Raw genomic sequence first — 87,720 nt, 5'->3', positions numbered from 1 at the left:
GGAAGCGAAGAACATACACGCCACAATGGCCACGATGCCAAGCCCGCCAGTAAAGTGGCCAAAGAAGACCTCCGCCACATGCAATAATCGTTTTGAGATCCCTCCTTGGCTCATAAGGTTACCTGCTAAGGTAAAAAAAACGACGGCGAGGAGAGGGAAAGAGTCGAGCCCTGTTACCATTCCTTGGACTAAAAACTCGATGTTAAGAAACGGCAGACTGAGTATCGCGACCATACTGGCTGCCGCCAGAGCAATACCGACCGGAACGCCAATGAGCAGAAGCAGACCAAAGCTGCCAAACAAAAGTGCAGACGTCATGCGTTAAACTCCAATAGTCGGTTAGAAGTACGATACTTTGCTTTGATATGGCGATAGCGTTGGCGAGAAAAGCGAACTCGTTCATTGCTGGTGGAGCACGCGTTCACACGTTGATAAATGCTTGTCACTAGGCGCGCGCAGCTTAATAGTGCGCAAACTAAAACAGAGGCATACAAACACGCAATAGGAATTTCCATTGCGGGTGCAATCTGACCGAGTTGCAGGCTGCGGTTTATAACCTTAAATCCAAACCAGGCGACAGTTGCACTAAAGGCAAGGTAGATAAGATCAGAGACAATCAAACTGAATTGCGTCCAATTGCCCGGAAGTTTATCGATGAACACACGAATGCGGATGTGTCGATCATCTCGGATACAGTAGCTGATGCTCAGGTACATCGCCCATACGAATAAATAACGAGCCAGCTCTTCAGCCCACGCGATCGTTGCATCGAACAGGCGTAGGGCGATTTGCAAGCACAGTAAAGTTGTCATCGTTGAGATCGCGATAACGATAAGGGTTGGTTCTAGGTATTTGTCTAGTAAGCGAAACCACTTCATGTTCACCTCCAAAACGAGAAAGCACGACCTGTTGCCAGATCGTGCAAAAGAGTGGGAGTTATAGGCGTTCTATCTCGGCCATCACGTTGTCAAACAAGTCTTTACCCGTTTTACTGCGCAAGTCCTGGTACACGGCCGCATTCATTTTCTCTTTCATGATGCTGCGTACCTCGTCTGGGACGATGTTAACCGTCATGCCTTTTGCTTCGAGCTCTTTGATTACTTCTTGGTTTTGCTTAGCGGCGAGCTCACGCTGTTTTGCGATGGTTTCTTTGCTTACTTCACTGATCAGCGCTTGTTGTGCGGCCGGCAGTGAATCCCAAAACGATTTGTTCATGAACAACACGTAGTTGGTGTATATATGGTTAGTTAAAGAGAGGTACTTTTGTGCCTCGTAAAAACGTTCGGCATAAATAGAGTAGATAGCACTTTCTTGAGCGTTAATCAGGCCTTGTTGTAACGAGGTGAAAATTTCTCCCCAAGACAGAGGTGTTGGCGCAGTACCAATAGATTTCCACGCGCTTATTTGAGTGGGGTTAGATGCCGAGCGAATCTTTAGCCCTTTCAGGTCCTCAATACTATCAATTGGCTGTTTGTTGTTGGTCACGCTACGAAAGCCGACCTCCATAAAGCCAAGTCCATGAAAGCCTTTTGATTCCATAGCATTCAACAATGGTTGTCCGATCTTCTCACTGTCGAGCGCTTTGTGTGCTTGCTCTTCGCTATCAAAAAGGTAGAACACGTCGAGCACGTTAAACTCTGGGACGTAGGGAGAGAGTAAAACTGACGCACCAAACGTCATTTGTAAGTTGCCTTGCTGTACGAGTTCAGTCGTCTCACGCACATCGCCTAGTTGTCTCGCCGGATAGATTTCAACTTCTATCTCACCGTTTGAGCGAGCTTCCACTTCTTGTTCGAAATAGAGCATTGCTTTGTGTACGGGAGAGGTTTCTTGACTGTCATGAGCAAGACGTATAACACTGGTTGCAAACGTATTCATACTGCTAAATGCAAGCCCCAGTGCGGTAAGTGAAGTCAGGATTACTTTCTTCATCGTTCTTCCTTGTTTCTGGTATGACCTGCCATTGGCATTCGTCGGCAAGTCACACAACTTTTTATGTTTTTATAAATTAGTTGAGCAATTCATATCCATTTTGCATACGAATCCAAAATAAAACATTAAAGTAACAAGTCAATAACAAGATTGATGAATTGATGAGGAATTAAATAACGATTGGTGAAAATTTAATCGTGATCACAGAAAATGCCTTACTCGAAAGCAAGGCATTTTGTTTATGAAGAATGAATAAAAATGGATTTATTAAATGGTGCTACTACGTTCGATCAAGGTGCCTTGCTCGAAAAGGTATTCGCCAGTTGCATCCAGGTTGCCGTTGATTCGATTCATCAAATCTTCAACCGCTCGTTTAACAATTTTGTCGACTGGTTGAGCAATGGTGGTCAAATCATAGCTCGGCCATGCAGACATCGGAATGTTATCTACACCCATCACAGAGAAGTCTTGGGGGATCTTTGCTCCGGCTTGTCGCAAGCCATCCATCACACCCATGGCGAGGATGTCGTTTGCACAAAAAATTGCATCGGGTTTGCTAGTGTGCGACAAGATCGCTTTCGCCGCTTCTAAGCCTGCTTCAAAGCTGTACTTGGCTTGGATAAAGGTTGGTGACGGGGAGCCGAGTTCTTGCAATTTTGAAGAGAAACCCAGCCAACGCTCTTCACTGGTCATGGAGCCAGCATCGCCACTGATATAAGCACACTGTTTTGCGCCTTTCTGCGTTAAATACTCGGCTGCTTGTTGGCCCGCCAATCGGTTATCAATACCAGAGCTATTGGCATTAATACCCTCGGCGTAGCGGTTAATCAAGCTTAAATGAACGCCAAACTTTTCGCATTGGGCAAACGCGCGTGAGGTTAAACGGCTGGTGGCGATAACGAGTCCGTCCACTTGGTATTCAATGGCGCGTGAAATGGCGAGATCGAGGTCGTCCTTGTCGATAGGGCAAAGCACAACTTGTCCGCCTCGCTTTTGAATTTCGACAGCCAAAGCACGAGATTGCATGTCGTACATTGGGTTTGATTCGCTATCTAACGCAATCGCCACTAAGCCTGAACGATTCGAAATCAGACCTCGGGCGATGGCATTCGGTGTGTATCCGAGCTTAGCTGCGGCATCCATCACCATTTTGCGTTTCTTCTCGCTAATACTCGCAGTCGGGCTGAATGCTCTAGATACCGTCGATTGAGAGACGCCGAGCATCTTCGCGACGTCGATCGAAGTTACTTTCGCTTTAATGGTGATACTCCTTATTTAAGGCCATTGAACCTTCTCATACGTGCTGAGTGTATGGGCTAGGGGATTTCTGTGTCTAGAGCATTACATTGATAAGGCGTAAATATCAGAGAAAACTCAAGAATTCATCACATTTCTCTCTTGCTTGAAGCCATCAATGATCGTTTTGTGTTCAGAGCCAACACAAAAGAAGCTAACGCCGAGTTCACGCCATTCCCGAGCTTGTTGAGCCGTCGCGACAAACATGCCAACAGGTTTATTGGCGGCTCTGGCCGCTTCGATTACTCGCATACTTGCTTGTGCGACTTTCTCATCATGAACGCTATCAGCACCATAAGCGACAGTGAGATCAACTTGGCCAATGAAGAGCGCATCAATTCCTTCAACATTGGCAATCGCTTCAACATTTTCAACCCCTTGAGGGTCTTCAATTTGTGCAATGACAATCGTATTCGCACGGCTGTCTTTTAAGTGTTCAACCATGGGCTTAGTGGCGTATTGCGCTGCTCGACTGGAACCAGCATACCCTCGGCCACCTTCTCCGTAATGGCAGATTTTCGCCAGTTGCGTCGCTTGCTCAGCAGTACAAACATGGGGAATTTGTACACCCGCCGCGCCACAGTCAAGCGCGTTCAAAATGGTTGAAGGAGCGCTGTCTTGTACTCGTACCACGCACGCGAGGTCATTCGCTCTGGCCGCCATGATGCACAGATCAAGCGAGGAACGATCGAAAGGTGCGTGCTCTGCATCCAGTACCACAAAAGGCAACTCTGCCAGTGCCAATACTTCGATAATGTGAGGGTGAGGGGTTTTAACAAATGTACCTAATATCGTTTCTTGATTCAGACGTTGTTTAAAATTGCTCATGATTCTCTCCTTTGCAAAGGTATGCAAAAACTAACATTTAGAAATGTAAATGATGAGTAAAAATGATGTGATCTAAAACTCATTTTTGATTAAAAATTAAACTTAATTAAGGTCCTTATTACTTGCTTTTATTTGTTTAAACTAATAAATACAAAGGCTTAAGTAATGTTTTTGTGGTTTGTTGACTTAACTTGTCAAGTGTTAATTAAGTGTTTAATCTGATTTTGCATTCGTATCCAAAAGCATAAAAATAACCGTTCGTCAGCCTCAATGTTCAAGGAGAAACCCAATGGCACGCATTTTAAAAAACGGAATCACTGAAGAAGCATCAGCATCAAACGACGCAAAAGTGCGTCAGATTGTTGAAAACATTCTTGCTGATATTGAATCGAAAGGTGATAGCGCTGTACGTGAGTTGTCTGAAAAGTTTGATAACTGGTCGCCGGAGCAATTCCGCCTGTCAGAAGAGCAAATCCAAGCCTGTGTGGATGCGCTTGATGAATCGACTCGTCATGATATCGAGTTCGCTCAGCAACAAGTTCGAAACTTTGCTCAAATTCAACGTGACTCAATGAAAGACGTCGAAGTAGAAACCATGCCTGGTGTGGTACTGGGGCATAAAAATATTCCAGTAAACAGCGTGGGTTGTTACATCCCTGGTGGAAAATACCCATTGGTTGCATCCGCTCACATGAGTGTACTGACGGCGAAAGTCGCGGGCGTAAAACGTGTTATTGCTTGTGCGCCTCCGTTTAACGGCCAGCCGAACGTCGCGATTGTCGCTGCGATGGCAATGGCGGGTGCGGATGAAATCTACTGCTTCGGTGGTGTTCAGGCGGTAGGTGCAATGGCTCTTGGTACAGAGACTATTGCGCCAGTCGATATGATTGTAGGGCCGGGTAACGCATTTGTGGCAGAGGCAAAACGTCAGTTGTTTGGTCGCGTTGGTATCGATTTGTTTGCAGGGCCAACGGAAACCTTGGTCATTGCTGATGAGAAAGGCTGTGACCCGGAATTGGCAGCGGCAGACTTGCTTGGTCAGGCTGAGCATGGTTACAACTCTCCCGCTGTATTGTTGACCAATAGCGAAACATTTGCGCAAGAAACCATTAAAGAGATCGAACGTCAGTTAACCATTCTCCCAACGGCTGAAGTCGCGGGTAAAGCGTGGGCAGATTACGGACAAGTGATTGTGTGTGATAGCTACGAAGAAATGGTGGAAGTGGCAGACGATATCGCTTCTGAACACGTTCAAGTGATGACGGAAGATCCTAAATACTTCCTAGATAACATGACCAACTACGGTGCCTTGTTCCTAGGTCGTGAAACCAACGTTTCTTACGGCGATAAATGTATTGGTACCAACCATACACTGCCAACGAAGAAAGCGGCGCGATACACCGGTGGTCTTTGGGTAGGTAAATTTATCAAAACCTGTACTTACCAGCGTGTAACGGAAGCTGCGTCCCTCAAAGTCGGTGAGTATTGCTCTCGCTTGTGTGCACTCGAAGGTTTTGCTGGCCACAAAGAGCAAGCGGATATTCGTGTGCGCCGTTACAAAGGCAAAGTAGAAGAGGCGTAATATGTCGAAACTTGCCTTAGTCACAGGCGGCAGTGGCGGACTGGGTGCCGCCATTTGTCGCAAGCTAGCTGAATCGGGATATCGCGTAATTCTGACTTACAACAGTAATCATAAAGCGGCCGAGGATGTGCTTTCCTCGCTGCCACGTAACGAGCATCTAGCATTCAAATTGAACGTGGCAGATTCTAGTGCGATTGAACAGCTTAAACATCAAGTCAGTGAAATAAGCGACAAGCTGGATTTGTTGGTCAACTGTGCGGGGATGACGAAATTCGTCGCGCACTCTGATTTGCAAAGCTTAGATGATCAACTGTTTGACCAAATTTTCCAAGTGAACGTCCGTGCGCCTTTTGCCATGGTTCGAGCGTTTGAGCCTTGGCTTAAGCAAGCCAATGGTTGTGTGGTGAACATTACTTCTATCGCGGCACAGACTGCGATGGGGAGCAACATTGCTTACTGTGCAAGTAAATCTGCCGCGGAGAACATGACCCGTTCTTTAGCTCGCGCTCTGTCTCCCGAGGTTCGCGTTTTGGCTGTTGCTCCAGGGCTTGTCGACACTGAGTTTGTCAAAGGCTTGGATGACGCATGGCGTAATCAACAAGAACAATCCACACCGCTTAAGCGTTTAGCCAATGATGAAGAAGTCGCTCAAGCCGTGTACGCCGCAGCAGAAGTTTTGACCTTCTCGACAGGCAATACCATCGCGGTTGATGGTGGGCGACCTTTAGGTCTGTAACACACTTTCGGTTTGTAACTAACAATTCAAAGGCTAGGTCCAAACAAGGACAACAAGGATTTACAATGACTCTACAATCTAAAATGAATAATAATCTGGTCCGCTACATGGAACTGATTCCGGGTACGAGTGCGTTTATTGATGCGCGCACGCCAGGCAGTGATCTCAAAGATAACTTTTGTATTATCGGTGCAGGGGTGGCAGAGAGCAGTCGTCAGCATGTTCATATTCGCGATACGGCGGGCTTTAATATTGGTGCCGCAGGCCAACCGCCGGGCATCAAAAATTCGTTACATTCTCATCGCACCGCTGAGCTTTTCTTGGTGTTCAAAGGTCAGTTCCGCTTTTATTGGGGGAACGATGGTGAACACGAGGCGGTGTTGTCTCACGGTGACGTCATCTCGATTCCAACCAATCTCTTCCGTGGATTTGAAGTGGTTGGCCGCGATTACGGCTTTATGTTCTCGGTACTTGGCGGCGACGATTCAGGTGGCGGCGTTATTTGGCATCCAAACGTTATCAAAGACAGTCAAGGTTATGGTTTATACCTCAAAGCCGATGGCACACTTGTGGACACTATTAATGGCGACCCGGTGCCACAAGAATCAGAATTGATGCCGCTGCTTACCGAAGAAGAACTCGCGACCTTCGATACCTACACCGCAGAAGAGATGATGCCATTTGTCGCTCTGCAAAAAGATTATCGTGAAATCAAAGGCGATTTCGGCGGAAGCAACGTGAAACAATACGCCTTAACGGGTCATCCTTTGGCGAGTTATGACTTCCAAGTAAAGAGTGAAGATGAAGTGAGCATCATGGCTTATGAGCTTTCTGAAGGTGGCTCGATTCCTCAACACTGCCGAGAAGAAAAACAAGTGCTTATCAACTTTGATGGCGATACTGAAGTCGTCCTCACGCATCAAGGCGAACAAGCGAGTGTTGTTTTAACGCGCGGTGATGTGCTGAATGTTCCAGAAGGTGCGTCTTATTCACTGACGAACTTGCGTGGTAATAGTTTGACGTATTGCATTCTTGGGTCTGATCAACCAAAGCCGCTTGCAGGAGAATAAAATGACGCAACCCACCTCGTTAGTTTGGCTACCCGGACTACTTTGTGATGGCACATTGTTTGAGGAAGTCAACCGAGCGTTGCCAAGTTGGGTTGAGCCTTCATGCCCGACGCTGGCCTCATTGCCGTCAATGGAACAGCTGGCGCAGAAAGTGTTGCAAGACGCACCGCAGGAGTTTGTCTTGGGTGGCTTATCAATGGGTGGGATTCTTGCCTTTGAGGTGTACCGTCAAGCGCCAAACAGAGTCAAAGGCTTGATCCTCATGGATACCAATGCAGCAGATGAAAAGCCAGAGGTGACACAAAAGCGTGATGCACTGGTTAGCCGTGCGCTAAGTGGTGAGTTTGAACGCATTACGCCTGACACTCTGATGCCTGTGCTGATTCATCCAAGCCGTTTGCAAGACAAAGCGTTAACTGAGCGTATAGAAGGCATGGCGGTCAATGTAGGTTTGGAGGCATTTGAAGCACATGCTAAAGCGTTAGCAACTCGCCCGGATGCTCGACCTTTATTGGCGGACATTCAAGTTCCTACGTTGGTGATAACAGGTAAAGAAGATAAGCTTTGTCCGCTAGACAATCATCTGCTCATGGAGAGATGCATCCCAAACGTCACGCTTCATGTTATCCCTGAGTGTGGGCATCTATCTACGCTTGAGCAGCCTTTAATTATTAGTGAAGTGATGACTACTTGGCTTCAAGATAACTTTGCTTTGTGTTGATAAGAACTTCATCACTCACCACCTTAAGGTTACTTGGGTATAGGTGGTGAGCGATGAGTATTATCAGAAGTAGTAGCGAATACCTGCCGCGAATTGATCATCACGGTTTTCGAATTTGCTGCCATCGTACTGATCTTTACCTAGGTCGAACTGGTATTCAGTCCAAACTAGGAATTTGTTCTTCTGGAAGTGGTATTCAAGACCAGGAATCAGCAAGTTACGCTCGTAACCTTGCGTCTCGTCACCACGATCTTCCATGTAGTTGTAGTTCAACGTTGGGCGCAGGCCGTTGTCGAAGTGGTAGTAAGTGTAGATTTCGCCACCTAGGGTATCGAACATTACGTCCGTACCGCCTTGGCTCACTGCTTCCCAGTTTTCGCCAACGTGGAAAGTCGCACCCGCGTAGAAGCCACCGTTGCTGTAGTTTGCACCCAATAGCATGATGCGCATGTTGTCGCCGTTTTCTACGCCAACCACGCTTGCGTCTAGATCCGCAACTTCATTTTGATGGTAAGCCGCACCAAGTGTTACGCCATCAACGGGTTTGTAAGTGATCGATGCACCCATGCCGTTTTTCAGTGAGGCTGTCGCATTGCTTGCTAGAGCGACATCTTCACGCGTGGTTTGGTAAGTAAAGCCGTAGCTCACTTTGTCATTGATTGAATTGCGGTACGTAATTGAGTTTTCTGCACGACCAGCACCGGATGCGATACCCCAGTCAGCTAGGTTGTAAACACCTGAGCCACGAGTACCGAATACACGACCTAAATCGGTGTACCATGCTACGTCGTAGAAGGTAGACCATTGCTTAGTACCCGCAGCAATCTTGCCGTATTTTTCGTGATCAACACCTGCGTATAGCAAGCGGTCGTAAATGTTGTCGCCGTTCGCGCCAGAGTTGTAGCCCCATTCCGCGTGACCGAAACCAGTCCAGCCGTTATCCAGACCCATTTGGCCTTTCAAACCGAAACGTGAGCTGCCGCTATTCCATTCGCCGTTGTCATCACCGCCACGGTCTTGGTAGCGAAGATCGAAACGGCCATCGATGGTTAAGCTGTCACCAGCGTCATTAACAAAAGTGTGTGCAGCAAAGGCTGAGCTAGAAGTAAGCGCTGCTAAAATCACTGCAGAAAGGGTCGACTTTTTCATCATCAATCTCATTATTCAGGGCGCAGAAAGCCACCGTGCGTTCATGCCCGTTGTGAATAAGGGTTCTATCTTGAGGTTGTGCCCCATCCTTGAGGCACGAGTTGGGAGCATGTCGCCTGAACCGAGAGGGGATTCAGGCAACATAAAGGCGGGTTGACAATCCGCCCCTAGGACTTCTTATAGAGAAGGGTTTAGGATCTGTTGAGTACGCTCGAATACGTCTAGACCTTGCTGTTTTAGCCAGTAAGGTAGGTCGATCAGTACCCAGTTCTCAGATAGCTTGTCGCCGTCACGGTAGTAAACGTCAACCACTTGCATGTCTGCACGTACTTCACCACCTGTCATACCTAGGAAACCACCAATTGGTGTGTTAGATAGGTTTGGCCAGCCGAAGAAACAAGAGAAGTTACCTTCTGCGAAACGACATACGTGGCCGTTAAACTTCTTGTCTTTCAGGTTGTTACGGAACGGCAATTGGTGCTGCTGTTGGTAACGAGGGATTGTGTAAGACGCACCGATACCACATGGACCGTACCAGATCATGTCTTTAGACCAGCTCTTTTCAAGAACTTCTGGTGGGCAACCCATAGCGCCGCTGTCGTTTAGTGCAGATAGGTCATCAACCATCTTGTTCACTAGTGCTAGTGTTGCTACGCCTTCTTCTGGTGCTGCGTCTTCGAACAGTAGGCCGTCGTGGTTACGAGGACCAGGGTATACGAAGTGCTTACCTGTTGATGGTGGTAGTGGGTAACAACCCGCTTGGTCCATTGCACCTAGAAGGTCTAGGAATAGGCCAGTCTTAGTGATCTTGCCGTTTTCAACACAGTTAAATTCTGCGTAACGGATGTTCATGATTTTGCCAGTTGGGCGCATGCCTAGGTATTCAGCGTCGAATAGACCCATGAAGTGACCCATGCTCATTACCCAGATTTCACCTGATGTTACTTCGTTCTCACCACCGATGAAGATGTCTTGACGACGCTGCATGCGAGTCATTGATTTCATCAAAGGAGCCCAGAAAACGTCAGCCGCTGCTTGAGCGCCTTGTTGCTCACGGAATGGGTAAACACCACGCCATAGGTAATCTTCTGAAGTGTGTGCTTTTAGTACTTCTGCCACGTTCTCGTGAGTTGCGTTTTCCATTGCGCTGAAGTATTCACGTACAACGCGTTTCGCTTCTTGATATTTAGACATAATAAACTCTCTTATTTGCTGTCGAGTCGGCTTTGGGAACAGGACTCGAAATTAAGTTTTTTCATCCGACCGGGGAGCCAGCCGGAGTTTTTGAAATTCAGTTACGCTTTTGCTGCTTCGGCTTTTTTGCTCTTATCGAGCACGCCGCCTTTTAGTGTCTCTGGCAGTGATAGCCATAGAAGACCAGCAAGGATCCATACGATTGGTGAACCCCACATTGCGGTTTGTAGGTCGGTACGCTCTTGGATGAAGATAAGTACCATTGGTGCCCACATACCCAGGATACGACCGCCGTGGAATAGCGCCGCGCCGTAGCTACGTAGGTGTGCTGGGAACAGTTCTGAGAAGTAACCACCCCATACCGCTGAAGAAGACAGGCCGAAGTTGTAAATCAGACCAAGTAGAGCCAGCATGTTTAGGCCGCCAATCACCATGTCGCCAGGTGCAACAAAGAAGATTGAAACCATGATGCCCGCTAGGATGAAGCCAAATGCGTTCACCTTACGACCGAATTTGTCAGCTACCCAACCCCAGAACCAAGCACCAAACAGTGAACCAAATGCTGAGATAGAGAAGATGAGACCGATAGTTGCACCGTCGAACATACGTACATCACGTAGGTAAGTGGTTACGAAGCCACCAAAGAATTGGAAACCATAGAAGTTAAGGCCAGCCAGTAATAGACAGGTTAGTGTGATCTTACGGTAGGGCTTGCTTAGCATTTCTCCCCAAGAGCCTTTTTTCGCTGGTGCATTTGATTCTTCTGCTTTTGCTTGCTCTTCTTCACCGTAAGCGATCACTTTGCTGTCGCTAGGTAGTACAAAGATCATGACAACAGCGGCTGCCAATGGTGGGATACCACCAACAAGCATTAGGCTTTCCCATGGTGCATCGATGCTTGCAATAAACGCTGCATACGCACCCATTACCATCAGTGCAACAGAGAACATAGAAGACGCGAATGCCGTCAACTTACCACGTACCGTTGGCGTAAATAGGCCGATCATCAGGCTTACTGCCACGGTGAAGTAACCACCCAGTGACAAACCAATGATGAAACGCATTGCTGCCCATGTTGTGTAGTCGGTGAACATCATATTGATGATCGTTGCGCCACCGTTTAGGGCTGTGATGGTAATAAGAGTGGATTTCTTACCAAATTTTGTTGCGAACCAAGCACAGCTCAATGCACCGATAAGTGCACCAACCGACTGCCATGTATAGAACTGGGCAGTGTCTGACAGGCTAATACCATCATACGCTTCAACGATGTATGGGCGTACGTAGTCAATAATTACAAAGTTATAACAATAGAAAAAGTAACCAACCAGTATCGCTAGATAGGCAGCTACCCTTTGAATCATAGGAACTTCGCTCATGTGTCTTTTGGCATTCATGACCGATAAACCTCTATTTCACTTAGGATTTGTTGCTATTCAAACTTAAAGAACACGATCTTATTGGGATCATCTTCGATTTCGTGTCGTGGTGAATCATAGTTTTTTTAAGGTCATTAGATCCGTGATCAATATCAATTTTAAAATGAATGCGTACCCAATTAGTGGTTTTTAGTGATGGGAGTCTCATTAAATCGGTCTTTTTGGCATTTTTGAATATATAACCGTCTATATTGGTGATTATAGTCACAGTTATGGCGGGATTATCGTTTAGATATGCTTTTTTAAAGTAATATCCAAGCACAAATAATTAGCACCCATAATTATGGAAACCCTGAAATGGTTACGTACTCAAGTTTTGTGGTGATTGCGTTATACGTGTTAATCACCATATTAATCAGCTATTTAGTGAATAAGCGCTACAGCAATGGTGGCGACTTTTCTACGGGTGGAAAGCAATTTGGCTGGTTTACGGCAGGTGTTTCGATACTTGCGACTTACATTAGTGCGATGACGTTTGTAGGGATGCCAGGTTGGGTTTATAGCTCTGGCATGGAAGCGATGAGTATTCACCTTAACTATCCCATCGTTATTTTTTTCACCGTCATTTTCTTTGTGCCAGTCTTTTATAAGCTGGGCTTGACTTCGATTTATGAATATCTTGAGCACCGCTTTGGGGTGTATGCAAGAACCATCAACTCGATTGTGTTCATTGTGGTTCAATGTATATCTGCGGGTGTGATTTTGTATGCTGTGGCGCTGATCTTAGTGCAAGTTCTGCCTATCAGTATTTCTGAAGCCATTATCTACATCAGTATTTTCACCGCTTGCTATACCTATGCGGGCGGAATTTCCACGGTTATCTGGACCGATATGTTGCAATCTGCAGTATTGGTGGCGGGCAGTATCGCTATCTTTGCTATTCTAATGACAGAGATTAATGCGGCAGATTACCTTTCTCGTAATCACCTGAATATCATCAACTTAGACTTTGATTTAGGCGTAGATACCACACTCTGGGCTGGCGTGGTTGCCGTGAGCTTTTTGCATTTGAGTGTGTACGGCACCAACCAATTGATCATCCAACGCACGTTAGCGACGAGATGTGAAAAGACGGCGCAGAAGTCGATGCTGTTGTGTGGTTACGGTGCATTTTTTGTGTACTTATTCTTCGCGGTACTCGGTGTTCTTTTGAGTGTTTTCTATCAAGATCAATCGTTTGAAAACAGCAACGAAGTGATTTTGGATTTCGTCTTCAACCACACTAACCCAATCGTCGTTGGTTTGATCATTTCCGCATTGGCGGCGGCCGCAATGTCGACCTTGGATTCGACCTACAACTCAATGGCGACCGTCGCGACGTTCGATATCTACAAGCGTTTCGTTCGCAAGAGTGCCGATGATGAGCACTACGAAAAAGTCGCAAGAAAGATGAGTTTGCTCGCTGCGGCTATGGTGGTAGTGCCAGCTCTTCTGGCGGTATCGAATGAATCGGTACTCAAAACCATCGCTAGTCTGACTTCTATCTTTGTTGGTATCCGTTTGGGTTCATTCGTGCTTGGTTTATTCTGGGTGAACGCCAATGAGAAAGGCGTGATCGTTGGCAGTATCATGAGTGTGATTGCGGTGTTTACTGTGATGTATCTCGACGTGGCTTGGCCGTGGTTCGCGCCAATTGGTACGTTCGTCTTCCTTTTGTTTGGTGTGTTAGTGAGCCGTCGTTGGGGCGCTGTGACTGCCGAGCAACAAATCTTTATCAATAATCAAAAACATCTTTTTGCAAAGCCAACCGCAAGCCATTACGGGCTGTTGGTGTTCGCTGTGGCGACCATCGCTGCTTGTATGGTTCTCCCTGATTGGCTTTATGCTGCATTGTCGTAATAGGTAAGTTTATGCTGTCCATCTTTGATATTTACAAGATTGGTGTGGGCCCTTCTAGCTCTCACACCAATGGTCCAATGATCGCGGGTTACCACTTCACTCGTTTGATTGAATCGAACTTGGCAAAAGTGGTTCGTATTCAAGTCGATTTATACGGCTCACTTTCGTTAACGGGGATTGGTCACCATACAGACCGTGCGACCATTTTGGGTCTGTTGGGTAACAAACCAGATACCATCAAAATCGCTTCTGCGAACAAAGCGATGCGCAAGGCGATTGAAGAGGGCATGATGTCTGTCGATGGCCGTCATGAAATCGAATTCAACTACAAAACGGACATGTTGTTCCATGAAGAGAACCTTCCTCTGCATGAGAATGGCATGACGATTACTGCGTTAGATGCGCATGGCAATCAGGTTGGGTTTGAAACTTACTACTCTATCGGTGGCGGTTTCATCGCAACGGCGGATGAACTGCAAAATGGCAGCGCGACTGCGCCCGTAGAAGTTGAGTTCCCATTCTCCAGTGCGGACGAAATGTTGGCGCAGGCAGAGAATAACGGCATGAGCCTTGGCGGCATGATTCTGAAAAATGAACAAGCGTTTCAGGATATGGAAGCCATCAATCAACGCGCAGAACAGATCTGGCGTGTGATGACGCGTTGCATGGAGCGCGGTTTCGAAACAGAAGGTATCTTGGATGGCGGCTTGAACGTGACCCGACGTGCGCCAAACTTGTTGAAGAAGCTTGAAGCAAATGCAGCAATCGAAAACGATCCAATGGAAATCATGGATTGGATTAACTTGTTTGCTTTTGCTGTGAGTGAAGAAAACGCGGCTGGTGGACAAGTCGTAACGTCGCCAACTAATGGTGCGGCGGGTGTGATTCCTGCGGTATTGATGTACTACCATCGCTTCATCAAAGAGCTTGATACTAAACAGCTTAAAGACTTCCTTGCTGTGTCCGGTGCGATTGGCATTTTGTACAAAACCAACGCGTCTATTTCGGGTGCCGAAGTAGGTTGTCAGGGTGAAGTCGGTGTATCTTCCTCTATGGCGGCAGCTGGCTTGACCGCGCTACGTGGTGGCAGCAATGAGCAAATTTGTATTGCGGCTGAGATTGCCATGGAGCACTCGCTAGGCATGACTTGTGACCCAATCGGTGGCTTAGTGCAAGTACCGTGTATTGAGCGTAATGCAATGGGTGCAATGAAAGCGATCAATGCATCTCGCATGGCATTAAAGCGTAATAGTAAATGTCTGATCTCGTTGGATAAGGTAATTGAAACCATGTACCAAACGGGCAAAGACATGAACAAGAAATACCGTGAGACGTCACTGGGTGGGTTAGCTTTGATTCACCTAGCGCCGCCTTGCGAATAATGAGTTAGGCACATCTAACCAACAAAAAAGCCGAAGCACTGAGATGCATCGGCTTTCCTTTTTTGGAGCGTTTATAACTTAGCTATGCGTTTGCTCACCTTTTGGTGTGCTTTGGTTTGGTTGATAGTGCAAAATCACCATCGAGGTGGGTGACAGCAAGACTTCGCCTTCAGCATGTCCTGGGTTGAGATTACGTACGTTTGTATCACAGATCGTCACCCATTCTTGCTTTCGCTCATTGGGGAGCTTAAAGCGCGCTGTGGCGTTAGTTTGGTTGATGAGGTAGACCAGCTCTTGCCCTTCTTTACCGATACCAAGGTGAAGTGCGACGGAGCTTAAACGGTTCCAATCATCGTGCTCCATTAAGCGACCGTCTGTACGGTGCCAGAAAATACGGTTGTTATTGCGGTTTTCGCCACTGAAAGCTCGGATAAATGGCACCATGTATTGATTTCGGTTGGCGACCATTTGTGACATCCATGCTTTGAAATGTTGCTTACGTTCTGTCTCTTCCCAGTTCAGCCAACTGGTTTCGTTGTCTTGGCAATAGGCATTATTGTTACCGCCTTGGGTGTGAGACAGAACATCAGCAGTGAGAATGTGTGGGATACCGAAGGCAAACAGCAAGCTAGCAATAAGGTTGCGTTTTTGCTTCTCACGCGTGGCGATGATCATCAGATTTTCCGTCTCGCCCTCAACACCGTAGTTTTCTGAACGATTGTCACCGTGACCGTCGCGATTTTCTTCGCCATTGGCTTCGTTATGTTTGTGCTTGTAAGACACTAAATCTTGCAGTGTGAAGCCATCGTGATACGTGATGTAATTTACGGTGAGTTTGTATGGCCAGTTCGCTGCACTATAAATGTCACGAGAGCCCATTAATCGAGTGGCAAACTCTTTTAAATAGCCTTGATCACCGCGCCAAAAACTGCGGGAAATATCACGCAGTTTGTCATTACATTCGTTCCAACCAAATGGAAAGTTACCCACTTGGTAGCCATTTGGACCAATATCCCAAGGTTCGGCAATCAATTTGGTTTCACGCAAAATTGGGTCTTGCGCAACGGCTTTAAAGAAAGCTGCTTCTGGGTTGTAATCATCGCCCTGTCGACCTAACGTTGCAGCCAAGTCAAAACGGAAGCCATCGACTTTAAATTCGCTAACCCAGTAGCGCAATGTATCCATCACAAGGTTTAAGGCTGGTTGGTAGGTGAGATCCACTGTATTTCCGCAGCCAGTGTAATTGGCGAAGTGGTTGCCATGTTTGATGTAAAAACAGGAATCGAGGGCCTTCAGGTTGAAAATTGTAGGCCCTTCACCACCTTCAGCAGTGTGGTTGTAAACCACGTCGAGAATCACTTCGATGCCGTTTTTATGCAATTCGCGAATTGTTGTTTTTAATTCCGTAACGGCGTCTTGTTCTGCGTAGCGCGGATCGGGCACCATAAAGAGATAAGGGTTGTATCCCCAATAATTGACCTTTTCCATCTCTAGTAGGTGAGGCTCATGCATGCATGCTGCGACAGGTAGCAATTGCAGCGTGTTGATGTTTTGTTGTTCGTAAAAGGCCAGCATTTCAGGTGATGCAAGACCTAAATAGCGCCCCCTCAGCTTGTCCTCAACCTCTGGGTGGCGTTGGGTAATCCCTTTGACGTGCGTCTCAAACAACACCATCTCTTCTCTGGGTATACGCGGGTGATCCGTGTTTTGCCAGTCAAAATCATCTTCGATAACGACGCACTTCGGCATATCGAAACTTTTGGCTGGAGAGTACGGAGGGTGATAGTGGAGGGCTTTATCTATTGATTTTGCGTACGGATCAGAAATTAACAGTGGCTCTTCCTTGTGGGAGACAAGGTAACCGTATTTTTGCCCCGGCTTAATATCTGGAATAAAAGTATGACGTATGCCAGCGTATTCATTCGGTAAACCGTGAAGCTCGTAGCTGCCATCGTCTGCAAACAATGCCAGTTGAATGTCTTTTACGCCTGGAGCATGAATAGAGAAGTTACAGCCTTCTTTATTCAATGTTGCGCCCAGGGGGTAGGGGCGAGAGAGAAGTCGTGTCATCGGAGATACTTTATTTAATATTTATTGCTACCTTTAGGAAACTATAAGTTAAAAACTTTGTCTTACTAAGGTCAACCACCCTAAATATAAAAATATTCGTGTAATTTAATTACTTTATGTGACGGCTTAGAGTCAAAAATATGAAATGGCTATCACTTTGTAGCGGCTCAAAACCGAACAAACTTACTAATTCCTCCCTAGATTGGTGATCTGACTCGAAAAAACACCATTCGGTAAATTTTCTACTCCCTTCTCATCCCCCTTAAATTAGTTTAGGGCGGAGGAAGTCATCCTTGTACGCCTCGGGTAATCTCACAACTGTTGAAACAAACGGGGATTCGTTCCCATCTTACCTCTCTTTCTTTAGGTGTGTTTTTACTGCCTATATTCACCTAAAAGAGTGAGCAGGGAAGACAGAATTATAAATACCCTTAATGGAGTTAAGAATGAAAAAAGTAAGTGCAATTGCTGCTGCTGTAGCTGCAACTTTAGCTGCTGGTTCTGCATTCGCAGTGGATTTCCACGGTTACATGCGTGCTGGCGTTGGCGTGAACGCTGACGGTGGTCAACAATTAACATTCGAAAAGAACAAGATCGGTCGTCTAGGTAATGAAAGCGATATCTACGGCGAGATTCAACTAGGTAAAGAAGTTTACAACAACAACGGCAAAACGTTCTACGTAGACTCTATGGTTGCAATGACTTCTAATGGTTCAAACGACTGGGAAAGCACTTCTGCTAACTGTGGTTTGGATAACGGCGAAGTGAAATGTGTTGACGATGCACAATTCGCACTACGTCAATTCAACGTTCAAGCTAAAGGCCTACTAAACTTTGCTCCAGAAGCAACACTTTGGGCTGGTAAGCGCTACTACCAACGTCACGACATTCATATCTCTGACTTCTACTACTGGAACATCTCTGGCGCGGGCGCTGGTGTTGAAGGTATCGAAGCTGGTCCTGGTAAAGTTTCTTTCGCTTGGGTTCGTAACGACCGCGGCGATATCGCAGACCCAGGCAACGATGGTGGCGCAACAAACGTAAACACTCTAGACGTACGTTACGCAGGTCTTCCTCTATGGGACAACGGCTCTCTAGAAATGGGCTTGAACTACGCAATTCTTAACGAAACTGACGCTGCGCCAAACGGCACTAAAGATGCGAAAAACGGCGTAATGTTCACAGCAGAATTGACTCAAGGTCTAGACGCTGGTTTCAACAAAACAGTGCTTCAGTACGGTACTGAAGGTTACTCAAAAACAATGGCATTCTACGGCGACGGTAGCTGGTACGGCGCAGAAGCTGACAACGGTGCATCTGGTTACCGCCTAATCAACTGGGGTGTAATCGGCATGGGCGACAGCTGGGAAATGGGTCACCAGTTAGTGTACGGTGTTGGTGAAGACATGTGGGCTGGCCAAGACAAGTGGGAAACAATGTCTGTTGTTGTTCGTCCAATGTACAAATGGGATGACAACCACAAAACTATTTTCGAAGCTGGTTACGCTATCGACGATAACGACGGCGAAGAAAACAAATACGGTAAGCTAACTGTTGCTCAAGCATGGTCTGCTGGCTCTAGCTTCTGGGCTCGTCCTGAAATCCGTGTTTACGCTTCTTACCTAACGGCTGACAAAGAAGACAACTCAAACACATTTGACAACGGTCGTTCAGACGATACGTTCCAGTTCGGTGTACAAGCTGAAGCTTGGTGGTAATCATCTAACCACTAAGTCCTAAATTGTCCTAGAATGATACAGCCAGAACTTATCTGGCTGTATTTATTTAAAAAACAATAAAGAGTCGAGGTAGACAGTAATGAAAAAATGGCTTGCTCCCGTACTGCTGGGCATGTTGGCTACTGGTTGTGCGTCTGTAGAACAAGTAGAGATGAGTCCAAAAGGTCAGCAACAAGTGATCACGCAATCGGGTGATATTCAATGGGTACCGCTTAACGTGCCTGTGGTTACTGAATTCGCTTTGACTGATAAAAGCCAAATGTTGTTGGATGGTAACAGTGCTGGCGCTATTGCAGCGTTTGCTCTTCCAGGAAACCGTGGCAGTCTCGATATCAAATTAGAGACATTCGTAAGTAAAGAACTTCAATTTTATGCTCCTAATGTCGCAGTGATGAACTCGGCAGGAGAAACCATTTACCAAGCAGATTTTTCAAAGTTTAAGTATGAACCAGCAAAACTGTTGGACAACGATAAATTCGTACTTGATCTCAATGTGATTCCAGACATGACAGGTAACGATCTGCATGTGTTGGTTTACACGACTTCCGCCGATCTAAAAGGAAGTACACAAGTTTTACACCCTGCAAAAGCCTTCGCCATGGCGCGCCACACTCAGCCGCCAGATATTGCAGACCCTCTAGCGAAACATAGCCCACTTGGTCAGTTCCGCTTTTCGGTATCCGCGAATGATATCGTGAATACTAAGATTGTTGCGAAAAACGATAACATTCCCCAAGGTACGGACCTTACTAGCTACTACTACAGCTCCATTGAAGCAGCAGTCGCAGCGAATGATATTCCGAAAGCGCTCACTTTGCTTGATGAAGCAAAAGAGCTGGGTATCGAAGGTGCACAACAAGTGTTTGTGAAAGCCGTAAATAGAAAATAATCAGATAAAAAAGGTCAGCGAAATGCTGACCTTTTTCATAGAAAATAAACCAATAAAAATACCCCTACATAGAGTTACCTTATTCACATAATTATTTTTATTACTTTGTTTTTTATATAGGTTGGATCAATAATTAATGGCAGTTCCTAACTTATTTTTTGTACTTAGGAAATAAACAAACTTCTCGAAGTGATTTAAATTCGCAATCTGACGATATTTATTTGGCGTTTGATATTTCCATTTTAATAACGATTAATATTTCTTTTAACCGTTGAGTTTATTTTGCTTTGGATATACTAAAAAGGAATTACGTGAAATGAACATGATGAAGACCTCTCTTGCTGCTGCCCTACTTGTTGCCTTAGTAGGTTGTCAATCGACGGCAGAACCTGAAGCGGCCACAGAGCCAGTTGTTAATATGTCTCAAGACGAAGTGGTTGCTTTCATGAAAGCGTGTGACAACCCAGACAGCACAGCGAAAGGACCTATTTCTAAACCACTATTTGTGGTGGGTACTTTTGCGGATTCCGATTGGAAACACGTGCCTCAGCGTCAATACACCTACAAAGGGAATAATTTCTACCAAGCCGTGGTTCAAGAAAAAGTAGGCTCCTACAGAATGCAGTATGCGACCGAGTTGTGGTTCCCACAATTTACCGCAAAAGGTAATAGAATGAACGTTGGTGAATTAACACCATTAACATTTGGTGGTTACGGTACGGATACTTCGGTTGATATTAAAGAAGATGGTAAATATGTATGGAGTCTTCAGTTTGAAGGAAAAGGCAAACCTGTTCATGTCATGGTAAATAAGTGCCAATAATATTCCATTCAATTATTTAAAATCTATTTTTATTTATTAACCCCTGCATGAAACACATGTCGGGGTTAATTTTATTACTCAAATTTCCGTAGTTTATTTGAGTAAGTTAGGGAGAATAAAATGCGTAATATCCTACGTAACCATCGCCTGTCTCGATCGTTGCTTGCGTTAAGTGTGATTGGTGCTTTATCTGCGTGTAATTCTTCTGGTGGTGGCGACACTAATAGCAGCACTCCGCTACCGGATACCAGTTATGCTTGCCAAGCCAATGTCATGGCGCAAAGTAACCAACTTCGTACTTATCAAATCATGGTAGAGAGTTTTGTGGATGGTGATGCGAGCATTGGTCACGGTACAGGTTATGGCACCAGCCATCATAACGGCGATTTGCAAGGAGTGATTGATTCACTCGATTACATCCAAGACTTAGGGATGAATGCGATTTGGTTGACGCCAGTTTTTGAGTCAGAAGAGATAGCAGGACAAGATCATTGGGCGGATCGTTTGGACGCCACCGGCTATTTTGCGACAGATTACTTTAAAATCGACCCCAAATTTGGTGACTTAGCGACCGCGAAAACTTTAGTCGAAGAAGCACACAAACGCGGTCTGTACGTATTTTTTGATGGCGTATTTGGCCACCATAAGAATGGTTTGATCAAACCCTCGCCTTCCGGCTTGTTGCCTTCAGGCTCAAGCAATCCCGTGGATTACCCAGCCAGTCTCGATTTCTACAAAGAGGTGGCGACGTATTGGATCAAAGAACTCAAGATTGACGGCTGGCGTTTAGATCAAGCCTATCAAGTTCCGACAGACGCTTGGACACAACTTCGTAAAGCCGTCGATGAAGCCTCACAAAGTGTGACGTACACCAATAGCAAAGGCGATCAAGTGAATCCGTTGGGTTACATGGTGGCAGAGATTTGGAAAGGGGAGTCTGAGATTGCGAATGAGGCGTATGGATCGAACAGCGATCCAGCATTGTGCTCTGCGTTTGACTTCCCTATGCGATATCGCATCGTTGAAACTTTGGCCGTGAATGAGAGCGGCGTGGGTGGTCGCGGTGTGGATTGGTTAGACAACGGCTACAGCACACACAACCAATATCCAACACATGCGCAGCCGAATTTGATGATCGGCAACCATGATTTAGTGCGCTTTGGTGACTTGTTACAGCGCGGAAACTTGGCGGATGTGAATGATGCAGAATATTGGTTACGCCATAAAGCCGCGTTTGCTTTCCAAGCGGCGTACACCGGGCCAATCACGTTGTACTACGGTGATGAAATCGGGGATCAAGTGGATGGTTTTGCCGCAAAAGAAGACAACAGCACCTGTGCCATTCAAGGTTTGTGCGATGATCACGTTGCGCGCAGCAGTGCGAAAATTGAAGGCGTGACGGCGACGCTTGATGCAAACCAAGCCGATCTCAAATCTTATGTGACATCGCTGATGACAATGCGCGATGCGCATCCTGCACTTTATCAAGGGTCACGCACGAATTTAGTTGCGAGTAACGGCAGTTATGTGGACTTGAAACAATCTGGTTCGGACAAAGTCTTGTTTGCGCTAAATACCTTAGAGAGCGCTAGAAGCGTCACTCTTACTCAGGAGAGTGTTGGTACTGGTGAGTTGGTGGATTTGCTCACGAATGAAAAAATTACTCCGAGCAATGGTCAATATCAGATTCTGATGTCGCCACTACAAGGACGATTCTTTGCGGTAAAACCTTAAGGAATTATCCAGAATTGATGCTCACCAGTTGAGCTGACCACAAGCTTTCTTATAAACAAGCCAAGTGTTGTTGCTGACCCCCATAGGCGCATACTTGGCTTTTTTCTGTCTGTTTTACTTTTCCCTTAATGGTTTTACGACGATGTAGCCAACAAGTTGCTTCGCTTTTTGTATTGGCGTTTGTTTTCAGCAGATGGATATTTGTGAGATAAGCTGCACATTAAAAAGTAAATTAACACTTGTGCAACGTAAAAATGTGACTGAAGGATTACTTATGCCCCACTAATATGTTTATCGTGTTTGGGATTTATATAACTAATGGAAAAGTATAATGAAATCCATAACGAACTCCCTCTGTCTCCTTGCTGCTGTTAGCTCTCCGTTTGCATATAGCCAAATTATCAACGGTGACTTTGAACAGTGGAATGGCAATGTACCTACGCAGTGGTCAGTGATTGACGCTGGCATCGCGGTGTCGCCAAGCAGCGAACAAATCAAATCGGGCGGCCTGGCTGCTCAAGTCGTCGTGAATACAGGTACCCAAAGCAACACTGACCTTTTGCAAACCATTAATGTGGAGCAAGGGAAAACCTATCCGTTTTCTGTCTCGGTTTATCACACCGAAGGAAATGTAAAAGCACGTCTGGTGGTTGATGGTTATCACAATTACTCGAACCCACAACAGATAAACCAGTGGCAAGAGCTCGTGCACAATTACACAGCGAGCTCGAACAAGACCATCAACGTCGGTTTGCGTTTTTACGATGAAGCCAGTTTTGATGGCTCAGAAGTTGTCTACGTCGATAATTTTCAACCGACCGAGGCAAGTACACAACCTCCTGTAGAAAATTGTAGTGATCATGAGGTGGTTCTTACACTCACGACGGACAACTATGGCTCAGAAACTAGCTGGGAGTTGAAAAATAGCCAAGCGCAAGTGCTTTTCTCTGGTCAGGGGTATGAGTCGTCAACCTCTGTTGAAAAGAGCATGTGCTTAGCTGACGGTAACTACCAATTCACGATTCAAGACGAGTATGGTGACGGCATTTGTTGTGGCAGTGGCGCGGGGTCGTACATTCTGACTGAGGGAGATAAGACTCTTGCTTCTGGCGCTGAATTCTCGAAAAGTGAAACCACCGATTTTACGTTAGGTGACTCAACCACGACCCCACCAGTGGTTGATGGTTACTATCAAGCGGCATCTGGTAAGACGGGCTACGCTCTAAAAACGGCGCTGTTTAACATTATCAATAATCACTCCAGCCGAGGTTATTCTGCGGTGTGGGCCTTGGTAAAAGATGCCGATATTGATCGTTATTACGAAAATGATGGCTCTATTCTCGATATGTATTCTGAAAAGCCATCTGCTAGCGATACAGTAAGCTTTACCAAAGTCACAGACCAATGTGGCCAATACAAAACGGAAGGGGATTGCTACAACCGTGAGCACTCTTTTCCGAAAAGCTGGTTTGGCGGTAAGGTTGAGCCGATGAACTCAGACGGTCATCACTTGTTTGCGACTGATGGTTATGTAAACGCGAAGCGCAGTAATTGGCCATTTGGTGAAGTGGGCACCGCGACCTACGTGTCTAGTAATGGCTCTAAACTTGGCCAAGCAAGCACTAGTCTGGGCTACTTCGGTACGGTGTTTGAGCCGATTGATGAGTTTAAGGGCGACTTCGCCCGTGCTTATTTCTACATGGCGACCCGTTATGAAAATGTTGTAGGTAATTGGGAAGGTAACTCAAGCAATGCGGATGCTGTCCTTGATGGTTCAAGTTCGACGGTTTTTGAACCTTGGGTGTTAAACATGCTTAAGCGTTGGCACAAAAATGATCCCGTTAGTGAAAAAGAACGAAATCGCAATCAACAAGTGTTTGATTTTCAGGGCAATCGTAATCCATTCATTGATCATCCTGAGTTTGTTGAACAGATTTGGGGAAACTAACACCTTTTTGATTTTGGTATCCACCATTTAGTGACGCCAATAAAACAAAGGGGAAGCGTGATGCTTCCCCTTTTTCATTACGGATGTTTTTAAATGAAACTAGTTTTTGGTTACCGTCACGATTGGCGCCGACTTGTCAGCCGCGTTGAAGTGGAAGTTGTAATTTCCTGCTTCTGCAATCGCAATTTTCAGGTTTGCACTACCGCCACCGACTTCCATCGTTAGCGCTTTACCAAGCTCAACACTGCCTTCGCCACCGAAGTTGGTGTCTGCTGCCCAGTCTGCGCTCGCAACTTTCATCTCGTAGTTGCCCGCCGCTAGGGTAATGTCTAGCGAGTAAACGTCATTTGCTACATAGCTGAACTTCGCAGTTGAGTCTTGTGCTGGAGCATCCCATGTAGTGATAGTGCCACGTAAGTAAAGTGCTGTTTCACCGAATGTTGGTGCATCTGCTGACTTGGTCACTGACACGACCGGTTTTTCTACGCTTTCATCTTGAACATGTAGCGCGTTCAGAGTGAAGTTGTACTTACCTGTTTCAGCAACAGACAGCTTACAGTTACCTTCTGAACCTAAGTCTAGTGAACCAGAAGCTATATTCGCAATATCACAACCGATGTTTGGATTTGCCCAACCAGAGTCCGCGAATTTGAACTCGTGTTCACCAGCTTCAAGAACGCCAGTTACAGAGTACATACCGTTGCCAATAAAGGTCATCGCCCAATCACTGCTATCAGACCACTCGTTCATCGTGCCTTTCACGTAAACAACGGTTTCGCCGTAAGGAGGAATGCTCGATACGTCTTTGTTATCCGTGTTTACTGGTAGGCCAGCACCTTGTGCGCCGTTTTGTGGCTGCACGAATACCGCTGTTGTCAGTGCTGGTACTGTGAACGTTTCATTGGTGAAGCTTGCACCTTTCACGATGTCATCCGCAGAGTTTTGTTGAACTTCATGTAACTCGAAACCAGTTGCGCCAGCAACTTTGAAAGACTTCTCAGTTGATGTTGAGTTCACAACGGCCACGACAGCATCGTAGTTCGAATCTAAATCGGCACCTGCTGATGTACCATCGTCGATAGACATCACAATCAAGCCTTCCACTTGGTCTTTCCCTACGTTGCGGAAGTCCACACGGTTCATCACTTCTTGCGCGGTATCTAGGCGGAACAGTTCGCTTGTGCTACGGATTTTTAGTAGCTCTAGGAATTGTTGCTTAGTCAGCTCGATGTCGGTTGAATCTGGTTTCGCCGTGCTGTCACCAACGATGGTTTTGATCAGCTCCCAGTTTGCACCGTCTTTGTCTTCACGTGGTAGACCAACGTTCCAGTTATTGTCGCTTCCGTCGAAGAATACACGGTTGAACCAGTCACCAGAATCGTACGAGTCGCGCTGCATGGATTTAGAGCGCAATAGCTCAGAACCCATGTGGATGAATGGAATGCCTTGACCAAGCATCACCGTTGATAGGGACACAGCCTGCATACGTGCACGTTCGGCAGATGAAGTGCCTGTCGCAATCTTGTAGGCGTTGTTATCCCACAATGTTTGGTTGTCGTGCTTAGACACGTAAGAGATGTTCTCTGATGGCACTTTTGTGTAGCCTGCAGGCGCACCATTGTAATCAACGTTTTTACCCAGTTTGGTTTCGCCTTTGTAATCAAGAAGGATGTAGTCAGCCAAGTTACCAGCCATACCTAGACGAACCAGGTCTTGGTTGTGTAAACGACCATTCACCGACTCTGCGTCAGTTTTGGTTTCTTCGTTAGGATAAGCGGCGTTACCAAAGCCTTGGTTAAAGCGAAGTGGGTGCTTACCTTCAGAATCTACACCGCCATCAAACGGGCTTCCGCCACGAACTGCGTCACGCAGACGATCAGAGAAAGTACCGATTTCTGTCCCCGCCATGTTGACTTGTGTCGCCTGATCGAAGCGAGCGTTTTGCGCGACTTCACCGAAGTCCCAACCTTCGCCGTAGAACAGAGTATTCGGATCAATTTCACGGACTTTTTCAAGTGCGTAAACCATCACATCTTTCGGCTGGTGGCCCATAAGGTCAAAACGGAAACCATCGACTTTATAGTCATCCGCCCATACCATCAATGAGTCAACCATTAGTTTACCCATCATCAAGTTCTCGGTTGCGGTGTTATCACAACAGGTTGAGTTTTCGACTCCGCCAGTGTTGACGTTTAGGCGGTGGTAGTACCCAGGGACAATCTTATCCAGTACTGATTTTTCGTTCACACCAGATGCATTTGTGTGGTTGTACACGACGTCCATGACCAGTTTCAGATCCATTTTATGCGTCGCTTGAACCATTTCGCGGAACTCAAGAATACGCTTAGACCCGTTAGGATCGGTCGCATAACTGCCTTCTGGCACGGTGTAGTGGTAAGGGTCGTAACCCCAGTTGAAGCTGTCTAGCATGCGAAGATCGTTCATCAACGCTTGTGCTTTGCCCGTTGTTGGGTCGTAGCTATTTAATACCTCTTCAATCACTTTGCCGTCATCTTCGGTCTCACAAATGGAGGCTTCTGGCTTGATGCCACAAAGTTTACCCACGGTGTCGGTGATATCGACTCGCTGGTCAGCGTCTTCATCCACGGTTGCAATATCAAACGCAGGCAGGATATGTAGCGTTGTTAGGCCAGCATCTTTCAGGGCTTGTAAGTGAGATACAGACTCACGCTCAGGTTCTGTAAGCGCCAGATATTTGCCATCAAGACTTGGTGTGCCTTTGCTGTCGTTAAAGCTGAAATCACGAATGTGTGACTCGTAAAGGACGTGGTCTTCGTCTTTTTTAACCGTTGGGCGTGCGTAGTTTTTCCAATCTTGAGGCATTAAGCTTGGATCATCTAAATCAACCACTTGCGAGTATCGTGAGTTCTTAGACAAGCTCATTGAATATGGGTCTGTTACCAAACGCGTTTCAACGACGCCAGTTGTTGGGTGGTATACTTTAACTTGGTAGCGATAGTATTTGTTGACAACGTTGCTTTGTGCCTCAGAAACCCAGATACCTGTTGCTGGGTCTTCCGTCATGGCAACGGTCGCTTCTTCTGCTAAGTTTTCATCGTAGATTATCAGATCAACATCTTGGGCAGTTGGTGCCCATAGTTTGAAGGTTGCGGCACCGCCTTCCACAATCGCACCGAGTTCTTGACCGATCGCGTTACCTGCCTTGGAATCGGCAAACACCGCATCCAAAACGCCCGGCTTTTGCATTTCAGTTGCAGAAATGACGTCACCATTTGCGTTGTAAGCCACCATAACAATTTGTGACTTCAGGATCGTACGCAAGGTCGCGTCATCGACATCGATACCCGCAGCTTGAAGGCTAGCAAGGTGACGGAAGCGTGATTTCAGACCATCAGACAACTCACCAGCTTTTGTCAGCTCAACGGCTGTACCGCCAGAGATTTGCTTGTCTTCATCCATTTTGATGTCATTGCTAAGGCTGTAGAACAGCTTCATGGAATCCGCACTGGTCGCCGCTTCCCATGCGATGGTGTTGGCGTCTAACCAATGGGCTTTTTGACCATCAATATCAACAGGGCGCTCTTCTATTGGCTCGTAGTAAAGTTCACTGCTGCCGTGGAAGCCAAACAAACCTTTCGATTCGCCGATTTTCGTCAACTCTACTTTTGAGTTTGCGCTGCCGAACGCTTTCTCATCACCTTTGTGCAGAATGAAGTTCATGCATTCGTGTGGGTCAGAGGCGTCAGGGTTTATTTTCAGTACGTAGTAAGCACCGTAGGTGTCGTTGATGCCATCGAATGGGTGTGGCGCAGACCAATCCGTTCCTGTTCCCGGAATGCCCATTGCGTCTAAATCTGTGCTGGTACAGCCCTCACCGTTCCATAGGTGCAAGCCCCAACCTTCGTAGTCGCTTGCTGTTGAAGCTGATGCTACATCACGTTTGTAATAAATGACGACTTCGTTCTCTCCCGCAGGGTACAAGCCTGAGCCAGGGTTCGTCGTATCTTCGTTCGTGCTATCACTACCACAACCGCTGATTACCGCGACGGAAATCAAAGGCAGTACGGTTTTGGCAATTGTTGATAATTTAAATGTCTTATTGTCCACGTTTACAAATCCATTGTTATTGAATTGATATTGAGCTGCGCGCTGCCTTCGCTGACTCAATCATCAAGAAGGTTTTGCACACGCTAGAAAGGCAGATGCCAAAAAAGGAAATGTTCAATTAGATGCTAATACACTGAATCATCAGCAAAATGTGAGAGCAGGCTGTTAAGTTTTTTACAGGTGCAAATTTTCTGTCACAGTCGATTTTGTTCACAAATTAAATAATAAAACAGGCGCATAGTGAGAGGTTCTGCACATCATTAAAATGTGAATTTTTATGGGAGGAGTAAGGGGGGATGATAGGGGATGAGAATGTCTCAGCCCCAAAACCGTGATTAAGTTCTATAAAAATGAGGGCTATATTTTTCTTTTAAAAATAAGTTGCAGTGATGTTGAATAAAATACCGCCATTAAGTCTTCGCAAGCTTCAGATTTTCGCTAAGTGGTCGTTATATAATGAAGGTAGTCGGCGTTACGTCGGCGCGTAATCATAAGATTTCCCTGAAAGGGAGTTGAATTGGGCCCTGAAACCAAAAGAGGCTATTTATGAGTAGTATGGGCATTGCCATTGCGGCAACTGGCCTTTCACTCGTCCTGATATTTGTGTGGATGATCTCGTTGTCGATGCGGAAACAGAGACTCGAGGCAGAGAGGAAAGCTCGCGAAGCCGCTTATCGAAAGGCGATGCATAAAGCGCGAGAGCAAGAGCGTAAAGAGCGAGAGTTCAAAGCAGAAACCGGGCATATCCCCACCATTTTATTTCTAGCGAAAGAAGCCGAAAAGGACAACATTCGTCAAGCGCTGTATTGGTATGATAAAGCCGCTAAATTGGACAATGTGACGGGGATGTACGGCATTGTTCGCTTAAGTGAACGCATGCGCGAAGATGTGATTTTAAAAGAGCAGGCAAACTTCTGGCGTACCGCAATTGCGGGAATGGAAGGGGATACCGAAGCGAAATTTTCGACGGGCAAGGCCTTGGTCTTTGGTCGAGGAACTGAAAAAAATATCCCAAAAGGTAACCAACTGATTGAAACTGCCGCCGAAGAAGGCTGCATTGATGCCATGATTTATATGGGGGAATGGCAGCTTTCACCAGACAATAGTGCAGGACGCAGTGCAGATGCGCTTTACTGGTTTATGAAAGCGGCGGAAAAAGACAGTGCAGATGGCAAGATCCAAGTCGGCTTATGTTACCTAAATGGCATTGGTACAGAAAAAAGCATGGTTAAAGGTTGCTACTGGCTGGAACGGGCCGCGGAAGGTGGCAGTGCTAAAGCGATGTATCATGCTGGCGAAGCGTGGAAGGATAAAGGTAAAACGGGTAATGCAATTGCTTACGTTTGGCTGTTTCTTTCTGCCAATATGGGCTACCAACCTGCGCGTACGTTGCGTGATGAAGTGGCGACCAATATTGGTGTTGATGTTGTCGTTGGATTGCAGTCCATAGCGAAGCCGTTGCAAAGAAAGCTGGCCTCAGGAATGGTGAGAAAGCACTCTATTATTCGAGCCCTTAACAAAGTGTACAAACGCGAAGCGTATTTTCCTGCGGAAGAGGAGCTCAATGCGGTGTTGAATGACGAGAGTAAAGAAGCCTCCGAGGCTTGGGAGGAGGCATCAACACTAGATTTTCAGCCTAACATGACAACGGTAACAGCAGAAGGTCAGGTAAGCACATCGCCCAACGAAAAAAAACTTTCTAAAGAGGCGCTCGATTTCACTCAAAACTTCCTTCAACCATAACCTATCTTATCCAAAAGCCTCAAGATTGAGGCTTTTCTTTTGTCTTTAAAATGTTACGCCAAATCCAAGTCAGCTTAATGTATTTGAGGCTAGACATCCAATGACGTGAAAACTCATTTTCGACATTTGGAGGACGAAAGATGATAAGTCAACCTGTTAAAATCGGTGACGACACCGCCGTAGTCATTCCAAGCGTAATCCTAGCTCAGCTCGGGATAAGGGAAGGAGATACCCTAGAAATCGCACTGAATAAAGACAAAATGGAAATTAAGAAGATGGTGTTGAAAACCAGCGCGCCAACTTACTCTGAAGATATTGAGGAGAATTGAGTTAGAGAATCTTGGTTTGTCGGATACACTACTGGTTTCGCAAAACTGGCGCTTGCCGCTGTCTTTGAACTATCGATAACTACAATAAGAGGTAAGGTACTATGCAAGGTATCCTCTCTATACAATCTCATGTTTCTTTTGGTCATGCTGGTAACAGCAGTGCTGTTTTCCCAATGCAACGCATGGGTTTCGAAGTATGGCCGATTCATACCGTTCAATTTTCTAACCACACGCAGTATCAAGAAGGCTGGACTGGGCGAGCGTTTGCGGCTGAAGACATCAGCGAGTTAGTTCGTGGACTTGGTAACATCGGCGCGCTGGAAAAGTGCCAAGCGGTATTGACGGGCTACCAAGGTAGCGCAGAGCAGTGCCTTGCTGTTGAAGATACCGTGACGAAAGTGAAGCAAGCGAACCCGAACGCACTTTACGTTTGCGACCCTGTGATGGGCGCGCCAGACAAAGGCTGCATTGTGGCTCCGGGCATTGCTGAAAATCTTCTAACGCGTTTGATGCCAAAGGCGGACGTGATCGTTCCGAACCAATTCGAGCTAAGTCAATTTGCTGAGATGGAAATCCACTCATTAGACGATGCGATCACCGCATGCCAACGTGCGCTAGAGAAAGGTCCAAAAGTGGTGCTAGTTAAGCACCTTTACTGCCTAGAAAATGGCAGCTTCAACATGCTATTGGCTACGCAAGAAGGCATTTACCTTGCGAAGCGTCCTCAATTTGAGTTTGCTAAACAACCTGTTGGCGTGGGCGATCTTATTTCAGCTATCTTTACCGCGGGACTCTTAAAAGGCTGGTCTCCTAAACAAGCTTTCCAACATTGTCACGACGCGTGTTACGGGGTGTTGAGTGCAACGTACCATGCGGGTGAGTGGGAACTGCAAACTATTGCTGCGCAGCAAGAGTTTGTTGAACCAAGCAAACACTTCCTGATTGAAGAAGTGGCTTTGGTCACCGCGTAATTGAGCGCAATTAAACAAAAAAGGGGAGCCATCATCGGCTCCCCTTTCTATTTGTTCTGTCAGTCTTACTGAGCTTTTTGCTGCTCTGATTTACAAACTGCTGCCGTAAAGACAACGTCTGTTGAGCTGTTTAGCGCAGTTTCTGCAGAGTCTTGAATCACACCGATAATGAAGCCAACCGCTACAACCTGCATTGCTACGTCGTTTGAGATACCAAACAGGCCACACGCAAGTGGGATAAGTAGTAGAGAGCCACCTGCAACACCTGATGCGCCACATGCAGAAACCGCAGCCACAATACTGAGCAGTAGCGCAGTCAGTAGATCAACTTCGATACCCATAGTGTGCACAGCTGCAAGCGTTAGTGTTGTGATAGTGATTGCAGCACCAGCCATGTTGATGGTCGCACCTAGAGGAATAGATACTGAGTATGTATCCTCGTCCAGTTTTAGCTTCTCACATAGTGCCATGTTTACTGGAATATTCGCTGCACTTGAACGAGTGAAGAACGCTGTTACACCACTTTCACGTAGACAACGGAATACAAGTGGGTAAGGGTTTTGTTTGGTTTTAACGAACACGATCGCCGGGTTTACAACGAGTGCGATGATCATCATTGCGCCAAGAAGAACCGCCAGAAGGTGTGCGTAGCTTGCTAGCGCGCTAAAGCCTGTTGTCGCAAACGTTGAAGCAACCAAGCCAAAGATACCAAATGGTGCAAGACGAATGATAAAGCGCACAATGTGAGACACGCTGTGGCTTAGATCTTCAAATACGGCCTTCGTTGTTGCCGATGCGTGGTGTAGTGCAAGACCCAGACCCACACCCCAAGCAAGAATGCCGATGTAGTTTGCTTCTACTAGTGCATTTACTGGGTTGTCGACCAGTTTAAACAACAATGTGCGTAGAATTTCAGCAATACCTTGAGGAGGCGTTGCACCTTCAGCGCCGGTGACAAGCGTTAAATTGGTCGGGAAAAGGAAGCTTAGAACCACTGCTGATAGCGCCGCGAAGAATGTACCCATCAGGTACAGTACAACGATTGGGCGCATGTAAGTGTGTTGGTTTTTCTTTTGGTTTGCAATTGAAGCGGCAACCAAAATAAACACAAGAATTGGCGCGATCGCTTTAAGCGCACCGACAAAAAGGCTACCAATTAATCCCGCCCTTTCGGCATGGCTTGGAGAAATTGTCGCGAGCAAAATACCAAAGACGATACCGACAAGGATCTGGACGACGAGGTTACCACGAGCATATCGGGCAACGAGGCTGTTGTGTTGCATACATCATTCCTGCAATTTTATGCCAGAGTGGCAGGGCAATAGTCCATCATTACACGGCGATAATGCCCTTATATTACAAGGGGTGAGCATTGCTTCTGGTCACTAAGACACATGATTATCAATTATCCTGTTTTTATAAATTCAGCCATTTTCTTGCTGAATATCACATATCTTAGCTTGGTAATATTTTGTGTCTAGTTTTAGTTTGTTTTTGGATTAAATGTTTGCTCAATGTTATTTAAATAAGATTTTTATGTTGAAAATTATCATTAGTTATGAGTAATGGTTTTTAATAAAGTTGTTAAAAAGGAGACTTTCGTCTCCTTTGATTTTATTGACAACTCAAACGCAACAAATTAATAACTTTGTTGGCGCCTGCGCTTATCACTCATGGCATTGCGAGCAAGTTTACCGAATTGTCGACTTTGAGCTCGTTGCTCTGCCAAAGTCGCGCGGTTAAAGGCTTGTTCTCGCAATAGTTTTTGATAGTTATTGAAACGACGAACCTCCAGTTTGCCATTTGCAATCGCAGTTTGAACTGCGCAGCCTGGCTCAGTTTGGTGCTTACAATTGCCAAAGCGACAACGCTGAGCGAGCGCCTCAATGTCAGAAAATGCCTCACTGACCCCCGATTCACAATCTGCTAGTTGAAGCTCGCGCATTCCCGGAGTATCAATCAAGATGCCGCCATCAGGTAATAGATGGATAGAGCGCGATGTAGTTGTATGTCGCCCTTTGCTATCGTCTTCACGAATATGCCCAGTTGCCTGTTCTTGTTGCCCGAGTAATGCATTAACAAGAGTTGATTTGCCAACGCCTGAAGAACCGATAAAAGCGAGGGTTTGTCCTTCTTTGCACCAGGTCATGAGTTTAGAAGCACTCTCTATTTCTAAGCCGTTGACTGTCTCTATAGCTAATAGAGGGTCGAGCTTCTGTACTTGGCTTTTTAGTTCATCAGTATTGTCACACAAATCGGCTTTGGAAAGCACGATGACGGGTTCGACTTCGGCTTCATGAGCCAAGGCAAGATAACGTTCAATACGACTTAAATTGAAGTCGTCGTTAAGGGAACAGACGATAAACACTGTATCCACATTGGCTGCGATAAGTTGCTCTGCCACTTTGCTGCCAGCGGCTTTGCGGCTAAAGAGGCTCAAGCGATCCAGTAAGCGAACAAATTGCTGATCTTCATTTAAGATTACCCAGTCTCCGACGGTCATATTGGGTAAAGAATGGTGGGCATTAAGATGAACTTGCCCAGTTTCTGTTGCCAATAAATAACCACTTCGGTGATGCGCAATTACACGAGCAAAGATAGTGTTGTCGTAATCGTCTAATGTCAGTTGTTGCTGAAAAAATGGTTTCCAACCCAATTGTTTTAGAGGGTTTGAAGTTGAAACTAATGTGTCACAAAAAGTATGTGTTTGATTCATTATTGAATTATCCCAGACGCAACAAAGCGCCTTAATACAAATCGCATTAGGGTCTAATTCGGATAGAGTTGACCCCGGTGAAGACCGGGCAGAGAAGGGGAGTTGTGGCTATGCCACAGAGTTGGTGCTGTTAGGGTTACCCTTGCGATGCCCAGTTAGTGTTATTCAATACAATCATCTTGTGTCCTCTTCGTTGGTTAATAAATAAGTGAGTTAATTAAGCCAAAAGAGTATAGCCGCCGTTTTTTAAAGAGGGTAGCTATACTGCAAAAATATTAACTTTGTTTTGTGATGCGCTCTTCCATAATTTGCGAATACGTGTTGGCTTTTAAGCCGTATATGATTTGGACATGACGATCATCCAATATCACGACGCCATGCGCGTCATGATTTTTGAGTGCGTTCTTATCGATGACGGACGTCGCTCTGAGGGTAAGACGCAGCCGAGTCGCACATGCACCAGTTTCTAGCAGGTTCTCTATGCCCCCAATGGCGTCAATGATCGTATCGACGTCTTGTTCGACATTGGGGTTGGTATGAGTTAGGAAATTGAAAAATTGCTTCAGCACTGACTTAACCGTCATTTGAAGAGCCTTCGGTCGTTAGTTTTGAAATGGCTTCAACAATCGGTGCCGGCGAGAGCGTATGCGGTACTTTAGTGATTAACGTGCCATCCGGCTTCAAGAAGTAAAAGTAAGAGCTATGATCCAGCGTGTACTTTAGTTCCGAGCCTTCCAATTCTGTCTTGCGGAAAATGACACCATAGTTGTGTGCCAAAGGTGTCGTTACATCAAGTGGTGCCGATAGGCCTTCAATCATTGGATGGAAGTAATGGGCATATTTTGCTGATGCATCGGCCTCATCACGCTCTGGGTCTAAAGAAATGAACATCGGGCGTAGTTGTGCTTTTTGCGCGTCATCAATTTGATTCAGTGCTCCTGCCAACATTGCAAGAGAAGTTGGGCAAACGTCTGGGCAGCGAGTAAAGCCAAAATAGACGACTCGGATGCGAGGGTCATTCACATCGAAGATATTGACGGCTTGGTTATTTTCCCCAAACAATACCGTTTGTTGAGAGGTGGAACTGTCCACTTGCTCTGGCTTCGTTTTCTGATTATCTAAATAGCTCTTTACGCCAAACCCGAGTGCGAAAGCAGCTACGAGAAATAGGGACCAATTGCGGCTCATAACGATTCCTTATCTTTGCATTTTTATAGCAGGGTAAACGGTATTCTCTCCATCACTGAGTTCACCAACCCAAGTCATTGCATCCTCCGTGCAAACCGGGAGAATGATGTCACCTTGATATTGGCCAGGAGCGATTTGCTTCAGCAAAAACTTAGGCTCACCCATCTCCATTTCTCTTCCTGAAAGACTTAGGATGAGTTGCTTAGCATCGCTTGTATGCCACTCAACATTTAGAGTGGTAGGAACCAAGGGTTGAGCAGTTTCTGAGTTTAGCGTCATCGTAACATTTTCTTGGACGCAAGAGGTTGTAGAGAGAAAGCAGTATTCATCTATTGACTTGCTTTGAGTGGAAGAAGAAAAGCTTTTTATTAGAGTCGGGGCATAAAATCCCGCAACTAATGCGGCTGAAACAGCGGCGATTTGTAACAGTTTCATTAAGGTTCAGCATTTATCACTTAACATTACGAGCATCGTAGCACAGATGCGCCGCTCGCCAACTCGTGACCTCGGTAAATTGTGCGTTATACCTCGGTGACCAGCTTCCTTATAACGCGACGGACTTTATTGCATCAAATACAGCAGAGTTTTCAATTGAGATGTTTTGCCCTTAGCCAATAAATAAAAACGGAGCCAATTGGCTCCGTTTTTATTTGGTTCAGTATGTGTTTGATACCAAAGTTATTTATCTGAGTCTGCGAATTTCTCTAGACCTAAAACCAGAGCAATGGCTGCAAGCATCATCACGACAGCAAGTACTAACTGAGAAGGTTGTGATGTCACGTGTTCAAATTCAAATGGTGATAGGTTGTGCTGTAGCAATGGCACTTGTTCGCCCTTCGAATTGGTGCGCCAAGTGATGGTTTCTTTCCATGGCCAAATCTTTGGCAACGTACCAATCATTAATCCAGTCAAAAACATCAGGGTGAAATCACGGAACTTGCGTAGTAACCACGACAATAAGTGAGAGAAGGACAGTAAACCGATCACGCAGCCAGACAAAAATAGCGCTAATGTATCGACTTGAAAACCTTTCACTGCGGCTAATACAGGAGCATACATGCCAATCAGCAGCAAAATAAAACTGCCAGAGATACCCGGCAAGATCATCGCACAAATCGCGATAGCTCCAGCGAATAAGGTATTAATGGCCGTTGGTTCCATGTGTAAAGGTTTGAGCACAGTAATACTATAAGCAAACCCGACACCAACGAGCAGAATGACAAAGCGGACAAGATCGCGTTGCTCAACCTGACGAATAATGTGATACACAGAGACTAAAATCAGACCAAAGAAAAATGACCAAAGTGGGATCGGGTGTGTGTCAAGAAGCCAAGTAATCAACTTTGCTAGCGTTGCAATACTGGTGAAAATGCCGGCAAACAGAGCGATAAGGAAGAATCCGTTGATGTGATTAAACGCGGCTTTAACCCCTTCTTTTCGCCAGATAGAGAAAAGTGAGGGGTTAATGCGTCGAATGCTTTCAAGCAGCGTATCGTAAATACCAGTGATAAACGCGATGGTGCCGCCAGATACACCAGGTACAACATCTGCTGCACCCATGGCGATTCCCTTGAAGAAAGTAATTAAGTAGTTCATTGCTCTAATGCTAAGTCGTTTCGATGGCAGAGAGTATACAAACATTGCGATGAAAAAAGTATGAAATAGTGCTGTAACTACTTGGTTTTATATCCAATCTATTGCCTATCTTTATTACTCGCCAAGAGACAATGCCGCCGTAACGAGCTTTTAATGCTTGGTTTACATTTTTGAGATGATTAACTCTACTATCAATTATCAATCTTGGTTGCATTGTGCAATTGCAATTTGCATTATAAAATTGCATTTTGATAATTTGCGCGTGAATAAATCCAGCTTATATGAGATCTTGTGCCCAAAAATAAGCCTTTGCATTTTGGCATGATTAATGCATAATACTGCTCGACCCTTCTTAAGCCGAGGGTCACCTAGCCAACTGACGTTGTTAGTGAATACAATTTGTTCACACTAAATATAAGCCAATCGCGATTATTGCGGTTGGCTATTTTTTTATATGAACAACGTTACTTACGTGCTTTGCAAATTGCACTTCTCTTACTGTCAGTCATAAAAAAGGGCTGACGTGTTACGCCAACCCTTGTGTTTTACTTTACGTTTTAACCCGTTTATCGAGCAGTTCAGTATCCCATCAACTGCAGCAAATTTTCAGCTGTCACAATGGCTTCTTTACGATTAGCAATATTAAGCTTTTGGTACAGGTTGCGAATGTGGGTTTTAATTGTCGTACCTGCCACATCCAGCTCTTGTGCGATTTGCTCGTTACTAAAGCCTGAATAAATCAGTCCCAGAACCTGCCATTCGCGTTGTGTTAATGGGCTGGTACGTACTAGCTCTGGCACATTAGGGTGATTCACCAACTTTTCAATAAAGTCTTCATCAAAGTGAATCGACCGGCTACGTTGATTCGATGAAATGTCCTTCATTAACTGTTGAGCACGGTGACGCTCAAGATCGCCCAGTTCATGGCGGAGGCTCAACTTCTCCAGCAGACCGCCAATGGTTGCACCATCAATCAGGAAGTTTCCGACCATGCCAGTTTGGTTCGTCATTACTAATGCTTCTTTTAACAGAGCCTTGGCTTGCTCCTCATCTTTTTGGCGAGCAGAAAGGACCGCTTCAACCACTAAGTTGCGATTAGTATCTGTGATTAGGTTAGTGCGACGAGCTTCACCTTGGAGGAAATCTAACGCAGCACGAGCGTCGGTATATTGGCCTAAGTTAATGTGGGCGCGGGCAATGTTACGCCATTGCAATTGAGAAAAGTGGTTGCATGCCGATTCAGGACGAACCGCAGTGTTGAGCCATTCTTGCATTGCATCGGTATTCCCGCGCGCTTGCCAAAATAGAATCAACGATAGTGAAGCGTTTGCAGTCCAATCTACGTGATAAGTCGACTGTTTCATCAAGTGCTGTATATGCTCAATGAATTTACCAGCTTTGTCTAATTCACCGCGTCCAATCGCAATACGCGCCAACATCGAATAGCTATGTAAGTGCTTGCTTGGTGAATGGTTTTCGAGAATTTGCAGACCTTTGTACGCGCATTCTTCCGCTTCATCAAGTCGGTTCCAGCACCAAAGTACTTGCGCGCGAATACGCAGCAAAAATTCATGAAGAGGAACATGCTGAAGCTGCTGATCTTCAATCAGACGGAATGCGGAATCTTGTAGTTCAAAGGCCGCTTGCACGTAACCTTGTGCAATTAAAATCTCGCTTTGCTGCAATATTGCCCATAACGCTTGGTGATATACCTGATACTGACGAGCTAGCTTTTCAGTTTGTTGCATCATCGGCAAAGCACGGTCTAGTTTACCTAGCACGTGGTTAACTTCACCAACAACCGAAGTCGCCACAATTCGGCTACGGTAAATAGTGTTATCAAGTTGGCTAAGCGCTAGCTCCGCTAATTCGAGAGCTTTTTCTGGTTGGTTACTGTTGATAGCCACTTGAGCAAGCAACGCGTTTGCTTGACCTTGATAATGAATATCTAACGCAATGTTACGCTTTTTGTGTTCCTCTTCCGCTTCTTCAAGCAGGTGGCCCACTTGGTTATAACGATGCTGACTTTGAGCCAACCATGCTCGGAGCATCGTAAGTTTTGGGTGGCTGAACAACAGATCATCGTCCAACTTGTTAATTGAGCTTTCCAGTGTGCTGAGTTCGCCTTGGTTAAACATCTTCCAGCCGAATTCGTTTAGGATCTCTACCACTAAGTCCTTATCATTCGATTTTTGTGCATGATGAATCGCTTGGTGTGGTGCTTTTTGTTGTAACCAAGCGATAGCAGCATTGCGGTGGAGATCTTTTTCTTGCTGAGGAATACGAGCTTGGCGCTCATGAGACAAAAACTCGCCAAATAAGTTATGGAACCGGAACCAGTTCTGTTCCCCTTCGAGCGGATAAATGAATAAGCCGTAACGGTTAAGCGATTCAATCATTCCCAGTGCATCTTCGCGTTGGGTAAGGGCAAACACTAGCTCATCATTGAAGTGGTCAAGCACGGATACTTGCATTAAAAAGTGACGAGTTTCGTGATCGAGTAAGTCAAACACTTCTTCGACCAAGTAATCCCACAAGTGCGCGTGATTGAACTGCGATACCGACTCTACAGTTTGTGCCAATGTGCGGTTTTGATGTTGGGCTTGTAATGCGATCAACTGCATCGCCGATGGCCAACCTTCAACATAGGTTCTTAGGCTGTTCGCCATGTCTTCATCAATACCATCGGCGATACGCTGGTTAAAGAAGCGAGTGGTTTCTTCGGTATCAAACGCCAACATCTCGTTGCCGATTTCGATCATTAAATCACGAACACGTAAGTTTGCAGTGCCCAGAGGCGGCGCTGCACGACTGGTTACCACAACGGTGAGGTTGTCTGGCATGTGCTTTAAAAAGAAACGCATGGATTCATGGATTTCATCATTCGTGATTAAATGGTAGTCATCAAGCACCACGTAGCACTCTTGATGAAAGTCAGCCATTTCAGCGAATACTTCGCTAAATAGGGAGCGTAAAGACGAGATCTGACGTTTTTCCGCCAGTTTTTGTGCGTTAGCGCAACTGAAGTTGGTGGCTTTGTTTAATGCTTGAAGCAGATAGTTTACAAAGCGAAAGCCGTCGTTATCGCTGTCATCAATGCTGTACCAACCGACGTTTGGCTTATCGGATAGCCACTGCGCTGCCATTGTTGTTTTTCCGTAACCTGCTGGGGATCGGAATAAAACCAATTTGTAGTAAGGCGCTTGCTGTAGTAAGTCCAACACTCGTGGGCGCACGATGGCATTGTGCAGGCGTCCTGGTCGAGTAAGCTTAGATGGAATCCACATTAGTAGTTATGTCCTTATTTATGTATACCCAAATGACAGCAACGTGATCATTCTTGTAAAGCCCCCTTGAAAGCCGTCTTACTGAATGATGTCATCAGCATCAAAAACACCGTTTGAATGCCGGATGATGTCGCTACTGTTGGGGCTTGCGTCCGTCTGAAAAACCATTCCATACGGTCACTTAGATATAAAAGCTAGCGAAAACTAGAAATAACTCACATCGCCTAATTCTAGTTTGTATAAAAAGCGTACAATCCTGTGAGCTGAGTGGGATGTTACGACATCAGAAATGTTCGTTACTTTGATCCACTTCCTAATTCTCAAGGGTTGATGGATTTACCATCAACTACGCCCTTTATTTGTGATTGCCGTCACTTAAATATCGTTTGTTTCGTTAGCGTTAAGATCGCGTTGCACATAGATTACGAAAAGTTCTTCTACGCTGACCGAGTTAATGTGACCGATATTACAATTTTCACATCATCAGATGAGTGGACTATAAAAAGCGTCATGAACGGGTTTTAACCTTTCTCACATTCCATTGTGATCAAAATCACTAAGAACTGGTGCAAAGTTCACTTTGTTGAGATTTGGATCACTAACCTAGCAATGGTACCCCCTCTACGCCCTCAGCCCTCCTCCTTCAAAGGATGAGAATTAGGAGGATGTTTATTCACAGAGGTAAATGCACGATGTATGGCAGATGAATTACCAAAAGACGTGAGAATTTCGTAATGAAACCTACTCAACAAAAACAATTTGACAAGAAGTCGTTCCAAGAAAGCGTAAAGAAACACCTATCTGTAACTTACGCTCATACGATTGAAAACGCAGACAGCCGCGCATGGTACCTAGCAATGGGGCATGCTCTGGCTGAATTTACTACTCTAGATTTGCTTGCGACAGAAGAAGATCCACGCATTAAAAGTGCGAAGAGCGTTAACTACCTTTCGCTAGAATTCCTTATCGGTCGTTTGACGGGTAACAACCTAATCAGCATGGGTCTGTATGAACAAGTAACAGAAGCAATGGCTGAACTGGGTTACAACCTAACTGATCTGCTAGAAGAAGAGCGCGACCCATCATTGGGTAACGGTGGCCTTGGTCGTCTGGCTGCGTGTTTCATGGATTCATGTGCGGCACAAGAATTCCCAACTGTCGGCTATGGTTTACATTACGAATACGGTCTATTTAAACAGTCATTCAAAGATGGTCGCCAGCAAGAAGCACCTGACGCATGGCGCGGTGTAGAAGGCTACCCTTGGGAAATTGCGCGTCCAGAACTTGCGCAAGAGATCGGTTTTTACGGTCACGTTGAAGTGATTAACGAGAACGGTAAAGAAGTCCGCAAATGGGTACCAGGCATGACAGTAAGAGCAATGCCTTGGGATCTTCCAATTGTGGGTTACGAATCAGACACGGTTTACCCGCTACGTCTTTGGGAATGTCAGGCGATTGCACCATTCTCACTAGCAAGCTTTAACAATGGTGATTACTTCGAAGCTCAGCACGCACTGATCGACGCAGGTAACATCACTAAAGTGCTTTACCCGAATGACAACCACGAGAAAGGTAAAACACTGCGTCTAATGCAGCAGTACTTCCACTCAGCAGCGTCTGTACGTGACATCCTACGTCGCCACGAAGCTGCGGGCTACTCGCTAGCGGATCTACCTAAGCAAGAGACTATCCAGCTTAACGATACACACCCAACGATTGCGATTCCTGAACTAATGCGCATCCTGATGGATGAAAAAGGTTTAGCTTGGGAAGCGGCTTGGGAAATCAGCTCTAAGACATTTGCTTACACCAACCACACGCTACTTCCAGAAGCACTAGAGACATGGCCAGAGTCGCTAATCCAGCACCTGCTACCACGTCACATGGAGATCATTTACGAGATCAACCACCGCTTCCTACAAGACGTACGTGCAATGTGGCCGGGTGATGTCGCGAAACAACAGAAGCTTTCTATCATCGAAGAAGGTTTCCACCGCATGGTTCGCATGGCAAACCTATGTGTAATCGGCTCTTACGCAGTAAACGGTGTAGCAGCACTTCACTCTGAATTGGTTAAGAAAGACCTATTCCCAGAGTTCCACGAAATGTACCCGACACGTCTACACAACGTAACGAACGGTATTACGCCACGTCGCTGGTTGAAGTTCTGTAACCCAGGTCTGTCTCAGCTTATCACTGAGAAAGTCGGCCCAGAATGGCCAGCGAAACTAGAGCAACTTGAAGGTATTGCGAAGTACGCTACTGACGCGACATTCCAAAAAGAATTCATGGCAGTGAAGAAAGAGAACAAAGAACGCCTAGCAACTTGGGTGAAAGAGAACATGGGTATCGAGCTCGATACTAATGCAATCTTCGATGTTCAAATCAAGCGTCTGCACGAGTACAAACGTCAGCATCTAGACTTGCTACACGTACTGTCTCTGTACCACCGTATTCTTAATGAACCAGGTTTTGAGTGTACGCCACGCGTTGTGTTCTTCGCAGCAAAAGCAGCACCGGGTTACCACCTAGCGAAAGAAATCATCTTCGCAATCAACAAGATTGCAGACAAGGTGAACAACGATCCTCGCATCGGTAACAAGCTGAAAGTGGTATTCATCCCTGACTACCGCGTGAGCATGGCTGAAATCATTATCCCTGCGGCTGACGTTTCTCAACAAATCTCGCTAGCGGGTAAAGAAGCATCAGGTACAGGTAACATGAAGATGGCGCTAAACGGTGCGCTAACTATCGGTACAATGGATGGTGCAAACGTTGAGATTCGTGAGGAAGTAGGCGATGAGAACATCTATATCTTCGGTCTAGATGTTGAAGGTGTGAAAGCGCTGAAAGCTCAAGGTTATAACCCATTTGATTACTACAATGCGGATCACTTACTCAAAGCGTCCATGGACCTACTACTGGGTGAAGAATTCACTCCAGGTCAACCGGGCTTACTGCGTGCCACATACGACAGCCTACTAGACGGCGGTGACCCGTACTTATGTCTTGCGGACTTTGCATCTTACGTGAAAGCGCACGAAGACATGAGCGAACAATATAAAGATCAAGCTGGCTGGGCGAAGAAGGCCATTCTTAATACCGCCCTTGTTGGCAAGTTCACGTCAGACCGCTCAATCCGAGACTACGTGAACAATATCTGGAAACTTGAAGCGGTGAAACGCTAATAGAACCTAGTTAAGACCAAGGTAGCCAAGCGCTACCTTTGGTCATTTTCCAAAAGAAGTTATTGATAACAATAAAACCCTACATGGAAGGTGTTGGTATTACCTTCGGAGAAAGCGATGAAAGAACAAACAGCATTAAAGAAAGTCGCGGAAATGGCGAGATTGGCTGATAGCTATGTCAGTGCTTGGGGAGATGAGGCTAAAGTGTCTGAGGAGACGCTACGCCGCTTGCTCGCTTCGCTTGGCTACGATACTAGCAGTGATGAAAAACTACTGGCTTCTGCTGAAAAGAAACATAAAAAAGACGTACTAGCCCCTGTTCTTGTTTTACGCGACGGCGAACCAGTCGAAGTGGAACTAAACCTAGGTACGAGTGCTCGTGAGAGTGAATTCAGCTGGCGTTTAGAAACAGAACAAGGAGAGGTACTTGAAGGCTATCTTCAGTCCCAAATTGTTCGTGATGAGCGTGCTGAGGGTGGCCCTCTAGTGTTTGCATTGCCAAAGAACTTGGCTTGGGGTTATCACAAACTGATCATCAGTCGTAAGCGTCGTAAAACACCTTACGAGATGTCATTGATCATTACGCCGAAAGCGTGTTTCAAACAAGACGATCTAAACCAACACAAAAAGCTATGGGGTCCTAGTATCCAGCTTTACACACTGCGTACTCAGCATAACTGGGGCATCGGTGATTTTGGCGACCTAAAACAACTGGTGAGTGATATTGCCTCTCGTGGCGGTGACTTCATTGGCTTGAACCCTATTCACTCGCTGTTCCCTGCGAATCCAGAAGGGGCAAGCCCATACAGCCCGTCTTCTCGTCGTTGGTTGAACATCATGTACATCGACGTAAGCTCTGTACCTGAATTCGCGCTAAGTGCAGAAGCACAACAGCGAGTGGGTAGTGCAGAGTTCCAACAACGTCTACAAAAAGCGCGAGACTCTCATTGGGTGAATTACACCGAAGTTTCGCAACTAAAAATGAGCGTTCTTCCGCTGCTATTCAGTGAGTTTAAAGCTCGCCATTTAGACAAGAACACCGATCGCGCTCGTGCCTTCTTGGACTTTGTTGAAAAAGGCGGCGACAGCTTGCTACATCAAGCTGCATTCGATGCACTTCATGCTGATTTACATGCAGAAGATGCAAACATGTGGGGTTGGCCTGTATTCCCTGAGAAATACCGCACATTCGACGCAGCTGGTACTCAGAAGTACATCAAGGATAACCAAGATCGTGTTCACTTGTACATGTACCTGCAATGGATCGCAGACGATCAAATCAAAGAAGCGCAAGCGCTAGCCGAAGAAAAAGGCATGGCTGTGGGTTTGTACCGTGACCTTGCGGTTGGTGTTGCTGATTCTGGTAGTGAAACATGGGCTGATGAAGGCGCGCTAGTATTGGATGCAAGCATCGGTGCACCACCAGATGTACTTGGTCCACTAGGCCAAAACTGGGGTCTGCCTCCGCTTAACCCTCAGGTTTTAGAAGCGACTGGCTACGACGCTTACATCAAATTGCTACGTGCTAACATGAAGCATTGTGGTGCATTGCGTATCGACCACGTACTTGGCCTGCTTCGCCTTTGGTGGATTCCAAAAGGCGAGAAAGCGACAGAAGGCGCATACCTGTACTACCCAGTGGAAGATATGCTAGCAATCCTAGCGTTGGAATCTCACCGTCATCAGTGTTCTGTAATCGGTGAAGACTTGGGTACTGTACCTGATGAAATCGTTGATATCCTTCGTGATGCGGGTGTGCATTCGTACAAAGTCTTCTTCTTCGAAACATCAAAAGACGACGGTGGCTTTATTTCTCCGAAGCACTACGCTGAGCAGTCTATGGCTGCGCTGTGTACGCACGATATGCCAACACTACGCGGTTTCTGGCACTGTGATGACTTGAAGATGGGGCGTGAGATTGGTCTGTACCCTGATGAGCAGCAGTTGGAAGGCCTATTCGCTGATCGCTTGAAGTGCAAACAAGGCATTCTAGACAGTGTTCGCTGGCATGGCTATTTGCCAGAAGGCATTGGTCATGATGCTCAGTACGTGCCAATGGATTCATACCTAAGCGAAGCGCTGCAACTGCACGTAGCCGCGGGTGACTCTGCACTGCTTAGTGTTCAGCTTGAAGACTGGCTAGAAATGGATCAACCGGTCAATATTCCTGGTACGGTGGATGAGTATCCAAACTGGCGTCGTAAATTGTCGATGAACCTAGATGAAATCTTCAGCCGTGAAGATGTGAACCGTATTTCTAAACGCCTTACTGAAGTTCGTGCACAGGCGAGTAAGTAAGATGCCTAGAGTGGCGTAGATGGACGAGCTGATTACCAATTTTGTTAGCTCAGAGGTACGAAAGTTCCGTCTAGGTCACTCATTCCTAAAACACAATCCGTTAGGATGAAGTACCGTTATTATGCCCGCGACAATAGCGGGCATTTTTGTATTTTGACGCCGTTTACGCAACGAACGTGAGAAGCGGAGTCTTTTTGTGAGTTCACAACGTTGGCTGTGGAGAAACCGATGTTTGATTCAGATCTCTGGTCTTGAAAAGGATGTTGGCTCTAGGGAGAAAGATTTGAAAACCACCAAAACCAAGAAAATAAAGAAACAACACGAACGCGCATACGAACTGCTTGCTGAGGCGGCTTACTCAGATCCATTTGCGGCGCTGGGTCCTTTCATTGACGACGAAGCTTCGCTGAGAGTTTGGATGCCGGGCGCAAACAAGGTTGAACTGCTTGTTAATGGTGAACCTCGCGTGGCGCTTGAGCGTGATGGCGACAGCGGTTTCATCTTAAAAGAGCAACGCGATTTACACCTGACCCACTACCGTTTAGCGGTCGATTGGAATGGTGTTGAACAAATTATTGATGACCCGTACCAGTACCACAATATCTACCAAGAGTACGAGCATCTGCATACGCCAAAAGACATGTATCACTACATGGGCGCACACTTTGTCACGCTAGAACGTGGCGGTGAAAACATCTCTGGTGTGCGTTTCCTTGTTTATGCACCACATGCATCTGCTGTTAGCCTTGTGGGTTGCTTCAACCAATGGGATGGCCGTCGTCATCCAATGCAACGCTTAGACTACGGTATCTGGGGCCTATTCATTCCTGGTTTGGAAGAGGGGGTACAATACAAATTTGAGCTCAAAGGGCCAAATGGGGAAGGGTTGCCACACAAACAAGACCCTTGGGGTTTCTACTCTGAGCAATACCCATCGTTCGCATCCATTACCTACGATCACAAGCGTTACCAATGGCAAGATGCGAAATGGCAAAACCGTGCAGTGACACAAAAGCGTGATGAAGCGTTATCGTTTTACGAGCTACATGCTGGATCATGGAAGCGCGACGAGAACGGTGATTTCCTGAACTACCGCGAACTCGCGGAGCAGTTGGTGCCATACCTTGTGGATATGGGCTACACCCACGTTGAGCTGATGCCTGTGTCTGAGCATCCATTCTATGGTTCATGGGGCTATCAACCTGTTGGCTTGTTTGCACCAACTAGCCGTTTTGGCTCACCTGATGATTTCAAATTCTTCGTGGATGCGTGTCACCAAGCTGGTATCGGTGTAGTGCTGGATTGGGTTCCTGCGCATTTCCCATCGGATGATCATGGTTTAGCTAACTTTGATGGTACGCCTCTGTTCCATGATCCAGATCCTCGTCGCGGTTGGCACCAAGATTGGAACTCCTACATTTACGATTTAGGCCGTGAACATGTACGTCGCTTCCTTGTCTCGAATGCGCTGTACTGGTTTGAACAATTCCATATTGATGGCATTCGTGTCGATGCTGTTGCGTCGATGCTCTATCTCGATTATTCACGTAGCCACGATCAGTGGGTCCCGAACGTTGATGGTGGCAACGAAAACTACGACGCAATCGCAACCTTAAAATGGATGAACGAAGAAGTGTACAAGCACTTCCCGAATGCGATGACGATTGCGGAAGAGTCAACGGCGTTTCCGGGTGTGTCTGCGCCAACCTTTATGGGTGGTTTAGGCTTTGGCTTCAAGTGGAATATGGGGTGGATGCACGACAGTCTTTCATACATCAAAGAAGATCCTGTTCACCGTAAATACCACCACAATACCATCACCTTCCCGCTGGTTTATGCGCACAGCGAAAACTACGTCTTGTCTCTCTCTCACGACGAGGTGGTGTACGGAAAAGGCTCTATCCATAACAAGATGCCGGGCGATGAATGGCAGCAAACCGCAAACCTACGTGCATACTACGGTTATATGTATGGTCAACCGGGCAAAAAGCTGAACTTCATGGGCGCGGAAATCGGCCAAACGGCGGAGTGGAACCACGATGATCAGTTGCAATGGTTCTTGCTGGAATACGAACGTCATCAAGGCGTTCAAAAGCTGATGCGCGATTTGAACCACTTGTACCGAAATGAAGCGGCGATGCACGATCAAGATTGTGCTCCTGCTGGTTTTGAGTGGCGTCTACAAGACGAGGCAGATGCAAGCATCCTAGCGCACGAGCGTATCAGTAAAGAGGGTGAGCGTATTCTCATCATCACCAACTTTACGCCCGTACCACACGAGCGTTTCCGTTTAGGTGTTCCAAATGCAGGTCAATACGAACTGCTGCTGAACACGGACGACAGCAAATACGGCGGAAGCGATTTTAAAGTGCTGACCAGTGTGAAAACGGAACAAGTCGAAAGTGAATCACTGCCTCAATCACTTGAGCTTCGTTTGCCTCCACTTTCAACCGTGTTCTACAAGCTGCACAAATAATTTAGTCTAATCAAATTCTAAGCCCGTTTTACATTGTAAATCGGGCTTTTTTTAACCAAGTTTTCACTAACGATAAACAGACTGCATACTCTATACTTGCATCATATTGTTTTATGAAATCAGGCTAGGTCGGACTTTGAGAAAGATTAAATCCCTTCTGTTCAATATCTTATTGGTGCTTTTGCTTTTACCAGTGATGCTCGTTGGCATAGTGAAATACATCGATCCACCAATTTGGGGATGGAAGATCAGCCGCATAATTTCTCCTCCTGAAGGATTTCCTGAAGAGAGTCAAAATGAATGGGTGCCTTTGAGTGATATTTCTAAACACATTCAACTGGCCGTGATTGCGACAGAAGATCAAAAGTTCCCGACCCATTACGGAGTGGATTTTGATTCCTTGTTTAAAGTGATCTCAGAGTCTGGCGAGAGCGGTCCCTCTCGCGGTGCGAGCACGATTACTCAGCAAACTGCAAAGAACGTGTTTCTGTTTCCTTCACACTCTTATGTGCGCAAAGCGTATGAGCTTTATTTTGCTCTGCTGATGGAAGCAATGTGGAGTAAAAAACGCATTCTTGAAGTGTATTTGAATGTGGTGGAGTTTGGTCCAGGTATTTATGGCGCGGAAGCCGCTGCGCAAAACTACTTTGGTATTCCTGCTAAACAACTTTCAACACGCCAAGCAGCAAGGCTTGCGGTGGTGCTGCCAAATCCGTATCGCATCAAAGTTTACCCTCAGACTTCTTACACCATCAGCCGCGTCAATTGGGCGATGAGACAAATGCGTAACCTTGGTAGCGTTCAGCTTTAAACTCCTTTTTACCCTGCTCATAAGTAGAACTACGCCCCCATAAAAGCAAAATGTGAAGCGTCACAAGCTTTAGGGCGTAGCTTTTCAGAATGATGCGCTCAGTTTTTCATCCATTTACTATTAGTGTGAATAAAACTACAACACGAATACTGCGCCTATGCGCAACCAATGGACTGAACGATGAAACTGAATCTGATTACGACTACCTTATTGCTTGCATCGGCAAGTGCCATCGCCGAGCCAAACATCACCATTTCTACCACGACCAACAGCCGTGACTTTCCGTTAAGTGCAGAGCAGCCTTTGGTTGTGCCCTTAACCAAAGACGGATACACGCTCAAAATCACGGGTGTTGAAGGCGACTGTGTCGCGCCTGATGGCCAGAAGGTCAAATTCAACAAAACTATCGCGCTGAACTGCGGAAAACCAACAGAACTGCCGTTAAAAATCCGTTTTACTGGCGATTACTCTTTTGCTTTTGATGTGGAAGCGAAAACACTGCGCTTCAAGCGTGAACCTAAGAAAGCCGCCAAGACTGAATTCAAACGCCCAATCCCACAAGTGCAATGTGAGGTTTACCAAGGCGGCGAAGTCACCATCGCGCTGGGTGACAGTTTCCCCGATGGCACCAAGTTGCGTGATGCCTATTCTGGTCAAATGGTCGAAGTAAAAGATCAGCAAGTATCGCTGACGCCAAGCAAAGACTCAGGCGGTTTGGTGCTACTAGAGCCAGTGAAGAAAACCAAAGAAGCAGTACCGTTTGATTACCGTAATGCCAATATTTACTTCGTGATGGTCGACCGTTTCAACAATGCCGATACCAGCAATGATAACAGCTATGGTCGCAAGAAAGACGGTAAAGAAGAGGTTGGTACCTTTCACGGTGGTGACCTAAAAGGTGTGATCGAAAAGCTAGATTACATAAAGAGCCTAGGTACAGATGCAATTTGGTTGTCGCCAATCGTTGAGCAAGTACACGGTTTTGTGGGCGGCGGCGATAGCGGCTCATTCCCATTTTACGCTTACCACGGTTACTGGACGCGTGACTTTACCAAGATTGATGAGAACTTCGGTAACGAAGCTGATCTTAAAAAGCTGGTGGAAGAGGCACATAAACGTGGCCTTAAAGTCTTGATGGACGCAGTAATCAACCACACTGGTTACTCAACGTTAGCCGATTTGCAATTTGATGGTATTGAGGTGTTAAAACCAAACGCTGAACTACCTAAGAAGTGGGGGGATTGGCAACCAAAAGCGGGTGAAAATTGGCATAGCTACCACCAGAATATTGATTACCAGAGTCCAAACTGGGCGAAATGGTGGGGCGGTGACTGGATAAGAACAGGTCTACCGGGATACCCAGCTCCGGGCAGCAGTGATATCACTATGTCATTGGCGGGTTTGCCTGATTTTATTACCGAATCAGACAAAGCCGTGAAGCCTGCGCAGTGGCTATTGGATAACCCTGGTACTCGCGTAGAGGCGCGTGACAATTACACCGTCTCGGATTACTTGATTGAGTGGCAAACTGATTGGGTGAAGCGCTTTGGTATTGATGGCTACCGTGTCGATACGGTGAAGCACGTTGAAGGCGATGTGTGGAAACGCTTGAAAGAAGAGGCTTCAAGCAGTCTTGAGCAGTGGCGTAAAGAGAACGGTAAGTCAGGTCAGCCATTCTGGATGATGGGTGAAGTATGGGGACATACCGCTTATCGCAGCCCTTACTTTGACGATGGCTTTGATGCGTTGATTAACTTCGACATGCAGAAGAAGTTAGACAAAGGCGCGGCGTGTTTCAGCCAAATGGCAGACACCTACCAAAGCTATGCAGATACTATCGCCAATGAGAAAGACTTTAACCCTGTGAGCTACATGTCTTCTCACGATACGGAGTTGTTCTTTTCTCGCTTCAAAGATTACGGCATGCAGCGTAACGCAGCGAATGCACTGCTTCTAAGCCCTGGTGCTGTTCAGGTTTACTACGGTGACGAAGTGGGTCGTAACATTGGTCCTTACGCGGACGATTTCCACCAAGGCACACGCTCTGACATGGTATGGAAGCTATCGGATGAGAAGCAAGCGCTGCTCAAGCATTGGCAAACCCTTGGTCAGTTCCGGAAAGCGCATCCAGCGATTGGTGCAGGTCAGCATCACGTGATTGAACAAGAAGGCGCATACGTGTTCTCTCGCTCGCTTGGCAATGACAAAGTCGTTGTGGCGTTTGTGGGGCGTGACAAGTAGTTAGAACTTTGTTTTAAGCCTAGATAGAAAAAGCCCTTTCTTGAGTTCTCAGGGAAGGGCTTTGTTGTTTTTGATGTTTACTTATCTATTCTAGGGTCTGTGGACCTTTCGAGCTGATTTTTGCAGCGAATTGTTGGGTATTTATACAAGACAGAGACTTTGCTATGTAGCTAGCCTACATAAGAAGTCGATAACGCAGTAGAAATGACCAACAAACACTGCCCAAAGGGTTCGGCTAAAATCGTTTTATGCTTTGTTAAGGCGCACTTGCTTAGAGTGACTAGGCGACATACTCCTTGCCTCGCCTAAAACGATTTTATCTCGAACAAAATTTAACCGCGAAAGGTCAACAGACCCTAATAACTATCTATTTCGATAGTTATTTCTTTAGCTCTTGGTCGATGACTTTCTCAAGCTCTTCGAAAGGTACATAACCCGGAATGACTTGGTCATTAATGATGATCGCTGGTGTGCCTCGTAGACCTAAGCGAGTGAAGTACTCGTAGTTTTTATCCAACAACGCTTTGGTCTCTTTGTCGTCGACAAGCTGTGCTTCTGTGCCGGTTTTCTTAGCGATTTTTTGTAGTGAACTTGCATCATGTGGACCCGGCTTCTTCACCAACAAGTCGTGCACTTCTTTGTACTTGTCATGTTGGTTCTGCCATACGTTCAATGCGTAACTTGCCGAGTTGTAACCGTTCTTCTCGTACTGTTCTTTGAACGATACCGTCATGTTCAGCACTTTTACCTGCGGATATTCTTTCTCTACCTTCACTAGCTCACCTTCAAGACGCTTACAGAAAGGACAGCTGTAATCGGTTACGTTGATGATCGTCAGTTCTGGGTTCTCTGCACCGAAGTAAGAGTGCTTGCCATCGTTAAGATAGGCGCGCGCTTCATCCAAAGTTGCGTTAAACGTTTTTTGGTAAGCGACGTAGTCTTGCAGGTTCTGATGCAGTGAATCGAGGATCTGCGGGTTTTCTTTCAGTAGTTGAGTAATTTCTTGCAGCTTCTCTTCTGACGTTTTTTCTGCTGCGTGTGAAAATAGAGGTACCAGCGCGATAGCCACAGTTAATAGTGTGCGTGTGAATTTCATGATATTTCCTAAAACTCTCTTTCTTCGCGGTTTTTGTCGCGAAGTGATTAAAAATAAAACAATTGATTTGGGGAAGAAGAGCAATCGGGTTTTATTCTCTAAACACACATAGCTTGAGGTGCACCCGATATTTGTCGGGTATCGGCTCGGTATGATGGCGGAAAGCATTACGGTCGGTGCTAGTGATAGATAGCAAGACGAACGCAAATAGGAATAAGGGCACAATGAAGCTGTCGAGATGGTTTTGTGAAACCTGAATCAGCTTTTCAGACAATTCACACTGCTTAGTCAGCCCTTTCTCGCTCTTTTGTTGCTGCGCAGCAGCGTGTTCAGCTGTCACTTGCACGCCAATCAGAGGGCAAGATTGGTAGAAGCCTGCATTTTTACTTAAACAGATCACGATAACCCAAGCCACAAGGGCAAGTGTCCATCGAGCGATGTTGGATTGTGATCGAAGCAAAAGGCAAACCCTGAGTAAGTCTCTAAGTAATGACCGAACCACCCTAAAATAAATTACACGGAACTTTTGTTAATTTTTGGTCAAGAAATCTCAAATAAGCAACAAACCATGAAGCACGTCGAAGGTGTGGCTAATAACAAACTTGTTCATAATTTTGGTTTGTTTTGTTAATGGATGAGATTTGCTGATAGTTAGATAAATCTACCTTATCTTGGTCATAAATATTTATTATCTTTTAAATGTGATTCAAATCATAAAATAAAACTTCATAATTGAGTGACATGATTGTTCGGTAAATGGATTGATTTTGATCATCTCTCTAGCACGTCGTTCAAGGGATCATCTATGCGTTCTGTTCCACATACATAGGTGAATTTATGACAAGCCCTGTTCATGCTGAACGCAAGGTGACGATCGGGTGTTACATTGCACTCGCGTTTGCGGTTGTGTTCTTTTCTGGTCTGATGCAATCCAACGAATGGTACGGTGTATTCGACTTTACAACGCTTAATGGCTCTTTCGGTAAAGTGGCTTACGGCGTAACGGAAGGTGCGGATGGCGCGGTTCAAGCTGCGACTACCTCTTTCCGCGGTACTGGTGGTAGCGGTGCTCGTGACGGTTTCATTTTCGCACTAACTTTGATTCCAACCGTTATGTTCGCATTAGGTATGATCAACGTACTTGAGCACTACGGTGCGCTCGAAGCTGCTCGTAAGCTTCTTACTCCTCTTCTACGTCCTCTAATGGGTATCCCTGGTAACTCTGGTCTGGCTCTGATTGCTTCTCTACAAAGTACCGATGCAGGTGCAGCTATGACGCGTCAGCTAAAAGATGAAGGTCACCTAACTAAGCGTGAAACGGATGTATTTACTATGTTCCAGTTCACTGCAGGTGCAACCATCGTGAACTTCTTCTCATCAGGCGCTGTGCTGTTCACATTGACGATGGCTGACGGCTCTCTAGCGGTAACGTCTTCTATTGGTTTAGCGGTTGTGGTGATGTTCGCATTCAAGATCATCGGTGCGAACCTGTTCCGTATCTACCTAAACATGACGGAAGGTAAAGAAGACAAGCAAGACCAAAACAAATCAGAGAACCTAAAAGAGGAGACGGCATAATGGGTGACGTTAAAGCGAAAAAACCAATGGTGACGGATATCTTCGTCGAAGGTGCAAAGAAAGGCTGGGTGATTGCGACTACTTCTACGGTTCCTAACGTATTGATGGCGTTCGTTATCATCAAAGCACTTCAAATCACAGGCGCGCTGGATCTGATGGGCACTGTGTTTTCTCCAATCATGGCGGTGTTTGGTCTTCCGGGTGAAGCAGCAGCGGTATTGATCGGTGCTTGGATGTCGATGGGCGGCGCGGTTGGCGTAGTAATCACGCTATTTGACCAAGGTATCCTTAACGGTACGCACATTGCGATTCTAGCGCCTGCTATCTACCTAATGGGCTCTCAAGTTCAGTACATGGGTCGTATCATGGGGCCAATTGGTACTGAAGGTCGTTACATCCCAGTTATGATTGCAATCTCAGTATTGAACGCGTTTGGCGCAATGCTGGTGATGAATCTGTTTGTCTAGGAGTGAGTCATGCAATTCTCTCTAAATGAATATCTAGAAGAGCTACGTCCGCTAATCAATGTGGATTGTGGCACTTACACCACTGATGGTATCGAGTTCATCGCTTCTCAATTTGAAGAGAAGTACCAAGCGATGTCAGGTTGGAGCGTAAAACGCATCGACTGTGGTAGAGCGGGCATCGGTCTCGAAGTTCGAAACAAGCCGGAAGCTGAGCAAATCGACGTGATGCTGATTGGTCATATGGATACAGTGTTCCCTGTAGGTACTGCTGAGCTTCGTCCAATGTCTCAAGATGCAGAGAAAGCTTACGGACCGGGCGTCTCGGACATGAAATCTGGCTTGCTGAACATCGTATACGCGATGCGCAATCTAGACCAAGCGGTGTTGGATAAGCTGTCTATCGCTATCTGCATGAACCCAGATGAAGAAACGGGTTCTCTGGACTCTGTGGATTGGATTCAATCAATAGCGAAAAATGCTAAGAATGTACTGGTTGCAGAAGCAGCACGTGCAGACGGTGGTCTAGTGAAAGCGCGTAAAGGCATGGCTCGCTACAAAATGACCTTTAATGGCGTTGCAGCTCACGCAGGTAACGAGCCAGAGAATGGCCGCAGCGCAATCACTGAGATGGCGAATTGGATTCTGGCTGTCAATGCAATGACCAACTTTGAATCTGGTACTACGCTGAACGTCGGTATTGTTTCTGGTGGTAACGGCGCGAACATAGTTCCGGAACATGCTGAAGCGATCGTGGATGTGCGTTTCTGGAGCAACGAAGAGTACGATGATGTCGATAGCAAGCTAAATGGCATGCTGGAAACACCATTCGTTGATGGCGTGAGCATCGAGTTGGTTCGTGAAGCGTATAAGCCTTCTATGGTGCCAAGCCCACAAACAGAAAGCCTGATGATGCTAGTTGAAGAAGCGGCAAGTGAACTGGCTATCGACATCAATTGGAAGGAAGTCGGTGGTGGCTCTGATGCAAACAACACGGCGATTCTAGGCGTTCCAACTTTGGATGGTCTAGGGCCTATCGGTGCAGGCTTCCACAGTGACCAAGAGTACTTGTTGCTTGAGTCTATTGAACCACGTATCAAAATGCTGATGCGTGTATTGGAGAAGATTGCTCAATAAGGCATTCTGCTTCTAAAGCTTGGTTCCCAAAGCTGTTGGTTTCAAACCATTTGGTTTCCAAGACTTTTGATTTCCAAAACTTTTTGTTTCCAAAGCAATAATCCCCGGACTTCGGTTTGGGGATTTTTTTATCTAGCCATTTTGTTTCCTTTTTTCATTATCATTACTCGCTATTAATCCTACGTTCAGGTTCATCGCCTTAATATCTATGCCACAGTCATAAATTTAGGAGGCACGATGACCACAAGCATGTCTGTAAATTCGGCGCCCGATGACGTCTTAGACCAAACGATGCAAGCACCAGATGAGAAAACCTTCTGGCGCAAAATGAAAAATTCCGTCAAGAAAGCAGGCGAAGAGATTGCGGTTATGGGCATCAAATCATGGCTTGCGATGGCAGATTCCAATACTTCTGTTCGCCACAAAGCGATCCTTGGTGGCGCGTTAGCTTACTTTGTTCTCCCCACTGATATGGTGCCAGATGTACTAGCTGGTGTCGGCTTTACCGATGACATGGCAGCACTGACGCTAGCGGCGAACTCGGTCGGCAATGCCATCACCGACGAGCATGAAGAACAAGCGAGAGAAAAGCTGAGTTCGATGACGGAGTAGGGCAGCTATGACCTATTCTTTAGATTGCAGATAAAACAAAAGCCCCGATGTTTCCATCGGGGCTTTCATTTAGACAGGATAATTGAGTTTGGAAGGGTTTAAGCTTCCGCGCGTTTCAGATGCACTTCTTCTTCTGCGACCCCAGCTTTTGGATCGTTGAAGCGAGTTTCATCCAGAGCGCCTTCCGATTTAGCAACAATGATAGTCACTGCGCTGTCACCGGTGATGTTTACTGCGGTACGAATCATATCAAGTAGACGGTCAACACCCATGATGAGCGCGATACCTTCAAGCGGCAGACCAACTTGGTTCAATACCATAGCAAGCATGACAAGACCCACACCAGGAACACCTGCGGTACCGATAGACGCCAGAGTTGCCGTCATGATAACCATTAGGTAATCGCCCATAGTTAAATCAATATTGAAAGCTTGAGCAATAAACGCAGTTGCTACGCCCTGCATGATCGCCGTACCGTCCATGTTCACGGTTGCACCAAGTGGTACTGTGAACGATGATACACGGTTCTCAACACCCATGCGGTGCTTTGCTGTTTCCATTGTCACTGGAATCGTCGCGTTTGATGATGCGGTCGAGAAAGCAAACATGATCGCGTCTTCCATCTTACGCAGGAACGTAATTGGATTTAGACCAGTGAAACCTTTTAACATTAAGCTGTAAGTGACTAGGCCGTGCAGGACAAGCGTCCCCGCCAGTACTAAGAAGTACTCTGCCAGATTGACGATTGCGCCCAGACCAAGACCAGTAAATAGCTTCGCCATTAAGAAGAACACACCATAAGGCGCCAAGTTCATCAAAATCGCAACCAGTTTCATGATCACTTCATTCAGATCAGCGAAGAACGCTGCAATACGTTCACCAGGTTTGCCTGCTGCGCTGATCGCGATACCAAATAGTACCGCGAACACAATAACTTGCAGGGTTTTACCTTCAGCCATCGCACTGATAGGGTTGGTTGGGAACATATCGATGATCACCTGACCCAAAGATGGTGCTTCTGCTGATTTGAATGAACTTGCTGCGGTTAGGTCAGCGCCAGCACCTGGCTGGAACAGAGTACCCATAGTTAGAGCAAGCGTAATCGCGATAGCCGTTGTTGTAACGTAGAAAGCGAGGGTTTTACCACCCATGCGACCCAGTGTAGAAAGGTCTTTGAGAGAGCTAGTACCACAAACTAACGAAACAAATACTAGCGGTACAACAAGCATTTTTAAGCTGGCAACGAAGATCTGTCCACCAACTTCGAATAATCCATTAACAATGTATGCGTCGACAAATCCGTTGTCGGCAAAAAGTGTGCGAATTGCAAATCCTGTCAAGATACCCGCAACCATACCTAAAATTACGCGGCTGGTAAGCGACATCGGTTTCTTGGTATTCATGAGAACACTCCTTATAGTTATGCACCTTGAGTTCACTTCAAAGCGGCGAGCAGATTAGCAGCGGAGTGAGAAAATACGAAAGAATAATCCTCTAAATGGTTAATAGATGTGAACTTTATCACTAATAAAAATGGAATTTTAACCAAATATTAACGAGTTGGCTGGATAAAAAGTTTGTATTTTAACACTTTTATCGAATATACAACCGATAACAAAGAGGATTTACAATAAATTTTAATAAGAGATAGAGTGCATACTCTCTTTGAGTGGATGCATTTCTGCATAACTATTTAAGTTGTATTCAGACTAGCGGTCGCTTCTTTAGGGATAATTTAGTATTGAGTGTTCATCAGAGCCAACGAACCCTTTATGCTTTCATATTTGTCAACTCAATGATGGTTGGCAAGTGTAGTTAGTTGGAGGTGATCCCAGCTCCAATAACTTTGACTGGTATTTTTAATCCCTCCAACCCAATAGCATTGTTTCGCTCGTATTAAGCCTTCCAAACACTGCTTGCCAGCCTCAGTGATACGGACGCTTTGTTCCCACCAGTGCCTTTCACGTGACTCAATCGTGATCAAAGGTGTTTGACACTGTGCTAGAGGGAGGAGTAACGCGTAAAACATCACGTCTCCTAGGTAAGGAAGAGGTTCTAGTTGTTGATATTGCTCAAACCAATCTTTGATGGGAATTGAACGATTTTGCGAGCTCAAAACCTTTAGTGCGAGGTGTTGTGTCAAGCTCAATCCAGTTTGTGAATTAGGTAACTCTTGCAAATGGCGTTTAAGCACGTTGAATATATTGGGCAAGCAATCCAGGTTATGCTGCTGAATCAAATTAACTATGGAAATAGGTGTCGGTGATGTAATAGCGTGCCAACACCGTTTAGCCTGACTGAATAATTTTGCTGTCACAGGTTTACGGTATCGCCAACAAGAACGAATAGCTTCTTCAGGCAACTGCCCAAAGCCGATGAATCGTTCAGTGCCCGGGAACTGGTTCAACTCAATGATCTCTATCACTTTATTCTCTACATTCTCTAACTGTGTTAGAGCACGAATTAGCATCAATTGATCATAACTGTCATGTTCGACCCAAAAGACGATTCGTTCAAATACATCACTTTGCAACAGATCGAGGTTTGATTGTTCCAATGTGACTATATCTTGAACCGAGTCTTCACGCTTCATCACGGGCAGCAGAGTCTCTACGACATATTGGGCACGAATGGCAAGGAAGTTCTGCGGTGTTGCTGGTATGGGGCCAATACAAAGCGGATCGATCAGGGCTAAAAATGTCCCTTCAAATCCGCTGGCTTTAAGTTGTTGTTGAATGTCGTGGCCACAACGAACGTGTAGCGTTTTTACTTTTGCATCTAGGGGCGGTTTTTGTTCTTTGATGGCTAGTTTGTGCGCTTCTAGCTCTTCGACATGAGCTTTTAGTTTACTCCAACTGGATAAGCCCAGTTCTCTTGCGAGTGCATGTTGAACGTCAGCCAATTGAATTGTATTGGGAGCCAAAGATTCTGGTTTGGAGTGAAATCGCTTAACTAACTCCAACGTGGCGTCATCGTATAGGCGGATAGCTTTGAGCCTTTTTTTAGCAATGGATTTTTGCTGATTGATATTGATCGAGAAGCTATTTGTAGAGTTCATATTTCACCTTTCTTATTTCTTCCACACTCGCCTAAATAGAAGCTAAAAAGAAGGTAAAAACAGATTGTGCCTGCTAAACCAAGCAGGTGAGGATATTGCCGTGAACCGAGTTCTTTCCGCGAGTATTGGGTGCTTTAGGCATGAGCAGAGTGATAGTAGGTGGTCGCTATCCTTCGTGCAACCTTTTGTGAGAGTGTAGCGTCACAAAATGGCCGTTTCTCTATGTTTAGGGAGAATCAATAGGCGATAACACTAGCGATTCAACTCAATACCACTGTTGCTAGACTCGAGTTTCTACACTTTTGAGTAAAATACGATAAAGCGCTTGAGTCGCAGGACCACTTTTGGCTCCTTTGGGCAAAGTGAGGTGCAGCGCAACTTGATATTGATGGGAGTGTTCGAGCTCCAATACGTTAATTTTATCGCTCTTTCGGGCTGAGACTAAGTGCGCTGGTAGCCGACAAAACCCAACGCCTTGCTCTACGGCGTGAAAAGCGTGGTCGAAGTTATCGACGGTAATACGCTGACGTGCGCGTAACCAACCCACATCTCTTTTCGTTTTGTCTGAATCACCTAAGTCACGGATGACAATTTGGCTGGTGGTTGCAAAATCGTCGATGGAAACATGCGGCTTTTTAGCGAGTGGATGGTGTGCTGCGATTACAGGCAGCATGGTTGTTACGCCAAATGCTTCGGCAGGGTAGTTGGTTATCGGTAAGTTGATGATTGCGATGTCAGCGAGCTCATTTACGACCATTTCGGTTGTTTTGCTCAGTGACGTTTCAACCACTTGAACGGAGGTCGTGTTGTTGTCCTCCAAAAATTGACTGAGTGGTGCATAAAGCCAACAAGGGTCACAAAGATGATCTACTGCGACCGTGATTTGAGATTCCACCCCACTTTTTAACTGCTCGCTGATGACTTCTAGTTCCCGCGCTTGTTCAAGCATGGATTGTGCACGACGCAGTATGGTTTTGCCGTGCTCTGTCAAACCCGCTTTGCGCCCTCGTACTTCGATAAGTTGAATACCAAGTTGGTCTTCTAACTTCCTCACCGAGTAGATCAATGTGGTATGGCTCTTGTTGAGCAGTAAAGCTGCGGATTGAATGCTGCCTTCTTGATTAATCGCTTGTAGCGTTTGCCATTGTTCTAAGGTCGTTTTTAGTCTCATGAGTCAATTTTTTAGACAGTTAATGGCGAAATTATGAACTTTTCTGTCAGTTTTATAAAGGTAATAATCTTGTCATCGAAAACGAGTCAATAAGAAGAGGAGACTCAAGATGGCGAAATTATTGCAAGTTGATTTTGAATTTCATGGTCCGTTTGGTGACGAGATGTCGAATGCTCTGGTCGACTTAGCTAAGTCGATTAACCAAGAGCCGGGCATGATTTGGAAAATCTGGACGGAAAGCGAAAAAGACAAACTCGGTGGTGGTATCTATCTTTTTGAAGATGAAGCCACGGCGCAAGCTTATCTCGAAATGCATGCCGCACGCTTACGAAAAATGGGCGTAGTCGAAGTACGAGGTCAAATTTTCGATATCAATGTGCCGTTAACGACGCTCAATCAAGGGCCTATTAGAGGATAAGGAGATGATGACCAACCGCACTTTTCTAACCGTTCATGGTGTCGTATATACGGTATTCGCTTTTGCGTTGTTTTTTGTACCAACCATAATGTGGCCGATGTATGGAGTACAAATTAACGACCAGTACGCGCTGTTTTTATCGCAGCATACTTCGATCTTTTTAGGTGGAATCGCAGCGGTGAGTTTGATGTTACGTAATGTGGAATCAGGGCATACTGCGAAACAGCTGTTTAAAGCATTATTGATTACTAATGGCTTAGGGGCAGTGATTACTACCTATGCCGGCATTATCGGAGTATTTGTCGGTTTTGGTTGGAGTGACCCAATATTCTTTGTCTTGCTTAGTTTGATTACGTACAAGCAATTAAGAGTGCAATAGAAAAAGCCCTGCTGTTTCTAGCAGGGCTTTGTCATATTTGGTTTAATTAGCGATCTAAATTCAAGTTATGATTCGCTTTTGTACGCGTAGTTATAGTAGCCGTATCCATAGCCGTATGAGTTAGATGCTTTTTTCTCAACTGCATTGAGAATCACACCTTTAACTTCAACGCCTGATTGCTCGAAGCGACCTTGCGCGACTTCAATCTCCTTCAAAGTCGTTTGATCAAAACGAGCGACCATCAGAGTTGTTCCTGCAAGCGCGCCAACAATGCTTGGGTCGGTAACTGCGAGTACAGGCGGCGTATCGATGATGACTAGATCGTATTGTGCAGACATCTCGTCAACAAAGCTCTTGAAGCGAGGGTGCATAAGAAGTTCTGACGGATTTGGTGGTACTTGACCACGAGTAACCACATCCAAGTTTTCAACTTGACTTGGCTTGATTGCGGTTGCTCGATCAATTTTTCCACTTAGTAAGTCAGATAACCCTTGCTCTGCTGTGAGGCCAAAACATTGCTGTAAATAACCTTTTCGCATGTCAGCATCCACCAAAAGGACTTTTTGACCCGTTTTAGCCGCAACTGCAGCAAAGTTAGTTGATACGAACGTCTTACCTATGGAAGGCGCTGGGCCTGAAATCATTAAGACATTGTTTTTGGCTTCCAACATTGCGAAGTGTAAGCTGGTTCGAAGTCCACGTAGTGCTTCAATTGATAGATCTGCTGGATTGGCATTTGCTAAAAGAAGTAAGTCTTTGTTGTTTTTACGTTTTAGCTTGTTCGCAACTTCCAATTGTTGTGCTGATTTTGGAACACTTGCATATACAGATATTCCAGTTTGCTCAATTTCATCAGGAGAAGTCACTCCACGATGAAACGCGGTTTTTACCAGAACAAATGCGACAGCTACCATGCCTCCTAGAAGAGTAGCCAAAACTACAATCAAAGGTTTTTTCGGTTTAATAGGAATTGCGTAAGATTGTGCGTTGTCAATAATACGCACATTACCTACGGTGCCAGCTTTTATGATATTTAGCTCTTGAACTTTATTCAAAAGTTGGATGTAGATTTGCTGGTTTACTTCGACATCACGAGTCATACGCAAGACTTCGCGCTGTGTTTTTGGCAGTTTTTGAACTTGTTTGTTAAGACGCTCTTTCTCTTGTAGTAATGTCTGACGTTTGTCTAACAGCGATTTATAAGCTGGGTGGTCTTGGGTGAATTTTTGACTGATTTCACTTTCTTTAAATGTTAGCTCATTAAGTTGGGCTTCAAGTGCCACCATCACTTTTAGAGTAGATTGTGCTTCGAGATTTAAATCGATAGATTCGTTTTCTTGTCTAAAACTGTTCAATGTATCTTCTGAAATAGTTAGCTTGTCCTTAATCTCGGGTAAATGACCTTTAAGGAAGTTGAGGCTCTGCTCAGCTTCAGCTGAGTTTCTTCTAACATTCTGCAAAAAATAGTTTTGAACAACATCATTTAAAACAAGCTGATTGTGGTCTGGGTATTCACCTTCAATACTTAGAGATACAATACCTGTTTGGCTACCTCTCTCTGAAATAGAAAGTTGTGAGGCTAACTTGTGGATAGCATCTAACTTGCTTATTTTACTTATTGTAAAAGTATCTTCATTTTGAGCATTGAGCTGGTTCACTTTTACACGATAGCCATTCATCTCAATTAGTTGACCAACTGAACCAGAAAGTACCATTTGGTCTTCAAGCATCAAGCTGAATTGACCTTTCTCGATGTCTGTAGCAATCAGTTGATGAGATAATCCTTTAGCCGTTCGAGGTACTTCAAACGTGGTCAAAGAAATGTAGTTTTGAGTACCGTTGATTCGTGCTAGACCTTTACCAACAAAAGGTAAGTAATCAGGAGTGGCAATGGTTGTTAAGTTAAACTTATCAACGGTATCGCCAAGAATCATTCTCGATTTAATTATTTCAATCTCTGTAGTTGCAGATGATTCGGCAGAAAAGAGTTCTCCCATGTCACCGACCATCGCCGAAATACCACCTGAACTTTTCTTTTCGATTTGTATTAACGCGTCGGCTTTGTAAATCGGAGTTGATAGCAACGCGACCGCGATACCTAATGTTGCAAAAAAGAGTGTAATACTGATGATAAACCATTTCGCGTCTATCAATATGCCGAAGAGCTTGCCTAGGTCGATCTCATCATCAGCAAGAGCAGATGGTTGTATTGTTTGGTTAGCCATTATTTTTTATTTCGCCAAGTGATCTGAATTTATATTTTTTTTGCCCATGCATGAGCAGCATTTTCAATCAGAGATAATGCATGCTCAAAGGCTTCTCTACTCTGTCTGTATGGATCTGGAATATCCACGGAACCTATCCAGTGACCAAATAACATTGTTTTACCTCTAGCCTCTGGTACCAGCTCCGTCAAAGCATCGATATGACCTTGTTCCATCACCAATATTAGGTCTTGTTTTGCGCACAACTTAGCGGTTAGCTGCTGCGCTTTGTGGTCTAGCAGGTAGATACCACGTTCTGACGCGACAAGTCTGGCGGTTTCATCTGCTGGCTTTCCGGTTAGGCGACTTTTTTCTACGGCAATACCCGCCGAAGAAATCTGTTTATCTGGGAGTAGTTGCTGTAGTAACCGCTCTCCTGTGGGAGAGCGACAAATATTACCTACACACACGACAAGAATGTTCGAAAACATGTTTTGCTCCTTATAGACAACGTTTGAATGACTTGTTTATGTTCAAACAAGCCCTTCAGAATGCTTTTTCTATGGCCAAGTCCTGACTCGAAGGACGCCTTCTGTAAGTTCATTGAAGCCTGAGATGGTAGGTACTAGTTGTGCAATAACGCGATTCCAACGACTGATAGGCGCCGCAGTGACATAAACGATGTCATACGGTTTCAGAGCAAATTCAGTACCAATAACGAGCGCTGCCGCATCGGAGACATCAAGTTGATATATGTCGCCCAGTGAACCTGCGTCTTGTGACCTCCTAATTACGAATACACCTGTCGCATCCGCTGATATCTGATTAATACCGCCAACGTTGCTCAGAGCTTCCGTAAGGCTCATGCCAGCGCGATCTATTTTCAGTAGTTTAGGATCGTTAACTTCACCCATAACGAAAACCTTTTGTGAATCATTTCTTGGCACATGGATGATATCACCTGGTTGAAGTAGCCTATTTTCAGTGAGGTCGCCTTCTTGCATCAGCGCATAAAGAGATATGTTTTCAACTATGCCGTTTCTTGTCAGTGTTACATTTTTCCAGTCGGCGTTTTCGGCTAATCCACCTGCACGGTTAATTGCATCTAACAAGGTGAGTGGGATGTTGGTGATTGGTTGTTGTCCAGGATTACTTACTTCACCAGTAATGTAGGATTTTTTCGAACGAAAAGCTGCTACGCTGACATCCACTTGAGGACTTTCTATGTACTTTGCTAATCGGCGAGAAATATCAGCACGAATTTGACGAACGTTTTTACCCGCAACTTCAACAATACCTATATATGGATAGAAGATAGTGCCATCAGCATGTACCCAGTTCCCCGCTTCAGCAGAGCTGCGATAAGAACCAGCAGGAATAGTTAGTTCTGGGTGATCCCAAATAGTAATGTTTAGTATATCTCCAGGGCCAACCTCATACTCATAAGAGCTAAGTTGGCGATCTAGTTCAGGGTTGGATTTGGCTTCTATCCCCAAAATTTTAAGTTGAGATACTTTATCAAGTGTAAGTGGAAAAACATTGAAATCAGAAGTGCGACTAACATTGCTGTCTTCGACGAAGTTTTTTCCATCTGTGGAAAGGTGACTACCGGGTACAGTACATCCAGAAAGAAGTACTGAGGAAAGCACTAAACTAGCTAGCTTTTTATGTTTGAAATTCATGTTTTTTCATTCATCTGACGTAAAGAGCGAGTTGCTGGTAGCAACATTCTTTTCCAGAAAAGACTTCACAACATAACCTTATAAGCACCACCTTCTTCTATTTATAAAGTGCTCAATAAGGGATTGATTGCATCTGGAGGCATGAACTCTAATGAATTTCAATGGTTAGAGCAATAGACAGTAATGCAGCAAGTGTCCAAATAAATATCGTATTTTTATGTTTTCACTTACAAGATTTCATATTGCGGATAAAAAACTTGTTCAATTAGCTCAAATTTTGTTTATTAGCTCTATATGTAGTGTTTTCTTTCTAAAATACAACCAAGAAAGTCTACCGACTAATTATCTCGTTGTATTAAATAGGATTATTAAAAATGTGACTCATGTCTCTTTTTTGTTTTGTTGTCTTTCGACATGGTCACTTCTTCGCTAACCCCTTCCCATTCAAATACGGAAGGATGTGCGGACGTGATTCGCCAGCCAGTTTACTGGTGACTTCTTGTGACCAAGTACTCTGTTTTTGATTGCTCGAACGGTTTGCATAGTAGTTTTGCATAGTTTGGTCATACGTCTGAATATCATCCAAGCTTAGGTCTTGATACTGATTTTCATGCACCACGACATGCTTAGGTAGGCGAGGTTTTACTTCAGGGGCTTGATCTGGATGACCAAGACACATACCAAATAAAATGGCGGTATTTTTAGGTAAACCTAATAATTCGTCTACTTTTGGGGCATTGTTTCGTAAACCACCAATATACACGCCTCCTAGTCCCATCGACTCCGCCGCAAGCAAGCAATTTTGTGCCATGATCCCCGAGTCTACAGCGCCTATTAGTGTTAACTCGGTAAAATCAGCTTGAATATCTGGGTTGATACTGGCATGGCGCTGGTAATCAATACAAAACACCAAAAACTCAGCCGCGCTTTCAACGTACCCTTGATTTCCGGCATATTGAGCTAATAGTGTACGTTTTTCTTTGTCGGTCACGCGGATAATTGAAACGACTTGCAACATGCTTGATGAGGACGCCGCAAGGCCGGCTTGAAGAATGGCATCTAATTGTTCGCTCTCAATCGGTTGTGAGGTGAATTTTCGAATTGAGCGGTGATTGAGAATTGTTTGAATCGTGCTGTTCATGGTGACTTAACATCCCCTGTTACGTGTAAAGGCTGAAGACTCACCTTAGCGACATTTGATGAGTCGGTAAACTATCTCAAAAGAAAAACAATGCTTGGCGCATAAGTGTGAAGGCGAATCGAGAATACACCACTCTTTCTGTTTGAGAGCGTATATACTGTTTTTAGAATCAATAATTTAAATGCAGTGGAAAATATGAAAGAACTCATTGTTCATACAGTTACGGTGTTTATGGGCTTCTTTGCCATCATGAACCCTATCGCCAATATCCCCATCTTTTTGAGTTTAACTGCTGATGAAGATAAAGAAACCATCCGTTCCATTGCGCTCCGCTCAGTCTTTATTGCATTTATTATCATCGCGATATTTTCTATTGCCGGTAAGTTAATTTTTGATTTGTTTGGTATCACGCTTTATGCATTGCGAATAACAGGCGGTATTTTGGTGTTTTTGATAGGTTTTAACATGCTTCAAGGTGATTCGACGCATCAGAAAACCAAAGAGAAGGCGTATTCACCAGCTCAGCAACGGGCGGCATTGAGTATTGCAGTGTCTCCATTGGCGATGCCAATATTAGCTGGGCCCGGAACGATTGCTACCGCGATGAACTTTGCGACAGCGGGTGGTTTCGATCAAACCATTATTACTATCGTTTCTTTCGCTGTCCTTTGTGTGATCACCTATGTACTGTTTTTGTTTGGAGACAAATTGGTCAAAGCGGTTGGACCAAGTGCTCTAAATGTTGTGACTAAAATGATGGGCTTAATTCTAGCGGTTATTGGTACTCAAATGTTTATTGATGGCGCGGGCGAAGCCTATAAAACGGTTTTCTCCTAGATTTCTCTTAGACCTTGCCACCTTGGTTAAGCCCGCAATTACATTTCTAACGGGTACGGATTTTTTGAACTTTAGTTTTCATTTTCTAAGAGAGAAATAAATAGACTTCACCTATTTCAATAATAAGAATATTCAATTGTTGTGATTGCACGAATTTCATTACTCTTTTGGCAAGGAGAATGGGGGAAATATGGCAACAAAAGCAATTGTAGTAGAAGGTGGCGCGATGCGAGGCGTCTTCGCAAGCGGAGTGTTAGATGCGTTTTTAGAGCAGAGTTATAAACCGTTTGATTTTGCAATCGGTGTATCTGCTGGTGCATCAAATTTGATTGGGTATTTGACCGACTACCCGCATCGCAGTATTAACGTCATTACTAAGCTGGCCACAAGCAAACGCTTTTTTGACCCGACTCGCTTCGTTAAAGGTGGGGACCTCATCGATGTGAAGTGGTTGTTTGAAGAATCTAATCGCTTGTATCCCGTCGATGAAAATAAACTGTTTAATGGCGTTCCTTTTCTCGCAGCGACAACAAATGTAGATACAGGGCAGGCAGATTACTATCGCGTGACACGTGATAATTTTCACCATGCGATTGAAGCGACAACAGCATTACCGATTGCCTACAAGCATACCCCTTGTTTTTCTGGTGGTTGTTATACCGATGGTGGGGTCGCTGATTCTATCCCAGTGCGTGAAGCTTATCGTCGAGGGGCTCGCGACATAACCGTAGTACTCTCTCACCCGCTGAATTATGCCAAAAAGCCAGTTAAGACCACATGGCTGATGAAGAAACTGTTTGCGGAGCACCCCAAAATGGCGGATGCGATGTTAAGACGTGCAGATAACTATAATCAATCATTAGAGTTTATTCGTAACCCTCCACCAGGAACACATGTTAGGGTAATTGCCCCACCAGATAATTTTCATGTTCAGCGCTTATCAATGCGACAATCCGTTTTACTAGAAGGGTATGAAATGGGACTGATTGAGGGGCGAGCGCATCTCACTAGTTTATCTGGTGTTCATGGTTTAGACCGGGAAAATTGTCATTTTTGCGTTTGATTATAAAAGAGCCTCATAGTGAGACTCTTTTGCATAACGTTCAAAGGGTGATTTAGTTGACTTTATCCCAAGCCATCTCCCAGTGTGAACCTATTCCAGGCTCGTAATGGTTTGCGCTTTCTTTCCACTGCATACAGTAACCAGAGTATGGGAAAGGTTTACATTGATAAATGCCCCCGTCGCTGGCAAGCACTTTTGTGCCCGCCGTGTAGCTAGATAGTCCTTCAGGGAAGACAAAATCGTACTCATCAGATGGTGGTGGGGTAACTGACTCTTCTTTTAAGTGAAAGTCGAGTGTTTGCTGATCCACCAAGTTGCCATCTTTATCCTTAATACGTGTTACGAGCATATGGTGACCCGGCTCCGATTTACTTAAAGCGAGCGATATCGCCTCTACCGAGCCGTCTTTCATTTCGTTTGCCCAACTTGCAAGTGGTTCGCGATGGTGATTGTAAACGGTGAGTTCTGCATTTAAATCGCCTTCAGCAGTTAGTGTCAGATCCAACGTTGTCGGTGTTGACTCAATGATATACTCGTCTGCTAAGCCATCTACTGTGAGTGAGTATTCTGGAACAGGAGTTTCAATGTTATAGCCGATCTCTACTCGCTCAAGGCCGCTATTTGCTTGCAGATACACCGGATTAGTACCATAAACAGGAGTGAATTTATCCTCTGCATACTGCCCGGCTTGCAGTTTTGCTTGTTCTTGGTTTAGCTTAGTCGCGAGTGCGTAAGACCAGTTTTTCGCTTGGCCCATTGCTGCATCGGTAATTTCTAGTTCAGTTCTATACGCCACGTTTTCACCTGCTTGATCAAATACGCGTGTATAAACCGAATCCCCAATATTTAAATCCATTGTAGGAATAATTTGACCGCCTTGCTTCCAATCTGGAATAACGGGACTGCCACCATCAAATTTCACATCGATCACGTTATAAAATGAGGCTGCAGTGTCGCCAACATCCCATACTGCCAGGATGACATGGTATCCCTCGCGAGTAGGCACATTACATTGATGGCTTACCTGTTTCGGGGGTTGAACCATATTGCCGTCGACGACACAGAAAGGAGTTAGATCAAAAGAGTCTCGTGATAGTGAAGCGTTTGGGTTCCAATCAGGCTTGGTGATGTAATATTTCCAGTCGCGCGTCACGTGGTTAGCGGTAAATGTCCATTCAAAAGTTTGTGTACCTGCTTGAATAGGGCGTTTTACCCAACGGTCGGCAGTTTGCTCATCAAGGGCAGCTGCTAAAGCGGTTTCGGCACTCGCTATTTTACCATCGCGAGGCCCTGTTTCGGGAAAGCCATCAGGGCCTTCAACGCTTTGCGGTTCATATTGAATCGCACCGCAGTTATTATTTTTTTCGTTAGTATCTGGCGATGGATACTTACATAGTGCCGAGCGACTTGCAGCGACACCACCATTGGTTTCTGATACATAACCGTGAGCCGCAGCACCTGAGCTAATGCTTGCAAGTGCTAACGCGAGTACGGATTTGGTTGGAAATGATTTCATCACATGTCCTCTGTTATGACTGACAAACTAATGTCACACCCCGGCGCATGCTGAGCATAAAGCAACGCTACAGAAATTGGACTTCTGTAACACTGAGTCATGGTAACCCCGCTATCATGAGCATTCTTTTAGATTTTTAAATGCTGACAGACCGGAAGCTTTGCGTCCCACCCTTTCGAATGGTTTGCCGAAATGTGATTGAGCAGCCAAAATTTAGCTTAAGAATTTACATGTGGAAAAGTAAACGTCACTGACATGGAATCCTGTTCTCAAATTGAAAGATAACGATATCTTAACCTCGTCAATATTATGCAGTATCGTATTGCAAGATATTGATTTTAATTTTGTTTTTATCTTATTAATAATCATGGAGAATGAGTGGAGGTTTGTTGGGGATAAATGGAGAGGAATCGTGCTAAGGGTGGAAGAAGTTCTGTCTAAAGGGCGGAGTGTACCGCCCTCTGGATGGTGTTATTTCGGCATTATGACAGTATCAATCACGTGAATGACACCGTTTTTAGCTTTCACATCGGTTGCGATGACATTTGCATCGTTAACCATGACTTTATCGCCCATGGTTTTAATCATCACATCTTGCCCCTGAACCGTAGTCGCTTTGTCTAGCTTAACAACATCGGCAGCCATCACTTTCCCTGGGACGACGTGATAAGTCAAAACAGATACTAACTTGTCTTTGTTTTCCGGCATTAAGAGCATGTCGACTGTGCCGTCTGGCAGTTTTGCAAAAGCGTCATCCGTTGGTGCAAAAACAGTAAATGGGCCTTCCCCTTTGAGAGTGTCAACCAGGCCCGCTGCTTTCACCGCAGCAACAAGCGTATTGAAAGAGCCGTTTTCAGCGGCAACGTCGACAATATCGGCTTTCATCATGCCATGCTCATGAGCCTTGACGGGAAGCATAAAAGATAATGTCGCCATCAGTGTAGCCGCGATAACTAAGATACGTTTGAACATAGTGTGTTCCTTACTAGTTGAGGGTACAACGGGTTCCCTGGAGTGTGTTTGCATTTGTACGCATTGTCATTGAAAGATGATCATCGCGTCCTACTTTCTTTTGAGGGTCTAACATGTCGCGCAAGAATTCGTCTGCCTTCTTGTTTCACATCGGCTCGTTTCCGCCACGTCCATAAGCGCTCTCTTGCTGCCTTAGCTGCGTTGTCTGGTGCGATAATAGGTGCAAGGTAACGGCTATCTGGCTGCAATTGATACATGACAGCTTCCATTTGGGTCATTGTCCAGGGCTCGAATAAAAGAGGGGGAGGAACCATTTGTAACTCAGGTACCCACTTGTAGATGAACGTACCGTTAGGATCATGTTCTTGGGCTTGCTTGATCGGATTATAAATACGGATTGTGTTAGTCCCGGTTACTCCTGCTTGCATTTGGAATTGTGGGTAATGAATTCCGGGCTCAAAGTCGAGAAACAGTTGCGCTAAATGCGTTACACCTACTCGCCAATTCATGTTCATGTGGTGAGTAAGAAAGCTAACCAGCATGGCACGCATGCGAAAGTTAATGTAACCAGTGTGGTGCAAACAGCGCATGCAGGCATCAATCAAAGGTACGCCAGTATGCCCGGATTTCCATGCTGCTAACTTTTCTTCATCGAAAGTACTACTTTGTTTAATCAATGGTTCGTAAGCCCGATTAACGCAGTAAAACTCCATGTCGTATTCCGATTCGAATTTTTGGATGAAGTGACAGTGCCAATGAAGCCGTGAAGACAATGCAATTAAGCTGCGACGAAACCCAGCGACTTGCCAGTGTTTCAAAAGGTATTGATACACTTCACGCAAGGATATGTTACCCCAAGCGAGATATGGAGAAAGTCGAGTACAGGCTGTGCGTGAGGCTGTGGGACTAGAAATGCTTCGATAGTAATCACGACCTCGACGATGAAAAAAGTCCTCTAGTGTTTTCCAAGCGAGCCGGCTTCCTCCCGTTTGCATTCCTTTGCATTTTGATAGCCAGGATGATGGTGGCGAAAACGAACAGCCGAGAGCTTCTGCATCCAATGAATGCAATAAGTCGGTTTGGAGCTCAATAGGGCTTATTGAGGCTCTCATGACAGAGTCCCAATGTTTGTCCCAACCTTGCCGGTTTATTGCACCTCTGATTACAGCACCGTGTTCGAATTCAAACCAGTCGATGTTATGCTCATACAGCCAAGCGGCAACTTGTCGGTCTCGTTCAAAGGTGCAGTTGAGTCCTATTTCTTGGTGAGAAAAAACAGCGTTGATTTGATATTGCGCTTGAATTGATTGGAAACATGCTAAGGCATCGTCAAACAGCACCGTGATTCGATGCCCATACGCTTTGAGCGTCTCATCCATGTCTTGCAGTGATTGCCAAACAAATCGCCAGTGGCGCTCAGAATAGTGTGGGTTGTTCAATAGCAATGGTTCAACAATATACAAAAGCACAGTTGGGTGCTTTGTTGATAATGCTTGAGTTAGTGGTTGATGGTCAGTCAGCCTTAAATCTCGCTTTAACCACACGACATTGATTGTTTGCATCGGAATCCTCTTTGTTTCCGATGTTGTACGCAAGTAAACCGAAGAAATCTCATCCAATGATCGGTTTTATTCCACAAAACGTAGAGGTAACTTTTAGGGAGGTGACACATGGCAATAGCATTGAGTAAGTTACAAAAATACTTCTATGTGGACAAATTGGTCATTCATTCGCTTGATCTCGCATTGTATCAGGCATCTGTTGTGATTGATGGAGAAGCGCAATTTATCACTGATGACAACGGTATCTTTTTGAGGGCTCATTCCCTGATCGAGATGCAAAAGAAGTGCAGGAATATCAAAGCAAATAAGCAGGTTTTAGTGCATCAAAGTGCTTATGATGAAATGGTGGGGCTACCCGAAGGTAAAAGAGACAATCAACTAGAGGTATTGGTGAGGGATACAAAATTGTATTGAAAGAGTATTGGTGCGCAGTAAAAGCGAGCCACCTTACGGCAGCTCGCTAAATATAAGGAGAGTTAGGCTTAGTCTTGTTTACGCTGCGCTTCTTTTTGCGCGTACTTAGCGGCACGTCGGGCTTCTCTTTGCTTGGCACTTTCACCACCAACATGCTGCTCGCCTCGCTGCTCTGCAAGAACAATTTGTTTTTCACGCTCGCGGAATCGAGCAATTTGTTCTTCTGAGTGTGTGCCGTGACATTTTGGACAGCTCACGCCTTGCTCGAACAATTCTGACTGTTTGTCTTCTTCAGTGATCGGTAGACGACAAGCGTTACATAAATCGTAATCTGCTTTTTCTAGCTGGTGGTTCACTGCAACACGCCCGTCAAATACGTAACAATCGCCTTCCCACATGCTCTCTTCTTGAGGAACTTCTTCAAGATATTTAAGAATGCCGCCTTCTAGGTGGTAGACCTCATCAAAGCCCTGTTCTTTCATGTAAGCCGTTGATTTTTCGCAGCGGATACCACCGGTACAGAACATCGCAACTTTCTTGTGTTTTGCCGGGTCCATGTTTTCTTTTACATAGTCTGGGAATTCACGAAAGGTTTCAGTATTTGGGTTTACAGCGCCTTTGAATGTCCCGATCTCGATTTCGTAATCATTACGTGTATCGACAACAAACACTTCAGGATCAGCAATAAGATCGTTCCACTCTTGAGGTTTCACGTAAGTACCCACTACGTGGCGAGGGTCTATACCTTCAACACCTAATGTTACGATCTCTTTTTTCAGTTTCACTTTGGTGCGATTGAATGGCTGGGTCTCAGAATACGACTCTTTGTATACGGTGCCAGTCAAACGAGGTTCGTTGTTTAGCCACTCCAGTAGCGTATCAATACCTGCACGATCAGATGCAACAGTACCGTTGATACCTTCACTTGCCAGTAGTAATGTTCCGCGAATATGGTGTTTTTCCATCAACGCAAGTAATGGCTCGCGTAGCTCTTGATAGTTATTCAGCTCAACAAACTTGTACAGCGCACAAACTACATACTGACTCATGAGGTTTCCTTTAAAAATACAGGTGGTCAACGACCTTAAAATTTTAGCGGCACGAAGTATACCTGACTAAACTAGTCGGAAATACGGACAAATTATACGGATATTATGAGTAGGCGGGGCCTGGCGGTCTTTGATAGGGGGAGCATGTCCGCAGGTGAAGCCGCTATGTGTTCAAATTATAAGCATTAATTATAGTGGGTTAGGTAGGTTGGAGCCGATACTTTTGGTTTAAATTTATGCTGTTTTGGGCCCTTCAAAAAAGTTAGGCGCAAGAAGCACCAAGTAATCACCGGAGTCATTGACAAGGAAAGGACATGTCGCAGTTTTATACATGAGGTGGTGAGGGATAAAGGTTTAGGGACAAAGAGTGAATGACTGATCGCCATTGTTCATAAACCGCTATAAAACAAACGCCTTTTCACCACATACTGAAAAGGCGTTTTTCTAACGTCTGCCGTGCTTATTTCAACGTAGCTGCGGTCTGTTTGCCCATGGCTATGAGCCTGTCGAGAATACGTTCACCGTCGGCACGTAAACCGTTGTGCTCATACTCATTGGTGATCCACGCTTTTGAGTTTGGTATTAACGCGAGCGTCTCTCGGCTGATATCCATTTCAACAAACATATCATCGGCGTAAACGGCGCAACTGACAGGCACTTTGTTCTGAGCCAGTTGTGTTTGATCGTACAGCGCAGTCCAATCTTCTTTCGCTGCCAATATTTCTGCGGTGTCTTTTAGTGGCTTGAGGTTAACGTATTGGTCGAACATCCATGGGAAGACCATTTCCCCCGTGAAGTAAAATGGCTTGCCAGATTCATAATTAAACTCTGATCGGGTTTGGCGAACGCGGTGCGCACTCCAATTCGACGCGAAGCTTTGGCAGTAAATCGATTCATGTAAAATGGCGTAGATCGGGTTGGTTTGGAAGTTTTGCTGCGCCAACATATCGTTTAAGAACTCATAACGAAGTTGTGGTTTGCCGTTCACTTCAATCAACGCGCTTTCTAGCCAATAGTAAGTTGGTAAGAAAGTATCACTCACACCAAAGTTGATGCCGATTTGTTGAAATTGTTCCACCGTGAAGCGTTGACCATTTGGTAGGTACTCTTCATTTTCTAGCAAGTGATTCGCAATGTTTTGGCAAAGTTGCTGTGCATTGGGAAATTGTTGGAAGAACGCTTGGTTTTTCTCCATGGTGCGTTTGAAAGTGGCTTCATACACATCGTCGGCATGACGCGAGACTGATGGCACGCCACCTGTGATGTAGCTTTGTAGCAAGCTGTCTGGGAACAAAGACAAATAGGTGAGGGAGCAAAAACCACCAAAGCTTTGACCTAAGATCGCCCATTTTTCGACGCCAAATTGCTCACGAATGTATTCCGCGTCGCGCACGATGTTATCCGCTCGGAAGTGGCTCAAGTAGTCTGCTTGTTGCTCTGGCGTGAGGTGAGCAAGCGTCTGGTGATTAATTACGCTGCTGTTGCCCGTACCGCGCTGGTCGAGAAGTAAAACTCGGTACTCTTGCAGGGCGCGTTTTACCCAGCCGTTATTGCCGTTTTGACGTGGAGAAGGAAAGCCAGGCCCGCCCTGAAAGTAAACCAACCAAGGTTTGGTCGATTCTTCATCGCCAACTAGGCAAACCGCACGGGCGAAGACTTCAATGGTGCCTTTGCTTGCGTCTTGGTAATCCAGAGGAACGGTAAAACTGTGGGGAGTGTAATGCAATCCTGCGTCGATAAATGATTGAGCGTTCATTGTTATCTTTATTTCCTTATTGAGGGGTAGCGCTACTTTACTGCGAATGGCGCGAAGAACCAATGCTATTTCCCAATTGCCTCTTCAGTTCTATACCTTGGTCAAATCAATGTAAGTTCAAGAAAATGAAACGATTAGCGACTGGTGCAACTGGTTGAGTGAGCTATGCTCAATAGAGTTGCGACAAAGTAAGAGCATGGAGGAAGTCGGATGAAAGTGTCACTGGCTCGATGGACAATTGTGACTTGTTTAATAAGCGTACCTACTTTTGCCGTTGTTACGCCCAACCCACCTCAGTTACAGGCAAAAGGCTACGTATTAATGGACTTTCAATCCGGTGCCATTATTGCCGAGCATAACGGGCGAGCAGGCCTTGCTCCGGCGAGTTTAACCAAGTTGATGACCGCTTATGTAGTTGGACAAGAAATCAAAGCGGGGCGTTTGAAATGGGATGATGTGGTCACCGTGAGTGAAAACGCGTGGTCGGCCAAGTTTCCCGGTTCTTCTAAAATGTTCATCAAACCGAAAGATGAAATTAGCGTTGCGAACTTAATGCGCGGCGTGATCATCCAATCAGGAAATGACGCATGCGTTGCACTGGCTGAGCACGTTGCAGGCAGTGAACGCGGCTTTGTCGCCTTGATGAACGGTTGGGCGGAGAAATTAGGACTGCAAGACACCTATTTTGTGAACTCCCATGGTCTTGATAGTGATGGCATCCAAACCTCACCAACCGATATGGCAAAACTCATGCAGTCGATCATCAGCGATGTTCCCGATGTGTATGCGCTATACAGCGAGAAAGTCTTCAAGTGGAACGACATTACGCAGTACAACCGCAATAAGTTGTTGTGGGACAATTCCATTGATGTCGACGGGGGTAAAACCGGCTACACCAGCAATGCCGGATACAGCTTGGTGAGCTCGGCCAAAGAAGGAAGAATGCGCCTTATCTCGGTGGTGATGGGCACGCCAAGTAAACAGGCTCGGATCAGCCAATCGAAGAATCTACTCAGCTATGGTTTTCGTTTTTATGACACCAAGCAAGTTGCTAAGCAGGGCCAAGTTGAGTCTAAAGTTCGCGTTTGGAAGGGTAATGCCAATCAAGTTGAGGCGATCTTCGCTAAAGATGCCTATCTCACTCTGCCTCGTTCAATGACGGCTGGGCTTGATAAGAGTGTGGTGTTAAATGAACCATTGATTGCACCGATAGCGCAAGGGGATGAGATTGGTAAGGTCGTTTGGAAAAGCGATGACAGTACCGTGGCGAGTTATCCCTTGGTCAGCAGCCAAGCGGTAGAAGAGGGCTCGTGGTTCGGTCAGCTTTGGGACAGTCTGGTGCTGTGGGTGAAATCGTTCTTTAACTAGAATAAAAACGAGCAGAAGTGTCTTTCTGCATTCTTTTGTTGATGACCGCCCTGCTATAACGCTGGGCGGTGTCTTATTTAACGGTTTATTCCGACAAGGTGATGATTGGTAAATCGTCCCAAATCTTACTTTCATCCGATGCGCCACCGGAGAAGTTCCAAGGGCCTTTGTCTTGCTCTAGCGGACGGTAAGTTGCTGAAAGACCGTCTAAGTCCCAAGTCGTGACATAGAAGCGGATACCATCGAGCGAATCTGGGCGGCCTAGTGCATCGCTAGCAAAGTCCATCGAAATGGTGTTGTTGGCTTTGTCTACCGTGACCATTGGTGCTGGTGTCACCGCTTCACCCCATGTTGTCGCGTTTGCGCCTTGAGTGTTGTAAATCGAACTTTGCCAGCCGAAGACCACGGCATTGCGACTCCATGTTCCGCTTGGCATAGAAGCGTTGATCTTAGGCAGTTCCGTTAGGTTGGTTGCCGCTTCTTCCGGTAAATCAATGAAGATGGTGAAACCAACGTGGTCAAAGCCGTTTGGTGGCAACCAAGTATCGGTGATCTTGTCCATAGTGAAGGTCAAGCGCACGTTACTGCCGACGGTAAATACCTCAGCTTTGTTGATTGCGAGTTGGCTGTTATCTTTATCGAACGTTGGATCCGTTGGTAGCGAGTAGTTACCGTTAGGACCGCCCATGCCATCTTGCGCATCGCCTGCGTCATCAATGGTGTCGTCCGGCGTGTTTGACCAGCTTAGGTTGGAGACAAAATTCACGTCCTCGATGCCTGCTTTTTTCTCGGTGGAATAAATCGCGAAGCGGTGCTGTTGCTCGCCAATCGCAAAATGACGAGTCGACAGCGTGACACTAAACTGACCATCAGCACCTACAGTAATGGTTTGCGCTGTTTCCAAGTTACCATCGACGACGAGGTTCAACTTCTCGTTGGCGTTCGCACTACCCGCGATAACAATATCACCAGTGATGGTTTGTCCTTCCCAATCCTGCGCTAGTTGGATGTTGAGGTCTGGGGTATCTACAGATTGATTGCTGCTTGTTTTTGAGTAAATCACTGCTGATTTGGCTGGCAACTCAAGGGTTACGTGACCGTTTTCATCGGCGATTAACTGCTCTGGAGCGTCCGCCCAATTCGACATGATTTGTTGTTGGAAGACGGTGCCGCCCGCTTGCTCTACATCGAGTTGGTTCATCAACATTGGGGAGTTAGATGTGTTCATTACCACTAAGACTTCGTCGTTATCCAAAGTGCGGGTAAAGGCGAACACACCTGCACCAGCTTTATCGCTGCCAATGACTTTCATTTCGCCGCGTGTCATGACTTTGTTTTCGGTACGTAACTTAGCAAGCTCTTGGATGAACAAGTACATCTCGCTGTTTTGGTCGAATGAGTCTACGTAGTTGCCATCTTCACGGTACCCTCCGGCGAACATCGCATCACGCGCCGCTGACATCGCTTGCTCTGTACCTTGGTAAATCACAGGGATGCCCGGTACCGCCATCATTGTGATCAGAGCTTGCTTCATATCGTTGACACTGCCTTGCGATAGAAAACGTGGCATATCGTGGTTATCAATGAAGTTCGGCATGATGTATGGATTTGGGAACATGTCCATCATTTTCTCAAGACGGAAACGTAAATAGTCGGTCGGTTGCCCTGATGCAAATACGCGCGTCATGGTCGCTTGCAATGGGAAGTTCAGTTCCGAGGTTAGCTGTTTCGGCGAGCCACTTTCACCGATGTAAGTCAGCATCTTCTCTTCGCCTTCGGTGTGGTAAGGCGTAGATGTTTCGAATACTTCACCAAAGGTCAGGAAGTTATCGCGACCGGTATCAACCGCTTGAGTCATCACACCATCGTCGGCGTGCAGGAAGTCGTTCCAGAAATCGTGCTCAACAAACTTCACCGTATCGATACGGAATCCGTCGACGCCGACTTCGCGAATCCATTTTCGGTAGCTCTCTTTTAGATAAGCGCGTACTTCAGGATCGGACGTATTAAGGTCATCCAAATCAGAGAGCTGCCAGGTTTTTTCTTGTACCGGATCGTTGTGGTCGGTGATGGTTGGTGTCCAGTGGTAGCTGCCTGTGCCGTCTGTTTTACACTCGTTCATGTTGAGTGGGTACGGCAGTTCTTGCCCGGCGGGTAGTGTATTTTTAATCAAACGGAAGCCTTGGCAAGGTAGGCTTGGATCATAACTGTAAGGATCATCGTAGGTGAAGAAGTTGCCTACATGGTTGGTCACGATGTCCTGAATTAAGAACATGTTACGCGCATGCACTTCGCGTGCTAACGCTTGGTAGCTTTCCATGTCACCAAAGTGCTCATCCACTTTTTGGAAATCGCGCGCCCAGTACCCGTGGTAGCCGCCGTAGTTTTGTTCTGCATCCCACCATTGGTTTGCCACTGGCGGAGTAATCCAGATCGATGTGGCACCGAGATCTTCGATGTAGCTTAACTTATCACTCACACCAACGAGGTCGCCGCCGCTAAATTTTTTATCCGAAGTCGGATCGAATTCGTTTTGCCCTTGATCATTAAGAGCGCTGTCGCCGTCGTTAAAACGGTCGATCATCAGGAAGTAAATGATTTGATCTTGCCAATCAGGAGATGCCACGTGGCTGCCTGTATCGACTGGTGTGGTTTCGTCGCTTCCACAGCCAGAAAGAGCAAGAGCGATCGCTAAAGGAAGTATTTTTATTTTATTCATTGGGTTAGGTAGAGTTTCAAACACAGTTTTTGCCTCCGTTATGCAGCAATGCAGAAACGATAAAGCAAAGGTTTGAAATTGAGAGTGTCATCTCACGCCAAAAAAGACGTGGAATGATGTCACGAAGTGCTGAATTTGAACTGTGCTACATATTTAACTGAGTGGTTGCATAATTGGGTATTGAATCGGGTAATGGTCTTTGGCTAACTCATTACCAGAATGATCATAGAGTCGAAATCGACACTGTTTAGCCGTTTGGGTGAGGGGAAGTTGTAGCGCCCAGCATGTGTAATCTTCTGCATTCTGAGTTTGGCTCATTGTGTGCGGAGCTGGCGCATCACCCACGTAGCAATCGATCTTCGCCACGTCTTTTAATCTACATGCGAGTTCCACAAACAAGGTGTACTGTGTACCGAGTTGGATAAGTTGTTTTGTCGGGACAATGTATTCCGTTGCGCCAATTAAAAGCCCCTTGGAGACCACGTAATCACGCTGGTGGTTGTTATCAATGTAGCGCTCACCATCGACTTCATAACACAGTCTAAAGGTCAGTGGATGTGCGACAGGAAGCTCTGTTGTCGCCCATAGTTCGGTGCCATTATTCAAAAAACGCTCGAAGAAGGCTGGGTAGCGACGCCACGTGCCATCACGGTCTCGACATTCAACGGAGACCACTTTTTCAAACGCAATATTATCCACTTCCATCCAGATTTTACCGACGGGTTGGTCAATGTCGTTATCGGCTAAAGTATTCGCTTTGGCGTAGTACAAGCGGATGGGTTGGTTGTTGAGATGAGTGCGGTTATCTAAGCACTGCTGGCGATATTGCATGGGTGAAAACGGATACCAACGACGAAAAGTGCGGTGAAAGTTCGAAGGTTCTTCATAACCAAGTTGATAGGCGATTTGCTGCGTTGTGAGTTGGGTGTCGGCAAGCAAAGTGAGTGCTTGCTTTCTTTTAGCGAAATCAACGCATTGAGAGTAGCTCATTTGCTTCTCTTGCAGTCGACGTTGCAAGGTGCGTTTGGAGACGCCCAGTTGCCTTGCCGCTTGCTCTAACTTGAGCGCGTAATTGCTGTTTTTGATGAACAAGGCGTTCAAAACACTCAGCAATTCGGGTTGTTCAATTGGCTGGTGAGAAAGTAGCAAATAAACATGTTTCACCAGTTCAAACACGCTTGAACTCGTTTTAGAATCTCGCGTTTCCTTTAGAAAAATATCGGCCGTGAGTGGATTGTTGGCGTGAACTTGTACCTGTATTGATTCGCTTAGCTCAAGCATCTCCAACTGCATTTTGAGCAAGCCAAACACCGACTCCGCCCAATTTGGCATATCGGCTGTTCTGCATTCTACTTGCAGATGGATTTGGGCATCACCATGTTGAAATGTGACGTACAAACGGCGGTCGAATAATGAGACACTTTTACTCCACCAAAGCAGCCCTTCTTGGAGGTTAGGCGCTTCTTTCAACATCATGCATTGCAAGGCCACCAACTTCTCAATGTGCCAATATTCGCCGGCAATTCGAAGGTGATTGTGACCGAGCTTTTTGCACAGAAAGGATGTAATAACGTTATCTTGAGGCAGCATGAGTTGAGTTTGGTTGCGAGCAAACATGCATTATTGCCGAAAAGATGAAGAAGTTCAGTGAGAACGCTCAAAGCCTTTCTTATCGTTTTATTTTCAAATTTATTTTGAAAATGTTTTTAATCGAAATCGGTTTTTCCCTTTATCTCATGAGGTTATGCTGTTACTCAGCTTAAACTCATTAATTGGAGAGCCTCATGGATATCGTACAAGCTGCAAAATCTCGTTACTCAACGAAAGTGTTTGACCCAACGCGCAAGCTATCTCAAGAAAAAATCGATGCAGTTAAAGAGCTGATTCGTTTTAGTCCATCGAGTGTGAACTCTCAACCTTGGCATTTCATTCTGGCAAGCACAGAAGAAGGCAAACAGCGCATCGCTAAAGCGGCGCAAGAGAACTACGCATTTAACGCGGCGAAGATTCTCAACGCTTCTCACGTATTGGTGTTTTGTGCGAAAACAGGCATTGATAACGACTACATTGAAGCGCTAATGGTGCAAGAAGAAAAAGATGGCCGATTCCCAACTGAAGAAGCGAAAGCGGCTGTACGCGGTGGTCGTAGCTACTTTGTGAACATGCACCGTTTTGATCTGAAAGATGCGAACCATTGGATGGAGAAACAAGTTTACCTCAACGTGGGTACGTTGCTGTTGGGGGCTTCGACGTTAGAAATTGATGCAGTGCCAATTGAAGGGTTTGAGCCAAAAGTGCTGGATGAAGAATTTGGCTTGCGTGAAAAAGGTTACACTAGCGTTGTGATCGTGCCGCTTGGCTACCACGCGGAAGATGACTTCAACGCGAAAACGCCAAAGTCTCGCTGGGACGCAGAAACCGTATTCACCGAGATCTAATTCGAGCTTACTTACAGGTGACGTAGAACCCCGTAATCAATATATAAATCGCAAAAGAGTGATAAAACGATGATCCACTTAGTCGCAGAAGTGAAAGCCTATCCAGACCGTAAGGATCAGGTGGCGAATTTGCTTTCTGGTTTACTAGAGCCAACTCGCAAAGAAGAAGGCTGTTGCCAATACGAGTTGTATCTCGACGAAAAAGTTGATGGCCTATTTATGTTCCAAGAAATCTGGGCATCGCAAGAGGCCTTGGATAAGCATTTGCAAAGCCCGCATATGGCGACGTTTCTTGAAACATTGGAAGAGAATGATTGGGTTGAATATACCCAGATTCGTCCTCTTCGATTTATCGCCTAATGACAGAAGGTTGCCAGCACGTTGGCGCGTTGCTGGCAGCATTTTTGTTGGATAAAGTCGCGGAAAGTCCGAATCGTTGGCGTCAATAATCGACGATCGGCACATACCATGTAGAGCGGCACTGGGCCGCAATCCCACTCTGGTAACACTCGTACCAATCTTCCCTCGATTAAGTCTCGGCTAATGTCCATCAATGATTTATTCGCAATGCCTTTGCCTTTGATCGCTAACCGGTGTGGCAAGTCACTATCGTTGCTCAACAAGTTACCGCTGACCACGATTTGTTCTTTCTCGCTGCCACGAGTGAGCGTCCATTTGTTGTAGACCGAATCCGCGACCATGTAGCACAAGCAATTGTGTTGCGTTAAATCGGCAGGAGAGGTGAGTTCTGGATGTGTAGCTACGTACTCTGGCGATGCACATAATATCCGTTCGTTTGACCCACACAATGCCAATACGACCAGATTGGAGTCGGCCGGTTCGCCGTAGCGAATCGCAATATCGACAGGCTTGGTATACATATCCGTCAAGCTATCGGACAGCTCTAGTTTAATGGAAACATTTGGGTAGAGATCGATGAACTCATCCACCCAATCGAGCAACATATTGCGACCAAAATCGGAGGGTGCAGTAATGTGCAGCTGACCAGACAACTCCCCGCGCGCACTTGAGATCTGATCCAACCCCTCTTGCAATGTTGCCAACGCTTGCGTGGTTTTGTCTAAAAACAGTTCGCCCTCTGAGGTTAAACGCAGGCTTCGGGTGGAACGCACAAACAGTGGGAAACCGATTTGCCCTTCAAGACGCTTAATCGATGCGCTAATGGCGGCAGGTGTCATGTCCATGCTGTTAGCGGCTTTTGAAAAGCTGCCTTGGCGCGCGGTTTCGACAAAAATATTGAGGTCGTTGAGGGCTTTCATAATGAAAAGGGCTTTTAAGAAGTTTGGGCTACTATAGGGGAGAGTCGTAGGCCAATTCAAGGTTAAAACATTAGGTTGCACGGCGAGTTTGAGTTAGATTAGCGCGAAACTTCACTTTACCGGATCAATAGCATGAGCCAACAGCAGCCGAATAACCCACTTCACGGGTTGAGTTTAGAGAAAATCGTCACCCGACTAGTTGAACACTTTGGTTGGAATGGCATGTATGAGCGCGTTCGTGTGAACTGTTTCAAGAAAGATCCTTCAATCAAATCGTCGCTGAAGTTCCTGCGTAAAACGCAATGGGCCAGAGATAAGGTGGAAGCGCTGTACATCGAGACATTCTGCTAACCGCTCTATGGTCTGCAGCAGCGGTAAGTAGATTCTTAGTCTCGCTTTGGCTCGCTAGAATGACGTAGCTTTTCTTGTCGCGTAGGCTGGAAGAGTCGCTCCACTGATACGCCTAAAGCGATTTTCCGGATGGTCACTTAGGCTTATCTGGAATCGCTTTTTTAGATGGTTTTGTAGAGGTCAGAGCCAAACTCGAACCGTCATTCTGAACTGCGAGGAACGAGCGTGAATCAGAATCTACCTTCAGATTGTATTGAGTTTATTCATGGCTTTATGGTCTGCAGCAAGCGGCAAGTAGATTCTTAGTCTCGCTTTGGCTCGCTAGAATGACGTAGCTTTTCTTATCGCGTAGGCTGGAAGAGTCGCGCTGCTGATGCGTCTAAAGCGAGATTCCGGATGGTTACTTAGGTTTGTCTGGAATCGTTTTTTTAGATGGTTTTGTAGAGCTCAGAGCCAAACTCGAACTGTTATTCTGAACCGAGAGGAACGAGCGTGATTCAGAATTTACCCTCAGATTGTATTGAGTTTATTCATGGTTCTATGGTCTGCAGCAAGCGGCAAGTAGATTCTTAGTCTCGCTAGAATGACGCAGCTTTTCTTATCGCGTAGGCTGGAAGAGTCGCTCTGCTGATACGTCTAAAGCGAGATTCCGAGTGACTCACTTAGGTTCTTCTGGAATCGCTTTTTTAGATGGTTTTGTAGAGGTCAGAGCCAAACTCGAACCGTCATTCTGAACAGCGAGGAACGAGCGTGATTCAGAATCTACCCTCAGATTGTATTGAGTTTATTCATGGTTCTATGGTCTGCAGCAAGCGGCAAGTAGATTCTTAGTCTCGCTAGAATGACGCAGCTTTTCTTATCGCGTAGGCTGGAAGAATCGCTCTGCTGATGCGTCTAAAGCGAGATTCCGGATGGTCACATAGGTTTATCTGGAATCGCTTTTTTAGATGGTTTTGTAGGGGTTAGAGCCAATCTCGAACCGTCATTCTGAACAGCGAGGAACGAGCGTGACTCAGAATCTACCCTCAGATTGTATTGAGTTTATTCATGGCACTATGGTCTGCAGCAAGCGGTAAGTAGATTTTTAGTCTCGCTATGGCTCGCTAGAATGACGCAGCTTTTCTTATCGCGTAGGCTGGAAGAGTCGCGCTGCTGTTACGTTTAGCGAGGTTTCGAATGATTCACTTAGGCTCATTAGAATGACGCTAGTTTTCTTATTGCGTAAGTTGGAATGGTACCTCAGCATCATTCCCGATAGCGATGAAGAAGCGCTGTCGGGAACCTCGCCTTTAATCTCTCGTTTATTGCTACTCCAAATGATGCGTACTACCCACGGTTCCTTCCAAGTCTAAAATCGACTGGCGAACGTGATCTGGAATCGCAGCTTTAACGTTGTTCTTAAAATCAAACATCACACCAGTGGCGGTCGCGATGGTCGCAATTTTACCCCACTTCTTACTCAGCACTTGGTACTCCATCGTGATGCGATCTTCTTGCATGTCGATTACGCGAGAACCGACTAATAGCGTGTCTGGGTAAGTAACAGGCAATTTGTAGCGGCATTGAGTCTCGCTCAGTACTGGTCCAATTTGCGAGGTCTGCAGGTCGACCAGCAGGTTAATTTTGTTGAAGTAATCTAAACGTGCGGTCTCGAAGTAGCGAAAATAGACCACGTTATTAACGTGTTGCAGAGCATCCATTTCACCCCATGCGACTTTTATCTCTGTGATAACGGGAAAGTCCTTTAACAGTGTGTCCATTTTTATTGCTCCTTTTTCATCTGCTTTGCCACAAATTGCGACGCGACTTATCACTTTGAGCATTTATTCTAGATGTAATCATTTAATATGTAATAAAATTGTTTTTAAAATGTGAAATGAAATAGTGGTTTGATTATGTAAACTAGAAACTTTACATAATCGAGTTGAAGGCGTAAGTTTAACTAAGAGTAACCAGATAGGAGGTGTCTCATGATTGAACTCAAAGGTTTCAACCTCGCAAGAGTTGAGAAACGCATTGATTGGACAGGTGAGCTGTTCAGTTTGAGAATATCTGGCGCGCCTCTTTCATTTAAAGCTGGCCAATTCACCAAGCTTGCTTTGCTTGATGATGAAGGTAAGCCGATCAGCCGTGCTTACTCTGTGGTTAATGCGCCAAGCGAGCAATTCGATTGGTTGGAATTTCTAATAGTAGCCGACCCTCAAGGACAACTTTCTCCACGGCTCCAAAAGCTTAAATCTGGTGATAGCATTTATGTCGGTGCCACCGCACATGGCGATTTAATCCATGATTCTATTCCTAAACAGGCTCATGACCTGTGGCTGCTATCTACAGGTACGGGGATTGGACCGTTTTTATCGCTGCTGGATGATATAAACTTACCGCCTCACAATGAGCGCATTGTGCTGGTTCATGCCGTTCGTTTCGAAAAAGATCTGGTTTATAAATACCTAATTGAACAGCTTCAGCAACGATATGAAGGCAGATTAAAGTATATACCGATAGTCAGCAGGGAAGTGGTTGATGGTAAATTACAAGGCCGAATTCCTGAACTCATCGAATCGGGTTTACTGTCCAACGCCGCTGATGCGCCATTCTCAGCTCAGCGTAGCTTTGTCATGATGTGTGGGAATCCACAAATGATCAAAGATACCGTGCCCGTCTTACAAGAGCTAGGCTTGGAAAAGTATCGCCATCAAACCGGGGGAAATATCATTTACGAACGTTACTGGTAGCGTTTTGTTAAATTGATACGGTTATGCTCAAGATGTAATGATTACTTTTGAGATACGACCGCGATTTAGTATGTTCTTAGTTGAATATTATGTTGGCAATACCTAAACTGCGCTCACCATTGCGCGTCTGTACACTCAGTCATTCTCGCTTAACCAATTACATTGAGGTGACTGAAGTCCATGTATGCTTTTATCGCGAGCAAGCAACAGAGAATCATTGCTGGTTTTATCGACCTGCTCTTTGCGATGGTGGTCGTGTTAATCATCGCATTGAGTATTAACTCTTTTCTTAACGACTTTCAGCTCTCTTTAGCAGATAACCTCACGCTTGTTCGTGAAACTCAGGCGTTTTACTTGCTTTCTTTACCAACGGTTTTAATGATCAACTGGAATGCATTGAGTCATGGGCAAACCATTGGTATGCGCATGATTGGTATTAAAGTTGTAATGAAAAATGATAGTAAGGCAACGAAAGTTACAGCAGGGTTAAGGCTTGTTATTAGCTACTTGCTGGAGATGCTCATTCCGGGGATCCCGTTGGTAAATTTGGCATTGTTGTTCTTTCATCCGGAGCGACGATTGTTGCATGACTTGATCGCCAATACTAAAGTTGTCCAAGCTTCCTAATTTTTGATCAAAAAAGCCACGTGAAGTGGCTTTTTTAATATCGATAAAGTTAACCAGATTTACTGTTGATTAACATATTTCTTAAAGCGAGCTTTGGTTTCTGCGTCTGCTTTTTGGTACCAGAAGTGCAGCATCTCTTCAGCTGTCGAATCCGCTTTAACCGCAGTTGCTCTCACTTGCTTCATATCCGCAGGAACCTTTGCAGGAAGCGTGACTGGCTGCATGGTTGCTGCGCCAGCAAAAGCCACGGCTGCTGCACCGCCAGCTTGGTTATAATCTTCGATTTCACGCACGTAATCACGACCGATTTGCATACCCGGTTTGAGCAACTTGTCCTGGTCAACCGCGATTGCGTTGCCAGAATCATCAACCAGTTTCCAATCTAAGTCTTTGATCTTCTCTTCCGCATCACGTAGGTTGCGGTATTCTGGCATTTGTAGAGTGAGTTCGGCATTGGTCGCGTCAAATCGTGTAACGATAACATCGCTTTCAACACTTAAACGGTCATTACCTTGGTTGAAGTAAGGGGCGAAACGAAATACGACTTGGTTAAGGCCATCAGGTAACGTCAGTGTTCTTTCAGAGGCGAAAAAACCACCCGAAAGATCTGCTTTTTCACCGTTAGCCGCTAATACTGAAACGTTGTCAGGAACACTCACGGTTACATCTGCGAATGCCATGCCACTCATTGCGAGAGCAAGCGCACAAGTTAAAGGCTTGATCAATTTCATTGTTTTTATCCTAAGCAAATTAGTGGTCATCGAGAGTGCATCGTTCATTGCCCGATTG

Annotated in this window: 70 protein-coding genes and 1 riboswitch; of the genes, 34 read left to right on the top strand and 36 right to left on the bottom strand. The window is 45.6% G+C overall.

The genetic code is table 11. The features are described 5' to 3' along the window. The 5 genes from IQP38_RS26495 to IQP38_RS17230 form a co-directional block, all read right to left on the bottom strand. A partial coding sequence (locus tag IQP38_RS26495; RefSeq protein ID WP_228010095.1) for a TRAP transporter large permease subunit occupies positions 1 to 318 on the bottom strand: 318 nt, incomplete at its 3' end. Further along, the gene (locus IQP38_RS17245) at positions 315 to 878 is read right to left on the bottom strand and encodes a TRAP transporter small permease (RefSeq protein WP_025768663.1); all 564 of its coding nucleotides are present in this window, start codon (positions 876 to 878) and stop codon (positions 315 to 317) included. The genes IQP38_RS26495 and IQP38_RS17245, both read right to left, overlap by 4 nt. Before the next feature lie 58 nt (positions 879 to 936). Continuing rightward, positions 937 to 1,932 carry a TRAP transporter substrate-binding protein gene (locus IQP38_RS17240; RefSeq protein WP_193837795.1) on the bottom strand — a complete coding sequence of 332 codons (996 nt, stop codon included), beginning with the start codon at positions 1,930 to 1,932 and terminating at the stop codon, positions 937 to 939. A gap of 267 nt (positions 1,933 to 2,199) precedes the next feature. After that, complete coding sequence (locus tag IQP38_RS17235) at positions 2,200 to 3,156, bottom strand: LacI family DNA-binding transcriptional regulator (protein WP_025768661.1); 957 nt, start codon at positions 3,154 to 3,156, stop codon at positions 2,200 to 2,202. Positions 3,157 to 3,306: 150 nt separating this feature from the next. Next, positions 3,307 to 4,056 carry an HpcH/HpaI aldolase family protein gene (locus tag IQP38_RS17230; protein WP_193837794.1) on the bottom strand — a complete coding sequence of 250 codons (750 nt, stop codon included), beginning with the start codon at positions 4,054 to 4,056 and terminating at the stop codon, positions 3,307 to 3,309. Positions 4,057 to 4,345: 289 nt separating this feature from the next. Here IQP38_RS17230 and hisD point away from each other — a divergent pair, with 289 nt between their 5' ends. The 4 genes from hisD to IQP38_RS17210 all read left to right on the top strand — a co-directional run bounded on the left by hisD (position 4,346) and on the right by IQP38_RS17210 (position 8,165). Continuing rightward, a complete protein-coding gene (hisD, locus tag IQP38_RS17225; RefSeq protein ID WP_005374756.1) occupies positions 4,346 to 5,638 on the top strand; it encodes a histidinol dehydrogenase in 1,293 nt (430 codons plus the stop codon). Position 5,639: 1 nt separating this feature from the next. Next, entirely contained in the window at positions 5,640 to 6,374 is a 735-nt protein-coding gene (locus IQP38_RS17220; RefSeq protein ID WP_033906644.1) for an SDR family NAD(P)-dependent oxidoreductase, read from the top strand. A gap of 65 nt (positions 6,375 to 6,439) precedes the next feature. After that, a complete protein-coding gene (locus IQP38_RS17215; protein WP_005374765.1) occupies positions 6,440 to 7,444 on the top strand; it encodes a cupin in 1,005 nt (334 codons plus the stop codon). 1 nt (position 7,445) lies between these two features. Further along, positions 7,446 to 8,165 carry an alpha/beta fold hydrolase gene (locus tag IQP38_RS17210; protein ID WP_053307976.1) on the top strand — a complete coding sequence of 240 codons (720 nt, stop codon included), beginning with the start codon at positions 7,446 to 7,448 and terminating at the stop codon, positions 8,163 to 8,165. A 63-nt stretch (positions 8,166 to 8,228) separates the two neighbouring features. On the opposite strand, the gene IQP38_RS17205 is transcribed toward IQP38_RS17210, so the two are convergent. The 3 genes from IQP38_RS17205 to IQP38_RS17195 all read right to left on the bottom strand — a co-directional run bounded on the left by IQP38_RS17205 (position 8,229) and on the right by IQP38_RS17195 (position 11,905). Next, a complete protein-coding gene (locus tag IQP38_RS17205) occupies positions 8,229 to 9,314 on the bottom strand; it encodes a porin (protein WP_039974032.1) in 1,086 nt (361 codons plus the stop codon). Positions 9,315 to 9,491: 177 nt separating this feature from the next. Further along, entirely contained in the window at positions 9,492 to 10,508 is a 1,017-nt protein-coding gene (locus tag IQP38_RS17200) for a nuclear transport factor 2 family protein (protein ID WP_005374772.1), read from the bottom strand. A 101-nt stretch (positions 10,509 to 10,609) separates the two neighbouring features. Further along, positions 10,610 to 11,905, bottom strand: coding sequence for an MFS transporter (locus IQP38_RS17195; RefSeq protein WP_053307975.1), 1,296 nt, complete (start codon positions 11,903 to 11,905; stop codon positions 10,610 to 10,612). Between the two features lie 339 nt (positions 11,906 to 12,244). On the opposite strand from IQP38_RS17195, the gene IQP38_RS17190 reads away from it, so the two are divergent. Both IQP38_RS17190 and IQP38_RS17185 read left to right on the top strand, forming a co-directional pair. After that, complete coding sequence (locus IQP38_RS17190; RefSeq protein WP_193837793.1) at positions 12,245 to 13,786, top strand: sodium:solute symporter; 1,542 nt, start codon at positions 12,245 to 12,247, stop codon at positions 13,784 to 13,786. A gap of 11 nt (positions 13,787 to 13,797) precedes the next feature. Further along, a complete protein-coding gene (locus IQP38_RS17185) occupies positions 13,798 to 15,168 on the top strand; it encodes an L-serine ammonia-lyase (protein ID WP_193837792.1) in 1,371 nt (456 codons plus the stop codon). A gap of 78 nt (positions 15,169 to 15,246) precedes the next feature. Here IQP38_RS17185 and glgX read toward each other — a convergent pair whose 3' ends face one another. Continuing rightward, entirely contained in the window at positions 15,247 to 17,238 is a 1,992-nt protein-coding gene (glgX, locus tag IQP38_RS17180) for a glycogen debranching protein GlgX (RefSeq protein ID WP_193837791.1), read from the bottom strand. A gap of 446 nt (positions 17,239 to 17,684) precedes the next feature. On the opposite strand from glgX, the gene IQP38_RS17175 reads away from it, so the two are divergent. The 5 genes from IQP38_RS17175 (at position 17,685) to IQP38_RS17155 (ending at position 24,371) form a co-directional block, all read left to right on the top strand. Beyond that, positions 17,685 to 18,956, top strand: a complete 1,272-nt coding sequence (locus tag IQP38_RS17175) for a maltoporin (RefSeq protein ID WP_005374784.1) — start codon at positions 17,685 to 17,687, stop codon at positions 18,954 to 18,956. Positions 18,957 to 19,056: 100 nt separating this feature from the next. Next, complete coding sequence (locus IQP38_RS17170) at positions 19,057 to 19,866, top strand: MalM family protein (protein WP_005374786.1); 810 nt, start codon at positions 19,057 to 19,059, stop codon at positions 19,864 to 19,866. A gap of 316 nt (positions 19,867 to 20,182) precedes the next feature. Further along, positions 20,183 to 20,689, top strand: coding sequence for a hypothetical protein (locus IQP38_RS17165; RefSeq protein WP_042522205.1), 507 nt, complete (start codon positions 20,183 to 20,185; stop codon positions 20,687 to 20,689). 120 nt (positions 20,690 to 20,809) lie between these two features. After that, positions 20,810 to 22,423: an alpha-amylase family glycosyl hydrolase gene (locus tag IQP38_RS17160; RefSeq protein WP_017820115.1), complete on the top strand. Its 1,614-nt coding sequence runs from the start codon at positions 20,810 to 20,812 to the stop codon at positions 22,421 to 22,423. 331 nt (positions 22,424 to 22,754) lie between these two features. Continuing rightward, complete coding sequence (locus IQP38_RS17155) at positions 22,755 to 24,371, top strand: endonuclease (RefSeq protein ID WP_193837790.1); 1,617 nt, start codon at positions 22,755 to 22,757, stop codon at positions 24,369 to 24,371. Positions 24,372 to 24,470: 99 nt separating this feature from the next. Here the strand turns inward: IQP38_RS17155 and pulA are convergent, their stop codons facing one another. Next, on the bottom strand, positions 24,471 to 28,460 hold the full coding sequence (gene pulA, locus IQP38_RS17150; protein WP_193837789.1) for a pullulanase-type alpha-1,6-glucosidase: 3,990 nt from the start codon (positions 28,458 to 28,460) through the stop codon (positions 24,471 to 24,473). A gap of 546 nt (positions 28,461 to 29,006) precedes the next feature. Here pulA and IQP38_RS17145 point away from each other — a divergent pair. The 3 genes from IQP38_RS17145 to pdxY all read left to right on the top strand — a co-directional run bounded on the left by IQP38_RS17145 (position 29,007) and on the right by pdxY (position 31,503). Continuing rightward, the gene (locus IQP38_RS17145) at positions 29,007 to 30,203 is read left to right on the top strand and encodes a tetratricopeptide repeat protein (protein ID WP_104976397.1); all 1,197 of its coding nucleotides are present in this window, start codon (positions 29,007 to 29,009) and stop codon (positions 30,201 to 30,203) included. Between the two features lie 140 nt (positions 30,204 to 30,343). Next, positions 30,344 to 30,532 carry an AbrB/MazE/SpoVT family DNA-binding domain-containing protein gene (locus IQP38_RS17140; RefSeq protein ID WP_017634469.1) on the top strand — a complete coding sequence of 63 codons (189 nt, stop codon included), beginning with the start codon at positions 30,344 to 30,346 and terminating at the stop codon, positions 30,530 to 30,532. A gap of 101 nt (positions 30,533 to 30,633) precedes the next feature. Further along, positions 30,634 to 31,503 carry a pyridoxal kinase PdxY gene (gene pdxY, locus IQP38_RS17135; protein WP_053350188.1) on the top strand — a complete coding sequence of 290 codons (870 nt, stop codon included), beginning with the start codon at positions 30,634 to 30,636 and terminating at the stop codon, positions 31,501 to 31,503. A 65-nt stretch (positions 31,504 to 31,568) separates the two neighbouring features. Here the strand turns inward: pdxY and sstT are convergent, their stop codons facing one another. The 7 genes from sstT to malT all read right to left on the bottom strand — a co-directional run bounded on the left by sstT (position 31,569) and on the right by malT (position 40,290). Further along, complete coding sequence (gene sstT / locus IQP38_RS17130) at positions 31,569 to 32,786, bottom strand: serine/threonine transporter SstT (RefSeq protein WP_193837788.1); 1,218 nt, start codon at positions 32,784 to 32,786, stop codon at positions 31,569 to 31,571. Positions 32,787 to 33,142: 356 nt separating this feature from the next. Continuing rightward, positions 33,143 to 34,219: a ribosome small subunit-dependent GTPase A gene (rsgA, locus tag IQP38_RS17125; protein WP_053350189.1), complete on the bottom strand. Its 1,077-nt coding sequence runs from the start codon at positions 34,217 to 34,219 to the stop codon at positions 33,143 to 33,145. A 275-nt stretch (positions 34,220 to 34,494) separates the two neighbouring features. After that, positions 34,495 to 34,803, bottom strand: coding sequence for a PTS transporter subunit EIIB (locus IQP38_RS17120; protein ID WP_053350190.1), 309 nt, complete (start codon positions 34,801 to 34,803; stop codon positions 34,495 to 34,497). Further along, entirely contained in the window at positions 34,793 to 35,407 is a 615-nt protein-coding gene (locus IQP38_RS17115; protein WP_042522188.1) for an SCO family protein, read from the bottom strand. Before IQP38_RS17115 ends, IQP38_RS17120 begins: the two co-directional genes overlap by 11 nt. Before the next feature lie 9 nt (positions 35,408 to 35,416). Next, positions 35,417 to 35,842: a hypothetical protein gene (locus tag IQP38_RS17110; protein ID WP_025768641.1), complete on the bottom strand. Its 426-nt coding sequence runs from the start codon at positions 35,840 to 35,842 to the stop codon at positions 35,417 to 35,419. Positions 35,843 to 36,085: 243 nt separating this feature from the next. Beyond that, positions 36,086 to 37,003: a DUF368 domain-containing protein gene (locus tag IQP38_RS17105; protein ID WP_031778872.1), complete on the bottom strand. Its 918-nt coding sequence runs from the start codon at positions 37,001 to 37,003 to the stop codon at positions 36,086 to 36,088. A 578-nt stretch (positions 37,004 to 37,581) separates the two neighbouring features. Further along, on the bottom strand, positions 37,582 to 40,290 hold the full coding sequence (malT, locus tag IQP38_RS17100; RefSeq protein ID WP_005374834.1) for an HTH-type transcriptional regulator MalT: 2,709 nt from the start codon (positions 40,288 to 40,290) through the stop codon (positions 37,582 to 37,584). A 734-nt stretch (positions 40,291 to 41,024) separates the two neighbouring features. Between malT and IQP38_RS17095 the strand changes: the two genes are divergently transcribed. The 5 genes from IQP38_RS17095 to IQP38_RS17075 all read left to right on the top strand — a co-directional run bounded on the left by IQP38_RS17095 (position 41,025) and on the right by IQP38_RS17075 (position 51,304). Then, a complete protein-coding gene (locus IQP38_RS17095) occupies positions 41,025 to 43,478 on the top strand; it encodes a glycogen/starch/alpha-glucan phosphorylase (RefSeq protein ID WP_005374836.1) in 2,454 nt (817 codons plus the stop codon). A gap of 117 nt (positions 43,479 to 43,595) precedes the next feature. Next, positions 43,596 to 45,776, top strand: a complete 2,181-nt coding sequence (malQ, locus tag IQP38_RS17090; RefSeq protein ID WP_005374838.1) for a 4-alpha-glucanotransferase — start codon at positions 43,596 to 43,598, stop codon at positions 45,774 to 45,776. Between the two features lie 283 nt (positions 45,777 to 46,059). After that, complete coding sequence (gene glgB / locus IQP38_RS17085; protein ID WP_416222590.1) at positions 46,060 to 48,252, top strand: 1,4-alpha-glucan branching protein GlgB; 2,193 nt, start codon at positions 46,060 to 46,062, stop codon at positions 48,250 to 48,252. Positions 48,253 to 48,388: 136 nt separating this feature from the next. Then, positions 48,389 to 49,063 (top strand): monofunctional biosynthetic peptidoglycan transglycosylase, encoded by a 675-nt coding sequence (gene mtgA / locus IQP38_RS17080; RefSeq protein WP_031778873.1) that lies wholly within the window; start codon positions 48,389 to 48,391, stop codon positions 49,061 to 49,063. A gap of 180 nt (positions 49,064 to 49,243) precedes the next feature. After that, complete coding sequence (locus IQP38_RS17075) at positions 49,244 to 51,304, top strand: alpha-amylase (protein WP_193837787.1); 2,061 nt, start codon at positions 49,244 to 49,246, stop codon at positions 51,302 to 51,304. A gap of 379 nt (positions 51,305 to 51,683) precedes the next feature. On the opposite strand, the gene IQP38_RS17070 is transcribed toward IQP38_RS17075, so the two are convergent. Both IQP38_RS17070 and IQP38_RS17065 read right to left on the bottom strand, forming a co-directional pair. Beyond that, a complete protein-coding gene (locus IQP38_RS17070; protein ID WP_020195400.1) occupies positions 51,684 to 52,400 on the bottom strand; it encodes a DsbA family protein in 717 nt (238 codons plus the stop codon). A gap of 91 nt (positions 52,401 to 52,491) precedes the next feature. Further along, positions 52,492 to 52,815 (bottom strand): hypothetical protein, encoded by a 324-nt coding sequence (locus IQP38_RS17065; RefSeq protein WP_038894554.1) that lies wholly within the window; start codon positions 52,813 to 52,815, stop codon positions 52,492 to 52,494. 422 nt (positions 52,816 to 53,237) lie between these two features. Between IQP38_RS17065 and IQP38_RS17060 the strand changes: the two genes are divergently transcribed. From IQP38_RS17060 to IQP38_RS17045, 4 genes are all read left to right on the top strand, one after another. Beyond that, a complete protein-coding gene (locus tag IQP38_RS17060; RefSeq protein ID WP_005437881.1) occupies positions 53,238 to 53,978 on the top strand; it encodes a nucleoside recognition domain-containing protein in 741 nt (246 codons plus the stop codon). Next, the gene (locus tag IQP38_RS17055; RefSeq protein ID WP_005374849.1) at positions 53,978 to 54,445 is read left to right on the top strand and encodes a YjiG family protein; all 468 of its coding nucleotides are present in this window, start codon (positions 53,978 to 53,980) and stop codon (positions 54,443 to 54,445) included. Before IQP38_RS17060 ends, IQP38_RS17055 begins: the two co-directional genes overlap by 1 nt. A gap of 9 nt (positions 54,446 to 54,454) precedes the next feature. Then, positions 54,455 to 55,579: a M20 family metallopeptidase gene (locus tag IQP38_RS17050; protein ID WP_039988038.1), complete on the top strand. Its 1,125-nt coding sequence runs from the start codon at positions 54,455 to 54,457 to the stop codon at positions 55,577 to 55,579. Positions 55,580 to 55,816: 237 nt separating this feature from the next. Then, a complete protein-coding gene (locus IQP38_RS17045) occupies positions 55,817 to 56,191 on the top strand; it encodes a YkvA family protein (protein WP_193837786.1) in 375 nt (124 codons plus the stop codon). Positions 56,192 to 56,289: 98 nt separating this feature from the next. On the opposite strand, the gene IQP38_RS17040 is transcribed toward IQP38_RS17045, so the two are convergent. From IQP38_RS17040 to IQP38_RS17030, 3 genes are all read right to left on the bottom strand, one after another. Further along, positions 56,290 to 57,594, bottom strand: coding sequence for a dicarboxylate/amino acid:cation symporter (locus IQP38_RS17040; protein ID WP_176311354.1), 1,305 nt, complete (start codon positions 57,592 to 57,594; stop codon positions 56,290 to 56,292). Between the two features lie 389 nt (positions 57,595 to 57,983). Beyond that, entirely contained in the window at positions 57,984 to 59,249 is a 1,266-nt protein-coding gene (locus IQP38_RS17035) for a DUF1835 domain-containing protein (RefSeq protein WP_005374868.1), read from the bottom strand. Positions 59,250 to 59,529: 280 nt separating this feature from the next. Further along, positions 59,530 to 60,420 carry a LysR family transcriptional regulator gene (locus IQP38_RS17030; RefSeq protein WP_017634451.1) on the bottom strand — a complete coding sequence of 297 codons (891 nt, stop codon included), beginning with the start codon at positions 60,418 to 60,420 and terminating at the stop codon, positions 59,530 to 59,532. Positions 60,421 to 60,529: 109 nt separating this feature from the next. Between IQP38_RS17030 and IQP38_RS17025 the strand changes: the two genes are divergently transcribed. Together IQP38_RS17025 and IQP38_RS17020 are read left to right on the top strand one after the other, a co-directional pair. Next, positions 60,530 to 60,838, top strand: a complete 309-nt coding sequence (locus tag IQP38_RS17025) for a monooxygenase (RefSeq protein ID WP_005374871.1) — start codon at positions 60,530 to 60,532, stop codon at positions 60,836 to 60,838. A 7-nt stretch (positions 60,839 to 60,845) separates the two neighbouring features. Next, positions 60,846 to 61,217: a hypothetical protein gene (locus IQP38_RS17020; RefSeq protein ID WP_017634450.1), complete on the top strand. Its 372-nt coding sequence runs from the start codon at positions 60,846 to 60,848 to the stop codon at positions 61,215 to 61,217. Between the two features lie 65 nt (positions 61,218 to 61,282). Here IQP38_RS17020 and IQP38_RS17015 read toward each other — a convergent pair whose 3' ends face one another. The 4 genes from IQP38_RS17015 to nfsA all read right to left on the bottom strand — a co-directional run bounded on the left by IQP38_RS17015 (position 61,283) and on the right by nfsA (position 66,244). Then, positions 61,283 to 63,442, bottom strand: a complete 2,160-nt coding sequence (locus IQP38_RS17015; protein ID WP_017634449.1) for a polysaccharide biosynthesis tyrosine autokinase — start codon at positions 63,440 to 63,442, stop codon at positions 61,283 to 61,285. Positions 63,443 to 63,471: 29 nt separating this feature from the next. Then, positions 63,472 to 63,912: a low molecular weight protein-tyrosine-phosphatase gene (locus tag IQP38_RS17010; RefSeq protein ID WP_053303899.1), complete on the bottom strand. Its 441-nt coding sequence runs from the start codon at positions 63,910 to 63,912 to the stop codon at positions 63,472 to 63,474. A 69-nt stretch (positions 63,913 to 63,981) separates the two neighbouring features. Beyond that, positions 63,982 to 65,103 carry a polysaccharide export protein gene (locus tag IQP38_RS17005; RefSeq protein ID WP_017634447.1) on the bottom strand — a complete coding sequence of 374 codons (1,122 nt, stop codon included), beginning with the start codon at positions 65,101 to 65,103 and terminating at the stop codon, positions 63,982 to 63,984. A 418-nt stretch (positions 65,104 to 65,521) separates the two neighbouring features. Next, the gene (gene nfsA, locus IQP38_RS17000; RefSeq protein ID WP_017634446.1) at positions 65,522 to 66,244 is read right to left on the bottom strand and encodes an oxygen-insensitive NADPH nitroreductase; all 723 of its coding nucleotides are present in this window, start codon (positions 66,242 to 66,244) and stop codon (positions 65,522 to 65,524) included. A 195-nt stretch (positions 66,245 to 66,439) separates the two neighbouring features. Here nfsA and IQP38_RS16995 point away from each other — a divergent pair, with 195 nt between their 5' ends. Both IQP38_RS16995 and IQP38_RS16990 read left to right on the top strand, forming a co-directional pair. Next, positions 66,440 to 67,081: a MarC family protein gene (locus IQP38_RS16995; RefSeq protein ID WP_005374889.1), complete on the top strand. Its 642-nt coding sequence runs from the start codon at positions 66,440 to 66,442 to the stop codon at positions 67,079 to 67,081. 190 nt (positions 67,082 to 67,271) lie between these two features. Beyond that, positions 67,272 to 68,144 (top strand): patatin-like phospholipase family protein, encoded by an 873-nt coding sequence (locus tag IQP38_RS16990; RefSeq protein WP_017634445.1) that lies wholly within the window; start codon positions 67,272 to 67,274, stop codon positions 68,142 to 68,144. 52 nt (positions 68,145 to 68,196) lie between these two features. Here IQP38_RS16990 and gbpA read toward each other — a convergent pair whose 3' ends face one another. The 3 genes from gbpA to IQP38_RS16975 all read right to left on the bottom strand — a co-directional run bounded on the left by gbpA (position 68,197) and on the right by IQP38_RS16975 (position 72,194). After that, a complete protein-coding gene (gene gbpA, locus IQP38_RS16985; protein ID WP_017634444.1) occupies positions 68,197 to 69,660 on the bottom strand; it encodes an N-acetylglucosamine-binding protein GbpA in 1,464 nt (487 codons plus the stop codon). 98 nt (positions 69,661 to 69,758) lie between these two features. Beyond that, a riboswitch (cyclic di-GMP riboswitch) is annotated at positions 69,759 to 69,859 on the bottom strand. A gap of 272 nt (positions 69,860 to 70,131) precedes the next feature. Then, entirely contained in the window at positions 70,132 to 70,632 is a 501-nt protein-coding gene (locus IQP38_RS16980) for a fasciclin domain-containing protein (RefSeq protein ID WP_005384595.1), read from the bottom strand. 80 nt (positions 70,633 to 70,712) lie between these two features. Next, positions 70,713 to 72,194, bottom strand: coding sequence for a cryptochrome/deoxyribodipyrimidine photo-lyase family protein (locus IQP38_RS16975; protein ID WP_065275505.1), 1,482 nt, complete (start codon positions 72,192 to 72,194; stop codon positions 70,713 to 70,715). A 108-nt stretch (positions 72,195 to 72,302) separates the two neighbouring features. Here IQP38_RS16975 and IQP38_RS16970 point away from each other — a divergent pair, with 108 nt between their 5' ends. Further along, a complete protein-coding gene (locus IQP38_RS16970) occupies positions 72,303 to 72,608 on the top strand; it encodes a DUF6482 family protein (protein ID WP_017634442.1) in 306 nt (101 codons plus the stop codon). Positions 72,609 to 72,676: 68 nt separating this feature from the next. On the opposite strand, the gene IQP38_RS16965 is transcribed toward IQP38_RS16970, so the two are convergent. Next, positions 72,677 to 73,657, bottom strand: coding sequence for a rhodanese-related sulfurtransferase (locus IQP38_RS16965; protein ID WP_017634441.1), 981 nt, complete (start codon positions 73,655 to 73,657; stop codon positions 72,677 to 72,679). Positions 73,658 to 74,117: 460 nt separating this feature from the next. Further along, on the bottom strand, positions 74,118 to 75,413 hold the full coding sequence (locus IQP38_RS16960; protein WP_054576582.1) for an alpha/beta fold hydrolase: 1,296 nt from the start codon (positions 75,411 to 75,413) through the stop codon (positions 74,118 to 74,120). 210 nt (positions 75,414 to 75,623) lie between these two features. Between IQP38_RS16960 and IQP38_RS16955 the strand changes: the two genes are divergently transcribed. Beyond that, a complete protein-coding gene (locus IQP38_RS16955) occupies positions 75,624 to 76,781 on the top strand; it encodes a D-alanyl-D-alanine carboxypeptidase family protein (protein ID WP_021484077.1) in 1,158 nt (385 codons plus the stop codon). 85 nt (positions 76,782 to 76,866) lie between these two features. Here the strand turns inward: IQP38_RS16955 and IQP38_RS16950 are convergent, their stop codons facing one another. Together IQP38_RS16950 and IQP38_RS16945 are read right to left on the bottom strand one after the other, a co-directional pair. Then, positions 76,867 to 79,524, bottom strand: a complete 2,658-nt coding sequence (locus tag IQP38_RS16950; protein WP_054576583.1) for an alpha-amylase family glycosyl hydrolase — start codon at positions 79,522 to 79,524, stop codon at positions 76,867 to 76,869. A 129-nt stretch (positions 79,525 to 79,653) separates the two neighbouring features. Next, positions 79,654 to 81,117, bottom strand: a complete 1,464-nt coding sequence (locus IQP38_RS16945) for a helix-turn-helix transcriptional regulator (RefSeq protein WP_193837785.1) — start codon at positions 81,115 to 81,117, stop codon at positions 79,654 to 79,656. A gap of 167 nt (positions 81,118 to 81,284) precedes the next feature. Between IQP38_RS16945 and IQP38_RS16940 the strand changes: the two genes are divergently transcribed. Further along, positions 81,285 to 81,938 (top strand): oxygen-insensitive NAD(P)H-dependent nitroreductase NfsB, encoded by a 654-nt coding sequence (locus IQP38_RS16940; RefSeq protein ID WP_054576584.1) that lies wholly within the window; start codon positions 81,285 to 81,287, stop codon positions 81,936 to 81,938. A gap of 69 nt (positions 81,939 to 82,007) precedes the next feature. Continuing rightward, positions 82,008 to 82,298 carry a putative quinol monooxygenase gene (locus IQP38_RS16935; RefSeq protein WP_054576585.1) on the top strand — a complete coding sequence of 97 codons (291 nt, stop codon included), beginning with the start codon at positions 82,008 to 82,010 and terminating at the stop codon, positions 82,296 to 82,298. Here the strand turns inward: IQP38_RS16935 and IQP38_RS16930 are convergent. Beyond that, positions 82,295 to 83,218, bottom strand: a complete 924-nt coding sequence (locus IQP38_RS16930; RefSeq protein WP_025768616.1) for a LysR family transcriptional regulator — start codon at positions 83,216 to 83,218, stop codon at positions 82,295 to 82,297. The two genes, IQP38_RS16935 and IQP38_RS16930, sit on opposite strands and share 4 nt — an antisense overlap. A 132-nt stretch (positions 83,219 to 83,350) precedes the next feature. On the opposite strand from IQP38_RS16930, the gene IQP38_RS16925 reads away from it, so the two are divergent. Further along, positions 83,351 to 83,569 carry a VF530 family DNA-binding protein gene (locus IQP38_RS16925; RefSeq protein ID WP_005374929.1) on the top strand — a complete coding sequence of 73 codons (219 nt, stop codon included), beginning with the start codon at positions 83,351 to 83,353 and terminating at the stop codon, positions 83,567 to 83,569. 1,307 nt (positions 83,570 to 84,876) lie between these two features. Here the strand turns inward: IQP38_RS16925 and IQP38_RS16920 are convergent. After that, entirely contained in the window at positions 84,877 to 85,329 is a 453-nt protein-coding gene (locus IQP38_RS16920; RefSeq protein WP_005374933.1) for an acyl-CoA thioesterase, read from the bottom strand. A 210-nt stretch (positions 85,330 to 85,539) separates the two neighbouring features. Here IQP38_RS16920 and IQP38_RS16915 point away from each other — a divergent pair, with 210 nt between their 5' ends. Beyond that, on the top strand, positions 85,540 to 86,304 hold the full coding sequence (locus IQP38_RS16915; protein WP_005374935.1) for a ferredoxin--NADP reductase: 765 nt from the start codon (positions 85,540 to 85,542) through the stop codon (positions 86,302 to 86,304). Positions 86,305 to 86,484: 180 nt separating this feature from the next. Further along, entirely contained in the window at positions 86,485 to 86,931 is a 447-nt protein-coding gene (locus IQP38_RS16910) for an RDD family protein (protein ID WP_005374936.1), read from the top strand. A gap of 59 nt (positions 86,932 to 86,990) precedes the next feature. Here IQP38_RS16910 and IQP38_RS16905 read toward each other — a convergent pair whose 3' ends face one another. Further along, positions 86,991 to 87,662, bottom strand: a complete 672-nt coding sequence (locus IQP38_RS16905; RefSeq protein WP_017634411.1) for a DUF2057 domain-containing protein — start codon at positions 87,660 to 87,662, stop codon at positions 86,991 to 86,993. Positions 87,663 to 87,720: the final 58 nt, after the last annotated feature.

It is taken from the genome of Vibrio sp. OPT41 (genome assembly GCF_015163595.1).
GTDB lineage: Bacteria > Pseudomonadota > Gammaproteobacteria > Enterobacterales > Vibrionaceae > Vibrio > Vibrio alginolyticus.
Note: the sequence above shows the minus strand (reverse complement) of the source record. Positions and strands in the feature narration are given on the sequence as shown.

Bases quoted from the DNA above. Each gene is read 5' to 3' on its own strand.
- IQP38_RS17245 (WP_025768663.1), bottom strand. From the start codon at position 878: ATGAAGTGGTTTCGCTTACTAGACAAATACCTAGAACCAACCCTTATC.
- IQP38_RS17240 (WP_193837795.1), bottom strand. From the start codon at position 1,932: ATGAAGAAAGTAATCCTGACTTCACTTACCGCACTGGGGCTTGCATTT.
- IQP38_RS17235 (WP_025768661.1), bottom strand. From the start codon at position 3,156: ATGCTCGGCGTCTCTCAATCGACGGTATCTAGAGCATTCAGCCCGACT.
- IQP38_RS17230 (WP_193837794.1), bottom strand. From the start codon at position 4,056: ATGAGCAATTTTAAACAACGTCTGAATCAAGAAACGATATTAGGTACA.
- hisD (WP_005374756.1), top strand. From the start codon at position 4,346: ATGGCACGCATTTTAAAAAACGGAATCACTGAAGAAGCATCAGCATCA.
- IQP38_RS17220 (WP_033906644.1), top strand. From the start codon at position 5,640: ATGTCGAAACTTGCCTTAGTCACAGGCGGCAGTGGCGGACTGGGTGCC.
- IQP38_RS17215 (WP_005374765.1), top strand. From the start codon at position 6,440: ATGACTCTACAATCTAAAATGAATAATAATCTGGTCCGCTACATGGAA.
- IQP38_RS17210 (WP_053307976.1), top strand. From the start codon at position 7,446: ATGACGCAACCCACCTCGTTAGTTTGGCTACCCGGACTACTTTGTGAT.
- IQP38_RS17205 (WP_039974032.1), bottom strand. From the start codon at position 9,314: ATGAAAAAGTCGACCCTTTCTGCAGTGATTTTAGCAGCGCTTACTTCT.
- IQP38_RS17200 (WP_005374772.1), bottom strand. From the start codon at position 10,508: ATGTCTAAATATCAAGAAGCGAAACGCGTTGTACGTGAATACTTCAGC.
- IQP38_RS17195 (WP_053307975.1), bottom strand. From the start codon at position 11,905: ATGAATGCCAAAAGACACATGAGCGAAGTTCCTATGATTCAAAGGGTA.
- IQP38_RS17190 (WP_193837793.1), top strand. From the start codon at position 12,245: ATGGTTACGTACTCAAGTTTTGTGGTGATTGCGTTATACGTGTTAATC.
- IQP38_RS17185 (WP_193837792.1), top strand. From the start codon at position 13,798: ATGCTGTCCATCTTTGATATTTACAAGATTGGTGTGGGCCCTTCTAGC.
- glgX (WP_193837791.1), bottom strand. From the start codon at position 17,238: ATGACACGACTTCTCTCTCGCCCCTACCCCCTGGGCGCAACATTGAAT.
- IQP38_RS17175 (WP_005374784.1), top strand. From the start codon at position 17,685: ATGAAAAAAGTAAGTGCAATTGCTGCTGCTGTAGCTGCAACTTTAGCT.
- IQP38_RS17170 (WP_005374786.1), top strand. From the start codon at position 19,057: ATGAAAAAATGGCTTGCTCCCGTACTGCTGGGCATGTTGGCTACTGGT.
- IQP38_RS17165 (WP_042522205.1), top strand. From the start codon at position 20,183: ATGAACATGATGAAGACCTCTCTTGCTGCTGCCCTACTTGTTGCCTTA.
- IQP38_RS17160 (WP_017820115.1), top strand. From the start codon at position 20,810: ATGCGTAATATCCTACGTAACCATCGCCTGTCTCGATCGTTGCTTGCG.
- IQP38_RS17155 (WP_193837790.1), top strand. From the start codon at position 22,755: ATGAAATCCATAACGAACTCCCTCTGTCTCCTTGCTGCTGTTAGCTCT.
- IQP38_RS17145 (WP_104976397.1), top strand. From the start codon at position 29,007: ATGAGTAGTATGGGCATTGCCATTGCGGCAACTGGCCTTTCACTCGTC.
- IQP38_RS17140 (WP_017634469.1), top strand. From the start codon at position 30,344: ATGATAAGTCAACCTGTTAAAATCGGTGACGACACCGCCGTAGTCATT.
- pdxY (WP_053350188.1), top strand. From the start codon at position 30,634: ATGCAAGGTATCCTCTCTATACAATCTCATGTTTCTTTTGGTCATGCT.
- sstT (WP_193837788.1), bottom strand. From the start codon at position 32,786: ATGCAACACAACAGCCTCGTTGCCCGATATGCTCGTGGTAACCTCGTC.
- rsgA (WP_053350189.1), bottom strand. From the start codon at position 34,219: ATGAATCAAACACATACTTTTTGTGACACATTAGTTTCAACTTCAAAC.
- IQP38_RS17120 (WP_053350190.1), bottom strand. From the start codon at position 34,803: ATGACGGTTAAGTCAGTGCTGAAGCAATTTTTCAATTTCCTAACTCAT.
- IQP38_RS17115 (WP_042522188.1), bottom strand. From the start codon at position 35,407: ATGAGCCGCAATTGGTCCCTATTTCTCGTAGCTGCTTTCGCACTCGGG.
- IQP38_RS17110 (WP_025768641.1), bottom strand. From the start codon at position 35,842: ATGAAACTGTTACAAATCGCCGCTGTTTCAGCCGCATTAGTTGCGGGA.
- IQP38_RS17105 (WP_031778872.1), bottom strand. From the start codon at position 37,003: ATGAACTACTTAATTACTTTCTTCAAGGGAATCGCCATGGGTGCAGCA.
- malT (WP_005374834.1), bottom strand. From the start codon at position 40,290: ATGTGGATTCCATCTAAGCTTACTCGACCAGGACGCCTGCACAATGCC.
- IQP38_RS17095 (WP_005374836.1), top strand. From the start codon at position 41,025: ATGAAACCTACTCAACAAAAACAATTTGACAAGAAGTCGTTCCAAGAA.
- malQ (WP_005374838.1), top strand. From the start codon at position 43,596: ATGAAAGAACAAACAGCATTAAAGAAAGTCGCGGAAATGGCGAGATTG.
- IQP38_RS17075 (WP_193837787.1), top strand. From the start codon at position 49,244: ATGAAACTGAATCTGATTACGACTACCTTATTGCTTGCATCGGCAAGT.
- IQP38_RS17070 (WP_020195400.1), bottom strand. From the start codon at position 52,400: ATGAAATTCACACGCACACTATTAACTGTGGCTATCGCGCTGGTACCT.
- IQP38_RS17060 (WP_005437881.1), top strand. From the start codon at position 53,238: ATGACAAGCCCTGTTCATGCTGAACGCAAGGTGACGATCGGGTGTTAC.
- IQP38_RS17055 (WP_005374849.1), top strand. From the start codon at position 53,978: ATGGGTGACGTTAAAGCGAAAAAACCAATGGTGACGGATATCTTCGTC.
- IQP38_RS17050 (WP_039988038.1), top strand. From the start codon at position 54,455: ATGCAATTCTCTCTAAATGAATATCTAGAAGAGCTACGTCCGCTAATC.
- IQP38_RS17045 (WP_193837786.1), top strand. From the start codon at position 55,817: ATGACCACAAGCATGTCTGTAAATTCGGCGCCCGATGACGTCTTAGAC.
- IQP38_RS17040 (WP_176311354.1), bottom strand. From the start codon at position 57,594: ATGAATACCAAGAAACCGATGTCGCTTACCAGCCGCGTAATTTTAGGT.
- IQP38_RS17035 (WP_005374868.1), bottom strand. From the start codon at position 59,249: ATGAACTCTACAAATAGCTTCTCGATCAATATCAATCAGCAAAAATCC.
- IQP38_RS17030 (WP_017634451.1), bottom strand. From the start codon at position 60,420: ATGAGACTAAAAACGACCTTAGAACAATGGCAAACGCTACAAGCGATT.
- IQP38_RS17025 (WP_005374871.1), top strand. From the start codon at position 60,530: ATGGCGAAATTATTGCAAGTTGATTTTGAATTTCATGGTCCGTTTGGT.
- IQP38_RS17020 (WP_017634450.1), top strand. From the start codon at position 60,846: ATGACCAACCGCACTTTTCTAACCGTTCATGGTGTCGTATATACGGTA.
- IQP38_RS17015 (WP_017634449.1), bottom strand. From the start codon at position 63,442: ATGGCTAACCAAACAATACAACCATCTGCTCTTGCTGATGATGAGATC.
- IQP38_RS17010 (WP_053303899.1), bottom strand. From the start codon at position 63,912: ATGTTTTCGAACATTCTTGTCGTGTGTGTAGGTAATATTTGTCGCTCT.
- IQP38_RS17005 (WP_017634447.1), bottom strand. From the start codon at position 65,103: ATGAATTTCAAACATAAAAAGCTAGCTAGTTTAGTGCTTTCCTCAGTA.
- nfsA (WP_017634446.1), bottom strand. From the start codon at position 66,244: ATGAACAGCACGATTCAAACAATTCTCAATCACCGCTCAATTCGAAAA.
- IQP38_RS16995 (WP_005374889.1), top strand. From the start codon at position 66,440: ATGAAAGAACTCATTGTTCATACAGTTACGGTGTTTATGGGCTTCTTT.
- IQP38_RS16990 (WP_017634445.1), top strand. From the start codon at position 67,272: ATGGCAACAAAAGCAATTGTAGTAGAAGGTGGCGCGATGCGAGGCGTC.
- gbpA (WP_017634444.1), bottom strand. From the start codon at position 69,660: ATGAAATCATTTCCAACCAAATCCGTACTCGCGTTAGCACTTGCAAGC.
- IQP38_RS16980 (WP_005384595.1), bottom strand. From the start codon at position 70,632: ATGTTCAAACGTATCTTAGTTATCGCGGCTACACTGATGGCGACATTA.
- IQP38_RS16975 (WP_065275505.1), bottom strand. From the start codon at position 72,194: ATGCAAACAATCAATGTCGTGTGGTTAAAGCGAGATTTAAGGCTGACT.
- IQP38_RS16970 (WP_017634442.1), top strand. From the start codon at position 72,303: ATGGCAATAGCATTGAGTAAGTTACAAAAATACTTCTATGTGGACAAA.
- IQP38_RS16965 (WP_017634441.1), bottom strand. From the start codon at position 73,657: ATGAGTCAGTATGTAGTTTGTGCGCTGTACAAGTTTGTTGAGCTGAAT.
- IQP38_RS16960 (WP_054576582.1), bottom strand. From the start codon at position 75,413: ATGAACGCTCAATCATTTATCGACGCAGGATTGCATTACACTCCCCAC.
- IQP38_RS16955 (WP_021484077.1), top strand. From the start codon at position 75,624: ATGAAAGTGTCACTGGCTCGATGGACAATTGTGACTTGTTTAATAAGC.
- IQP38_RS16945 (WP_193837785.1), bottom strand. From the start codon at position 81,117: ATGTTTGCTCGCAACCAAACTCAACTCATGCTGCCTCAAGATAACGTT.
- IQP38_RS16940 (WP_054576584.1), top strand. From the start codon at position 81,285: ATGGATATCGTACAAGCTGCAAAATCTCGTTACTCAACGAAAGTGTTT.
- IQP38_RS16935 (WP_054576585.1), top strand. From the start codon at position 82,008: ATGATCCACTTAGTCGCAGAAGTGAAAGCCTATCCAGACCGTAAGGAT.
- IQP38_RS16930 (WP_025768616.1), bottom strand. From the start codon at position 83,218: ATGAAAGCCCTCAACGACCTCAATATTTTTGTCGAAACCGCGCGCCAA.
- IQP38_RS16925 (WP_005374929.1), top strand. From the start codon at position 83,351: ATGAGCCAACAGCAGCCGAATAACCCACTTCACGGGTTGAGTTTAGAG.
- IQP38_RS16920 (WP_005374933.1), bottom strand. From the start codon at position 85,329: ATGGACACACTGTTAAAGGACTTTCCCGTTATCACAGAGATAAAAGTC.
- IQP38_RS16915 (WP_005374935.1), top strand. From the start codon at position 85,540: ATGATTGAACTCAAAGGTTTCAACCTCGCAAGAGTTGAGAAACGCATT.
- IQP38_RS16910 (WP_005374936.1), top strand. From the start codon at position 86,485: ATGTATGCTTTTATCGCGAGCAAGCAACAGAGAATCATTGCTGGTTTT.
- IQP38_RS16905 (WP_017634411.1), bottom strand. From the start codon at position 87,662: ATGAAATTGATCAAGCCTTTAACTTGTGCGCTTGCTCTCGCAATGAGT.